Origin of the sequence: Halomarina oriensis (genome assembly GCF_009791395.1) — an archaeon.
Taxonomy (GTDB): domain Archaea; phylum Halobacteriota; class Halobacteria; order Halobacteriales; family Haloarculaceae; genus Halomarina; species Halomarina oriensis.
Genome location: NZ_WSZK01000014.1, coordinates 1 through 101877, shown reverse-complemented (window position 1 = coordinate 101877; position 101877 = coordinate 1). Strand labels below are relative to the sequence as shown.

Annotated in this window: 105 protein-coding genes, 1 tRNA gene and 1 pseudogene; 51 read left to right on the top strand and 56 right to left on the bottom strand. The window is 68.9% G+C overall.

The annotated features are described in order from the left end of the window. The coding region (locus GQS65_RS06520) for a cold-shock protein (RefSeq protein WP_158203858.1) at positions 1 to 91 on the bottom strand (91 nt) is incomplete at its 3' end. A gap of 98 nt (positions 92 to 189) precedes the next feature. Here GQS65_RS06520 and uppS point away from each other — a divergent pair. Then, complete coding sequence (gene uppS / locus GQS65_RS06515; protein WP_158203857.1) at positions 190 to 1107, top strand: polyprenyl diphosphate synthase; 918 nt, start codon at positions 190 to 192, stop codon at positions 1105 to 1107. Between the two features lie 57 nt (positions 1108 to 1164). Here the strand turns inward: uppS and GQS65_RS06510 are convergent, their stop codons facing one another. Beyond that, entirely contained in the window at positions 1165 to 1773 is a 609-nt protein-coding gene (locus tag GQS65_RS06510) for an undecaprenyl diphosphate synthase family protein (protein WP_368279900.1), read from the bottom strand. Between the two features lie 122 nt (positions 1774 to 1895). Between GQS65_RS06510 and GQS65_RS06505 the strand changes: the two genes are divergently transcribed. Then, a complete protein-coding gene (locus tag GQS65_RS06505) occupies positions 1896 to 3284 on the top strand; it encodes a DUF92 domain-containing protein (RefSeq protein ID WP_368279899.1) in 1389 nt (462 codons plus the stop codon). A 109-nt stretch (positions 3285 to 3393) separates the two neighbouring features. Then, a complete protein-coding gene (locus GQS65_RS06500) occupies positions 3394 to 4437 on the top strand; it encodes an FAD-binding oxidoreductase (RefSeq protein WP_199268411.1) in 1044 nt (347 codons plus the stop codon). Between the two features lie 30 nt (positions 4438 to 4467). Here the strand turns inward: GQS65_RS06500 and dnaG are convergent, their stop codons facing one another. After that, entirely contained in the window at positions 4468 to 5907 is a 1440-nt protein-coding gene (gene dnaG / locus GQS65_RS06495) for a DNA primase DnaG (RefSeq protein ID WP_158203856.1), read from the bottom strand. Between the two features lie 259 nt (positions 5908 to 6166). Here dnaG and GQS65_RS06490 point away from each other — a divergent pair, with 259 nt between their 5' ends. Both GQS65_RS06490 and GQS65_RS06485 read left to right on the top strand, forming a co-directional pair. Beyond that, positions 6167 to 6418 carry a DUF3311 domain-containing protein gene (locus GQS65_RS06490; protein ID WP_158203855.1) on the top strand — a complete coding sequence of 84 codons (252 nt, stop codon included), beginning with the start codon at positions 6167 to 6169 and terminating at the stop codon, positions 6416 to 6418. Continuing rightward, positions 6415 to 7986: a sodium:solute symporter family protein gene (locus GQS65_RS06485; protein ID WP_158203854.1), complete on the top strand. Its 1572-nt coding sequence runs from the start codon at positions 6415 to 6417 to the stop codon at positions 7984 to 7986. The genes GQS65_RS06490 and GQS65_RS06485 overlap by 4 nt, the downstream gene beginning before the upstream one ends. A gap of 193 nt (positions 7987 to 8179) precedes the next feature. Here the strand turns inward: GQS65_RS06485 and GQS65_RS06480 are convergent, their stop codons facing one another. Beyond that, positions 8180 to 8878, bottom strand: a complete 699-nt coding sequence (locus GQS65_RS06480; RefSeq protein ID WP_158203853.1) for an SDR family NAD(P)-dependent oxidoreductase — start codon at positions 8876 to 8878, stop codon at positions 8180 to 8182. 74 nt (positions 8879 to 8952) lie between these two features. Here GQS65_RS06480 and GQS65_RS06475 point away from each other — a divergent pair, with 74 nt between their 5' ends. From GQS65_RS06475 to GQS65_RS06460, 4 genes are all read left to right on the top strand, one after another. Further along, positions 8953 to 9228 (top strand): 4a-hydroxytetrahydrobiopterin dehydratase, encoded by a 276-nt coding sequence (locus GQS65_RS06475; protein ID WP_158203852.1) that lies wholly within the window; start codon positions 8953 to 8955, stop codon positions 9226 to 9228. Next, positions 9229 to 9621 (top strand): LWR-salt protein, encoded by a 393-nt coding sequence (lwrS, locus tag GQS65_RS06470; RefSeq protein ID WP_158203851.1) that lies wholly within the window; start codon positions 9229 to 9231, stop codon positions 9619 to 9621. 92 nt (positions 9622 to 9713) lie between these two features. Continuing rightward, a complete protein-coding gene (gene asnB, locus GQS65_RS06465; protein WP_158203850.1) occupies positions 9714 to 11564 on the top strand; it encodes an asparagine synthase (glutamine-hydrolyzing) in 1851 nt (616 codons plus the stop codon). 75 nt (positions 11565 to 11639) lie between these two features. Then, positions 11640 to 12326 carry an HAD family hydrolase gene (locus GQS65_RS06460; RefSeq protein ID WP_158203849.1) on the top strand — a complete coding sequence of 229 codons (687 nt, stop codon included), beginning with the start codon at positions 11640 to 11642 and terminating at the stop codon, positions 12324 to 12326. A 16-nt stretch (positions 12327 to 12342) separates the two neighbouring features. Here GQS65_RS06460 and GQS65_RS06455 read toward each other — a convergent pair whose 3' ends face one another. From GQS65_RS06455 to GQS65_RS06445, 3 genes are all read right to left on the bottom strand, one after another. Beyond that, complete coding sequence (locus tag GQS65_RS06455; RefSeq protein WP_368279897.1) at positions 12343 to 14283, bottom strand: molybdopterin biosynthesis protein; 1941 nt, start codon at positions 14281 to 14283, stop codon at positions 12343 to 12345. Between the two features lie 86 nt (positions 14284 to 14369). Further along, entirely contained in the window at positions 14370 to 17717 is a 3348-nt protein-coding gene (locus tag GQS65_RS06450; RefSeq protein ID WP_158203848.1) for a M14 family zinc carboxypeptidase, read from the bottom strand. 164 nt (positions 17718 to 17881) lie between these two features. Next, positions 17882 to 19126 (bottom strand): molybdopterin molybdotransferase MoeA, encoded by a 1245-nt coding sequence (locus GQS65_RS06445; protein WP_158203847.1) that lies wholly within the window; start codon positions 19124 to 19126, stop codon positions 17882 to 17884. Between the two features lie 122 nt (positions 19127 to 19248). Between GQS65_RS06445 and GQS65_RS06440 the strand changes: the two genes are divergently transcribed. The 14 genes from GQS65_RS06440 (at position 19249) to msrB (ending at position 33623) form a co-directional block, all read left to right on the top strand. Next, positions 19249 to 20448, top strand: coding sequence for a cytochrome P450 (locus GQS65_RS06440; RefSeq protein WP_158203846.1), 1200 nt, complete (start codon positions 19249 to 19251; stop codon positions 20446 to 20448). 189 nt (positions 20449 to 20637) lie between these two features. Beyond that, positions 20638 to 23235, top strand: coding sequence for a bifunctional metallophosphatase/5'-nucleotidase (locus GQS65_RS06435; protein ID WP_158203845.1), 2598 nt, complete (start codon positions 20638 to 20640; stop codon positions 23233 to 23235). A gap of 93 nt (positions 23236 to 23328) precedes the next feature. After that, complete coding sequence (locus GQS65_RS06430) at positions 23329 to 24114, top strand: GIDE domain-containing protein (protein ID WP_158203844.1); 786 nt, start codon at positions 23329 to 23331, stop codon at positions 24112 to 24114. 97 nt (positions 24115 to 24211) lie between these two features. Next, entirely contained in the window at positions 24212 to 24568 is a 357-nt protein-coding gene (locus tag GQS65_RS06425; RefSeq protein ID WP_158203843.1) for an Hsp20/alpha crystallin family protein, read from the top strand. A 92-nt stretch (positions 24569 to 24660) separates the two neighbouring features. Next, a complete protein-coding gene (locus tag GQS65_RS06420; protein ID WP_158203842.1) occupies positions 24661 to 26595 on the top strand; it encodes an ABC1 kinase family protein in 1935 nt (644 codons plus the stop codon). 75 nt (positions 26596 to 26670) lie between these two features. Continuing rightward, the gene (locus GQS65_RS06415; protein WP_158203841.1) at positions 26671 to 27738 is read left to right on the top strand and encodes an aminotransferase class I/II-fold pyridoxal phosphate-dependent enzyme; all 1068 of its coding nucleotides are present in this window, start codon (positions 26671 to 26673) and stop codon (positions 27736 to 27738) included. 182 nt (positions 27739 to 27920) lie between these two features. After that, complete coding sequence (locus tag GQS65_RS06410; protein WP_158203840.1) at positions 27921 to 28301, top strand: DUF7344 domain-containing protein; 381 nt, start codon at positions 27921 to 27923, stop codon at positions 28299 to 28301. Positions 28302 to 28385: 84 nt separating this feature from the next. Then, complete coding sequence (locus GQS65_RS06405; protein ID WP_158203839.1) at positions 28386 to 28760, top strand: translation initiation factor IF-5A; 375 nt, start codon at positions 28386 to 28388, stop codon at positions 28758 to 28760. A 4-nt stretch (positions 28761 to 28764) separates the two neighbouring features. After that, the gene (gene speB / locus GQS65_RS06400) at positions 28765 to 29595 is read left to right on the top strand and encodes an agmatinase (protein WP_158203838.1); all 831 of its coding nucleotides are present in this window, start codon (positions 28765 to 28767) and stop codon (positions 29593 to 29595) included. Between the two features lie 263 nt (positions 29596 to 29858). Then, on the top strand, positions 29859 to 30722 hold the full coding sequence (locus GQS65_RS06395; RefSeq protein ID WP_158203837.1) for a Nif3-like dinuclear metal center hexameric protein: 864 nt from the start codon (positions 29859 to 29861) through the stop codon (positions 30720 to 30722). 58 nt (positions 30723 to 30780) lie between these two features. Beyond that, on the top strand, positions 30781 to 31173 hold the full coding sequence (locus GQS65_RS06390) for a hypothetical protein (RefSeq protein WP_158203836.1): 393 nt from the start codon (positions 30781 to 30783) through the stop codon (positions 31171 to 31173). A 59-nt stretch (positions 31174 to 31232) separates the two neighbouring features. After that, complete coding sequence (locus tag GQS65_RS06385; RefSeq protein WP_158203835.1) at positions 31233 to 32300, top strand: deoxyhypusine synthase; 1068 nt, start codon at positions 31233 to 31235, stop codon at positions 32298 to 32300. A 316-nt stretch (positions 32301 to 32616) separates the two neighbouring features. Next, positions 32617 to 33180, top strand: coding sequence for a hypothetical protein (locus GQS65_RS06380; RefSeq protein WP_158203834.1), 564 nt, complete (start codon positions 32617 to 32619; stop codon positions 33178 to 33180). 26 nt (positions 33181 to 33206) lie between these two features. Further along, positions 33207 to 33623: a peptide-methionine (R)-S-oxide reductase MsrB gene (gene msrB / locus GQS65_RS06375; protein WP_158203833.1), complete on the top strand. Its 417-nt coding sequence runs from the start codon at positions 33207 to 33209 to the stop codon at positions 33621 to 33623. Positions 33624 to 33668: 45 nt separating this feature from the next. Here msrB and GQS65_RS06370 read toward each other — a convergent pair whose 3' ends face one another. Then, a complete protein-coding gene (locus tag GQS65_RS06370) occupies positions 33669 to 33821 on the bottom strand; it encodes a DUF7557 family protein (RefSeq protein WP_368279895.1) in 153 nt (50 codons plus the stop codon). Between the two features lie 292 nt (positions 33822 to 34113). Between GQS65_RS06370 and GQS65_RS06365 the strand changes: the two genes are divergently transcribed. The 5 genes from GQS65_RS06365 (at position 34114) to GQS65_RS06345 (ending at position 38097) form a co-directional block, all read left to right on the top strand. Beyond that, a complete protein-coding gene (locus GQS65_RS06365; protein WP_158203832.1) occupies positions 34114 to 34542 on the top strand; it encodes a GIY-YIG nuclease family protein in 429 nt (142 codons plus the stop codon). A 56-nt stretch (positions 34543 to 34598) separates the two neighbouring features. Then, positions 34599 to 36233 carry an FAD-binding oxidoreductase gene (locus GQS65_RS06360; protein ID WP_158203831.1) on the top strand — a complete coding sequence of 545 codons (1635 nt, stop codon included), beginning with the start codon at positions 34599 to 34601 and terminating at the stop codon, positions 36231 to 36233. Positions 36234 to 36322: 89 nt separating this feature from the next. Further along, a complete protein-coding gene (locus GQS65_RS06355; RefSeq protein ID WP_158203830.1) occupies positions 36323 to 37201 on the top strand; it encodes an alpha/beta hydrolase in 879 nt (292 codons plus the stop codon). 100 nt (positions 37202 to 37301) lie between these two features. Next, positions 37302 to 37862: a 5' nucleotidase, NT5C type gene (locus GQS65_RS06350; protein ID WP_158203829.1), complete on the top strand. Its 561-nt coding sequence runs from the start codon at positions 37302 to 37304 to the stop codon at positions 37860 to 37862. Between the two features lie 70 nt (positions 37863 to 37932). Beyond that, complete coding sequence (locus GQS65_RS06345) at positions 37933 to 38097, top strand: hypothetical protein (RefSeq protein ID WP_158203828.1); 165 nt, start codon at positions 37933 to 37935, stop codon at positions 38095 to 38097. Between the two features lie 4 nt (positions 38098 to 38101). On the opposite strand, the gene GQS65_RS06340 is transcribed toward GQS65_RS06345, so the two are convergent. Together GQS65_RS06340 and GQS65_RS06335 are read right to left on the bottom strand one after the other, a co-directional pair. After that, positions 38102 to 39697 (bottom strand): hypothetical protein, encoded by a 1596-nt coding sequence (locus GQS65_RS06340; RefSeq protein ID WP_158203827.1) that lies wholly within the window; start codon positions 39695 to 39697, stop codon positions 38102 to 38104. Continuing rightward, positions 39694 to 40470: an ATP-binding cassette domain-containing protein gene (locus GQS65_RS06335; protein ID WP_368279894.1), complete on the bottom strand. Its 777-nt coding sequence runs from the start codon at positions 40468 to 40470 to the stop codon at positions 39694 to 39696. Before GQS65_RS06335 ends, GQS65_RS06340 begins: the two co-directional genes overlap by 4 nt. A gap of 144 nt (positions 40471 to 40614) precedes the next feature. On the opposite strand from GQS65_RS06335, the gene GQS65_RS06330 reads away from it, so the two are divergent. Continuing rightward, on the top strand, positions 40615 to 41019 hold the full coding sequence (locus tag GQS65_RS06330) for an acyl-CoA thioesterase (RefSeq protein WP_158203826.1): 405 nt from the start codon (positions 40615 to 40617) through the stop codon (positions 41017 to 41019). A 21-nt stretch (positions 41020 to 41040) separates the two neighbouring features. Here GQS65_RS06330 and GQS65_RS06325 read toward each other — a convergent pair whose 3' ends face one another. Beyond that, positions 41041 to 43611, bottom strand: coding sequence for an ATP-dependent DNA helicase (locus tag GQS65_RS06325; RefSeq protein WP_158203825.1), 2571 nt, complete (start codon positions 43609 to 43611; stop codon positions 41041 to 41043). A gap of 122 nt (positions 43612 to 43733) precedes the next feature. On the opposite strand from GQS65_RS06325, the gene GQS65_RS06320 reads away from it, so the two are divergent. Then, positions 43734 to 44177: an ester cyclase gene (locus tag GQS65_RS06320; protein ID WP_158203824.1), complete on the top strand. Its 444-nt coding sequence runs from the start codon at positions 43734 to 43736 to the stop codon at positions 44175 to 44177. Between the two features lie 18 nt (positions 44178 to 44195). Here GQS65_RS06320 and GQS65_RS06315 read toward each other — a convergent pair whose 3' ends face one another. Then, the gene (locus GQS65_RS06315) at positions 44196 to 44810 is read right to left on the bottom strand and encodes a cyclase family protein (protein ID WP_158203823.1); all 615 of its coding nucleotides are present in this window, start codon (positions 44808 to 44810) and stop codon (positions 44196 to 44198) included. Between the two features lie 173 nt (positions 44811 to 44983). On the opposite strand from GQS65_RS06315, the gene GQS65_RS06310 reads away from it, so the two are divergent. From GQS65_RS06310 to GQS65_RS06285, 6 genes are all read left to right on the top strand, one after another. Continuing rightward, on the top strand, positions 44984 to 46582 hold the full coding sequence (locus GQS65_RS06310; protein ID WP_233265051.1) for a succinic semialdehyde dehydrogenase: 1599 nt from the start codon (positions 44984 to 44986) through the stop codon (positions 46580 to 46582). A 19-nt stretch (positions 46583 to 46601) separates the two neighbouring features. Further along, positions 46602 to 47399, top strand: a complete 798-nt coding sequence (locus GQS65_RS06305) for a DUF7537 family lipoprotein (protein WP_158203822.1) — start codon at positions 46602 to 46604, stop codon at positions 47397 to 47399. A gap of 53 nt (positions 47400 to 47452) precedes the next feature. Then, the gene (locus GQS65_RS06300; RefSeq protein WP_158203821.1) at positions 47453 to 48253 is read left to right on the top strand and encodes a DUF7537 family lipoprotein; all 801 of its coding nucleotides are present in this window, start codon (positions 47453 to 47455) and stop codon (positions 48251 to 48253) included. An 80-nt stretch (positions 48254 to 48333) separates the two neighbouring features. After that, complete coding sequence (locus GQS65_RS06295) at positions 48334 to 49683, top strand: ribonuclease H-like domain-containing protein (RefSeq protein WP_158203820.1); 1350 nt, start codon at positions 48334 to 48336, stop codon at positions 49681 to 49683. Between the two features lie 19 nt (positions 49684 to 49702). Continuing rightward, entirely contained in the window at positions 49703 to 52039 is a 2337-nt protein-coding gene (locus tag GQS65_RS06290) for a DEAD/DEAH box helicase (RefSeq protein WP_158203819.1), read from the top strand. Between the two features lie 66 nt (positions 52040 to 52105). After that, positions 52106 to 53197 carry a phosphotransferase family protein gene (locus GQS65_RS06285; RefSeq protein ID WP_158203818.1) on the top strand — a complete coding sequence of 364 codons (1092 nt, stop codon included), beginning with the start codon at positions 52106 to 52108 and terminating at the stop codon, positions 53195 to 53197. Between the two features lie 9 nt (positions 53198 to 53206). Here the strand turns inward: GQS65_RS06285 and GQS65_RS06280 are convergent, their stop codons facing one another. After that, positions 53207 to 54073 carry an EamA family transporter gene (locus tag GQS65_RS06280; RefSeq protein ID WP_158203817.1) on the bottom strand — a complete coding sequence of 289 codons (867 nt, stop codon included), beginning with the start codon at positions 54071 to 54073 and terminating at the stop codon, positions 53207 to 53209. 143 nt (positions 54074 to 54216) lie between these two features. Between GQS65_RS06280 and GQS65_RS06275 the strand changes: the two genes are divergently transcribed. Next, entirely contained in the window at positions 54217 to 54474 is a 258-nt protein-coding gene (locus tag GQS65_RS06275) for a hypothetical protein (protein WP_158203816.1), read from the top strand. A gap of 30 nt (positions 54475 to 54504) precedes the next feature. After that, the gene (locus tag GQS65_RS06270; RefSeq protein WP_158203815.1) at positions 54505 to 54765 is read left to right on the top strand and encodes a hypothetical protein; all 261 of its coding nucleotides are present in this window, start codon (positions 54505 to 54507) and stop codon (positions 54763 to 54765) included. Between the two features lie 213 nt (positions 54766 to 54978). Here the strand turns inward: GQS65_RS06270 and GQS65_RS06265 are convergent, their stop codons facing one another. The 6 genes from GQS65_RS06265 to GQS65_RS06240 all read right to left on the bottom strand — a co-directional run bounded on the left by GQS65_RS06265 (position 54979) and on the right by GQS65_RS06240 (position 61679). Further along, positions 54979 to 55407 carry a DUF7539 family protein gene (locus GQS65_RS06265; protein ID WP_158203814.1) on the bottom strand — a complete coding sequence of 143 codons (429 nt, stop codon included), beginning with the start codon at positions 55405 to 55407 and terminating at the stop codon, positions 54979 to 54981. A 533-nt stretch (positions 55408 to 55940) separates the two neighbouring features. Then, positions 55941 to 57749 carry an SLC13 family permease gene (locus GQS65_RS06260; RefSeq protein ID WP_158203862.1) on the bottom strand — a complete coding sequence of 603 codons (1809 nt, stop codon included), beginning with the start codon at positions 57747 to 57749 and terminating at the stop codon, positions 55941 to 55943. A 438-nt stretch (positions 57750 to 58187) separates the two neighbouring features. Next, positions 58188 to 58571: a DUF7344 domain-containing protein gene (locus GQS65_RS06255; RefSeq protein WP_158203813.1), complete on the bottom strand. Its 384-nt coding sequence runs from the start codon at positions 58569 to 58571 to the stop codon at positions 58188 to 58190. Positions 58572 to 59097: 526 nt separating this feature from the next. Continuing rightward, positions 59098 to 60174 (bottom strand): archaeosine biosynthesis radical SAM protein RaSEA, encoded by a 1077-nt coding sequence (locus GQS65_RS06250; protein ID WP_158203812.1) that lies wholly within the window; start codon positions 60172 to 60174, stop codon positions 59098 to 59100. 47 nt (positions 60175 to 60221) lie between these two features. After that, positions 60222 to 60662, bottom strand: a complete 441-nt coding sequence (locus GQS65_RS06245; RefSeq protein WP_158203811.1) for a VanZ family protein — start codon at positions 60660 to 60662, stop codon at positions 60222 to 60224. Between the two features lie 93 nt (positions 60663 to 60755). Next, the gene (locus GQS65_RS06240) at positions 60756 to 61679 is read right to left on the bottom strand and encodes a GIDE domain-containing protein (protein ID WP_158203810.1); all 924 of its coding nucleotides are present in this window, start codon (positions 61677 to 61679) and stop codon (positions 60756 to 60758) included. A 166-nt stretch (positions 61680 to 61845) separates the two neighbouring features. Here GQS65_RS06240 and GQS65_RS06235 point away from each other — a divergent pair, with 166 nt between their 5' ends. Beyond that, entirely contained in the window at positions 61846 to 63783 is a 1938-nt protein-coding gene (locus GQS65_RS06235) for an aldehyde ferredoxin oxidoreductase family protein (protein WP_158203809.1), read from the top strand. A gap of 300 nt (positions 63784 to 64083) precedes the next feature. Here GQS65_RS06235 and GQS65_RS06230 read toward each other — a convergent pair whose 3' ends face one another. From GQS65_RS06230 to GQS65_RS06220, 3 genes are all read right to left on the bottom strand, one after another. Next, the gene (locus tag GQS65_RS06230) at positions 64084 to 64284 is read right to left on the bottom strand and encodes a hypothetical protein (protein ID WP_158203808.1); all 201 of its coding nucleotides are present in this window, start codon (positions 64282 to 64284) and stop codon (positions 64084 to 64086) included. A 74-nt stretch (positions 64285 to 64358) separates the two neighbouring features. Next, on the bottom strand, positions 64359 to 65039 hold the full coding sequence (locus GQS65_RS06225; protein WP_368279890.1) for a DNA methyltransferase: 681 nt from the start codon (positions 65037 to 65039) through the stop codon (positions 64359 to 64361). A 41-nt stretch (positions 65040 to 65080) separates the two neighbouring features. After that, a complete protein-coding gene (locus tag GQS65_RS06220; protein ID WP_158203807.1) occupies positions 65081 to 65890 on the bottom strand; it encodes a crotonase/enoyl-CoA hydratase family protein in 810 nt (269 codons plus the stop codon). Between the two features lie 100 nt (positions 65891 to 65990). On the opposite strand from GQS65_RS06220, the gene GQS65_RS06215 reads away from it, so the two are divergent. Continuing rightward, entirely contained in the window at positions 65991 to 67259 is a 1269-nt protein-coding gene (locus GQS65_RS06215; RefSeq protein WP_158203806.1) for a cation:proton antiporter, read from the top strand. On the opposite strand, the gene purQ is transcribed toward GQS65_RS06215, so the two are convergent. Then, complete coding sequence (gene purQ / locus GQS65_RS06210) at positions 67249 to 67926, bottom strand: phosphoribosylformylglycinamidine synthase I (protein ID WP_158203805.1); 678 nt, start codon at positions 67924 to 67926, stop codon at positions 67249 to 67251. The two genes, GQS65_RS06215 and purQ, sit on opposite strands and share 11 nt — an antisense overlap. Continuing rightward, positions 67923 to 68174 (bottom strand): phosphoribosylformylglycinamidine synthase subunit PurS, encoded by a 252-nt coding sequence (purS, locus tag GQS65_RS06205; protein ID WP_158203804.1) that lies wholly within the window; start codon positions 68172 to 68174, stop codon positions 67923 to 67925. Before purS ends, purQ begins: the two co-directional genes overlap by 4 nt. A gap of 188 nt (positions 68175 to 68362) precedes the next feature. Between purS and GQS65_RS06200 the strand changes: the two genes are divergently transcribed. Further along, positions 68363 to 69322, top strand: coding sequence for a formyltetrahydrofolate deformylase (locus tag GQS65_RS06200; protein ID WP_158203803.1), 960 nt, complete (start codon positions 68363 to 68365; stop codon positions 69320 to 69322). Positions 69323 to 69346: 24 nt separating this feature from the next. On the opposite strand, the gene GQS65_RS06195 is transcribed toward GQS65_RS06200, so the two are convergent. Beyond that, complete coding sequence (locus tag GQS65_RS06195) at positions 69347 to 70372, bottom strand: phosphoribosylaminoimidazolesuccinocarboxamide synthase (RefSeq protein ID WP_158203802.1); 1026 nt, start codon at positions 70370 to 70372, stop codon at positions 69347 to 69349. 164 nt (positions 70373 to 70536) lie between these two features. Between GQS65_RS06195 and cofH the strand changes: the two genes are divergently transcribed. After that, complete coding sequence (gene cofH / locus GQS65_RS06190; protein ID WP_158203801.1) at positions 70537 to 71919, top strand: 7,8-didemethyl-8-hydroxy-5-deazariboflavin synthase subunit CofH; 1383 nt, start codon at positions 70537 to 70539, stop codon at positions 71917 to 71919. A 47-nt stretch (positions 71920 to 71966) separates the two neighbouring features. Here the strand turns inward: cofH and GQS65_RS06185 are convergent, their stop codons facing one another. From GQS65_RS06185 to GQS65_RS06145, 9 genes are all read right to left on the bottom strand, one after another. After that, entirely contained in the window at positions 71967 to 73031 is a 1065-nt protein-coding gene (locus tag GQS65_RS06185) for a hypothetical protein (RefSeq protein ID WP_158203800.1), read from the bottom strand. Positions 73032 to 73294: 263 nt separating this feature from the next. Next, positions 73295 to 74395: a CNNM domain-containing protein gene (locus GQS65_RS06180; protein WP_158203799.1), complete on the bottom strand. Its 1101-nt coding sequence runs from the start codon at positions 74393 to 74395 to the stop codon at positions 73295 to 73297. A 98-nt stretch (positions 74396 to 74493) separates the two neighbouring features. Next, positions 74494 to 75612 carry a 7,8-didemethyl-8-hydroxy-5-deazariboflavin synthase subunit CofG gene (gene cofG, locus GQS65_RS06175; RefSeq protein WP_368279888.1) on the bottom strand — a complete coding sequence of 373 codons (1119 nt, stop codon included), beginning with the start codon at positions 75610 to 75612 and terminating at the stop codon, positions 74494 to 74496. 66 nt (positions 75613 to 75678) lie between these two features. Beyond that, on the bottom strand, positions 75679 to 76317 hold the full coding sequence (gene cofC / locus GQS65_RS06170) for a 2-phospho-L-lactate guanylyltransferase (protein WP_158203797.1): 639 nt from the start codon (positions 76315 to 76317) through the stop codon (positions 75679 to 75681). Positions 76318 to 76386: 69 nt separating this feature from the next. Then, positions 76387 to 77556, bottom strand: a complete 1170-nt coding sequence (locus tag GQS65_RS06165; protein WP_158203860.1) for a tubulin/FtsZ family protein — start codon at positions 77554 to 77556, stop codon at positions 76387 to 76389. A 213-nt stretch (positions 77557 to 77769) separates the two neighbouring features. Continuing rightward, positions 77770 to 78705: a complex I NDUFA9 subunit family protein gene (locus GQS65_RS06160; RefSeq protein ID WP_158203796.1), complete on the bottom strand. Its 936-nt coding sequence runs from the start codon at positions 78703 to 78705 to the stop codon at positions 77770 to 77772. Positions 78706 to 78795: 90 nt separating this feature from the next. Further along, the gene (locus tag GQS65_RS06155; protein WP_158203795.1) at positions 78796 to 78999 is read right to left on the bottom strand and encodes a hypothetical protein; all 204 of its coding nucleotides are present in this window, start codon (positions 78997 to 78999) and stop codon (positions 78796 to 78798) included. A 71-nt stretch (positions 79000 to 79070) separates the two neighbouring features. After that, the gene (locus GQS65_RS06150; RefSeq protein WP_158203794.1) at positions 79071 to 79514 is read right to left on the bottom strand and encodes a hypothetical protein; all 444 of its coding nucleotides are present in this window, start codon (positions 79512 to 79514) and stop codon (positions 79071 to 79073) included. 54 nt (positions 79515 to 79568) lie between these two features. After that, the gene (locus tag GQS65_RS06145) at positions 79569 to 80027 is read right to left on the bottom strand and encodes a hypothetical protein (RefSeq protein ID WP_158203793.1); all 459 of its coding nucleotides are present in this window, start codon (positions 80025 to 80027) and stop codon (positions 79569 to 79571) included. A gap of 88 nt (positions 80028 to 80115) precedes the next feature. On the opposite strand from GQS65_RS06145, the gene tmk reads away from it, so the two are divergent. After that, positions 80116 to 80706, top strand: a complete 591-nt coding sequence (gene tmk / locus GQS65_RS06140) for a dTMP kinase (protein ID WP_158203792.1) — start codon at positions 80116 to 80118, stop codon at positions 80704 to 80706. A gap of 16 nt (positions 80707 to 80722) precedes the next feature. Here the strand turns inward: tmk and GQS65_RS06135 are convergent, their stop codons facing one another. Next, positions 80723 to 81058 (bottom strand): hypothetical protein, encoded by a 336-nt coding sequence (locus tag GQS65_RS06135; protein ID WP_158203791.1) that lies wholly within the window; start codon positions 81056 to 81058, stop codon positions 80723 to 80725. A 54-nt stretch (positions 81059 to 81112) separates the two neighbouring features. Further along, complete coding sequence (locus GQS65_RS06130) at positions 81113 to 81712, bottom strand: hypothetical protein (protein WP_158203790.1); 600 nt, start codon at positions 81710 to 81712, stop codon at positions 81113 to 81115. 83 nt (positions 81713 to 81795) lie between these two features. Between GQS65_RS06130 and GQS65_RS06125 the strand changes: the two genes are divergently transcribed. Continuing rightward, positions 81796 to 82815 (top strand): thiamine pyrophosphate-dependent dehydrogenase E1 component subunit alpha, encoded by a 1020-nt coding sequence (locus GQS65_RS06125; protein ID WP_158203789.1) that lies wholly within the window; start codon positions 81796 to 81798, stop codon positions 82813 to 82815. Between the two features lie 27 nt (positions 82816 to 82842). On the opposite strand, the gene GQS65_RS06120 is transcribed toward GQS65_RS06125, so the two are convergent. Next, complete coding sequence (locus GQS65_RS06120) at positions 82843 to 83148, bottom strand: hypothetical protein (RefSeq protein ID WP_158203788.1); 306 nt, start codon at positions 83146 to 83148, stop codon at positions 82843 to 82845. A gap of 77 nt (positions 83149 to 83225) precedes the next feature. Between GQS65_RS06120 and GQS65_RS06115 the strand changes: the two genes are divergently transcribed. After that, entirely contained in the window at positions 83226 to 83903 is a 678-nt protein-coding gene (locus GQS65_RS06115) for a potassium channel family protein (protein ID WP_158203787.1), read from the top strand. A gap of 33 nt (positions 83904 to 83936) precedes the next feature. Here the strand turns inward: GQS65_RS06115 and GQS65_RS06110 are convergent, their stop codons facing one another. The 6 genes from GQS65_RS06110 to GQS65_RS06085 all read right to left on the bottom strand — a co-directional run bounded on the left by GQS65_RS06110 (position 83937) and on the right by GQS65_RS06085 (position 86894). After that, a complete protein-coding gene (locus tag GQS65_RS06110) occupies positions 83937 to 84446 on the bottom strand; it encodes a DUF5813 family protein (protein WP_158203786.1) in 510 nt (169 codons plus the stop codon). A 462-nt stretch (positions 84447 to 84908) separates the two neighbouring features. Continuing rightward, positions 84909 to 84993: transfer RNA gene (locus GQS65_RS06105), tRNA-Leu, on the bottom strand. A gap of 40 nt (positions 84994 to 85033) precedes the next feature. Further along, on the bottom strand, positions 85034 to 85384 hold the full coding sequence (locus tag GQS65_RS06100) for a ferredoxin (RefSeq protein ID WP_158203785.1): 351 nt from the start codon (positions 85382 to 85384) through the stop codon (positions 85034 to 85036). A gap of 52 nt (positions 85385 to 85436) precedes the next feature. Beyond that, the gene (locus GQS65_RS06095; protein WP_158203784.1) at positions 85437 to 85823 is read right to left on the bottom strand and encodes a DUF2237 family protein; all 387 of its coding nucleotides are present in this window, start codon (positions 85821 to 85823) and stop codon (positions 85437 to 85439) included. Positions 85824 to 85933: 110 nt separating this feature from the next. Beyond that, positions 85934 to 86452, bottom strand: coding sequence for a peptidylprolyl isomerase (locus GQS65_RS06090; protein ID WP_158203783.1), 519 nt, complete (start codon positions 86450 to 86452; stop codon positions 85934 to 85936). A 70-nt stretch (positions 86453 to 86522) separates the two neighbouring features. Next, positions 86523 to 86894, bottom strand: a complete 372-nt coding sequence (locus tag GQS65_RS06085) for a hypothetical protein (protein WP_158203782.1) — start codon at positions 86892 to 86894, stop codon at positions 86523 to 86525. A 122-nt stretch (positions 86895 to 87016) separates the two neighbouring features. Between GQS65_RS06085 and GQS65_RS06080 the strand changes: the two genes are divergently transcribed. Continuing rightward, a complete protein-coding gene (locus tag GQS65_RS06080) occupies positions 87017 to 87994 on the top strand; it encodes a succinylglutamate desuccinylase/aspartoacylase family protein (protein WP_158203781.1) in 978 nt (325 codons plus the stop codon). Positions 87995 to 88053: 59 nt separating this feature from the next. Here GQS65_RS06080 and GQS65_RS06075 read toward each other — a convergent pair whose 3' ends face one another. Continuing rightward, entirely contained in the window at positions 88054 to 89118 is a 1065-nt protein-coding gene (locus GQS65_RS06075) for an anthranilate phosphoribosyltransferase (protein WP_158203780.1), read from the bottom strand. 299 nt (positions 89119 to 89417) lie between these two features. Here GQS65_RS06075 and GQS65_RS06070 point away from each other — a divergent pair, with 299 nt between their 5' ends. Further along, positions 89418 to 89834, top strand: coding sequence for a GNAT family N-acetyltransferase (locus GQS65_RS06070; protein WP_368279885.1), 417 nt, complete (start codon positions 89418 to 89420; stop codon positions 89832 to 89834). A gap of 19 nt (positions 89835 to 89853) precedes the next feature. On the opposite strand, the gene GQS65_RS06065 is transcribed toward GQS65_RS06070, so the two are convergent. Beyond that, the gene (locus GQS65_RS06065; RefSeq protein WP_158203778.1) at positions 89854 to 90342 is read right to left on the bottom strand and encodes a PH domain-containing protein; all 489 of its coding nucleotides are present in this window, start codon (positions 90340 to 90342) and stop codon (positions 89854 to 89856) included. A gap of 73 nt (positions 90343 to 90415) precedes the next feature. Further along, complete coding sequence (locus GQS65_RS06060) at positions 90416 to 91291, bottom strand: SDR family NAD(P)-dependent oxidoreductase (RefSeq protein WP_158203777.1); 876 nt, start codon at positions 91289 to 91291, stop codon at positions 90416 to 90418. 131 nt (positions 91292 to 91422) lie between these two features. Between GQS65_RS06060 and ahbB the strand changes: the two genes are divergently transcribed. From ahbB to GQS65_RS06045, 3 genes are all read left to right on the top strand, one after another. After that, positions 91423 to 92463 carry a siroheme decarboxylase subunit beta gene (gene ahbB / locus GQS65_RS06055; RefSeq protein WP_158203776.1) on the top strand — a complete coding sequence of 347 codons (1041 nt, stop codon included), beginning with the start codon at positions 91423 to 91425 and terminating at the stop codon, positions 92461 to 92463. A 315-nt stretch (positions 92464 to 92778) separates the two neighbouring features. Continuing rightward, the gene (locus GQS65_RS06050; protein ID WP_158203775.1) at positions 92779 to 93426 is read left to right on the top strand and encodes a class I SAM-dependent methyltransferase; all 648 of its coding nucleotides are present in this window, start codon (positions 92779 to 92781) and stop codon (positions 93424 to 93426) included. A gap of 57 nt (positions 93427 to 93483) precedes the next feature. Further along, positions 93484 to 93810 carry a hypothetical protein gene (locus GQS65_RS06045; RefSeq protein ID WP_158203774.1) on the top strand — a complete coding sequence of 109 codons (327 nt, stop codon included), beginning with the start codon at positions 93484 to 93486 and terminating at the stop codon, positions 93808 to 93810. Between the two features lie 6 nt (positions 93811 to 93816). On the opposite strand, the gene GQS65_RS06040 is transcribed toward GQS65_RS06045, so the two are convergent. The 10 genes from GQS65_RS06040 to arcS form a co-directional block, all read right to left on the bottom strand. After that, positions 93817 to 94458 (bottom strand): SIMPL domain-containing protein, encoded by a 642-nt coding sequence (locus GQS65_RS06040; RefSeq protein WP_158203773.1) that lies wholly within the window; start codon positions 94456 to 94458, stop codon positions 93817 to 93819. A gap of 42 nt (positions 94459 to 94500) precedes the next feature. Beyond that, positions 94501 to 94866 (bottom strand): hypothetical protein, encoded by a 366-nt coding sequence (locus GQS65_RS06035; protein ID WP_158203772.1) that lies wholly within the window; start codon positions 94864 to 94866, stop codon positions 94501 to 94503. After that, on the bottom strand, positions 94863 to 95138 hold the full coding sequence (locus GQS65_RS06030; RefSeq protein WP_158203771.1) for a hypothetical protein: 276 nt from the start codon (positions 95136 to 95138) through the stop codon (positions 94863 to 94865). Before GQS65_RS06030 ends, GQS65_RS06035 begins: the two co-directional genes overlap by 4 nt. After that, complete coding sequence (locus tag GQS65_RS06025; RefSeq protein WP_158203770.1) at positions 95139 to 95420, bottom strand: ubiquitin-like small modifier protein 1; 282 nt, start codon at positions 95418 to 95420, stop codon at positions 95139 to 95141. A 134-nt stretch (positions 95421 to 95554) separates the two neighbouring features. Then, positions 95555 to 97339 (bottom strand): aldehyde ferredoxin oxidoreductase family protein, encoded by a 1785-nt coding sequence (locus GQS65_RS06020; RefSeq protein ID WP_368279884.1) that lies wholly within the window; start codon positions 97337 to 97339, stop codon positions 95555 to 95557. 92 nt (positions 97340 to 97431) lie between these two features. Then, on the bottom strand, positions 97432 to 97824 hold the full coding sequence (locus tag GQS65_RS06015; RefSeq protein WP_158203769.1) for a hypothetical protein: 393 nt from the start codon (positions 97822 to 97824) through the stop codon (positions 97432 to 97434). Between the two features lie 59 nt (positions 97825 to 97883). Further along, entirely contained in the window at positions 97884 to 98216 is a 333-nt protein-coding gene (locus tag GQS65_RS06010; RefSeq protein ID WP_158203768.1) for a hypothetical protein, read from the bottom strand. Between the two features lie 27 nt (positions 98217 to 98243). After that, the gene (locus tag GQS65_RS21850) at positions 98244 to 98369 is read right to left on the bottom strand and encodes a hypothetical protein (protein WP_267902889.1); all 126 of its coding nucleotides are present in this window, start codon (positions 98367 to 98369) and stop codon (positions 98244 to 98246) included. A gap of 51 nt (positions 98370 to 98420) precedes the next feature. Then, positions 98421 to 99200 carry a TMEM165/GDT1 family protein gene (locus GQS65_RS06005; protein ID WP_368279883.1) on the bottom strand — a complete coding sequence of 260 codons (780 nt, stop codon included), beginning with the start codon at positions 99198 to 99200 and terminating at the stop codon, positions 98421 to 98423. A gap of 106 nt (positions 99201 to 99306) precedes the next feature. Further along, positions 99307 to 101094: an archaeosine synthase subunit alpha gene (arcS, locus tag GQS65_RS06000; RefSeq protein WP_158203767.1), complete on the bottom strand. Its 1788-nt coding sequence runs from the start codon at positions 101092 to 101094 to the stop codon at positions 99307 to 99309. A gap of 88 nt (positions 101095 to 101182) precedes the next feature. Between arcS and GQS65_RS05995 the strand changes: the two are divergent. Beyond that, a pseudogene (locus tag GQS65_RS05995) lies at positions 101183 to 101877 on the top strand (YIP1 family protein); the annotation flags it as partial.

Genomic DNA, 101877 nt, shown 5'->3' with positions numbered 1-101877 from the left:
TGTGGAAGAAGACGTCCTCGTCGGAGTCTTCCGTCTTGATAAAGCCGTATCCGCCCGTGTCGTTGAAGAAATCAACCGTACCGGTCGCCATTGCAACTGTCTCTTGTCGTCACCGTACAAAAACCCTCCGAGCCAGACCACGAGTCGCGGGTCACAAGACTCATACGTGGTCCACAATACCCTCCGCGCATGCTACGGCGGGTCCGTCGGGGTGTGCGTCGGCTCTACGAACGGGTGCTGGAACGGGAGGTCGACGGCGTTCCGACCCACATCGCGGTGATTCAAGACGGGAACCGCCGGTACGCGCGGGGGAAGGGGAAGGGCACCGCCGCCGGCCACCGCGCCGGCGCACGGACGACCGAGAACGTCCTCTCGTGGTGTTCCGACCTCGGCATCGACGAACTGACGCTGTACGCCTTCTCGACGGAGAACCTCGAACGGCCGCCCGAGGAGCGAGCCGAACTGTTCGACCTCATCGAGGAGAAACTCTACGAGTTCGCCGACGACGAGGAGATTCACGACCAGGAGGTCCGCATCCGGGCCATCGGGCAACTCGACCTGCTCCCCCAGCGGGTCATCGAGGCCGTCGACTACGCCGAGAAGCGGACGGCCGGCTACGAGGGCCAGTACCTCAACGTCGCGCTGGCGTACGGCGGCCGCGCCGAACTGCTCGACGCCGCCCGCGAGGTCTGTGCGGAGGTCGAAGCCGGCGAGCAGTCCCCCGACGACATCGACGTCGAGACCGTCGAGAACCGCGTGACCCAGCGGCCCGCCCGCGCAGTCGACCTCATCATCCGAACCGGCGGCGACGAACGCACCTCGAACTTCCTCCCGTGGCACGCCAACGGGAACGAGGCCGCCGTCTTCTTCTGTGCCCCCTACTGGCCGGAGTTCTCCCGTATCGACTTCCTGCGAGCCATCCGGACCTACCAGTCGCGCCAGCAGTCGTGGCGACGGACGCGCATCGACCGTTCGCTGGCGCTGTTGCAGGCGGTCGGTGCGGACCGCGCTGTCGTCTCGCGCCTGACCGAGAAGGTCGGCGAGATTCCACAGACGGCGCTCGACGACATCGAGGACGTCGAGGCCGAACCGTTCAGCGCGGACTGACGCTGCCTATCGGTCGAACGTACGTTGGGGAGCGAAGCGAGTCCGACGAGGTTCGGACTACCGCCCGAACCGCCGCTGCCGGTCCTGGTAGTCCCGTAACGCCCGGAGGTAGTCCCGGTCGCGGAAGTCCCGCCAGTTGACGTCCGTGAAGTAGAGTTCGGAGTAGACCGACTGCCAGATCATGAAATCCGAGAGCCGTTCGGCTCCGGTCTTGATGACGAGGTCCGGTGCGGTCGGGAAGACGAGTTCGTTCTCGATGGTCTCCTCGTCCACCTCGTCGCTGGTCACGTCGCCGCGTTCGACGGCGCGAGCGACGTTCCGGACGGCGTTGGCGAACTCCGCCCGTCCGCCGAGGCCGATAGAGACCTGGACGGGCGCGTCGGCGCGTTCGGCGTCGCCGGGGCCGCGGACCGCCAGTTCGCGTGGACTGTCGAGGTCCGCGAGCGTCCGGCGGAGCGTCGGGACCGCCGCCTCGTCGAGCACGCTGACGTAGACCATCACTCGGTCCGCCCCCATCTCGAACGCGAGGTCGAGAAACCGACGGAGCGTCTCGTAAGCGTCCTGTTCGAGCAGGTCACGCTCCGTGATGACCAGCGCGACGGTTTCGGGGAGCGGCGTCTCGTCGCGCCGAACCCGCGTGGCGAGATAGCGGTCGTACAGTCCCACGCTCGTCGCTCGGTACGGGCGAAGGTAAGACCTACGGGACCGACTCGACTCCGCGAGCCACGGGGCACCCTCGGGCGAGGCGTCCCGGACCTGTTAAGTGTTCATCCACGGAACCGTTCGACGTGTCACAGACGGTTCGACGGGCCGGCGCGTTCGCCCTCGTCTCACTCCTCGCGCTCGTCGCCCCCGTCTCGCCAGTGGTCGTCGACCGCCTCTCGCTGCCGACGACCGTCGGGGCCGCTGCCGGCGTCGGTAGCGTCCCGACCACCGCGGTCGTCACCGCCCTCCCGTTCGCGCTCGTCGCGCTGGCGGCGTTCGCCGTCCCCGAAGACAGCCCCGCGTTCGAGTGGCTCGCCCGCCCCGCCGACTTCGAGGAGGGGCGACTGTACGGCCTCGCGGGGTTCGCGCTCGCGGCGGCCGCGCTCGGACTGGTCGGGGCGAGTTTCGAGCTCCCGACGAGCGTCTACGTCGCCAGCGTCGTCCTCCTGGCGTTCGGGACGCTCGCCGAGAAGGGCGTCTTCGAGCTCTCTTCGGACCGCTTCGCGGCGATGACGGGGTTCGCGTTCGCCGCGTTCGGCGCGGCGACCCTCGCGCAACTGGTCGTCGCCGTGCTCTCACCGGTCGCGTTCGACCCGCCACAGGCCGTCTTCCTCGCCGCGACGGGCGGCATCCTCGGCGCGCTGCTCCGCTCGATGCTCTACGACCGCGACGACCCGCTCGTCGTGATAACGACGGCGCTCGTGCTGTGGCTGTTCGCCACGCTCACGCTCGAACTGACGGCCACACAGGTCGTTGTCGCCATCCTCATCTCGCTGGCGCTGGGCTACGTCTCCTACGCGCTGGAGACGGCCTCCATCACCGGCATGCTCACCGGGACGCTCCTCGTCTTCCTCTCGGTCGTCCTCGGGAGCTACGGCTGGTTCGCCGTCCTACTCTCCTTTTTCGCCATCGGGGGGCTCTCGACGAAGTTCCGTTACGACGAGAAACTCGACCGCGGCATCGCGGAGGAGAACGAGGGCGCACGCGGCAGCGGGAACGTCATCGCCAACTCCGCCGCGGCGCTCGTCGCCCTGCTCGGGTGGGCGGCCCACGGCCTCCTCGGCGTCCCACAGGGCGTGTTCCTGTTCGCGTTCGCCGGGTCGGTCGCGGCCGCGATGAGCGACACGCTCTCCTCCGAGATCGGTGGGCTCTACGACAACCCCCGGCTCATCACGACGTTCCGGACCGTCCCGCCGGGGACCGACGGCGGCGTGACGTGGCAGGGCGGCCTCGCCGGCCTCGCGGGGGCCGGCATCGTCGCCGCCGTCGCGTTCGTCGCGTTCGGACTGTCGTCGACGGGGACCGGACTGGTCGTCCTCGCTGGCGTCTGTGGGATGGTGGTCGACTCGCTGCTCGGCGCGACCGTCGAGGGGTCGCTGCTCGACAACAAGGGGGTCAACTTCGTGGCGACGACCGTCGCCGGCGTCGTCGGGGCCGGTCTCGCCTGGGCCCTCGCGCTCGTTCCACTGTAGAGCGCGGGAGAGCGTGGCGTCGTGACGCCGCCGACGGGACGGTCAGTGCGTCGGCCTGCGGATCCGTTGGCGGTGTAGGTTTATCCGACGAGCGAGCACAGACGACCCCATGGAGGTCAAACAGCACGACGCGCTGGAAGCGGCCGCCGAGCAGTTGCCGCTCGTCGCCGAGGACGCCGTCGTGACGAACGTGACCGAGATGGACCGCGAGCGCCACGAGGAGGTCGCAGACGCCGTCGAGACGCTCCTCGACGCCCACGACGAGGACGACCTGCTCGAATCGGGGCGGTGGGGCCCCGACCCCATCGACTGGCAACGGGTCCGTGACGCGCTGGCCCCCGACGAAGGGAGTCGGCTGGCGAAACGCCTCGACAGCCTCCAGGAACGCGACGAGCGACCGTATCCGATGCTGGTCGAGATTCGCTTCGACCTCGACGGACCGTTCGAGTTCGTCCCCGGTCAGTACCTGACACTGCGGTACGACGGCGTGGCACGTCCCTACTCCATCGCCAGCGCCCCCAGCGAGGAGGACGTAGCGCTGTGTGTCCGGCACGTGCCCGACGGCCACCTCACCCCGAAGCTGTGTGAGGCCCTCGACGAGGACGAGCGTGTGGAGGTACGCGGCCCGAACGGCGACTTCGTGCTCGACGACCCCTCGGGGCGGGATATGGTGTTTCTCGCGACGGGGACGGGCGCGGCCCCGTTCCACTCGATGATCCGTCACACGCTGGAGAGCGGCCACGACGTCGTCGGCGGGGAGAACAGGGACGTCTGGCTCTTCCTCGGGTCGTCCTGGAAGGACGACATCCCGTACTTCGACGCGTTCGGCGAACTCGACGACGAGTACGACAACTTCCACTTCGTCCCGACCTGCTCGCGCGAGACGTACCTCTCGGACTGGGACGGCGAGACGGCCTACGTCCAGCACACGCTGATGAAGTATCTCGAGGCGGGGGCGATTCCCGACGACCTGAACGAGTCGCTGGCGGCGTCGAGCGAGGAGGACCCGGCCTACGACGTCGACGCGCGTATCGACCCGTCGGACATCGAGGCGTACGCCTGCGGCGTGAGCGCGATGGCCTACGGCCTCGTCGACGTGGCCGAAGCCATCGGCGTGCCGGAACTGCACGTCCACGTCGAAGGGTTCGGATAGCCGGCGAGCACGGGGACGGTTCTCCGCTCTTCAGTACTCCCGAGCCAGCATCCGCTCGGCCGTTCGGACGCGGACGCTCGCGGGGCGCTTGACGAACTCGCCGAGACCGCGAGCGACGACGTTGTCCACACCCCGCTGTGCACAGACGTCGAGCACACGCTGTGGGAGGTCCGCGTCGAGGACGACGGCGAACGGAACGGTCTCGGTCTCGCGGACGGCGTCGAACGCCTCGGCCGCCGGACGCTCGTCGAGGACGCTCATCTCCTCGTCGAGGAGTCGAACCGAGTCGGTGTCCTCCGTGACGACGGCCTGCACGTGCCCCCGAAGCGTCTCGGGGCGTGCCGGCGCTTCGGGAGCGGCTTCGGCCGACTCCGTGTCGTCGTCCGCTTCGTCGTCGGCCTCCGTGGCCGGGTCGGTGGCTCCGTCGTCCAGCGTGTCGGCGTCCGTCTGGGCCGACGGGACGGAGTCGGCCGCCGCCCCCGACTCGGCGCGGGCGACGACCGCCGCGGTCGGTCCGTCGGCCGTGTCGTTCGTCTCGGCCGGGGCGACGGCCGTCGGGTCGTCGGCCGGGTCGGCCGTCGTGCTGCCGCCGTCGGAGACGCTCTGTGGCTCGGCCGTCGCCTCGCCCAACGTCGTCTCGCCGAACGCCTCGCGGACCGTGTCGGCCTCGGCGACCGACTCGTAGGAGACCTTCTTGCGGAGCGCGCGCATCACCTGCGCGCGGCCGAGATCCTCGACGCTCTTGCCCCCGGGGGCGAGCGCGACGTAGTCCACCTCGCCGACCTGTGCGAGCTCCTTCAGGATGAGGTCGCCGCCACGGTCCCCGTCGAGGAACGTCGTCGTGATGCGCTCGTGGGTGAGGTCGGCGACGGCGTCGGGGACGTTCGTCCCCTCGACGGCGATGGCGTTCTTGACGCCGTAGCGCAGGAGCGTGAGCACGTCCGCCCGACCCTCGACGACGATGATGGCGTCCGAGTCGAGCACCCGAGGACCGGCCGGGAGACCCTCGTAGGTCGTGATGTCCTCGACGCGGATGGCCCGACGGACCTCCTCGACGAGTTCCTCGCTGGTGAGCATCGACCCGTCGAACGACTCGGCGAGGAGGCTCTTCGCCCGGTCGACGACGGCCCGGCGCTTCGCGGCACGGACGTCCTCGATGCGGTCGATGGAGATGGTCGCGCGACACGGCCCGACGCGCTCGATGGTCTCCAGCGAGGCGGCGAGAATCGCGGTCTCGACCTGGTCGAGACCGCTGGCGATGGTGACGGTGCCGAACGACTGCCCGTTCTGGGAGTCGACGGAGACGTCGATACGCCCCACCTTCGAGGAGTCCTGGAGGTCCCGCAGGTCGAGTTCGTCGCCCAGTAGCCCCTCGGTCTGTCCGAAGATGGCCCCGACGACGTCCGACCGCTCGACCACCCCCTCGGCGGTGATGTCGGCGTGGATGAGGTATTTCGCGGTGTCTTGCATGATGTGGTGAGTGCCCGTGTGGGCTGGATGGTGACGACCACGCGTGAACGCGGTCCAGTATAAATAGGTGCTGGCCCTCGTATAAAGCCACGTTTTCGTCCAACGGGCGTGACACGGTGGCCCACCCGAACGACCGTCGCCTCCCGTGTCGGAACGGCGACTCTCGACCGGCGGAGTGTGAAGAACAATTCTCTTCAATACGTGGTATCGGTGGCTATTCGGCAACCTTTACGTTGCATCGTCCCATACAGCGTTCAACATGGTATCCCGGACCGAGCGGCTCCTGTGGGTGGTCGTCATGACGGTGCTGGTGGTCTTCGCCGTCCCCTGGTTCCTCTGGCGGGACGCGACGGTGGTCGCCGGACTCCCGGTGTGGCTCTGGTGGCACGTCGGCTGGATGGTGCTGGCGACGGGCGTGTTCGCGCTGTTCGCCCGGCGAGCGTGGGGAGTCGGCATCGAGTCACCGACGACGACGACGGGGACGGATTCCTCGGGCGGTGAGCGCGTATGATCCCCGCCGTACTCCCGCTCCAGTCGACGCTGTCGGTCCAACTGACCGTCATCGGTCTCTACTTGCTGGTCGCGCTCGGCGTCGGTCTGGTCGCCTACCGCCTCTCGGACGACACCGCCGAGGACTACTACCTCGCCTCGCGGACGCTCGGGACCGTCGTCCTCCTGTTCACGACGTTCGCCACGCTGCTGTCGGCGTTCACCTTCTTCGCCGGGCCGAACATCGCCTACTCGCTCGGCCCGGAGTGGATCCTCGTGATGGGGCTGATGGACGGCATCCTCTTCGCCCTGCTGTGGTACCTGCTGGGCTACAAGCAGTGGCTCGTCGGGAAGGCCCAGGGCTACGTCACGCTCGGCGAGATGCTCGGCGACCGCTTCGGTTCACGTGGCCTCCGCGTACTGGTGGCCGCCGTCGGCCTGTTCTGGCTGTTCCCCTACGTGATGCTCCAGCAACGCGGCGCGGGCATCGCGCTCGAATCGTTGACGAACGGCGCGATTCCCTACTGGGTCGGCGCGGGCGGCATCACGCTGTTCATGATCCTCTACGTCGGCCTGAGTGGGATGCGCGGCGTCGCGTGGACGGACACGATTCAGGGGGCGTTCATGCTCGTCGTGACGTGGGCCGCCGCGGTCTGGGTCCTGACGAGCGTCGGCGGCCTCTCGGCAGCGACCGACGCCCTCGCCGCGAACGAACCCGAGTTCCTCGCGCTCGGCGGCGGAGCGTACACCCCACAGTACGTCGTCTCCACGGCAGTGAGCATCGCGTTCGGCGTGGCGATGTTCCCCCAGATAAACCAGCGGTTCTTCGCCGCCTCCTCGAAGGACGTCCTCAAGCGGACGTTCACCCTCTGGCCGGTGCTGGTCCTCCTACTGTTCGTCCCGGCGTTCCTGCTGGGGTCGTGGGCCGCCGGCCTCGGTATCGAGGTCCCCGAGGGCGGCAACGTCGTCCCCGTCCTGCTCAACGAGTACACCCCGGTCTGGTTCGCGGCGCTCGTCATCGCCGGCGCTATCGCCGCGATGATGAGTTCCAGCGACTCGATGCTCCTCTCCGGCGCGTCGTACCTGACACGGGACGTCTACCGGCCCCTCTTCGGGCGGCCGGACCGCGAGGCGCTCCTCGCTCGCGGTGGCGTCGTCGTGTTCGCCACCGGGTCGTTCGTCGCCTCGCTGTTCACCAGCCAGACGCTGTTCGTCATCGGCGACACCGCGTTCGGCGGGTTCGCACAACTGACCCTGCCCGTACTGGTCGCGCTCTACTGGCGACGAACCACCCGGACCGGGATGCTCGTCGCACTCGTCGGCGCGCAGGCGTTCTACCTCGCCCACGTCGCAGTGACGATTCCACTCACGAACGGCCTCCTGCGGGCCGTCCCGGTGCTCGGGGGGGCCCTGCCGCTCGCCGCCGACACCACGCTCGCCTCGCTCGGCGCGACGTACTACCTCGGCTGGACCCCGCAGATCGTCGGGATGGCACTCTCGCTCGCCCTCGTCGTCGGCGTGAGCCTCCTGACCGCCCCCGCCGCGGACGAGGAACGAGCCGTCTACTTCGAGGGTCTGCGCGCGGACTGAGTTTCGGCCTCTCCGAACCTTCTTGAGGGAACACCGGGCCAGCGACGACGATGCATTGAACACCGCCGCGTGCGGTCCCACGGGGACACTCCCCACCCGCTCCGGGCAGGAGCGGCGTGCGACCCATCGCACGCGTGTCGTCGAGTCGCCTGCTCGCCCTACTGCCCCCGCCGTCGTGGCTCGGGACGACGCCCTACCAGTCGACCACCTCCTTGTCCCGCCAGAGCCGTCCGCTCGGGCTCCCCGGTTCGAACCGCGCCAGCCAGACGGTCTCGGCTCCGTCCTTCGCGCTCCGTGTCGCACCAGCGCCGCCCATGTCGGTTCGGACCCACCCCGGACAGACCGCGTTGGCGATGAGCGCCGGCCCGTACTCCGCGTCGAGGTACGCCGTCAGCGCGTTCAGGCCTGCCTTCGAGACGCTGTACGGCGGGTGAGACGTGCTCATCCCGCCGGCGAACTGGCCCGACCCCGAAGAGACGTCGACGACCCGCACTCCTCGCCGCTCGAGCAGGAGCGGCAGGGCGTGTTTCGTCACCAGCATCGGCCCGCGGAGGTTCGTGTCCAGCGTGCGGTCGATGTCGGCCGTCGAGAGAGTGTGGAGCGCCCCCGACGGACCGTAGACGGCGGCGTTGTTCACCAGTACGTCCAGTCGTCCCTCCTCGCTCTCGATGCGTTCGACGGCGTCCTCGATGGTCCGTTCGTTGGTGACGTCGAGTCGAACCGGCACGAGCGCGGCGTCCTCGACGTCGTCCGTGTCCCGTGCGCCGGCGTACACCGTCGCCCCCTGTTCTGCCAATTGGGTCGCGATTTCGGCACCGATGCCGCGCGTCGCCCCCGTCACCAGTGCGACCTGTCCACCGAGCGAGTCGTACAGATCGATGCCCTCGTCCATGCCGTAAGTTGGCACTCGACAGGCAAAACGCTCCCGCGCCCACATTTATCCGACCTCGGCGCGTCGGCCACCGCATGGCCGAGACACTGTCCGACGACGAGATCACGGAAGGACTGCCCGAGCACTGGGAGCGTGACGGCGACGAGATCGTCCGCACGTACGAGTTCGACTCGTACCTCGCCGGTGTCGGCTTCGCTGCGGGCGCGGGCGGGGTCGCACAGGACGCGTTTCACCATCCCGAACTCACCATCGGGTACGAGGAGGTCGAAGTCCGACTGACGAGCCACGAGGCGGGCGGTATCACCGAGCAGGACCTCGACCTCGCGGCGCGGTTCGACGACCTGCTGTAGATGGACGCCGCGTACGTCTTCGGAGTCCGGTTCCGACTCGTCCCGGAGGAAGGCGTTCGCGTCGCTCCCCGTAGCTTCGAGACGACGATGGAACGCCGGGCGGCCCCGCCCGGCGAGTCGGGGTGGCTGTTCTTCCGCGACGCGCTCTGGCGTGGCGAGGCCAACGACGACGCTCACCACCGCTCGCTCGCGGAGTCGGCACTCGGGGTGCCCGTCGAGTCCGTCGAGTTCCGGGAACTCCGAACCGACCGTGCGTACCTCGACGCGCTGGACGAGGCCATCGCCGCGGAACTCGACGCCGGGAACGGGACGTTCGGGAACGCCGAGAACGTCGAGCGCGTGAAGACGAACTACCTCGGCAGTTCCATCCACGTCCGCTCGTCCGAACCCTGAGTTCACACCGAGGGCCGAACGCGACAGCCCCGGACCGACGGAGCTGTTCTCTCGCCAACAGTTATCCCCCACCCCGTCGTGAGTCTCCGACGATGTGTGGAATCGGCGGGAAACTGTCGTTCGGTGCGCGGCCAGACGAGGCGCTCGCCGAGCGGATGAACGACTGCATGCGACACCGAGGCCCGGACGCGTCGGGCGTCTACGCGAACGGCCCGGTCGTCCTCGCACACCGGCGGCTCTCGATTCTCGACCTCTCGGCGGCCGGTCGCCAGCCGATGTCGAACCGCGACGGGACCGTCCACGTCGTCTTCAACGGCGAGATATACAACTACCGCGAACTACGCGAGCGGGTCGCCGACTACCCGTTCGACTCCGAGACGGACACCGAGGTCCTCCTCGCTCTCTACGAGCAGGAGGGCGTCGACTGTCTCCGGCGTCTCCGGGGGATGTTCGCGTTCGCCATCTGGGACGAGCGCGAGGAACGACTGTTCCTCGCCCGCGACCGACTGGGCCAGAAGCCGCTCTACTACCACCACGACGAGACGGGGTTCACATTCGGCTCGACGGTCGGGGCCGTGCTCGCCGACGGCCGCGTCACGCCGGACCCGGACCTGCCCGCGCTGCGTGAGTACCTCACCTATCAGTACGTCCCGCGCCCGCGAACCGGGTTCGTCGGTATCGAACAGGTGGGGCCGGCGGAGTACCTGCTCGTCGACGACGATGGCGTGCGCCGCGAGCGATACTGGCAGTTGTCGTTCGCCCAGCAGTCCGACGCGTCCGCACGGATGCTCGCAAACCGGCTTCGCCGGAGACTCAGGGAGGCCACCAGACTGCGCCTCCGGAGCGACGTCCCGGTCGGCGTGTTCCTCTCGGGCGGCCTCGACTCCTCGGTCGTCACCGCGTTAGTCGACGAGGTGAGCGAGGACCCGGTCGGGACCTACTCCGTCGGCTTCGAGGAGGCGGCGTACTCCGAGTTGGAGTACGCCCGGACGGTCGCCGACCGCTTCGACACCGACCACCACGAGTTCACCGTCACGCCGGACCTCGTCGACACGCTCCCGACGCTGGTCGGCCACTACGAGACCCCCTTCGGCGACCCCTCTGCACTGCCGACGTACTACGTCTCGCAGGTCGCCGCCGACCACGTGACGGTCGTCCTCACGGGCGACGCGGGCGACGAGACGTTCGCCGGCTACGACCGCTACACCCGCGACCGTGTCGTCGACGCGGCGGCCGCGACGCCCCGCTCGTTGCGCGACGTCGGCCGAACCGGTCTCGGTCGGGTCCCCGAGTCGCTTCGCGGACGGACGCTCCTCCGGCAGGCCGACCGGGCGCTCGACATCGCGGAGGGAGACCCGGTCGAACGCTACGCCGAACTGGTGTGTCGGACGCTCGGTGAGGACGCGCGGGCGGTCTGGAACGGCCCGGAGGCCGAGGACGAACTGGCGTGGCTCCGAGCGGCGTTCGGCGAGGCCGACGGCCCGACTCGGATAGACCGCGTCACCCACGTCGACCTCCGGACGTACCTCCCCGAAGCGTTGCTCGTCAAGGTCGATCGGGCGAGCATGGCCCACTCCCTGGAGGCACGCTCGCCGTTTCTCGACCACGACGTCGTGGAGTTCGCCGCGTCGGTGCCGGCGAAGTACAAGTGGCGACGCGGCGAGAAGAAGTGGCTCCTCAAGCGGGCGTTCGAGGACGTGCTGCCCCCCGACGTCGTCGACCGGCCGAAGCAGGGCTTCGGCGTCCCCGTCGACGAGTGGTTCCGTGGGGAGTTGCGTGAAGTCGCCCGCGAGCGCCTCGACCGCCTCGGCGCTCGTGACCCGTTCGACGCACGCGGCATCGACGCCGAGTTCGAGCGCCACGTCGCCGGCGAGGCGAACTACGGCCTCCGCATCTGGGACCTCGTCTGGCTCGAAGAGTGGTACGCGCAGTTCGTCGACTGAGCGGGCCGGCGTCGAGCCACCACCGTCCACCCCCGGAAGACACTTGCCACGCTGTGACGTACTTCTGGGTCCCGAATGGCCCCCTCCACTCGATACGACTTCTGGTTACTGGACCTCGATGGGACGCTCATCGACGTCCAGCCGAGCTACGTCTACCGCGTGATGGACGAGGTGGGCGACCGTCTCGGCGTGTCGTTCACCGAGCGCGAAGCCGAACTCGTCTGGCACGGACTCGGCGGGTCGCGCGACGAACTGCTCCGGCAGTGGGGCTACGACCCACGGAGGTTCTGGGCCGTGTTCCACGACGTCGAGGACCCCGTCGCTCGCGCGGAACACTCGTTCGTCTACGACGACGCCGCGGCGTTCGTCGCCGGCCTCGACACGCCCGTCGGCCTCGTCACCCACTCCCAGCAGTATCTCGCTGACGCGGCGCTCGACGTTCTTGACATCGCCGACTGGTTCGACACCGTCGTCTGCTGTGACGACGAACTGGGCTGGAAACCCGACCCCGCGCCGGTCCACCTCGCCATGTCGAACCTCGGCGTCGGCAGTGGCCTCACGAACGGTTCCGAGCGCGGCGTCCTCGTCGGCGACGGCCCACAGGACGTGGGCGCGGCGTGGAACGCCGGCCTCGACGGCATCCACGTCGAGCGTCACGGCCACGACCGGCGTGGCTCGTGTGTCCTCGGTGACCGACGCGTGACGCGGCTGACCGAGATTCCCGCCGTCGCGGCCGACGGCGGCGAACACGCCTCGGACTGAGCGCGACCGCCCGCCCTCAGTCCGGCCGCCCGTACCCCGGCAGTTCGTCGAGCAGGTCGTCCATCCCCGCGACCTGTGCCGAGAACGCCCCGACGCCCGACTTCTCGGTCCGGGCCGGGTTCCCGAGAACACGGACCGTCTCCTCGCCGACCGGGACGAAGCCGAGTCCGAGCGTCTCGGCGGTCACACGGAGTCCCAGCGCGACGTCGGCGTGCCCCGACAGTACCGCTCGCGGCGGACTCTCGTGGGCGCGGCGACCCGCCTCGAAGCCGTCGATGGCCGAGACGAGGTCGTGGCGTGTCACACCGCGTTCGTCCGCGAGTTCGGCGAGCACGTCGGCGAGGGACGTCCGGAGGCCCGACGCTCCGGTCCGGTTGACGAACCGGAGGTCGCGGTCCACGAGGGCCGCGAGTCCCGTCACGCCGTCGGGGTTCCCGGCCGGGACGACGAGTCCCCACTCGCGGGTCCACGCGCCGAGTTCGACCGTCGGGGACCCGGTGTCGCCGCCGCTGGTCGTCACCGCGAAGTCGGGGACGCCGTTCCGGAGTCGGCGCTGACCCTCCCTGCTCCCGAGGCCGAGATACCGCGGCGTGTCGAGACGGTCGAGCACTCGTGAGAGCGCCGGGTCGTCCTCGCCGACGCCCACGACGCTCGGGACCCGGACGTCCGGCGAGAACAGGCGGACCTCGACGGCTTCGCCGGCGTCGAGTCGCTCGGTGTCGGGGGGCATCTCCACCAGACCGTCGGCCTCGACGAGACTCGTCGTCGCCCCAGACCCCTTGTCGACGGGGTAGACCAGCGTCTCGCCGCCCACGTCCGTTCCGTCCAGCGACTCGTCCACACCCGCGTCGACCAGTCCGACCGGCATCAGTCGCAGACGACCCTCCGCGTAGCGCTCTTCGCCGGCCATCCGGCCCGCGACGGTCGCCGCGTCCGGTTCGGGGACCGCTGCTGCGCGGCGAATCGCGGGCGCGACGAACGTCCGGAAGATGGTGAGCGCACTCACCGGGTAGCCGGGGAGGCCGATGTAGGCACTCCCGTCGAGTCGGCCGACGAGCATCGGTTTGCCCGGCTTGACGGCGACGCCGTGCAGCAGCAGGTCGCCCTGTTCCTCGACGACACGGTAGATGACGTCGACCGCGCTGGCACTGGTCGACCCCGAGGAGAGCACCAGGTCACACTCCGCGGCGGCCTGCCGGAGCAGGTCCTCCATGGCGTCGTAGTCGTCCCCGGCGTGGGGGTAGAGGACCGCCTCGCCGCCGGCCTCTTCGACGCCCGCCGCGACGGTGTAGCTGTTGACGTCGTATATCTGCCCCGCGCCGGAGTCCAGCGGTTCGCCCGGCCGGACGAGTTCGTCGCCGGTCGAGACGATGCCGACGCGCGGCGCGGCGCGAACGGGTACCTCGTCGACGCCGAGCGCCGACAGTAGACCGATTTCGCGGGCGGTCAGCGTCGTCCCCGGACCGAGCGCACGTTCGCCGGCCGCCACGTCCGCCCCGGCGAACATGATGCGGTCGCCCGGCGCGACGCTCGTGCGGACCTCGATGCGGTCCGGCGCGTCCTCGGCGTCGTCCTCGCGGTCGGCCCGGTCCGTCCGCTCGACCATCACGACGGCGTTCGCGCCGTCGGGGACGACCGCTCCGGTCGATATCTCGACGCACTCGCCACCGCCGACGGTCACGTCGGGTCGTTCGCCGGCGTCGACGACGCCAGCGAGGGCCAGCACTGCGGGGTCGGCCTCGTCGGCCCCGAACGTGTCGTGGGCGCGGAGGGCGTAGCCGTCGACACTCGCGCGGTCGAATCCCGGCACGTCGAGGGCGGCGTCGATACGGTCGGCGAGGACGCGGCCACGCGCTTCACGGAGCGTGACCGTCTCCGTCCCACCGGCGAGACCGAGCGACGCGATGGCCTCGTGGGCCGCCTCGGGCGGCGCGAGGTCGCGGAACTCCTTACGCACGCTCCCTCCGGGTCCGCCGTCGAGCGTCGGCCGGGACCGTGTTGTGGCTGCTCATACGACGGGTCCGGACGGACGGTACTTCGGCTTTACGCGCTCTCGACCCAGTGACCGACGCCGTCGTCGGCGTCGTCGGCGTCGTCAGACTCGCCCTCGTCGGCCGCGGTCTCGCCGTCCCGGCCGAACGTGGCGACGACCTCGCCGTCGCGGAGGCGACGCTGGGTGTGGCCCAGTGCGTTCGCCAGGACGGTCAGCCCCAGGAACGAGACGGCGTAGTCGTGCAGGCCGAACGGGTGGAGCGCCTCCTGTGTGGCCGGCGGGAGCACCCCGCCGACCACCTGGACGCCGCCGTCGAGCGAGCCGAGCGCACCGAGCGAAACCAGTTCCTCGGTCGTCGCGGCCACCTCGCCGCCCGCGCTCTCGAACGTCGCGGTGTCGACGAGCGTCATCGGCGCGTCGTCGCCGATGGGGTAGCCGAGCGGCGCGACCTTGTACAGCTCGCGCTGGATGGAGCGCACGTCGCCGAGCAGCGGGTGGTCGCGCTTCCGCCCGAGGTTGGCGACGACGAACGTCTCGGGAGTCACCGCGTCGGCCGGAATCGCGTCGGCCCCGGCCGCAGAGAGGTTCGCCAGGTGGTTCACGCCCGTGTCGGTGAGGACGAGGTTCCCGCCCGCCTCGACGAACGCGTCGAGCGCCGAGACGTACGCTCCGTCCGTCGCGCCGTCGGCGTGGATGACGACGAGGTTGTCGTACGCGAGGGAGTCCCCGTCGAGCAGGTCGCCGTTCGCCACCTCCTCGATGCCGACGGCGTCGAGCGACCCGTCGGCGTACTCGGCGTACTGCTCGAAGAACTCGAACGGCGTCACCTCGTACTCGCGTTGCTGGTAGCCGAGAATCGCCTCGGGGTCCGGCGACGACGCCGACTGGAGCGTCGCCACCGAGACGCCGACGGACGCCCGGTCGGGGGTGGCGCTGTCGACGACGACGGTCCACTCGCCGGCCGTCGGGTCCGTGACCGTCCACACCGCCGGACGGTTCGTCCGGGAGGTCGCGGGGTCGTGACTGCGGACGACCGACCCGTCGGGACCCTGCAGCGTCGCCCCGTCGAACCGGCCCCGAGTGACGCCGTCGACGCCGACGTGGAGCGTGCTGCCGGCCTCGACGGTCGCGGTGAACTGCGAGCGACCCCCGCCCGGAACCGACAGCGTCGTCTCCTGGCGGGAGAGCGTCGACCGGTCGTCCCCGTCGTCGCCGAGGCCGTCCGCGAGGCTGACCGTGACCAGTTCGGAGTCACCGGCGTCGAGCGTCACCGTCCGGTAGTCGAGCAGTTCCTGGTCGGCGGCGTCGGCGCGGTCGAACGTGGTGTCACCGTCGGGCAGGTCGTAGCCCGCGAGGGTGAGCGTGACGCCCGCACAGTCGGCGTCCTCGGAGACGCTCACGTCGAGGGTCGCCTCGGCCGTCTCCGGGTCGTAGTCGACGGCGTCGTACGTGACCGCACACCCGCCGAGCGTCTTCGTCACCTCGCCGTCCGGGACGGTGACCTCGTTGGTCACGGTGCCGTCGGCGAGGACGGTCGTCGCCTGCAGGAGTCGGCCCTGGTCGCGATAGAACCCGTCCGCCTCGGCTCCGAGGTCCTCGATGACCTCGCCGACGGCGACGTCGATCTGGAACGCGACGGGGGCCGAGTCGTCGCCGCCGTCGCCGTCGTTCCCATTGCCTGTGCCGTTGCCGTTTCCACCGTTCCCGTTGCCGTTCTCCCCGTCGCCGTTCCCGTCGTCGGTGAACGGGAGGTCGCCCGACGAGCGAGTGAGCGCGTCGGTCGTCACGTAGGCCGTCGAGCGCCCCTCGGTGGCGATTTCGGTCTCGATGGTCGTGGTCGCCTGGTCCGCGAACGTCCGGATGAACGTGCGGTAGCCGGCGACCTGCGTCTCGACGTTGCCCGGGACGAACTGCATCTGGTCGCCGACGCGGTTGTCGAACGACATCTCCGGCGACATCGAGACGAGGTCGAGACCGCCCAGTTCCTCTGGCGTTGCGAACCAGCTTCCGAACGTCCCGGTCGTCGTGTAGCTGATGGTGTCGTAGATGGTCCCGTAGCTGAACGACGTGTCGGGGAACGTCGCGTCGTCGGTTCCGATGAACTCGCGGAAGGCGTCGCGGTTCTCCTCCAGCAGCGGGCCGACGCTCTCTTCGAGACGCGACCCGAGCACCTTGTTCAGTTCGTAGAGGTCGTGAAGCTCCCGAGCGTCGTACTCGGTGTTCATGATGAGTCCGAGGATGTACTGTTCGGAGTCGAACATCCCGTGGAGGTCCGTCCCGTAGTTGAGGTTCTCGTAGTCCCGCAGGAACTCGACGACCGAGAGCGCCCCGGGAACCAGGTCGGTGTATCGCTCGGGGACGTCGTCGTCGACGCCGGGCGTGTCGTCTTCGAGGTTGCTCCCGTCGGGTTCCGCCGGGTTGTGCGTCGGGTCGATGTAGCCGACCGTCGGCCACTGCCGGTTCATGTCGAGTTCCGTCCCGGTCTGCCGACGGAACGCGTCGACGCGGACCAGGTCGTCGTCCTCGACCTCGTCGCCGCTGAAGTACTCCGGCGAGGGGGCGACCCAGCCGTCGGGGTTCGGGAAGAGGAACACGAGCACCACCTCGTCGAGCATCCCCGCGAGGTCCTCGTCGTCACCGACGAGCACGTCCTCGATGGTGCGAGTCCCGGCTTCGACGCCCGAGCGCTCGTCGCCGTGGATGGACAGCGAGTAGAGTATCTTCTCCTTCTCGGTGAACGCCGCCTCGTCGCCGACGTCGTTGGTCACCTCCGCGACGTAGATGGTCTCGGGGTCGACTTCGAGGTCGTAGGTGTTGTACCAGCCGGGGCTCTCACCGAGGCCGGTGACGCGCAACCGGTCGGCGTGCCGTTCTCCGAGGTACTCCATCCCCGCGATGGCCTGCTCGTACCGGACGTAGTCGATGGACTCCTCGGGCGTGGGGAACACCCCCTGTGGGTAGTGGTCGAGTTTCCAGAACGGCGTCGACCCGGGGGCGTACTCCACCCCGGTGAGTCCCGGGACGCGTTCGGCGTCCTCCCCCAGGCCGAGGACCGACTCGACCTGCGAGGGCGTCAGGTCGGCGTGGGCCGCCGTCGTCGGGTCGGTCGTCGTCCGGACGGGGGCATCGAGTGCGCCCAGTCGCTCGAAGGCGGCGTCGTCGTCGAGGGAGAGTAGCGTCGGAATCGCCCGGTCGCTCGGCGTGTGCCGATAGACGTACACGAACAGGTCGGTGATGGTCGCCTGCTGTCGTCGTGGCGAGGCGAAGTCGCGGAACGCCTCGCCGGGGATGGCGAGACCACCGCCGAGGCCGGCGGAGGCTCGCAGGAAGTCGCGGCGGGTCGTGGTACTGTCGTCGAATGCTGTACTGATTCGGTCGAGTCTGTCGTTGTTGCTCATGGCTGTCGATAGTGGTCGTCGGAACGGTCGGTCGCCGTCCGGTGGTCAGCGAGGGCGAGCAGGGCGGGGCGTCGCGTGGCAGATGTTGCCAGCCACAGAAACTCGCACCCGGAACGTACAAAGAACCAATTGGGTATCGAGGATAGTTTCTCTCCGCCGTGTAGTTAGACGAACCGCTCCCAGTCCTCGACGGATACCGTCTCTCCCTCCGCGATACCCTCGCGGGACTCGGGGACGACGACCCAGCCGTCGGAGAGCGCCACCGACGAGAGGACCCCCGACCCGCTGGCTCGTGTCGGCGTGGCGAGGAGTCGGGGGGCGTCGTCCGCTCTCCCGTCTTCGCTCTCCGAGAGGCGTACCCGGACGTAGGTCCGTACGCCCGGTTCCGAGCGTATCTTGCGGTCGAGTCGCGCCTCGCGGGTGGGGTGGGGGGTGTCGGGGAGGTGGCCAGCACGCTTCGTCGCGGGCCGCAGGAACTGGACGGCGTTGATGATACACGCGACCGGGTAGCCCGGTAGCATCACGACGGGCGTCTCCTCGACGACGCCGAGCGCACACGGGTGGCCCGGCTTGAGCGCGACGCCGTGGACGAACGTCTCACCCAGGTCACCGACCACGTCGGGTATCAGGTCCCGGTCGCCGACCGACGACCCACCCGTGGTCACCACGACGTCGGCGTCGAGGTCACGCTCGATGGCGGCGGCGAGTGCGTCCTCGTCGTCGGTCACGACGTCGCGGTAGCGTGCCTCGCCGCCCCAGCGCTCGACCAACTGCGAGACGGTCAGTCCGTTGGTCTCGATGACCTCGCCCGGAGCGGGGTCGGCTTCGACCAGTTCCTCGCCGGTCGGAATCACGGCCACGTCGGGCCGGTCGAACACCTCGACCGTCTCGACGCCCGTTGAGCGGAGCAGACCGAGGTCCGAAGGTCGCAACTGGTGGCCGACGTCGTAGAGATGCTGGCCCTCGGTCACGTCCTCGCCGACGGGCGCGACGTTCTCGCCCTCCGCGACGGCGTCGAACACCTCCACGTCGTCGCCGAAGCGGTCGGTCTCCTCGACCATCACGACGGCGTCCGCACCGTCCGGCAGGGCGCTCCCGGTGTGGACCCGGACGGCGCTGCCGGGGACGGCGGTGTCGATGCCCGCCTCCTCCGCACGGAGGACGGCGGGCGAGCGCTCGCCCGCGCCGAACGTGTCGCTGGCGTGGACCGCCCATCCGTCCATCGCCGCGCGGCGGTAGTGGGGGACGTTCGTCGCGGCGGTCACGTCCGTCGCCAGCGCCCGGCCCGGCGCGTCGGCGATGGGCACCGACTCCGTCCGTGCGTGTGGGGTCGTCGCGTCGAGTAACCGGCGGCGGGCGTCGACGACCCGCGTGACGGATTTGAACCCGGCGTCGCTCACGTCGGTCATACCCACCCGTCCGACGGGGAGAGCAAAAACACCGGTGACCGGTCGCGGTGTCCCTCGGCCGTCGACAGTATCCGAAGCCGACTGGGGGTACGCTGAAGCACGCGGGCGGCCACCGTTCGGTTATGAGTTCCGCAGGCCCGCTGTTGACCTTCCCCGACGCCCTCGCCGCCCGTGAGCGCCGCCTCGACCCGTTCGACTGGTACGCCGACCGTCGTGGGGCGTCGCCGCTCCACTGGGACCCCGACCGGGGGTGTTGGGACGTCTTCTCCTACGACGAGGTCAAACGCATGCTCGGCGACGACGAGACGTTCTCCGTGGACCCGCGGAACGCGTCCGGGTTCCAACCGGCGGGCGACCAGGCGTTCCTGCTGGAGACGATGCTGTTCCAGGACCCGCCGAAACACGACCGCACCCGCGACGTGGTCGACGAGTTCTTCCGCCCGAGCGCGGTGAAGTCACTCGAACCGTTCATCGCCGAGGAGTCCCGGCGACTCGTCGAGGAGGCGCTGGCCGAGCGCGAGGACGACGTGATAGACGTCGTGGACGCCCTCGCCTACCCGCTCCCGGTCATCGTCATCGCCAAGCTGCTCGGCGTCCCCGCCGAGGACCGCGACCAGTTCAAGCAGTGGTCCGACACCATCGTGGAGGGGACCGCCGGCGAGGAGGAGGCCGACGCCGCCGACCTCCAGCAACGGCAGATGGAGGCGGGGATGGCGCTGGCGAACTACTTCCGCGAACTCGTCGCCGACCGCCAGGAGAACCCCGCCGAGGACCTGGTGACCCGCATCGTCCAGGCCGACGCCGACCTGAACGAGACGGAGATTCTCGGGTTCTGTATGCTGTTGCTCATCGCGGGCAACATCACGACGACGAACCTCCTCACGAACGCCGTCCGCATCTTCGGCGAGGAGGCGTACTGGCCCGCGGCCGGCCAGCGCGACACCGCCATCGAGGAGGTGCTCCGCTACCGCGCGCCCGTCCAGTCGATGACCCGCGTCGCCCGCGAGGACCTCACCATCGACGGCAAGCGGGTCGAGGCGGGCGACACGCTGGTCTGCTGGCTGGGCGCGGCCAACCGCGACCCCGCACAGTTCGCCGACCCGGACACGTTCGTCCCGGACCGTCGGCCCAACCAGCACCTCGGCTTTGGCTACGGCACCCACTACTGTCTCGGCGCACCGCTGGCCCGTCTGGAAGCGAGCGTCGCCCTCCGCGAACTCGGGGCGGAGTACGAGGTCACCCCCGCGTGGGGCGACGACCTCGACCCCATCGACAGTTCGTTCCTCCACGGCGTCCGGTCGCTCCCGGTCCGCCTCGACTGAGCGCGAACCGACCGGTCCGGTTTCTGATACGTCTCCCGCTCGTATCGCCCGTTCGACGTGAGCGACACGCGAGGTCGGGAGTCGGGACCGACAGTCACAGCACCCGACCAGTAGGAGTACGGAGGATTACGTTCGTCAGCAGTTCCGCTTTAGTTAATCATAAACCGTGGACACGTGAGAGCCTCACTGATGCGACAGGTATCTGCGTTCCTGATGGTGTGTTGTCTCGTCGTCGCCGGGGTCGCCCCGGCGGTCGGCGCGGCGGCAGTCGACACGACGGCCGACCCCGCGACCACCGTGAACGGTGGGGCGGGACTGGCCGGCCAGGAGACGGCGAACGACTCGACGAACGGTTCGGCGAACGACTCGTGCGCGCGCGACGGGACACGGACGGTGACGCTGCTGACGTACAACGACATCCAGACGGCGGCGGCGCGTGACGGGGACTTCCCGCGACTGGTCCAACTCGTCGGCGAACGCCGAGCGGCCCACGACAACCCCGTCGTGGTGGCCGGCGCGGGCGACCAGGTGGGACCCCACCCGCTGTCGCCGGTGAGTCAGTGGCGTGCTCCGACGGCCGTGTTGAACCTGCTGCAGCCCGACGCGGACGTCATCGGCAACCACGAGTTCGACTACGGCCTCGCGGAGGTGTCGAACTTCACCGCCGAGTCCGAGTTCCCGTGGCTGGCGACGAACCTCGTCAACTCCAGCACGGGCGAGTCGTTCGACGGCACCCAGGAGTACGAGATCGTCGAGCGTGACGGCGTGCGCATCGGCTTCATCGGTCTGGTCGACTACGGCGCGACCTACGGCAAGACGAACATCGACTTCGCCGCCGAAGGCATCACGCTCCAGAACTTCACCGAGGACGGCCCGGCCACCGCCGAGAGGCTGAAAGCGGAGGAGGACGTCGACGTGGTCGTCGCGCTGGCCCACACCGGCATCCCCGAGGCGGAGGAGCTAGCGAACGCCGACGACGGAGCCATCGACGTCATCGCGGTCGGTGACGACGAACTGTACTACCCGCCACAGGAGACCTCCGACACGGTCATCACCGAGGGCCTCGCCCGAGCGCAGTTCCTCGGCGAACTCAACCTCACGGTCGACACCGACGCGAACGACGTGACGTCGTGGGAGGGGCGGCTCATCCAGACGAACACCTCCGGTGTCGAGAAGAACGCGAGCGCCTCCGACATCATCAACGGCTATCGCGCGAACGCGAGTCTCGACACCAACGTCACGTACTCGACCGTGCCGCTGGACGCGACGTTCGCCACGAACTACCACGAGGAGTCGAACTACGGCAACCTCGTGACCGACGCGATGCGCGACGAGGCGAACGCGGACGTCGCCATCACGAACGCCGGCGGTATCCGCTCGGATGGCGTCTACGGCCCCGGCAACATCACGGGCGGCGATATCTTCAGCACGCTCCCGTTCGCCAACACGCTCGTCACGGTCGAACTGACGGGAGCGGAGTTGAAAGCGGCCCTCGCCAGTCAGGTCGTCACGCTGGAGAGCGAGACGGGCCAGAGCTTCGGCGAGGAGATCAGCCAGCAGAGCTCCGGCGTTCGCTTCGAGTGGGTCCCCCACGAGGACGCCGACCCGCAGATCCGTGACGTCTACGTGAACGCCAACGGTCCGGACGAACCGGCCGACTGGCAGGCACTCGACGAGGACGCGACGTACGCCGTCGCCGTCAACAGCTTCATGGCGAACGGCGGGAGCAGCTACCCGCTGGAGAACGCGACCCGCATCTCCGAGAGCGGCCAGTTGCTCGCCGAAGTGGTCATCGACTACCTCGAACCGCGAGAGACCGTCTCGCCGGAAGTCGAGGGCCGGATGCAGCGCGTCGACACCACGCTCGACGCCGCGACGGCCGAACTCGACGGGAACGGCAAGGTCGTCCTCCGGTTCGACGCACCGGGTGACCTGACCGACGTGAACGCGGGGACGTTCGTCCTCGCCACCCCGGACAACGAGACGGTCAGCGCCGAACAGGTCACCGCCAACGGCAACAGCCTCGTCGTGCGCTTCGACGACGCGGCCGTCAGCGACCTCGTCGACTCCGGCGAGTCGAAACTCGACCTCTACGGCGAGTACGACTCCAGCGAGTTCGAGTTCGTCTACTTCGACGCCGCACGCCTCAACGCCGACGTGACGGTCACTGATACGACCGACGACGCCGGGGAGGGTGACGACGGCGACGACGGCGACGACGGCGAGGAGAACGACGGGAGCGACGAGTCCGACGGCACCGAGGACGGAAACGACGCTGACGACTCCGACGACGCCGGAGACTCCGAGGACGCCGAGGATGGCTCGAACGACGCCGAGTCGTCGATGCCGGCCTACCAGATCGACGTCGCGGCCGGTGAGGTCATCGAGACGCTCGGCGACGACGAGGACGACTTCTACGGGGCGCAAGACCGACTGCTCCAGGCGACGACCGTCCTCGCGGACGGCACGGTCACTGGGAGCTACACGGTCCCCGACGGGACGGTCACCGAGAGCCTCGCGGGGTGTGAAGTCACGTACGACGCCGTCGGCTACGACGCCGACACCGGCGACGTCACCCTGACGGTCAGCGTCTCCGAGGACGCCGACTGTGCGGGCGTCACGCTCACCCTCGCGGGCTACGAACTGCCCGGCGACGACACGACGTTCGTCCGCGCCAACGCCGACGACCAGGAACTGCTCGACCACGAGACGGTGACGCTCGACGCCGGTGACTCCGAACTGGTCACCGTCGACCTCGACGGCGACGACGAGTCGAGCGACGACTGAACGGCGACACCGACCGGCCGACGACCCTTCTTTCCGCACTCGTGACCGTCACCGGACCGAAGCTTTAGGCGAGCGTCCGCCTACGATACCGCCATGTCCCTCCAGTCGCTCCCGTTCCCGCCGGTGTACCTCGTTCTCGGTCTGTTCGCGCTCGCCGGCCTCGCCGTCGTCGCCTACTCGGCCCGTGAGTTCTGGGTCGCGTGGCGACTCCACCGGACCGAGCCGACACCGGTCGCTGACGTCCCCAACCGGACGGGGACCGTCGAGGTAGAGGGCCGCGCCCGTATCGCCGAGGGAACGGTGACGACGCCGTTTACGGGGACCGAGTCGCTGGCCTGCGAGTGGCGCGTCGAGGAGGAGCGTCACGACGACGACGGGAGCGACTGGGTAGAGATAGCGTCGGGCGTCCAGAAGGTCCCGTTCCGCGTGGAAGACGAGACGGGGAGCGTCCTCGTCTACCCGGCCGGCGCGGACTTCCGTCTGTCACAGGACGCACGAATCGACGTCGACGGCGGCGAACGGCCACCCGACCCCATCCAGCGGTTCATCGACGCCGAGGACAGCGTCGACGACGAGAACACGGACGTCGAGTTCGCCGGGGTTCGACTCGTGACGGGCGACGACCGACGATACTTCGAGCGTCGTCTGGACCCCGACGAACAGGTGTACGTCTACGGGACGGTCCGGTACGACCCGAGCGTCTCCGAGCGAGCGGGCGAGGTCAACGCCGTACTCGAACCCGGCGGCCTGTTCGTCGTCGCGGACACCGACGGCCGCGGGGTGACGCGACGGGTCGTCAGGGACGCGCTCGTGCCGCTGTTCGTCGGCCTGTTCTTCGTCGCCGTCGCGGTGTTCTTCGGGGTCGTGGTGGTCCCGTGACCGACGAGTCGGTGCGCCGGGGGGCGAGGCCGGCGACCCCGGCGTGTGAACATCCCTCACCGGGGGCTTTTTCGCTCCGGCGGGAGTAGTTCGTGGCATGTCTGCCCTGCGTGACGCGTTGCGAGACCTCCCCGACGCGGTGTTCGCCGACATGCTGGAGTCGGACGACGCCTACCTCGTCGTCGTCGACCTGCCTGGGGCGAGCGCCGAGACGGTCGAGGCACGCGTCGACAACGGTCGTCTCCGTATCGAGGCACAACGCGAGAAGGACCTCCCACGGGAGTTCCAGTACGTCAGCGAGGAGCGCTCGCTGTTCCTCGACGCGACGCTCCTGTTGCCCCCCGACGCCACGGGGAGCGGTGCCGAGGGGTCGATGGACCGCGGCGTCCTCGAACTTCGCCTGCCGAAGCGTGAGACGAGCGTCGACGAGACCATCCCCATCGACGAGAAGTGACCGGTCTCCCTCCCGCCGACCGGGTCGCGAGCACCCGACGGTCCACCGCGAGACGGCCCGCCAGCGGCCGGGCCGACGACGGGAGGCCGTAGATGGCGACCTCCGCCTACCGACGGTTCTTCGTCGTCGCCTACCAGTTCCTCCCGCTGTTGCTCGCGTACGCCCGTGACCGCCGACGGTTCTTCGTCGTCGGCGGGTCACGACAGGTCTCCAGCCGGACCCGCCGCGAGCGGGCCCAGCGACTGCTCGACTCGATGCTCACCCTCGGCCCGACGTTCATCAAACTCGGGCAGCTGCTGTCGACCCGACCGGACGTCCTCCCACCGGAGTACATCCAGGAGTTCTCGAAACTCCAAGACGAGGTGCCCGCCGCGCCGTGGGAGGAAGCACGGGTCGTCGTCGAGGAGGAACTCGGGTCGATAGACGACGCGTTCGACGCGTTCGACCCGAAAGCCATCAGCGGCGCGAGTCTCGGACAGGTCTACCTCGCGGACTACGAGGGCCAGCGAGTCGCGGTGAAGGTCCGGCGGCCGGACATCGAGGACCTGGTGGAGGCCGACCTGCGGGTCATCAAGTTCTCGTTGCCCATCCTGATGCGCTTCGTCGACACCGCGCAGTCGTTCTCCCTGGAGACGCTGGCCGACGAGTTCGCCGTCGTCATCCGTCAGGAGATGAACTACACGCGGGAGGCGGCGATGCTGAAGGAGATAAAGTCGAACTTCGCGGGCAACGACGCGCTTCGTATCCCGGCGGTCGTCGACGAGCGCTCGACGGGCCGGGTCCTGACGATGGAGTACGTCCCCGGGGCGAAGATATCTGAAGTCGAGAACATCGACGAGTTGGGGGTCGACCGGACGCGACTGGCCGAGACGCTCCAGCGGGTCTACCTCCAGATGATAATCGACGACGGGGTGTTCCACGCCGACCCCCACCCCGGTAACCTCGCGGTGCAGGACGACGGGACGCTCGTCTTCTACGACTTCGGGATGAGCGGCCGGGTCGACCCGTTCATCCAGGAGAAGATCGTCGAGTTCTACGGGGCCATCGCCCAGCAGGACATCGACGCCATCCTCGATGCGCTCATCGAGATGGGGACGCTCTCTCCCGAAGCGGACCGCGAGACGATGGCGAACGTGATGGAACTCGCCATCGCCGACGCCAGCGGCGAGGACATCGAGCAGTACCGCGTCCAGCAGATCATCAACCAGGTCGAGGACACCATCTACGAGTTCCCGCTCAGACTGCCGCCGAACCTCGCACTCGTCCTCCGGGTGGCGACGGTGGTCGAGGGCGTCTGTGTCACGCTCGACCCGAACTTCGACTTCATCGACGTGGCGACCGACTACCTCCGGGAGGAGGGATACATCGAGGCCGGGGTCCAGCAGTTCGTCGAGGACCGCGTCGAGGAGGTGAACCAGGCGGTGCAGTCGAGCGTCCGTGTCCCACCGAAACTGGAGTCGACGCTCGACACCGTCAACCGGGACAGCCTCGCGGTCAAGACACGCCTCTCCGACGAGAACCGGGTGATGGAGGAGTTGGCGAAACGGCTCGTCGTCGGCCTGTTCCTCCTGGCGACGACGCTCTCGACGGCGTTGCTCTACGCGTTCTCGACGGTCCAGGCCGCCGCGGTGTCGGCGCTGTTCGCCCTGGGGACGCTCGTCGTCCTGTACCTCTCGTTCCGCGACGACCGGGGTATCCGGACGACGCCGCAGTTCACTCGCCAGAGCATGCGCGAACGCGAGGCGGACGGCAGTGGCGGTCTCGACGGCGCGGTGGGGACGTCGGGCGGCCAGTCGACGATGCCGACCGGTGGGCCCGGCGAGGCCGGCAGGGCCGGGACGGGCGGAACCGACGGGGCCACGTCCAGCGGACCGAGCGGCGACCGGACGCCGACCGACGGTCGGACGGCCGGCGAGCGCACGGGAACGGGGACGACAACCGAGGGTCGCACACGGACCGGCCGGGCCTCGACCCGCCCGGACGGGGAGTCGTCCGACCGACAGTCGGACCGACCCGAGCGGGAGTAGTCGCCGTCGCGGCGAGCGGGCGACGAGCGGCCACGAGCGGCTACCGTTATGTGACGGCCGCTCGCAGCCCTCTCCATGGACATCGAACCGTTCGCGCTGGAGCGGTGGTTCGCTCGCTACGAACACGACGCCGACATCATGCTCGCCGAGAGCGGCATCCGGAGTCTCGACGCCGACCGCTTCGACACCGACGTCGGCGAGTTGGGCTACGTCGTTCCGACGAACGGCGACCCCGAACTGCGAGCGACCATCGCCGAGCAGTACGACCGGGACGCCGCCGAGGTCTGCTGTACCTGTGGGGCACAGGAGGCGAACCTCCTCGTGTTCCTCACGCTCCTCGACGACGCCGACCACGCCGTCGTCGTCACCCCCACCTACCAGTCGCTCCGGTCGGTGCCCGAGTCGCTCGGAGAGGTGACGACGGTGGCCCTCGACCCACCGACGTGGGACCTCGACGTGGAGAGCGTCGCCGACGCCATCCGCCGGGAGACGTCGCTGGTCGTCCTGAACAACCCGAACAACCCGACGGGGCGCTACCTGAGCGAGGAGACGGTCCGGGCGGTGTACGACCTCGCGGCCGACGCCGACGCGTACCTGCTCTGTGACGAGGTGTACCGACTGCTCGCAGAGGACCCGCTCCCACCCGTGGCGAGTATGGGCGAGTACGGCATCTCAACGTCCAGCGTGACCAAGGCCTACGGGCTGGCCGGCCTGCGGTTCGGCTGGCTCGCCGGGCCCGCCGAGGTGGTCGACGCCGCCTGGGACTGGAAGGACTACACCACCATCTCGCCGGGGCAGTTCGGTCAGCACCTCGCCCGGCAGGCGCTCGACCAGCGCGAGGCGATTCTCGCGGAGAACCGCACCGTCGCCGCCGAGAACCGTTCCATCACCCGCGAATGGGTCGAGCGCCACGACCTGTCGTGGCACGACCCGGTCGGTGTCAACGGGTTCGTCACCGTGCCCGACGGGTTCGAATCCGGGGAGGCGTTCTGTCGACGAGTCGTCGAGGAGGAGGGGGTCGTCCTCGCGCCCGGCGAGACGTTCGGGCATCCCGACCGGTTCCGCATCGGCTTCGGTCTCCCGACGGAGACGCTTCGGGAGGGCATCCAGCGAGTCGACTCGGTCCTCCATGACGACCGGTAACGGTGAGCTTTACTGTCTCGTGGTGTGAGTGCCGGGGGCAGGGTTATCTGCATCGAGCGACACTGTACCAAACGTAACTAAGCCGGTTCGCCGTGTCGACTTCCTCACGGCACGCCGTCGTCCGTCTCCGAACGTACTGTCCCACAACGGCGCGAACCGTCGCCACTCCACCACGCACTCGCATGTCAGACTCCCCCCCAAGCGGCCCGGACGCCATGGGCACAGACGAGGTTCTCGCCACCAACAGCCGAGAGGCGACCATCGACGAGACGCTCCGAGTGCTGGCCGACCACGAGCGGCGGTACGTCTGCTACTACCTCCACCGCGAGGGGTCGATGGACGTCGACACACTCGCGCGGTGGGTCGCGGCCACCAAGGCCGGGAGCCACCCGTCGGCGGACGACCTGACGGCGACGGGCGTCGCGCTTCGACACGTCCACCTCCCGACGCTCGCCGACACGGGTATCGTCGAGTACGACCGCGAGGAGGGAGTCGCACGACTCGCGGAGGACGCTCCGTTCGTCCGCGAACTGCTCGCGGTGACGGGCGTCGAGTTGGAGTGAGCGACGACGGGCCGCTCGCCGACCCCGGAGGCACGGCCGAGGACGGTTCAAATTGTTTATCACGCCGGGGTTGATACGCCGGGTATGGCGAAACAGCAGAACGAGGTCCGCGACCTTCAGGAAGGCAGCTACGTCATGATCGAGGACACGCCGTGTGTCATCAACTCCTACAGCACCGCGAAACCGGGCAAGCACGGCAGCGCCAAGGCTCGCGTCGAGGGGAAGGGCGTCTTCGACTCGAAGAAACGCAACTTCACCCAGCCGGTCGACGCGAAGGTCTGGGTCCCCATCATCGACCGCAAGCAGGGCCAGGTCATCAGCGTCGACGGCAACGACATGCAGGTGATGGACCTCGAGACGTACGAGACCATCACGATGCGCATCCCCGACGACTTCGACCCCTCGTCGGACGACGAACTCGAGTACCTGCAGTACGAAGACCAGCGAAAGGTCGTCTGAGGCCATGTTCCCAGGGGCCACTGCCGACCGTACCGACGCCAGGTACGTCGTCGTCGGCGCGCCCCTCGACGTGTCGACGACGTTCCAACCCGGCACGCGGTTCGGTCCGGACCGCGTGCGGCGCTTCTCACGGACCTTCGACGACTACGACCACCACACGGGCAGTCGCTTCACCGACCTGTCGGTCCACGACGCCGGCGACGTCCACGCCTGGGACGACGCCGGCGACTACCTCGCCTTCCTCCGCGGGACGCTCGCGGACGTCCTCGACGACGGCGCGACGCCGCTCCTCGTCGGTGGCGAACACACCGTCACCCGTGCGGGCGTCGAGGCCGTCACGAACGGCGAACACGCCTCCGAGAACCTCACGTTCGTCTGTCTCGACGCCCACCTCGACCTCCGTGAAGCGTACGACGGCAACCCGTTGAGCCACGCGACGGTGACCAGACACGTCCTCGACCACGCCGACCGCGCCGTGATTCTCGGCGCACGCACCGGAAGCGAAGCCGAGTGGGACCGGGCGAGCGAGGCCGACGTCACCGTCGTTCCACCCGAGGCGGTGGCCGACTGGACGCCCGACTTCGACGGCCCGGCCTACCTGAGCGTCGACATCGACGGTGCGGACCCGGCGTTCGCCCCCGGTACGGGGACGATGGAGCCGTTCGGTCTGTCCTCCCGCGAGCTGCACCGCGTCGTCCGTGCGGTCGCACCACGTGCGGTCGGGTTCGACGTGGTGGAGGTCAACGACCGGGACGACGGGCAGGCCGCGACGCTCGCCGGGAAACTGCTCAGAGCGTTCGTCTTCGCTCACGCTGCCGGCACGAGCGACTCCTGACCCGGTCGGGGGGACGGTGCCGTCGCTGGTCGGTCGGTGTCGCGGAGAACGAGCGGATGGGCCTACCGACGGCCCCGGCCGAAGACTCTGCGTGCTTTCCGCTTGATGCGCCGTTTCGCACCGCGTGGGAGTCGTCGCCACACTCGGAACGCCTTACTGAACTTTCCCATAAGGTGTCACCTCGTGTTCGCTCGCACCTGCGAAGCAGGTACCGTCTCCGTACTCCGGGGACCTTCATAACCGTGTGGGCCGCAAGTGCCTGCATGGAACTCTCGGCGCTCTGTCGACGGCTCGACGAGGAACTGCGAACCGACGCGTTCGCCGACCTAGACGCCAGTCCGAACGGTCTGCAGGTGGGTCGCGTGAGCGAGCGACAGCGAACGAACGCGACGACGCCGGAGCGACGCTCCGGCGGTAGTCCCGACGAGCGAGGCGAGTCGGGAGCAGGGAGCGATAGCGACCGGAGGCCCGAGGCGGCCGACGTCGAGCGTATCGCCGTGGCCGTCGACGCCGCCGTGGCGACCATCGAGGAGGCGCTGGCGTGGGACGCCGACTGCCTGCTCGTCCACCACGGCCTCGTCTGGGGTGGCCTCGACCGCGTGACGGGCTTAGAGTACGACCGCATCGCCCCGCTGATTCGCGGTGACTGTGCGCTCTACGTCTCGCATCTCCCTCTCGACGCGCATCCCGAACTCGGAAACGCGGCGGGCCTCGCCGACCACCTCGACCTGAGCGACCGCCGACCGTTCGGCGAGTTGGGACCGGAGCACATCGGTGTTCGCGGGCGGCGGTCGCCGGTCGCTCCCGACGACCTCCGGGAGTCGCTCGCCGAACTCGACACCAACGGCGTCCAGCACCTGGCGTTCGGGCCGGACCGAATCGAGGACGTCGCCGTCGTCACCGGGAGCGGGTCGGACTGGCTCCGGGAGGCCGCCGAGGCGGGAGTCGACGCGCTGGTGACCGGCGAGGGGAAACAGCAGGTGTACCACGAGGCCCGGGAGGCGGGCGTCCACGTCTTCCTCGCGGGACACTACGCGACGGAGACGTTCGGGGTCCGGTCGCTGGCCGAGACGTGCGACTCCTGGGGGTTAACCACGTCCTGCATCGACCATCCCACTGGACTGTAGCCACCGTGCGGGTGTAACGGGTGCTTAGATATACGGGTCGCAGTGTTCAACCGGACGTATGTCGACTCGCAGGCAGTCACGACTCGCACTCGGTCTCGCGTTGGCGTGTCTCGTCGTCACGTCGGGCTGTATGGGACTGGGCGACCTGGGGAGCTCCATCAACTTCAACCGCGCCGAGAGCGTGAGCTACTCCGCCGAGGTAGTCAGTGAGGCCCCCGAGGAGGCGACCGTCATCTCCACGAACGACGACCTCGGGAACGCGAGCGCGCTGATGCCCCTGTTCTCGAAGGCCGTCGAGAGCGACGGCGGCTACGCGAAACTCGACCTCCGAGGGAGCGACGCCGAGAACGTCACCGGCGCGATGCAGGAGTTCCCGGTCTACAACGACGGTGGCCGCGTCTTCTACTTCGAACACGAGGGGGCCGTCCTCCGGGTCTCCCGACTGAGCTGAGCGCAGTCGACCCGACGGCGGTTCCCAGCGTTCAAGTCCTCCTCCCGCACACTCCTCGTATGAGCGACGGCCACGACGAGGACCACGCGACCGACGGGCCGGACGGCGGGGCCGGCCACCCGCACCACGAACCGCACCGCGAGGCGTTCGCCCACGACCCCATCGGGCACACGAGCGTCCACGCCGGGATGAGCGTCGGCGAGTTGGTCGAGCAGTACGGCCACGCCGGTATCGGGGCGGCGGCGGTCCACGACGCCGCGGACGTCTACACCGAGATGCTCGCGGACGAGGAGTGTACCGTCTTCCTCTCGCTGGCGGGAGCGATGGTTCCCACCGGGATGCGCCGAGTCGTCTCGGACCTGATTCGGGACGGCCACGTCGACGCGCTGGTGACGACGGGCGCGAACCTCACCCACGACGCCATCGAGGCCATCGGCGGGAAACACCACCACGGGAGCGACGGACAGGAGGGCAAGACCACCCGCGAACACGACGAGCAGTTGCGCGACGAGGAGGTCGACCGCATCTACAACGTCTACCTCCCACAGGAGCACTTCGCCGCGTTCGAGAGCCACCTCCGCGAGGAGGTGTTCCCCGTCCTCGACGAGGAGGGAACGGTCACTATCGAACGGCTCTGTGCGGAACTCGGCCGCGCCAACGGCGAGGTCAACGAACGCGAGGGTATCGATGAGGACGCGGGCGTCGCAGCGGCCGCCTACGAGTGTGACGTCCCCATCTACTGTCCGGCCGTGCAGGACTCCGTTCTCGGGTTGCAGGCCTGGATGTACTCTCAGACCGCCGCGTTCTCGCTGGACGCGCTGAAGGACATGACGCCGCTGACGGACCTCGCGTTCGACGCCGAGCGGGCCGGCTGTCTGCTCGTCGGTGGCGGTGTCCCGAAGAACTTCACGCTCCAGACGATGCTCGTCACGCCCGGTGCGTACGACTACGCCGTCCAAATCACGATGGACTCGCCGTCGACCGGCGGGCTCTCGGGGGCGACGCTCGACGAGGCACGCTCGTGGGGGAAGCTGAACGAAGACGCCCGGAACGTCACCGTCCAGGGCGACGCAACGGTGTTCCTCCCGTTGCTCGTCGCCGCGGCGTACGAACGACTCGACGAGTAGCGACTCGCGGACGACCGTCTCTCGGGGGGCGACGTGAAGAGACGGAGAGTGGCCACCGTGCATGGGAGTGTCGACCGTCGGTCGGACGCTTCGCGCCCGACCCGCTCGACGGCGTCGCCATCGACCGTCGACAGACCAGTGACCACCGTCCGCAGCTCGTACTGTTACGTGCTACCATATAACAATACTCATCGTTCCGTTCTGTCAGCGACAGTTTCGACGGGTGACGAGTGACGTCGTCCTCCTCCGTGACCGGTTCCGCCGGCGACGGCGAGCGGGGGCGGAAGATACTTGTCCGCCACCGAGAACGACGGGTATGCACCGCCGCCGGTTCCTCGTGGCCGCGGGGTCGGCCACCGTCCTCCCGTTCGCAGGCTGTGTCACCTCCGCAACGACCGAGTCGCTCGGTCCGCCCGACGAGACGACCAGCTACGAGTACAACCACTCGTATCGGTACCGCGTCGGAACGCCCGAGCGGGTCACGCTGGACGTGGAGTTCGGGCGGGAAGACGGTCTCCTGTCGCTCAAAACGGTGTTGACCGCCCACGACGTGCTTCGCCACGACGAGTACCGAATCGAGGTCGACACCGACCCGTCGACCCGGCCCGGAGGAGCGAGTGCCCAGGTGTGGACGACCGGCGCACTCGTCGGCGGGACGACCATCGAGCAGTCGTTCTTCAGTGGCGCGACGGTCACCGTCGACGGCTACGACGACCAGAGCGGTGGCATCGCGCTTCCGCTCCGCATCGACCGCGAGAACACGGGTGACGACGTTCGCCTCGACGTGTCGGCGACGTTCGGGACCGGCGACACGCTGGAGACGACGTACGAACTCACACACGAGGAGACGTACGCCGTGCCCACGCCCGCCACGGATTGATACGCCTCCGGTGCCTACCACTGCGCATGAGCGATTCCGACGCCGAGACCTACGACCTGCCCGAGACCGACGAGGAGTGGCGCGAGATACTCACCGACGAGGAGTACCGTGTCCTCCGGGAACAGGGGACGGAAGCGAAGTTCACGGGCGAGTTCATCGGGAAGGACGAGGAGGGCACCTACGTCTGTGCTGGCTGTGGCACCGAACTGTTCGACTCGGGGACGAAGTTCGACAGCGAGGGCTCGGGTTGGCCGAGTTTCTACGACGCCGCCGAGGGGAGCGTCGAACTGAAGCGAGACAGCTCCCACGGCATGGTCCGCACCGAGGTCGTCTGTGCGAACTGTGGCGGCCACCTCGGCCACGTCTTCGACGACGGACCGAACCCGACCGGGAAACGGTTCTGTATCAACTCCGTGGCGCTCGACTTCGAGGAGGAAGACTGAGCAGTTCGACCACGTCCTCGACGACGGCCTCCACCGTGAGAGTCCTCACCCCGACTCGTCGGGGCCGGTCGCCATCGACCGTTCCTCGGCCTCGTAGATACTGACGAGTTCCGAGACCACGTCGTCGTACGTCTCGCCGTCCGTTCGCAGGCCGTCGAGTCGTCGGACCGTCTCCTCGTGGAGTTCTATCTGTGGCACGTGCGACCGTAGTGCGTGAGAGTGGGTAAACGGCGGGCCTGCCGACAGGTCCTCGCCGTCCCCTCTCAGTGACCGGGACAGACCACGAACCCGCCCGGTGGACAGCGTAGCGGGAGTCTCGGCGGTTCGCCGTCCGGTGCCTCCTCGTCTTCCGGTTCGTCCGATGGGTAGACCGGTACTGGCATCACTCGCCACCTCACGCGTGCTAGCACGACACTCGGTGAAAACTGTTGTGCCCGTGTCTCGCCGAGGTCGTCGGGGAACTCTTGTGCCCGCCACACCGAGGCGCTGTATGGACGGCGGAGGGACGTACACGCTCCTCGTCACGCTCGACGAGGACGCTCGTATCGCGTTCGGCGCGGCCGGGGAGCGTGCTCTGCCAACGGGGACGTACGCCTACGTCGGGACGGCGCTCGGCCCCGGCGGGTTCTCACGGGTCGAGCGCCACCGCGAACTCGCACGCGGGGAGCGCGAGACGCGCCACTGGCACGTCGACTACCTGCTCGGTCACCCGTCCAGCGACGTGGCGTCGGCCGTCACGACGCCCGACGTGGACGCGGAGTGTCGAGTCGCCGGCGCACTCGGTGAGCGGGTCACACCCGTCACCGGCCTCGGCGCGTCGGACTGCACCTGTGAGACGCACCTGTTCGGCCCCGCGGAACCGGACGAACTCGGGGGCGCGGTTCGAGCGGCCCACGAGGCCGTCCGCGAGGACGGCTGACCCGGCGGGCCGCTCGGGGACCACAGTGTTTTGTCGGCGGCGACAGAGCATGAGCCATGTCATCAGACGCCGGCCTGAGTCGCTGGGGGTGGGGCCACGCCGACCGGGAACCGACCGAGTCGGAGCGTCTCGACCTGAAACGGCAGGTCGAGACCCGACTGGGCTTCCCGGAGCGCCCCCTCCTCTCGATGCCCGACGACGACCCGGAGGTTCCCGAGTCGCGTGTCGACCCGCCGTTTCACTTCTGTACGACCGACCCCGACGCTCGCGCCCGCCACACTTACGGGAAGGGGTACCCCGACCTCGTTCGGGGGTTCCACGGCGAGTACGGCCCCGCACCGGACGCCGTCGCCCGGCCGGAGGCCGCCTCGGAGATTCCCGACCTCCTGCTCTGGGCGAGCGAGGAGCAGGTCGCCGTCGTCCCGTTCGGCGGCGGGACGAGCGTCGTCGGCGGTGTCGAATGCACGGCACCGCGGTACGCCGGTGTGGTCTCGCTCGACACGCGCGAACTCGACGCGGTGCTCGAAATCGACCACACGTCGCGGGCGGCCCGCGTCCAGGCCGGCGCGACCGGTCCGGAACTGAACGCGCAACTCGCCGAGGAGGGACTGCAACTGCGTCACTACCCCCAGTCCTACGAGTTCTCGACGTTCGGCGGGTGGGTGGCGACCCGCGCGGGCGGACACTTCGCCACGCGCTACACCCACATCGACGACTTCGTCGAGTCGGTCCGGGCGGAGACCCCCGTCGGCCCCCTCGAAACGAGACGCCTGCCCGCCTCGGGTGCGGGACCGGACCCGAACCGGTTCCTGCTCGGCAGTGAGGGCGCGTTCGGCGTCATCACGGAGGGGTGGGTCCGTGTCCAGCCACGGCCACGCCACCGCTCGCGGGCCACCGTCCGGTTCGACGACTTCTGGGACGGCGTGGCCGCGACACGTGAGGTCGTACAGGCGCGACTCTCGCCGGCGAACTGCCGCCTGCTCGACCCCTCGGAGGCGATGCTCAACGAACTGGCCGACGACGGGTCCTCGCTGCTCCTGCTCGGCTTCGAGTCGCTCGACGGGCCGACCGCGGGAGATCTGGAGCGCGCGCTCGCCAGCTGTGCCGACCACGGTGGCGAGTGGGACGACCCCATCCACCGGGGACCCAGCCACGAGGGGGACGCCGGGGGGACGGGCGCGACCGCCGACGGCGACGGGGACGACGACGAGCGTTCGGGGACCGAAGGCGAGTGGCGTTCGTCGTTCGTCGAGGCTCCCTACCGGTTCAACACGCTGGTCAGCATCGGTGTCCTCGTCGACACCTTCGAGACGGCGGTGACGTGGGACCGCTTTCCCGACCTGCACGAGGCGGTCCGGGAGAACGTCGGCGCGGCGATGCGCGAGCAGTGTGGCGCTGGCTTCCTCTCCTGTCGGTTCACCCACGTCTACCCCGACGGCCCCGCGCCGTACTACACGCTGCTCGCGCCCGCGGAACCGGGGACCGAACTGGAGCAGTGGCGACCCATCAAACAGGCCGCATCGGACACGCTCGACGCCTTCGGCGCGACAAGCACCCACCACCACGCCGTCGGCCGGGTCCACCGCGACCACTACCACCGCGAGATTCCCGACTCGTACCTCGACGCCCTGCGCTCGATGAAGCGGACGCTCGACCCCGAAGGCATCATGAACCCCGGTGCGTTGCTCTGAGTGTCGACCTCCACAGCGACCGGTAACTACCGATGGCATTATCACGAACGTTGGAAACACTTATCCTCGGGACGGATGTTGGTGAGTCAATGTCCGACGACAGCTGGTCACGACGACGGTTCCTCACGACGACTGGTGCGGCGGGGCTCGGTCTCGCGGGCCTCAGCGGGACGGCGACGGCCGGCGGGAAGGGCGACGGTGGCAAGACCGCACCGAGTGACTTCCCGCGGGTGACGACCCGTGGCCACTTCGACATCACGTGGTACGGGTCGGTCGTCCTCGAAGACGGCTACTCGGCGACCGACTACGACACGGCAGGCGACTTCTCGGGCGTCTTCGGCCGGGACGAACTGCTCGTGTTCGCCCACGGCTGGCTCAACGACGACCAGGGTGGTCTCGACACCGCGTACACGGGCGTGACGAACCTCGGACTCGAAGGCTACGACTATCCGGGCATCGGTTTCAGCTACGACTCCGACACCTGGGTGACGAGCTGGTGGGCCGCGACCGAAATCGCCGAGCGCAACGGGCGGAAACTCGCCGCGTTCACCCGCGACGTTCGCCAGCAGTACCCGAACACGACGGTCCGGTACGTCGCTCACTCGCTGGGCGCGCGAGTGGTACTGGAGGCAGCCAAGACCCTCGACGCGTGGGGGATGCGTGACGCGCTCGGGTCGGTGAGCCTGCTCGGCGGCGCGGCGGACAACGACAGCGTGGCGACCGACGGCGAGTACGGCCCCGCCATCGAGCGGTCGGTCGGGTCGTTCTCGAACTTCTGGAAGTCCGACGACAGCGTCCTGAACGGTCTCTACTCGACGGCCGAGTTCGACTCCGCCGTCGGCGAGGAGGGCTGTGAGGGCACGCCGCCCGCGAACTACGAGGACGTCAACGTCGACTACGTCCCCGACCACTTCTCGTACTACTACGAGGAGGAGGGCTGTCTGGCCGACGTGGTTCCGCGACTCTGAACGTGCGGCCGCCGCGACGGGGCGCTGTGACACGACGGGCACCGTCCACGCCACGGACGGACACCGACGAGTACTTTTTCGCCACGGCCTGCCTTCGGGCATGAACCTCCCCGACGGAGCGCGTATCCTCGTCGACGTCGACGGGACGCTCTGTGACAACATGCCGCGACTCGTCGAGTACGTCGACGCCGAACACGGCGTGACGCTCGACCCCGCCGCCGTCGACGAGTGGCAGTACCACGTCCCGGCCGTCGACCAGCACGTCGGCGAACTCATCGACGCCGCGATGGCCGACCGGACCGAGTGGTTCCTGCTCGGGATGGACCCGCTCCCCGGCGCGGCCCGCGGGATGGAGCGCCTCCGTGACGCGGGCTACGAGGTCCACATCGCCACCCACCGCCCCGCCGACACCCACGACGTGACCCGCGAGTGGCTGGACGACCACGACATCCCCTACGACGGCTACGAACACGACGTCCCCCGCAACAAAGGCGACCTGGAGGGCCACGCACTCGTCGACGACTACCATCGCAACGTCGGGAACGCACTGGCGGCCGGGAAGGCGGGCGCGCTGTTCCGCCAACCGTACAGCGACCCGACGGCGTGTGAGGGTGCGCTCGTCGTGGACTCGTGGGACGGGTTCGTCGAGCGCGTCGTCTGAGAGCGAGTCGGACGTAGCCGCGGGCGAACCCGTCGAAACAGCTTTCTTTCCGGGCTCGGTTCGTCGTACGATGACCGTCGAGAGGGCCGCTGCGTACTGGATTCTCGGGTGGGGAGCGGTCGGGACGTTCCTGCTGGCGCTGGTCGCCTTCTTCAGCGCACCGACCGCCGGACTGTTCCTGTTCACCGGGCTGGTCGTCGTGGGCTTCGCGTACTACTACCGGAACTACTGGTGAGCCCTCACCCCAGGTAGTAGTCGTCGAACGACCGGACGGCGAAGACGTACCCCACGGTCGCCGCGAGACCGGCGAGCACTACCGTCGCCACCAGTCCGCCGGCGACGACCACACTCTCGCCGTAGTTCGTCGCGTCGACGACGATACCACGGGTCAACGGGGTGCTGACGAGTGAGACCGGGACGCCCGAGATGGAGAGGACGAGCGAGTAGAGCGCGAACGCGAAGAGACTCGGGGCCGTCGTCTCGACACCGCGGAACACCTCCACCGACTCCATACGCGGGAACAGGACGCCCGCGCCGACGGCGATGCCCGTCGCGGCGACGGGGAGGACGACGGCGGTCAACGCGACGCTCGCCAGCGCGAGCGTCCCGAGGCCGGAGAGCACCCCGGTGACGACGGCGAGGACGAGCGTGATGGGGACGCCGATGGCGACGCCGGCGAGACAGAGTCCGCCGACGAACGTCGACCCGGCGACGGGTGTCGTCAGGGTGACGGGCAACACCGGGCCCTCGTCGCCGATGGGGTTGAGCGAGAACGCCGCGCCCGCCGCCCAGGCACCGTAGAACGCCAGCAGCGGCGGGAGTGCGGTCGGAACCTCGCCCGAGACGACCGCCCCCTGGACGAACGGGAACAGGAGGAACAGCGGGTAGACGACGTAGACGAGTCGGATCGGACCGCGGCGGGCACGAATCCACGACTTGCGAGCGATACGCGCCATCGGTCGGGAGACCCCCGCGAGCGACCCCATCTGTGACGGTTCGCGCTCCTCCTCCTCGGGCTGGACGGGCGAGGTGTACCACAGCAACGCGGCCAGCCAACTCGCCAGCCAACCGAGGACGGGGAGTGCGACGACGCCCACGACGACCGCACCGAGCGCCGACAGCGGGTCGGCACCGACGCCCTGGCCGAACAGCGCGAGGTCGGCGAACCAGCCGAGCGGCGACGACCCGAGTGCGTCGACGACCGGGAAGATGGCCGACCCCGCCTGTTGGCTGCTGATGCCGACGAAGTAGAGCAAGAACAGCAGGATGCCGATGGCCGTCTTGTAGCGGGCGAGGAACTCCGACCGGGCGACGAGGTTCCGGAGACCGAGTCCGACGACGAACCCGAGCAGCGTGCCGAGCACCGAGAGGACGACGAGCGCCACGAACACCAGCGGGAACGCGGCAGGCTGGCCGGACCCGACGGCGAACGCGACGGGGACGCCCACCGACGGGACACCGACGAGGACGGCGACGATGGCCAGTTCCGAGAGGAGGATGCCACCGACGGCCTCACGGTGAGAGACGGTCGTGAGCAACCCGTCGGCGATGGTCAACGACCCCGACGTCTGGACGACGCGCAGGGTGACGACGAGCGTGACGAACAGCGGGACCACGGCGGCCGCGAGGCGGGCCGTCGAGATGGGGTCGGTGATGGTCCCGCTGGCGATGCCCTGACCGACGACGAACGCGACCGCGATGCTTCCGAGCAGTGGAATCGCGCCGAACAGGGCGGCGACGGCCAGCGCGACGATCTGGGTCGGCCGGTCGGTCGTCTTGCGGACCCGGTGGGTCAACTCCATCCGTGCGACGAGGACCGCGTGCCCGACGCTCATCGGGACTCGGTGTGTGCCGCCTGCTCCGGGAGGTCGGCCTCCTGTGTCACTTCGAGGAACACGTCCTCCAGCGACCGCTCGTCGCCCGTCTCCGCACGCTGTTTCAGCTTCTGTGGCGGTCCCTCCGCGACGAGGTCACCGTTGAACAGCACGCCGACGGTGTCGGCGAGTTCGTCGACGACCGGGAGGATGTGCGTCGAGAGGAAGACGGTCGTCTCCTCCGCGGCGAGGTCCGAGATGACCTCGCGGACGGTCCGGGCCGCCCGTGGGTCCAGCCCCGAGGTCGGTTCGTCGAGGAAGACCACGCGTGGCCGGTGGAGGATGGCCTGGATGATGCCCGCCTTCTGCTTCATGCCCTTCGAGTACGTCGAGACGCGCTTGTCGGCGTCCTCGTCGAGGTCGAACCGGGCGAGCAGGTCGTCGATGCGCCGGGTCGCCTCGTCGTCCGGGAGGTCACGCAGACCGGCGACGTACTGCAACTGCTCCCGCCCGGTGAGTTCGGGGTACAGCGGCGGCGTCTCGGGGAGGTAGCCGATGCGCTCGCGCACCGTGTCGCGGTCGGTGATGGGGACGCCGTCGATGGCCGCTTCGCCGCCGGAGGGTCGCAGGAGGGTCGCCAGCATTCGGATGGTCGTCGTCTTTCCGGCCCCGTTCGGCCCCAGAAAGCCGTAGACGGAGCCCTGACGGACCGCGAGGTCGAGACGCTCGACGGCCACCTCGCTGCCGTAGCGTTTCGAGAGATCGGTCGATTCGATAGCGAACGGGGATGACACGAGTGGAGTCTGCGTGTCCACGTATAAAATACTGCACGAGTGTTCTCTCGGTTCGAACACGCAGGACCGCCGACACGACGGTCAGACCCGTCGTCGACGGCAGACCACAACCGCCTTGCCCGTCGCCCGCACCACTCCGAGCGAATGGACGACTTCGCACACGAGACGGGCATCCAGGTCCGGTATCGTGACCTCGACACGCTCTCGCACGTCAACAACGCCGTCTACGCGTCGTACCTCGAACAGGCCCGCTCGGAGTACTTCGAGGCCGTCGCCGACCTGGACATCGGCGGTGGCGAGATGGTCATCGCTCGCCTCGAAATCGACTACCGTGCACCCGTCGAGATGGAGGACCGCGAGGTGAGCGTCGGGACGAGCATCGTCGAGTTGGGCGGGTCGAGTCTGACGATGGACCAGCGCATCGTGGCCGACGGCGCGGTGGCGGCGGAGGCGACCTGCGTCATCGTCGCCATCGGCGAGGACGGCGGCGCTCGGGCCCTCCCCGAGTCGTGGCGCGAGGCCATCGAGTCGTTCGAGGACGGGAACTGAGCGGTCTCGTCGCGCTCCTCGCTACCTGCTCGTCCAGAACTGTTCGAGCGCCAGGTCCAACATGTCGGGACTGACGGCGCTGAACTCCTCGCGTTCGGTCTCGCCGAGTACGTGGTGGACCGACCGCGGCGCGTCCCGGAGATACCGGCGGTCGAACAGGAGGCGGACCCCTACCTCGTCGGGGCCACGAATCACGCGCCCGAACGCCTGTCGGGACTTCCGGACGGCGGGCACCTGCACGGCGGTGTCGAAGCCGCTCCCCTGCTCGAACTCGCGGTCGTAGGCGTTCATCACCGCGCCCATCCTCGGCGTGGACGTGTTGGCGTAGGGGACGCCCACCACGACGACGCAGTGCAGGCGTTCGCCGTGGTAGTCGACGCCCTCGGTGACGGTCCCGCGAGCGCTCGTCACGAGCACCCGATGGCTGTCGTCGTCCTGGAAGAACCGGCCGAGCATCGCGTCGGTCTCCGAGGACTCCGTCGAGCGGTCCCTGAGGACCGGTTTCTCGATGCGCTCGCGGAGGTACTCGACCGCCCACTCCGCCTCGCGGTAGGAGGGCATGCAGACCAGCACGTTGCCGTGCGAGCGGGCGGCGGTGACGAGCGCACTGGCGTACCCCTGTCGCGTTCGGGTCATCTCCTCGTACTCCGTCACCGGCGGGCCGCGATTCCGGTAGGTGAACGCCGGGAGGTCGAGCACCCACGACGCGCGGTTCTCGGGCGGGAACCCGAGGCCGTAGGTGGCGTCCTCGACCCGTCGCGGCTGGCGCTCTTCGGCCTCGCTCCCCTCGCCGAGCAGTTCGAGGCCGCTGACCCGCTCGAAGACGTCGAACGGTTCGAGCGTCGCGCTCATCAGGACGCCCCCCGCCAGGTCGTCGAGGACGCGAGCGAGGGGGTCCCGCGGGATGCAGTTGAACAGCACGAGCGAGGCGTTGAACGCCCCCGCCCACTCCGGGAGGGTGGTGTCGGTGACGGCCTTCTCGGAGTACTCCAGTTCGAGTTCGCGGAAGTAGGTGCCGTGGTCGAGGATGCCCCACTGGTGGACGAACCGGCCGACGGTCGGGGCCGTCGGCGTCCGCTCGGTCTGCCCGTCGTTCTCGTGGACCTGTCCGGCGACGTAGCAGGCGTCGCGGACGCGGGTCCAGACGTCGTCGGGGAACTCCGAGAGCGCACGGTCGGTGAAGCGGTCGGTCTCGACCGACTCGGGGTCTCTGAGCGGTATCTCGTGGTCGGCCTCGGGGAGCGACCCTTCGGCGAACTGCCGGGACCAGTCGCCGAACTCCTCGTCGAGGAACGCGCTCACCTCGTCGTCGACGGTGGCGGCCGCCCACTCCAGCACCGACTGGGTGAACGCTAACTCGCGTTCGTCGACGCTGTCGAACTCCGCGAGCGTCTGGCGAGCGTGGCGCTGGTGGGCACCCGAGTCCGCCCCCGGTTCGCCACCGTTGCCCGAGAGGTACTCCCGAGCGAGCGCCAAATCGCGGTGGGCGGTCCGGAGCGCGTGGAGCGAACAGGTCTCGGAGAGCAGGTCACGGACGCGCTCTTCGAGCATGTGGGCCTCGTCGACGACGAGGAGGGTGTCGCCGTCGAGTACGCCGGCCTTCTCGGCGGTGAGTTGGCGCGTGATAGGGTCGAACGCGTGGTTGTAGTTGCCGACGAGCACGTCGGCTTCGGGCATCAACGCCGCGAGACACTCGTGGGGGCAGGTCCCGCGACGGACCGCGGCCGCCACGAGCGCCTCGGGGTCCAGCACGTTGTGCTCGCCGGCCGAGAAGTCGACGCCGGGCCAGCCCTCGTCGGCGAGGAACCGTGCGAAGAAGGGGTCGAAGTAGCCCGCCTCCCCCGCCGGCAGTTCCTCGGCCTCGTAGATGTCCAGCACGTCCCGCGAGTGGGGCGGTTCGGCGGGGTACGGCGCGGTCACACCGGCGGTCTCCAGCGGGTCGCCGCCCATCGACTCGACGAGCGAGCAGAGCGCCTCGGCGCGCACGGGGTCGTACCACGGGGCCTCTTCGTCGCGTTCCTCGCGGTGGTCGGGACAGCGCGTCTCGGCGTACGACAGCGTGTCGCAGTCGCTCGCGGCACAGACGTCGATGCGGCCGTCGAGCGCGCCGGGCGAGACGTCGAGCGCCTGCGTCGACTCGCGGTGGACGAGACTCACCGTCGTCTCTCTGAGGTCGCTCGCGGCGTCGTGGGTCCCCTGCTCGCCGGGCAGTGCGTCGGTCCGGGCGTAGGGGAGCAGGTCGCGTTTGCCGACGACGACGAGGCCGTCGACGGGGGCGGCGTCCTCGCCGGAGCGCCCGGCGTTGATGGCCCGGACCTCGGCGAGGAACTGCTTGAGTTGCTGTTTGACGGGCGTGACGGCGAACACCCGTTCGCCGACGTCCTCCTCGATAGCCTGGAGGCCCGCGGCCAGCGCGATGAGCGTCTTGCCGGTGCCACAGGCCCCTTCGAGTGCGAGAAAGCCCCCGTCGCGCATCGCGTCCAGCGCACGCTCGACACCGTCCGCTTGCTGAGGATACGGGTCGAACGGGAACCAGTCGGCCCACCTCGCGTCGAGCGAGTCACGGGCGACGGTTCGGGGGGAGTCGGTCACGTCGGGGAGTGGCCCCTCCTCGGTGATAAAGCGTCGGAACCGGGGCGGTGGCCGTCGCCCGCGACCGCCCGAGGAGCTATTTCGTCCCCGGCCCAAGGACAGGCTGTCGGGAGGACCTGCCAATGCCACAGATAGAGGATTTCACCGTCAAGGAGCTGGTTCGCTACGAGATTACCGAACTGTTCGAGCGTGGGAACGTCGACGTGGTCGACGAACTCTACGCCGACGGCGTCCGAGTCGGTATCCGCCGGACGGGGTCGGACGAACCGATCGCCAGTCGGCGGGACATCAGAGCGCTGTTCGGGGAGTGGCACGAGGCGTTCCCCGACCTCAACGTCGACATCAACAGCGAGGTGATAGAGGACGACACCGTCGTCGCCCACGTCACGCTGTACGGCACTCACGAGGGCGAGTTCCGGGGCATCGACCCGACCGGCAACCGCATCAGCGTCGACATGTTCCACCAGCGACGGGTGCGCGACGGGGAGATAGTGGAGGCGGTGTCGATGGTCGAGATGGGCGAACTGCTCCGACAGCTCGACGTCGAGTTGCCACTGCAGGTCTGAGCGCTGGCGACTGGCGACTCACTCGACTTCGGCGACGACGCGGGCGGGCGCACCGTCGGCGTCGCCGAGCGGGAGCGGGTAGGCGTGGACCGTGAACCGGTCGGGCAGTTCGGCGAGGCCACGGACGTTCTCGATGACGAGGCAGTCCTCGCGGAACAGTTCGTGGTGGGCCATCAGGTCGCCACCCACCGGGTCGACGCTGGGGCCGTCGACGGCGACGTCGACACCACGGTCGGCGCAGACGCTCGCACACTCCGGGGAGAGATACGGGTGTTCGAAGTAGGAGATGTCGCCCCAGTGTTGGCTCCACCCGGTGTCGAAGACGTAGAGTTCGGCGTCGTCTCGCGGCGGGAGCGCGTCGGGACCGATCGCCTCCTCGGACTCGACGTCACAGCGGACGAGTCGGGCGTCGTAGCGGAACCGTTCGACGGGGAACGCGTCGAGGGACTTCCCGTCCGGTTCGACGTGGACCGGGGCGTCGACGTGCGTCCCGGAGTGGGTGCTGAGGCCGAACGCGGTGAGGCTGAACCCCTCCTCTTCGTGGGTCGCGTTCGGATACGTCTCGACGACCGGGTCACCCGGATACGTCGGCATGCCCGGTTCGATGGGGTGTGAGAGGTCGTGAAGGGTCATGAGGGTGGAGGGGAGTCGACGGGGCGGTCGGCGAGAGCCCCACCGAGCGGGACGTCGTCACTGCCTCCCGACCGACGCGTCGTCGCTCGACACTGGTCTCCCAATGACTGTCCAGCGACAAATAAGCATCCCTCCGGCGGCAACGGTATGCGGGTCGCGGCCCCACTGTGTGCATGGCCGACCTCGACAGCACCCTTCGTGGTACGTCGACCGAACTCGACCGTCTCACGACGCTCGTCACCACCGACGACGGCGAGCGGGACAGCCTCGTCGTCGAAGCACCGTTCACCGCCGAACCGCTCGGGACCGTCCCGGCGTGTACCCCCGACGACGTGGACCTCGCCCTCCGTCGCGCACGGGTCGCACAGCGAGAGTGGAACGACCGGTCGTTCGAGGAACGGGCCGCCATCGTCGAACGGTTCGGCGGCCTCGTCTGGGACCACCGCGAGGAACTGCTCGACCTGCTCCAACTCGAAGGCGGAAAGGCCCGTCGTACCGGCGTCGAGGAACTGCTCGACGTCGTCTCCCACTGCGAGTACTACGGCGACGCCGAGTCGATGCTCGCCGCCGAGCGTCGGGAGGGGGCGCTCGGCCTGCTCTCGCCGACGCAGGTGAACTACCACCCGCGGGGCGTCGTCGGCATCGTCTCGCCGTGGAACTACCCGCTGACGCTCTCGGTGTCGGACGCCATCCCCGCGCTGCTGGCGGGCAACAGCGTCGTCCTGAAACCCGACGAGCACACGCCGTTCGTCGCGCTGCGGGTCGTCGAACTGCTCCACGAGGCGGGCCTCCCGGCCGACGTCTGCCAGGTCGTCACCGGCGAGGGGTCGACCGTCGGAGAACCGCTCGTCGCCGGCAGCGACTACGTGGGCTTCACCGGCGGCCACGAGACGGGGAGAGTCGTCGCCGAGCAGGCCGGTCGGAACCTCGTCCCGTGTTCGCTCGAACTCGGCGGGAAGAACCCGATGCTCGTCCTCGACGATGCCGACCTCGGCGTGGCGGTGACGGGAGCGCTCGCCGGCTGTTTCGCCAACGCCGGCCAGCTCTGTGTCGCCCCCGAGCGCATCTACGTTCACGACTCGCTGTACGACGAGTTCGTCGAGCGACTCGTCGTCGCCACCGAGGCGCTCGTGCTCGGCACCGACGCGGACCTCGATACGGACGTCGGGTCGCTCGCCTCGGCCGAACAGCTCGACCGTGTGCGGGCGCACGTCGAGGACGCTCGCGAGCAGGGCGCGACCGTCCAGACCGGCGGCGAGCACCGCCCCGACGTCGGCCCGTATGTGTTCGAGCCGACCGTCCTGACCGACGTGACCGACGGGATGGACTGCTTCCGCGAGGAGACGTTCGGGCCGGTCGTCGCCGTCTATCCCGTCGGCTCCGAGCGCGAAGCCATCGAGCGAGCCAACGATACGGAGTACGGCCTCAACGCCTGCGTCTTCACGCGGAACCACGAGCGCGGGCGGCGGGTGGCCGAGCAGATCGAGGCCGGCACGGTCAGCGTCAACGACCCGTACATCGCAACGCTCGGAGCGACCGATGCCCCGATGGGCGGGAGGAAGCAGTCCGGACTGGGCCGTCGTCACGGCCCCGAAGGTGTCCGGAAGTTCACCGACGCCCAGACCGTCGCCGTCTCGCGTCTCGGCCCCATCGCCCCCCCCGTCGTGGCTCCCCGGCGAGTGGTACACGACCGCACTCTCGGCCGTCGTGAAGCTCCGGCGACGGTTCTGAACCGCACGACCGGCCACGGACCGGAACCGTTTTCGACGTGAGCGGTCGACCGACGAGTAGATGAGAACGTCCTCCATCGGAGCGGTGCTGCTGTGTCTCGTCGTCCTCGCCGGCTGTTCGGCCGTCCCCGGCGTCGGCGGGGGAGAGCCGTACACCGCACCCGACGAACCGCTCAACACGACCCAACTGCAGGCAGACCACACCGCGAACGTCGAGGCTGCGGACTCGCTGACCTACGCGCTGAACGCGACGACCACCGTCAGTGCCGACGGAAACGAGAGTTTCCGGAGTGCGACCGTACTCGACGCTCGTGTCGACGTCGCCGAGGACGTCGCACGGTACGACGTCCGGACCGACGGGTCGTTCCTCGGCACGGCGCAGACGACGAACGCTTCGGTCTACGTCGTCGACGGGACGGCGTACCTCCGGCAGTCGGCGGGCGACGAGACCCGCTACCGGACGGCCGAGGCCAACGACACGACCAGCGTCGTCCGGACGGCGACGCTCGACGACCAGTGGACGTTCCTCTCGGGCGTGAACTGGACGCAGAACGGCACCGTGGACGGAGACGGCGAGACGCTGACGCGCTACACCGCCAACGGTAGCGAGCGTCTCGACCGCTCGGCGTTCGGCGGACAGCAGGGTGGGGCCGCCGCCGACGCCGTGACGTCGTTCGAGGCGACGATGCTCGTCACGAGCGGCGGGACGGTCCGGTCGGTGACCTACCGCTACACCATCGACCTCGACGGGCGAACGCAGACCGCACGGGTGACGGCGGACGTCTCCGACCTGAACGGGACGAGCGTCGAGGAGCCGTCGTGGCTCGACGCCGCACGGAACGGGTCGACGACCGACTGAACCGGCCGCACCTCGAAACCGTTTTACAGGACGCTTCTAACACGTAGCTCGGAATGTCACGGATAACGATGCTCGTCTGTGGGCTCCTCGTCGTCCTCGCGGGGTGCGCTGCCCTGCCCGACGACGCGCCGGCCGCCGACCCGTACACCGGGCCGAACGAGTCGCTCGACACGGTGGCGCTGCTGACCGACCACACCGAACGCGTCGAGGCGGCCGACTCGTCGACGTTCGCCGCGACCCACGAGTACACCGTCGTCGTCGGTCCGGTCGACCGCACGCGAACGACGACGGTCCGGTTCGAGCGCGACGACCGGACCGACGAGTCGTGGTTCGAGGCGCGATACACCGACTCCGGCCGGGACGCCGCGACGACACAGCAGGCGTACCGCACCGCCGACCGGACCGTGGGTCGCTACGACACCTCCCGCGAGACGGTGTACGTCGGTGGGGTCGAGGCCGAACGGTATCTCCCGGCGCGGTTCGAGACGGTCCACGCGGTGTCCGAGCAACCCGAGTTCTCGCCGGTGGCGGCGACCGACTGGACGTTCGACGGCGTCGTGACGCGGGACGGCGAGTCGCTCACCCGCTACACCGCCAGCGGGACCGACCGTCTCGACCGCTCGACGGCCAACGTCACCGACGGCCGCGACCACCTCCACGCCTACGAGGCGACGCTGCTGGTGACCGGCGAGGGCGTCATCCGCGAACTGCTCTACACCTACCGCTACACGCCCTGGGACGCCACCGACGCGACGATGACGGAGACGGTTCGGCTCCGCACCACGGGGCTGAACGGGACGAGCGTCGACGAGCCGTCGTGGCTCGGCGAGGCGAACGAGCGGGCGACGGCCTGAGACGAGTCACGGAAGAACCACGACCCGGAGACTCCCACCGGTCGCGCGTTTCTTGTGCGTTCGACGCCTCGACACGGTAGATGCCTCGCTCGGCGACCGTGCTGGTGTTGCCCTCGGGACTCGCGGGTCGACTCGCACCCCCCGAACTCGCGGACCTCCACGCGCACGCCGCCCCCGACGCGGTACTCGTCCCACAGCAGGTGTACGCGCCGGGCCGGTTCCGACCGCCCGAGAGCGACGTGCCGATTCTCACGCCGGAGGGCGACGTGACCGACCTCGGCGGCATCGGTCTCGCCGTCTGTGACTCGCTGGAGCACGTCCACACACTCGACCGGGACGACGCGACGTATCTGGCGTCGAACCTGCTGACCGTCGAGACGGACCCGATGGCACTCGATACGCGACTCGCGGGGGCGGCGGCGTACCGCGAAGCGCTGGGCGAGCGGGAGGGCCTCGTCCACCTCGCAACGGGCGTCCCCGCCGACTACCGACGAGCGTGGAGCGGCCTCGACGTGCAGGGCGTCGCGCCCGTCGAGACGCAGGGCGCGCCGGCCGTGCCCGTCCTCTCGCTCCACGACGACGGCACCGTCGCCGTCGAGGCAGTCAGGACCGACAGGCTGGGCCTGCGTGCGCTCTCGGGCGTCGGTGAGCGCCGCGCGACGACGCTGGCCCGCGCGGGCTACGACCGGGCGACACTCGCCGAGACGCCGGCTCACGAACTCGCCACGCTGGAGGGGTTCGGCCGGTCGAGCGCACGGACGGCCGTTCGGTCCGCCAGAGCGCTCGAAGCCGGTACGGTGTTGCGGACCGGCGACGCACCGCTCCCGGCCGACCCCGTCTTCCTCGACATCGAGACCGACGGCCTGCGACCGAGCGTCGTCTGGCAGGTCGGCGTCCTCCATCGAGGGGAGTACCGGTCGTTTCTCGCCCGTAATCCCGACGACGCCCCCGCGATGCTCGGTGCGTTCCTCGATTGGCTCTCGGGTAGCGAGGGGACGCTCGTCGCGTGGAACGGGTGGGGGTTCGACTTCCCCGTGCTCGACGAGCACGTGAGCCAGCACCGGTCGGCCCGCGGTGACGTCTGGCGACGCCAGTCGAAGTGTGACCTGCTCCAGTGGGCACGCGACGAGGGCAACGCCGTGTTACCGGGTCGGACCAACGAACTCGAAGCGGTCGCGGGGGCGCTGGGTTACGAGGGCCACGACACCGGTCTCACCGGCGCGGAGACGGCCCGCCGGTACCGCGCGTGGATGGACGGCGGTCCCGAACCGGACTGGGAGCGTCACCGCGCGTACTGCGAGGACGACGTGCGGATGCTCGCAGACGTCTTCGAGGCCGTCGCCGCCACCGACCGCGTGGAGACGAGCATCGCCGAACGAACGAGCGACGACTCGGGCGACACCCGCCAGGGGTCGCTCTCGGAGTTCTGAGACCCATGCAGGAACCACGATGAACGCCGACCGACTGCGTGCCACGTTCCCCGACTACGCCGGCCAACTGCACGACGTGTTCGTCGAGGCGGCCCGCGAGGCGGTGACCGTCCCCGCGGGCGACGTCCTCCCGCCGGGACTCGCCGAACACCTCCCACACGACCTCTACAGCCATCAGGCGACGGCGCTTGACGCGCTCGCTCGCGGCGAGGACGTCTGCGTGACGACGAGCACCGCCAGCGGGAAGACGCTCGTCTACGCGCTCGAAGTCGCGCGCCAGCACCTCCGGAACCCCGAGTCGACCGCACTCCTGTTGTGCCCGACGAAGGCGCTCTCCCGCGACCAGCAGCGTGCGCTGACGGAGCTCTACGACACGCTGGGACTGGACCTCTCGGTACGGGTCTACGACGGCGACACCACGAGCGAGGCGAAACGCGACATCCGCCGGACGGCGGACGTGGTCGTCACGAACTTCTCGGGGGGCAACGCCTACCTGCCCCAGCACAGCCAGTGGGCACGCCTGTTCGGGAACTGTGCGACGCTCGCCGTCGACGAGGCCCACGCCTACTCCGGCGTCCACGGCATGCACGTCGCGTGGGTCCTGCGCCGTCTGCGACGGGTGCTCGCCCACTACGACGCCGACCCGCGTCTCGTGCTCACCTCGGCGACCATCGGCAACCCCGCCGAACACGCGCGGAACCTCGTCGACACCGACGTGACCGTCGTGGACGACGACGGCGCTCCTCGGGGGAGACGCGAAATCGCGTTCTGGCGGCCCCCGGGCGAGGGCGAGGCCCGCCGGTCGGCGAGCGCGGAGGCCGCCGACCTGCTGGCACACCTCGGCACCGGTGGGGCGCAGACGCTCGCGTTCGTCGGGTCCCGCCGGATGACGGAGTTGAACCGCGAGCGAGCGAAGGAGGCCGCGACACGACACAACATGGGCCGGCTACGCGTCGAGTCGTACAACGCTGGCCACACGAAACGCGACCGCAGAGCGACCGAGCAGGGCCTCGAAGACGGGTCGCTCGACGCGGTGGTCAGCACGTCGGCGCTCGAACTCGGCATCGACGTGGGTGGCATCGAGGCGACGCTGTTGACGGGCTATCCGGGGAGCAGGCAGTCGTTCTGGCAACAGCTCGGCCGGTCGGGACGCGGCACGGGCGACGCCCTCTCGGTGCTCGTCGGGCGGCGTGACGCCATCGACAGCTACGTCTTCGCCAATCCGGGCTACGTGCTGGGTGACGAGGTCATCGAGGACGCCGTCGTTGACCGCTCGAACAACGCCGTCTTCGCGCGTCACCTGCTCTGTGCGGCCCACGAGCTACCTCTGACCCACGACGACGAGCGCTGGTTCGGCGAGCGTCTGGCTCCCGCGGTGGAGATGTGGCGGAAGGCTGGCTACCTGACGGGAACCCTCGACGCCGGCGTCGTCTACGACCGCAGAGACCGGCCACAGAGCCAGGTGTCGATGTACGCCAGCGGCGGCGACGAGTTCGTGATTCGGACGCCCGACGACGTCGAGGCGGAACTCGAACCCGTCGGCAGGGCGCGCGCGTACCGCGAGTTCCACCCCGGTGCGGTGACGCTGCATCGCGGCCAGCAGTTCGAGGTGGTCGGCTTCGAGGAGGAGGACCATCAGCCCAGAATCGACCTCGAACCGGTCGACGTGGACTACTACACCCAGACGAACCACGCGACGCGCATCGGGACCCTCGACAGCGAACGCTCCCGCGCGTTCGGCGACTACACGCTCCACTGGGGGACGGCGGACGTGACGGTCCACTACGACACCTACACACGCAAGTCCGTCTCGACGGGCGAGAGTCTCGGCGCACCGCAGCCGACGGGGCTCTCGCCGCTGTCGATGCGGACCCAGGCGCTCTGGCTGGCCGTCCCCGAGTCCGAACGCGCCCGCCTCGGCCAGCGTCACGGCGTCGACTCTCCCGACGTCGCGTTTCAGGGTGCCCAGCACGCCGCCGAACACGGGATGATAACGCTCGCCCCCCTCGAATGTACGCTCGACAAGTCGAACCTCGGAGGGCTCTCCGCGCTCTCCCACCCCGAACTCGACTCGCCGGGAATCTTCGTCTACGACGGCGTCGAGGGCGGACTGGGCTTCTCGCGGAAGCTCTACGACTGCTTCGAGCGCGTGGCGGCGAACACGCGAACCGTCGTCGACGCGTGTGGCTGTGACGGCACCGAGGGCTGTCCGGGCTGTGTGATGGACTCGCAGTGTGGGTCGGGCAACAGCCCGCTCCACACCGACGGCGCGGTCGACCTGCTCGGGACGGTGCTGGGCGGGGTCGAAGACGACGGCGCGGTGACCGGGGACGTCACCGACGCCGCCGACGGCTGACTCGGTGTGTGTCGCCCTCACGGTCCACCACGGGCACTTTTCAGGGCGCGCTCGCTCTGCGGAGCTATGACCTGGTCCAGTCCCTCCGTCGACGCCGACGCCCTCCGTACCACTCTCTCCGACGCGCTCGGCGAACCGGTCACCGACACGGCGATCCTCGGCGACGGCCTCAACCTCGTCGTCGCGGTCACGACCGTCGGTGAGCGCCCACGGTACGTCCTCAGACGACCGAACAAGCTGCGCCACACCGCGCTGTTCACCGACCTTCGGACGGAGTACGCGGTCCTCGACCGACTCGAACCGACCGCGATACCCGCCCCGGAACCGGTCCTGTTCCGTGACGACGAGTCGATGCTCGGCGACGCGTTCGTCGTGACGACGTACCTCGACGGCGAGACGGTCCAGCGAGGCGACCCCCTCCCCGAGCGGTTCCGGACCGCGGCAGGCCGCGAGGCGCTCGCCGACGGACTCGTGGAGACGCTCGCGGCGATTCACGCGGTCGACACCGGCCCGTTCGAGTCGGTCTGTGACCGTCAGTCCGCGTCGCGTCAGGTCGCACACGCCGTCGACCGCCTCGACGCGGTGCGCGACGTGACCGACCGCGAGTTCCCGACGCTCCGCGAGGTGGCCGGATGGCTCGACGAACACGCGCCCGCCCACTCGGAGACGACGCTCGTCCACGGCGACTTCCGGCCGGGCAACGTCCTGTTCTCGGGGGACGACCGCCCGACCGTGACGGGCGTCGTCGACTGGGAGACGGCGATGCTCGGCGACCCGCTGACAGAACTGGGCTACCTGCTGCTCGACTGGCGGGACGGCGAGGACCCACGACTCCCGCTCGGGGACCTAGAAGCGCGCTATCCCGACGCGGACCTGACGGTCGTCCACGAGATGAACGACCACGGGTTGAGTCCCTTCACCACCGACCCCGGCAGTCCGACCCGGCGAGAAGTGGTCGCTCACTACGAGTCACTGACGGGGCGAACGTTCGACCACGAACGGTTCTACCGGGCACTCGCCGCGTTCGTGATGGGCGTCGTGTGGGCCGACCTGCACCGGTTCCGTGTCGAGACAGGGGCGGCGTCGGACTTCGAGCCGATGGTCGAGTACGTGGGCCTGCTGGCGAGCGCCATCGCCGACGGCGACGTGCCGCTCTGAGTCAGCCGCCTACCCCAGTGCGACGAACGCCACGCCGACGACGGTGAGCACGCCCGCGCCGAGGCGCTGGGCGAACGACCCCTCGTTCAGGACGAGACCACCGAGCAGGACGGCGACGACGGCCTGCGCGTTGACGATGGAGGAGGCGACGCTCGCGGGCAGTTCTGCGAACCCGAGTGCCATCAGGTGGTCGCCGAGCGCGACGACCGCACCGACGAGGAACAACACCGGTCGCGTGCGGCGTGGCAGTTGGCCGTACTGGCGAACACCGAGCGGGGCAGCGACGAGTGCGACACCGACGAGCGACACCCAGACGACGAGTTCGGGAGCCAGCGAGAGTTCCTGGAGGAGCAGACGCTTGCCGGCGTCGACGAGCGCGAAGGCGGCCGCGCTCGCCAGCGCCAACTGTGCGGGCCGGTACGAGAGCGCCCGGCGGAACGGGTCGATGAGGCTCCCGGACTCGTAGTTCGCGGCGTAGACGCCCACCGTCGCCAGCACGACGCCACCGGCCTGGAGCGCCGACACGCCGGCCGCCTCGAAGTAGAGCAGTTCCAGCGGAAGGACGAACAGCGGGACGAGTTTCCCGAGGGGCGTCACGTACGAGACGTCGCCACGGCGCAACGCTTCGAGGATGGCCGCGACGGCCAGCCCCGTGAGCGCGGCGACGGCCAGCAGCGCCGCGAGCGAGGTGACCGGTACCGTCCTCAGGTCCTGCAGGTGGGGGGCGGCCACCGGGAAGTACCAGACGACGGCTCCCACCTCGACGACCAGCAGGTACGCCATCGCCGGGTAGTCGCCGAAGAAGTGCTTGTAGCCGGCGAGATAGCAGCCGTAGAGAAGCGCGGCGGCGAGCGCCGCGAGCAGTCCGACGTTCACGGTCGAACCCGGCGGCGCGTGCGGATAGGTGGGTCGGTTCGCCCGCCGACCGGCAGTCGGTGTCGCCGCGCGAGCGACGACGGGTGACCGACCGGTCGCGCCCGAACCGTGGGGTTCAGGACGGTCCGTTCCGTACACCGACCATGACCGAACGGCACGGCGCACACGACGCCACGGACGGCGACGCGGAGTCGAGTGGGCTCTCCGAGCGGGCGAAGGTGGGCCTCGCACTCGCCGCGTTCGGCGTCGTCGTCCCCGGCGTGCTGGATTTCTTCCTCACTCGTGCGGGTGCACCGGGGCTCGGCGTCATCGTCTGGACCGTCGGTTTCGGGTCGGCCGTCGTCGCACTGTGGTACGTGGTACTCCGACCGCTCGACATCGGAGCAGAGACGGAAGGTTGAAAGTCAGAGTCGTCCGATGAAGGAGTAACGATGTTCGCGCTCCCGCTCCAGGTCATCGACTCATTCCTGCAGCAGTACCACATGGGGCAGGTCTTCCTCGCACTGTTCGTCGTGGGACTCCTCGGGACGCTGCCGCTGAAGAGCAAACTCGTCACCGGACTCCACATCATCACGTTCGGCCTGCTGTTCGTCCTGACACCGCTCTCGCTGATGGCCAGCGAGTTCATCTGGCGGTTCCTCGGCATCGCGCTCATCTTCGTCGGCCCGATGCTCATCGTCGTCGGTGAGTAGGGGCTACGACCGTTCGACCTTTTACGCACGCGCCGGGGTCGCTGCGCGCGTCGGCGGAGCCGTTCTGGTTACCTCACGGGATGCGCCGTGTTTCGTGAACACCCCGCTCACTCGCTACGCTCGTTCGCGGTGCAGCCGACGAGCGAACCGGTGAACTGTCACCGTCCCGATGGTCGTCCAGCGCGGCCCGAGCACGATCGACGAGCGAGTCGGTTAGCGACGTGCTTGGCGGACGAACTCGTCGAGGTCCGCTTCGACGAGTGTCGCAACCCGTTCGCTGTATCGCCAGAGCGCTTCGTTGAGTCGCTCTTCGGTCTCGTCGTCGAGTCCCTCCCGTCCGCGGAGGACAGAGTCTTCGGTGATCTGTGGGTGGTAGACACAGACCACCCCGAGAGCGGTATCCGAACTCGAGGTACCAGCCGTGTGGATTCCGTACTGATCAGTCCCCCAGACACCATCACCGCCGTTACGCTCCAGTTCGGAGTCGACCGCGTCGAGTAGTCGGCGTTCCCCATCGGTGAGAATCGGGTGGTCACCTTCGAACAGTTCTGTGTATGCCTCGCTCCGAGCGTTTCTCGTCCACTGGGCCAACTGGGACCGCGCACGGAGGACGAGTTGGCGCTCGTCTGGAAACTCTGCCATAGTGCCAGAACGCTGCGTAGGTCAATCAACGTTCGTACGGTAATCGGGACGAGGACTGCAACGACGGCAGTTCCATCACTCCTCCCGACTGTTCGGCCCCAGTCGACAGAACGAGCGATTGCACAGGACACCGAGAGTGCCAAGAGACCTCGTTCGGCGTGTAGAACGCCCCCGTTCACTAACGCTCCAACGTCGACCTCTCGATCATACACGTCGGGCACCCACCGCTCAGTATGGCAACAATCGTCTACTAGGACGTGGACGGCACGGTCTCCGAGGAGGTCGACGACCAACTGGACTATCGAGAAAGCCACTGGCAGGGTCCACACGGCGGCGACGAGTACACGTACGTCCCGAGAGAGCGAGTGCATCTGGTGACGATGGAACGACCCGCAGTTCGTACTGGAGCGATGAAACGGACGACGAGAACACAGTGCGTTCATACTCGAGACGACTTCGGACGTGTCAGACGGAACCGCCCTGACGCAGCGTTGTCTCTGGGCTGTCACGGTGACCGAGCTCTGACTCCTGCCTCACGCGCCGAGACCCCAGAAGAACGCGATGCCGAGGACCGTGACGATCGACAGCAGGAACTGTAAGGGGGCACCGACACGGAGGAAATCCGAGAACCGATAGCCACCAGGGCCGTAGACGAACAGGTTCGTCTGATAGCCGACGGGCGTCATGAACGCCGTTGAGGCGGCGAACGTCACGGCGAGGACGAACGCGAACGCGCTCGCATCGATGGACTGGGCGGCACTCGCCGCGACGGGAATCATCAACACGACGCTCGCGTTGTTACTGATGACGCTCGTCAACAGCCCTGTCGCGAGATAGAACACCCAGAGGACGCCGATCACTGGTAAGAACGCCGCTGTCGAGGCGACGGCATCCCCGAGCAGTGCCGCAGCGCCCGTCTGCTGGAGCGCGATTCCGAGCGGGATGACGCCAGCGAGGAGGAAGATGACGTTCCACTCGACCGACGAGTAGAGTTCGGTCGGTTTCAGGACACCGGTGAAGACCATCGCAACGACCCCTGCCAGTGCGGAGACGACGATCGGCAGGATGTTCAGCGCCGGGAGTGCGACGACGCCGACGATGATCGCCACTGCGAACGGGATCTTCTCGTCCCGGTATGTCACCTCGTCGAACTCGTGAGCGACGATGAAGTCCTCGTTCTCGACGAGTCGGGTGAGACTGTCGGGTGGGGCCTGCACCAGGAGTGTGTCACCGACCCGGATACGGATGTCCTCGAATCGGTCCCGGACGACGTCCCCGCGGGTCCGGAAGGCGAGAACGTTCGCGTCGTAGCGCTGCCGGAACGTCGAGCTCGTGAGGGTCTCGCCGACCAGGAACGACCCCGAGGGGATGACGACCTCGACGAGGACCGGCTCCTCTTCGCCCGGATGGAGGTCGTCTTCGGACCGGGGGCTGCCCGACAGGCTGAGCCCCTCGGCGTCGATGATTCGCTCGAGTGTCTCCCGGTTCGTCCTGAGTCGGAGCGTGTCGCTCTCGCGGATCTCCTTGCGTGCGAGTGGGTCCGAGAAGCGCTCACCGTAGCGAATCAGCTGTAACACGTCGATGTCGAGGTCGTCGTCGCCGAGTGCCTCTCCGACGGTCTGTCCGATGAGCGACGAGTTCGCGGGGACGCTGACGTCAGCGAGGTACTCTTGAAGCGCGTACTCCTCGACGAGGTCCTCGTCGGCGGCGATCCGTCTGGGGAGGAGTCGAACGCCGATCGTCATCAGATAGAGGCTCCCCACCGCGAAGACGACGACACCGAGTTGGGTGAACTCGAACATGCCGAACGCCTGGAGGTCGAGATCCGGTGACTCCGCTCCGAGCTGGGCTGCGATATCGCTCGCGAGGATGTTCGTCGAGGTGCCGATGAGCGTCAGCGTCCCGCCGAGCATCGAGGCGAACGAGAGCGGCATGAGCAGCTTCGACGGTGAGGTCTTCCCGTTGTGTGCCAGGTCGTTGATGACCGGGACGAGAATCGCGACGACCGGCGTGTTGTTGATGAGTCCCGAGACGGGGCCGGTGATACCGATGGTCGCTGCGAGTTGCTTGTGCCGATTGCTGCCGGCGAACGCGGCCATCTTCCTGCCGAGTCGTTGGACGATGCCGGTCCGGTTGATGCCCGTACTCAGAATGAGCATCGCTAGCACGGTGATGGTCGCTGGGCTCGCGAACCCCGAGATACCCTCCTGGGCGGAGATCTGCGTCCACGGTTCGAGCAGCATCAACAGCACCATCACGAGGATGGCGGTGACGTCGATAGGGAACCACTCGGTCGCGAACAACACGAGTGCGACGAGAACGAGGACGAAGACGACGAGCATGTCGACCGTCACCGCCGAGGCCAGATCCTGGACTGCCAACGGAGCAAGAAAAGAGGACATAGTGTACGAAGACGCTTACAGGGCAAAAGGACTGGTACCGGCTGCCGGCGTCGGAGTCCGTCGTCGAAAAGCAGAAACCACAACTATGGCTCGTGATCCGTTGCCCACGAGGACAAAATCGCGATTACGGTCGTGGTTCTCGGCATTACAGCGTGGTACACAACGACAGAGTACGCTAATAGCGGGACGTTGGAACTCGTGGCGCTGTTTGGTGTCGGCATCGTTTCTAACGCTGCCCTATCGGGTCCGGCGTTACTCGCGAGGGGGAGTGATGGACTCACGCTCTCTGCCCGACGAGACCGGCAAACGCTGCGAAGCCGGTTTCGAGTCGGTAGGGTGACCCGTCTGTCGGCGTCGTCCCGCGAGTCTACCTCGTAGTCAGCTCGGACTGGTCGACGCGGCGGACCCGTCGAGTGGGCTCTGTAGGCCTAGCATCGAATCGAGGTGCGAGCCGAGCGTAGAGAGCTGAGGCCCCGGTGTGACCGTCCGTTCGTCGGCGTCGAACACGACGACGTCGGCGGCGGCGAGCCGCGGAATCGCGCTGTGGTACAGTCTCGTCGCAACCCGTTCGGTGTGTCTCTTCTCGTCGGTGTGTTCGGGAGGCGCGGCGGTGTCGAGTCGAACGAGGTGCCCCGCGAGTTCGTCGAGGCTGTACGTCGCTTCGGTCTCCAGCAGGAACGTGACGACCTGTCGACGAAGTTCCGTTCGGAGCAGGTCGGTCGTTTTGGCATCGGAGACGTTCAGCGGTCTGTGTCTCATCATCTGTACGAGAGGATGTGTTCGGGCATATCGAGTCTACCAAACCAGTTAGGTGAACGGCTCGGTACCGAGAGTGTCGGCCACGGAGGCTGCGTAGACGCTCGGACAACTGGCCGGACGAGTGCGTCGAAATCAGGCCACTCACGGGGCGTGACCCCGGTTCACGACGGGAAAGGTTATCTTCGAGACGGACCTACCTGCCGTGACTCGTCCACTCGCGTTGCATCGATTCGACGTGACGGGTTCGGCCGGGGCCTCCATGCAGAACCGACTCATCATCAGCTGTACTCACTGTGGGACCGTCTACGCCGGCCGAGTCCGGACGAATGGAACGATATACCCTCCGACGGCGTCGAAGGGGTGTCGATGTGGCAACGAGTCGTTCGTGGCCGTCGACCCGGACTCGGTGGGGAGTTGAGACGCCACTCGTCGTCTCGTAGCCACCGGTCGACCCGCGTTCCCCGTTTCGGGCCGAATCGGCTACCGCTCCCGTGAGAGGACCGAACCGAGACCACCGGCGGGCGGAGATTTAGCGCGTCAGTGGCATCCCGAAGCTCTTCTCTCGCTCGACGACCGCTTCCCACGTCGTCTCACAGTCACAGGACACCTGCCCGAAGACGCTCGGGTCCTGCCGCAGGTCGAAGTCCTTGATGGCGCGCTGGACCCGGTCGTCGCAGTCGCCGCAGTTGTGCGGGCCGCGGTCGGAGCCGTGGCCGACGGGGTCGGAGACGACGAGAGCGTCGACGTCGGCGGTGTCTTCGAGGACCGCACGGACCGACCAGAGCCACGGCGGGCGGTAGCCCCCGGCGCGGTGGAGTTCCTCGACCATCGTGTACGACTGGACGTTGGTCGGGTTCATCGAGACGGTGTGACAGCCGTCGACCGCCGCACAGCGTCGCACCGAGCGCTTCATGTCCTCGACGGCCTCGGCCTCGGTGAGGAACGGCGGCTTCAACAGCAGGTACGCCTTGACGCCCGCGTCTGCGGCTTCTGCTTCGGCACAGGCGTCTTCGAAGTCCGCGAAGTCGAAGTACTTGTTCACGCAGTCGTGGCGCACGCGGTCGGTGGCCGTCTCCAGACCGATGGCGACGTCCGTCTCGATACCGCGGTCGGTGAAGTCCGCGAGGCGCTCGCGTTCGACGAAGTCGGGGAGCGATTCGAGCACCATCCGCTCGCGGTCGGCGAACGTCTCGGCGACGGCGTCGCGCGTCTCGGCGGGCACTTCGCGCTCGTCGAGGAAACTGCCGGAGGTGTATATCTTCACGAGGTCGGCCGGTTCGTCCGCGCGGTCCGCTTCGTGGTCCAGACAGTACTGGACCTGTGCCATCAGGTCCTCGTGGGCGACGGTGCCGCCGTCGACGCTCTCGGCGACGTAGCCACACATCGTACAGCCACCGGCACGCGCCCAGCGACAGCCACCGGTGTTGAGGATGATGGTCAGCGAGGTGCGCACTCCACCGGGGGTGTTGTCCTCGTCCAGCCAGACGCGGGTGGGTTCGCGGGGGTCGTAGCTGCGGTCGTTGCGCGAGCGGACCTCGCGCATCACGGCGTTGTGGGCGTCCATCCCGCGGCCCTCCTCGTAGACCTCGGGGTCGGGCGTACTCATTGGGCGGGCGTAGCCGACGGGCGGGTAAAGCGCCTTCGTCTCGGGGGTCAGTCGTCGGTGGCGGGCCGTAGCGGGACGACCGAGACACGGCGACCGACCAGTACCCACGCGACGACGGCGACGAGCGCACCGGTCCCGTTGGCGGCCATGTCGGTGACGTCGAACGAGCGGGCGGGCACCGCCGACTGGACCAGTTCGATACCGACGCCGTAGGCGACGACGACGGCGACGACGGCGAGGAGCGTCGACGGTCGTCTCACGTCGGTCCTCGCGGCCAGCGCGTAGGTCGTGACGGCCGCGAGCGTACCGTAGGCCGCGGCGTGAACCCACTTGTCGAGGCCGAACACGCCGAGCGGACCGAGCGCACGGGTTACCTCGCCCGCACTGCCGGGGTCGACCACCGACGCGAGGAGGATACCGGCCGCGACGACGGCGACGCCGACGGCGCGGGTCCGCGGGTCCGACAGGAGCGACCGAATGGAGGTCATACGCTCGCCAGCGCTCGGACCGGCGTAAGCCGTCCGGTCGACGGTCGGTGGTCACCGCCACGTCACGACCCCTCGTCGAACGACGCGACCCGCTCACAGCGGGACGGCGAACGTCTCGACGAGCAGCCACGTCCCGCCGACGAGTCCGCCGACGGCGACGAGCGCACCGGCCTGGAGTCGGGTCCGACAGCGACGCCGGTAGCGCTCCAGTCCGCCGGTCGTGACGACGAACGGGTCGCCACCGGCGACGGTCGGCCCGTCGGGCGTCTCCTCGACCGTCCCGAGCACGGAGACGGTCGCGTCCGGGTCGAGGACACGCTCGCGGTGTCGCCAGCGGTCCCCCGGGAGCGACCAGTCGTGGTCGACGGCGCTCGGGTCGGCCCCCGCCGGGAACGTCTCGGCGGGCGTCTCCTCGACGCGTTCGCCCGAGCGTTCGAGCGTGGCGTCGGACGGGTCGATTCGGAGTCGCCCCGCCTCGGTGTCGAGGACGAACGGGACGGAGCCGTGTCCGGAACGGACGGTGTGGTACTGTCCGTCCGTGCTCCCGCCCCAGTTCCGCGCGTCGAGCCGCCACGTCCAGCAGACCGCCGGTCGGCCGAACAGCGGCGTGGTGCCGGCGGCCACCTGTGGGGTCACGACGCCCGTGACCGCGACCCGGTCGCCGTCGGTCGGGGTCGTGGTTGGACCCGACTCGTCCAGTCGGCGGAGCGTCTGGCCGTTGCCGTAGGTGACGGCCGCCCCGACGAAGCCGACGACGAGCGGGACGGCGAGGAGCGCGAGGGTGAACGCGGCGCTCCGTGACCCGACGTCGAGCCAGGGTGGGAGGCGGCCGGCGACGGCGAGGCCGATAGCGGCCGCCGACCCGACGCTCCCGGCGGCGACCACCGCTCCCGGCGTCGTTCCGAACCGACGGTGGAAGACGGCGCTGGCGACGGCGTCGTAGTAGACGACCGCACCCAGCAGGAGGACGTGCAACAGCACCACCCCACCGACGACCAGTTCGAATCCCAGTGCCATCGTGAGAGCTGTTCGCCCCTTCACACAAGAACCTGTACACTCGTGTGGTACCAGCCGGAGAATTCGAGTGCCGGTAGGTGATTTCGGCGAAGAAACCGAATCCGGTTTCGCTCACGTGTCAAGGTTGAACAGCGTCGGGAGCCAACAGTAACTGTCAACAATTGCCATGACTGAACTAGGCGGATTTCAGGACAACGTCGCCCGTGTCGACCTCGGTTCGGGGGACGTCAACTACGAGAGCATCGACGACGAGGACGCGAAGAAGTACATCGGGGCGCGTGGCCTCGGCGTGAAGTACGTCTTCGACCAGGGACCCGACGTGGACCCGGAGAGTCCCGAGAACCTGCTGACGTTCATGAACGGGCCGCTCACGGGGACCCAGACGGTGATGAGCGGTCGCATCGCGGTCTGTACGAAGTCCCCGCTCACCGGCACGGTCACCGACTCCCACCACGGCGGCTGGTCCGGTGCGCGCCTCAAGTGGGCCGGCTTCGACGGTCTGCTGTTCGACGGGAAGAGCGAGGACCCCGTCTACGCCGTCGTGGAGGACGGGAACCTCGAACTGCACGACGCCTCGGACCTCTGGGGGAAGACCGTCCACGAGGTTCGTGACGAACTCGAAGAGCGCCACGAGGGGTCGTACGGCAAGAACCTCTCGCTGATGGCTATCGGCCCCGGCGGCGAGAACGGCGTGAAGTACGCCTGCATCGTCAACGAGGACGACCGGGCGTCCGGCCGCGGAGGAACCGGCTGTGTGATGGGCCAGAAGAACCTGAAGGCCATCCTCATCAAGTCGACGACGAAGATGCCCAAGCCGAAGAACCCGGACACGTTCAAGGAGGGCCACCAGCAGGCGATGCAGGTCATCCGCGAGTCCGATGTCACCGCGCCCAACGAGGGCGGCCTCTCGCTCTACGGGACGAACGTCCTCATGAACCCGACCAACGAGATGGACGGGCTTCCCACGAAGAACGGGAAGTACACCTCGACCACGGCGTACTCGGAGTCCGAGGGCGTCGACATCGACGCCGAACGCGTCTCGGGGGAGAACGTCCGCGAGAACATCCTCGTCGACGAACCGACCTGTCACTCCTGTCCGGTCGCCTGCAAGAAGGAGGTCGAGGTCACCCACTCGCACAAGGGCGAGGACATGAACGTCCGGATGGAGTCCTACGAGTACGAGTCGGCGTACGCGCTCGGCCCGAACTCGGGGCACGACGACCGGGACGCCATCGCCGTGATGATCGACCAGTGTAACAACTACGGCATGGACACCATCGAGACGGGCAACATGATCGCCATGGCGATGGAGATGTCCGAGGAGGGCAAACTCGACGACCTCGACGACCAGATCGACTGGGGCGACGTCGAGCACATGATCGACCTCGTCGAGGGGATCGCCCACGCGGACGGCGAACTGGCGACCCACCTCGGCGGTGGCTCCAACCACCTCGTCGAGGAGTTCGACGCACAGTCGAACTCGCTGGCCGTCAAGGGCCAGACCATCGCGGCGTACGACCCGCGTTGTATGAAGGGCATGGCCATCGCCTACGCCACCTCGAACCGTGGGGCGTGTCACCTGCGTGCCTACACGCCGGCCGCCGAGATCCTCGGTATCCCCGAGAAGTCCGACCCCTACGAGTGGGAGGGCAAGGGCGCACTCGCCGCCGCGTTCCAGGACCTCCACGCCATCTCGGACTCGTTCGACATCTGCAAGTTCAACGCGTTCGCGGAGGGCATCGAGGAGTACGTCATGCAGTACAACGGCATGACCGGCCTCGACGTGACCGAGGACGAACTGATGCAGGCCGGCGAGCGCGTCTGGACGCTCGAACGCTACTACAACAACCTCGCGGGCTTCGACGGCAGCGACGACTCGCTCCCGAACCGCTTCGTGAAGGGCCACGAGGAGGCCGTTCCGGGGCAGGGCGCGAGTGAAGGGCAGCTCGCCGAACTCGACGAGATGAAAGCCGAGTACTACGAGCACCGTGGCTGGGTCGACGGCGTCGTCCCGGACGAGAAACTCGACGAACTCGGTATCGACGTCGGTCCCGGCACCGGCGTCTCCTCGGGCGACTCGACGGCCGCTCCGAGCGACGACTAGCGACCGTTTTCGGCGTCGGGTCGCGCTCTGCGCGACCACTCCTCGAAAAACGTCCCCAGAACGCGAAGCGTTCTGGTGTGCGGACGAGACGCGACGCTCTGACGAACGTCGACGAAAGAGGCCGGGCGTGACCGCAGGGAACGCCCGGTGAACCGCGCTCGCTTCGTCACCGGTGGCGTCGCCGCCGGTTTCCACCGGGACCTTCGGTCCCGCACGGCTCGCGCGGACGCTATCTTACTGCTCTTTCCGACTCGCCATCCATCGTTGGAACAGTTAGGCGGAGAGCGTGGGGTCTCTCGGTCAGTCTCTCGCCGTCTCTCTTGCTGATTCCCCCACCATCGCTATCGTCCCTCCGATGATGTAGAGTGGAAGCAGGTAGAGGAGTGCGAGTCCGACGAGTCCGACAGCGCCCATGACACCTCCCGACAGTTCTACCGTATCCAAGGCGATGATTACGACGAACCAGAGTGTGAGGGCCTGGAGTAGCTCTGTCAGTTCCATGGAGACGAACGTTCAATCCAGAACAGGTTAGAAATTTGTTCTGGTAGACACACGGCACACGTCTCCCGGATTACTCACCCCTCCTGTGCGAACACCAGACAGTAGCTGTGGTCGTAGCCGTAGCCGTACGCGCCCTCACCACGCTCGGCCGACGAATCGCCGGCCTCCCACGTCACGACGACTTCGCCCTCGAACCAGAACCGCTCGCCGACGACGCGCGCAACGTCCCACGCGAGCGTCGTCACCGCCCCTTCGAACTGCAGGTTCGCCACGTCGACGAGGAGGTGCCCGTCCGCTCGAAGCACGCTCTCGACGTGCTCGAACACGTCCCCGAGGTCCGCGAGGTACGCCTCGTAGTCCTCGCCCGGTTCCGTGTAGTTCGTCAGCGGGTCGCGTTCGACCACCTCCAGCGTGTAGGGTGGGGAGGTGAGACAGCAGTCGGTTGGCGGTAGGTCGACGTAGCTGTCGGCGTCGAGCGCGTCGCCGTGGACGATTCGTTCGGGATGCTCGACCTGCTCACGGGCGAACGCGAGGTGGTCGGCGTCGTACTCGATACCGTACGCCTCGCGGCCCATCCGTTCGGCGACCCGGAGCGTCGTCCCGAACCCGGCGAACGGGTCGAGGACGGTGTCGCCGGGGGCGGTGAACTCCGAGAGGAAGTGTTCGACGTACGACTCGGGGGTCCGCGGGTCGGCGTCGAACCGCTCGGGGAGGGAGAACTCGAACTCGTGGGTGAGGTGGAGGTGGCTCTGCACGTCGTGAGCGACGCGGAGCAGTCAGTAAACTCCCGCGCCCGTCACTCGACGCCCTCGCCACCGCGGCCCTCACCGTCGGCGAATCGCGCTGCACCCTCTGCCGCGGTCCCGAGTGCTTTCGTGCCGTGCCACGCCTCGATCTGCAGGCCGGTCTCCAGGGACTCGCCGAGGCCGTCGTACAGCGCCGCGCGGTCGGTTCTGACGGTCGTCTGTGGGTGTTCGGCGATACCCGCCGCGAGTTCGCGGGCGGCCGCCAGCGTCTCGCCCGGTTCGACCACCCGGTCGGCGAGGCCCCAGTCGTGGGCTTCGGCGGCCTCGACCGCCCGCCCGGTCAGAATCATGTCCAGCGCACGGCCACGGCCGACGAGTCGCGGGAGGCGCTGGGTGCCGCCGTCGACGAGCGGGACGCCGAACCGCCGTTCGAAACAGCCGAACGTGGCGTCTTCGGCAGCGACCCGGAGGTCACACCAGAGTGCGAGTTCGAGGCCGCCGGCGACGGCGTGGCCCTCGACGGCCGCTATCGTGGGTTTCTCGACGCGCATCCTCGAACAGCCGAGCCACCCCTCCTCGCGGTCCTCGAGGTCCATCCGCTTCAGGTCCGCACCCGCACAGAAGTGCTCGCCAGCGCCCGTGAAGACACCGACGAGCGCCTCCTCGTCCGTGTCGAAGCGTTTCCACGCGTCGCGGAGGCCGAGCGCCGTGCGACTGTCGACAGCGTTGCGTGCGTTCGGTCGGTCGATAGTGACGACGGCCACGCCGTCCTCGCGGTCGTAGCGGACCGTCTCGTGGTCGAACGGGACCGTCGGGTCGGCGAGGTCCGGCCCGTCGGCGTCGACCTCTCGGTCGGTCATGGGCCAAGCGCGAGCGCCGGCGACAAGAAGACTTGCCTGCCCCAGACGGCCCCTCGCGTCGGGGTGCGGACTTTTGTCCTCCGCTCGCGTCGCTCGGGCCATGACGGTCCCCGACCCGGCGGCGAGCGACGCGCTGGTCGTGCTGTTCGCGCAACTCGCCGTCGTCCTCCTGCTGGCGACGGGCCTCGGGGCGCTCGCTCGCCGCGGTGGCGCACCGCCGGTCGTCGGCGAGTTGCTGACCGGTGTCGTCCTCGGTCCCTCCGTCCTCGGCCTGCTCGCGCCGGGCGTCTACGCGCAGTTGTTCCCGGACGACGCGACGACGCTCCTGCTCGGCGTCTCGTCGGTCTGTCTCGTCGTGTTGATGACCGTCGTCGGCTTCGAGACGGACCTCTCGGTGGCTCGCGCCAACCCCGGACGGACACTGCTCGTCGCGGCCGGAAGCGTCGCGGTCCCGTTCGCTCTGGGTGGCACGCTCGCGTTCGTCGCGCCCGACGCCGTGGTGGCGAACCCGGACGCGCGCCTCCCGTTCGTCCTGTTCGTCGCTACGGCGATGAGCATCTCCGCGATTCCGGTCGTCGCCCGCATCCTGCTCGACATGGGCCTGCTCGACGCCCCATTCGGCCAGTTGGCGGTCGCTATCGCGCTGGTCAACGACACCCTCGGCTGGCTGCTGCTCGCCGTCGTCGCCGGCATCGCCACCGGCGAGGGCGACGCGCTGGCGTCGCTCCCCGGCACGTTCCTCGCGCTCGGTGCGGTGCTCGTCGTGGCGCTCACGGCGGGCCGGTGGCTCGCCGACCGACTCGCCGACGTCTCGGGGAGCGTCGCGCTCCCGATGGTCGTCGCGCTGGCGCTCGGGGCCGGTGCGGTGACGCAGGCGCTCGGCGTCGAGGCGGTGCTGGGCGCGTTCCTCGTCGGTGCGGTCGCCCGCGAGCGGGGGACGCTCGACGCTCGGACCCGCGACGCCCTCGAATCGGTGACACTGGCGATGCTCGCCCCCGTCTTCTTCGCCGTCGCCGGCCTCCGGGTCCAGCTCGGGGCGCTGCTCGACCCGACCGTCGCCGCGGTCGGTCTCGTCGCGTTCGGCGTCGCCGTCGTCGGGAAGGTCGTCGGAACGACCGGGGCGGCACTGCTGGCGGGCATCGAGCGTCGGGAGTCGTTCGCGCTGGGGGCGGCGCTCAACGCTCGGGGGGCGATGGAGATCGTCGTCGCCACCGTCGGCCTGCGTCTGGGCGTGCTCAACGAGGCCGCCTACGCCATCGTCGTCTGCATCGCCATCGGGACGTCGGTGATGACGCCGGCACTGGTCAGGTACGCCTACGGCGACAGGGCAGCGAGAACGAGGTCGGCGAGTCGCGTGCTCAGGCGCTGAACCCGCGCAGGACACCCTGCCCGTCCGTGCCGACGTGGAGGTCAGGGAGCGTGGCACGCTCGGGGTGGGGCAGCAGCACGGCGACGGTGTCACGCTCGCCGAGGACGCCGGCGACGTTCCCCTTCGACCCGTTGGGGTTCGCGGCGTCCGTGACGTTGCCTGCCGAATCGCAGTAGCGAAACAGCACACGGTCTTCCTCGTCGAGACGGGCCAGTTCCTCGTCGGTCGCCTCGAAGCGGCCCTCGCCGTGGGCGATGGGGAACATCACGACGTCGCCCTCGTCGTAGGCGGCGGTCCACGGCGTGTCGGCGTTCTCGACGCGGAGGTGGACGTGCTCGCACTGGAACCGGGCGCTCGCGTTCGTCGTGAACGCGCCGGGGGTCAGCCCCGCCTCACAGCCGATCTGTGCGCCGTTACAGATGCCGAGAACGGGCGTGCCGTTCGCCGCTCGTTCGCGGACCTCCCGCATCACGGGGGCGCGGGCGGCCATCGCGCCGGCCCGGAGGTAGTCGCCGTAGGAGAACCCGCCGGGCAGGACGATGCCGTCGGTCTCCTCGGGGAGGCCGTCCTCGAACCAGACACGTTCGGCGTCGACGCCGAGGTGCGCGAGCGCACGGACGGCGTCGCGGTCGCAGTTCGACCCGCCGAACTGGAGGACCGAGATCATCGTTCGACGACGTCGACGTCGTAGTCGTGGATGGTCGGGTTGGCGAGCAGGCGCTCGGCCATCTCGTCGGCGCGGGCCGCGGCCGCCTCGCTGGAGTCGGCGTCGACGTCGACCTCGAACCGGTCGGCCGAGCGCAGGCCGTCGAGTTCGAACCCGAGGCGTTCGAGCGCGCGCTTCGTGGTCTCGGCCTCCGGGTCGAGGACACCCTCTTTGAGTCGAACCGTCACCGTCGCCGTGTACGCGGTCATCGGTCGTGTAGGCGTGGTCGTGTACGAAAACGCTTGTGGGTTCTATCGGGTATGCACGTTCGTGGACCTACGGTCGTGTCTCGGGGGGTTCGACACGGACGAGTGTCACGATGTCGTTGCGTCGAACGTCGCCCTTTTACTCGCCGATTGCGACTGGGGGGCATGAACCGCCGCGACAGGAGGCGACGATGACCCGCCAGCTCGCGCAGGTCACCGTCGTCGGCGACGACAAGAAGGGCATCATCGCCCGCGTGACGACGCTGCTGTTCGAGCGCGGGGTCAACGTCGAGGACCTCGACCAGGCCGTCCAGGACGGCGTCTTCCGGATGACGCTCCACGTCGACACGACCGACATGGTCGTCAAGGAGGAGACGCTCCGGGAGGCGCTCTCGGAGTTGGGCGACGAACTCGGGCAGGACATCTCGGTCCGGTTCCCCGGCGACCGGGACACCGACCGTATCGCCGTCCTCGTCACGAAGGAGAGCCACTGTCTGGAGGCGCTCGTCGAGGCCCGAGAGGCCGGGACGCTCGACGCCGAACTCTCGGTCGTCGTCGGGAACCACGACCACCTCGCGCCCGTCGCGGAGGACGCGGGTATCCCGTTCTACGACATCGGCGACGGCTCCGGAAGCCCGGACGAGGCGTGGCTGCTCGACATCCTCGACGAACACGACGTGGACCTCGTGGTGCTGGCTCGCTACATGCGCATCCTCAGCCCGAACGTCGTCTTCCGCTACGAGGACCGTATCATCAACGTCCACCCGTCGCTGCTGCCGGCGTTCCCCGGCGCGGAGGCGTACCGGCAGGCCCGCGAGGACGGCGTCCGCATCGCGGGCGTGACGGCCCACTACGTGACGACCGACCTCGACCAGGGACCGGTCATCGCCCAGCGTGCGTTCGACGTGCCCGACGGTGCGAGCGTCGCGGACCTCGAAGCACGCGGCCAACCGCTCGAAGCCGAGGCGCTCGTCGAGGCCGTCCGCCTCCACCTCGACGACGCGCTGACGGTCTACCACGGCCGGACCCACCTCCGCGAGGAGAGCGACGACGAGGCGTACCAGTTGGGACTGTCGGACGAGGCGCAGTCGGCGAACCCGACCGAACCGGTCGACGAGGGCGTTCCGGACGCGTCGGAAGCCGACGACTGAGACCGGGTCGACGGACGCCGCCGACTACAGTTCGCGGACCGCCTTCACCGCATCGTCCATCTCGGGGGCGTCGAACAGGTCACGGTCGAGATACCGGTTCGCGCCGGCTCGATACAGGTCGCTGGCGACCCCTACGACGCTCGAATCGAGCGGTTCGGGGTCGCGCTCACACAGGTCGCGCCAGTCGGCGACCCCCCGTTCCTTGGCGTCGCGTTTCGCCGTCCGGACGGCGGTGACCCACGCCGACTGCGTGCGCTTGTGGTACTGCCGGACGACCTCCTTCGACACCGCCTGCCCGTCGAAGGCGAAGCGGTTCTCGTCGAACGTCCCGACCACGTCGGCGACACGGACCTCCCCATCGAAGAACAGACACTCTATCTTCCCGTCCTCGTGGGCGAATCCCTGCTCCTCGGCACGCTCGGTGACGACGTCGTTCACCCTCCGGGCGACCGTTTCGAGGTCCGCGACGCTCGCGTGTCCGGCGATGGCGTCGGCCTCCTCGCGGGAGAGGTAGCGGTCGGACTCCTCGTACTTCGTCGAGAACTCGACGAGCGGTTCGGGGAGCGAGACGGCCTCGTCGGGCCACTCCCGTCCCTCCAGACCGACCTGTTCTGGCGTGTAGCGCGTGCGGAGGCTGGAGCCTTCGGGCACGCTGTTGCGGAAGACGATTTCGAGCGGGACGAGGTAGTTCTCGCCCGCGGCCTCGTGATACGTCTCGTAGTCGTAGTCGCGGCCCTCGTGGGGCAGGTCAGGAACCCGCGTCAGGTCGATGGCCATCTCCGTGGGCGGGTCGGTCACCCCGTCGAGGTCGACCGGGTCGTCGGCCCCCTCGGCGACGACGCCACGGTAGTGGGTCGGGACGCCGGCGGCGTCGAGCAACTCGAAGTTCCTCGCCCCCATCGCACAGAGCGCCGCGCCCTTCCCCGGAATCGCGTCGGGCATCCGTCCCCAGTCGAAGACCGAGTACGCGTCGGTGAACACGAACGAGCCACGGCCGAGGGCGTCGCCGGTCGCCGCCTCCTCGACCCGGAACTCCTTGACACTCGTCATGGTCGTGCGTGGACCAGCCCGAACCAAAGGGGTTGCTATGCAGGGTCGTGTACGAACGGGCGTCGGGAGAGCGACCACGCCGCCGACTCCGACCGGTAGGTCGACACCGGCGAGGACGACCGGTAGCCGGTGGGGTTTTACCCGTCGCCGGACCAGTGAGACCGATGGAACGGTTGCCGACGAACGTCCCTCGTGGCCGCTTCGAGTTCGCCCACCGCCCGGAGACCGATCAGTCGTTCGAGAACGCGCTGGCGAAAGCACGGGCGGGCGACCGCCTCACCGTCGACGACGGTATCGAGCTACTGACGACGGGGACGGCGTTCGACGGCATCGACCCGCGACGCAAGGAGCAGGTCCTCGAAGCCGCCGACCAGCGCCGCGCCGAGGTAGTCGGCGAGGCGGTGACCTTCGTCGCCAACCTCAACAACAACGTCACGACGGCCTGCAACACCGGCTGTCTGTTCTGCAACTTCAAGGACCCCGCCGGAGGGTTCGAGAGCGACCAGGTGCCCGACGGTGGGGTCGCCCACACCGACCGTGGGTTCACCAAGACACCCGCCGACTCCCGGCGTATCGTCCGCGACGCCGTTCGCAGGGGTATCTACGAGGTCACGTCGGTGTCGGGCCTGCATCCCGCGCTGGCGCTCGACGCGGACCACCGCGAAGCGCTCGCCGCGCAGGGCGGGCCGAACTACAAGCCCGCCTCGATGTACGCCACCGACCCCGGAACGTACGTCGAGCAACTGGCGGCGATGGCCGTCGACGGCGTCCACCTCCACTCGATGACGCCCGAGGAGGCCGCCCACGCCCGCCGCGGGACCGAGAAGTCCTACGAACAGGTGTACCGTCGCCTGAAGCGTGCGGGACTGGACTCGGTCCCCGGCACGGCCGCCGAGATACTCGTCGACGAGGTGCGGGACGTCATCTGCCCACAGAAGATAGACACCGGCGAGTGGGTCGCGGCGATGGAGGCCGCCGCCTCGGTGGGACTGGACATGACGGCGACCATCATGTACGGTCACGTCGAGAACGAGGCCCACCGAGTCCAGCATCTCGACGTCGTTCGTGACCTGCAGGACCGGACCGGCGCGATAACGGAGTTCGTCCCGCTGTCGTTCGTCCACCACGACACGCCGCTCGTCGAGAAGGGGATGGTGTCGACGGGCGCGACGCAGGCCGAGGACGAACTGCTGATGGCCGTCTCCCGCCTGTATCTGGACAACGTCGAGAACCTCCAGTCGTCGTGGGTGAAGTTCGGCGACGAACTCGGCCTCAAGCTACTCTCGTGTGGCGCGAACGACTTCATGGGGACCATCCTCTCCGAGGAGATTACCAAACGCGCTGGCGGCGAGTTCGGCGAGTTCCGCTCGGTCGCCGAGTACGTCGAGATGATAACCGCCGTCGGGCGTGTGCCCGCGGAACGCTCGACGGACTACCGCCAGCGACGGGTCGTCGACCCGGACGAGGGACCGTTCGGGCCGACGCTCGGCCCGTTCGCCGACGGGACGCCACTCGTCGACCGGTCGGCGGCGCTGGCCGACGACTGACGAAACGGAGTCGTGGCGAGGGGAATCACGGTGGTCGGTCGTCGCGTTCAGGCGAACTCGACGACGCCCTCGGCGAACTCCTCGACACCGAGACTCGCGTCCGAGAGCGACGAGGTGGTGTCCGTCGAGGACTCGCGTTCGACGATGGTGCCGTTCGCACCGACGGCCACGTCGTAGCTGTCGCCGCGTGCGGTACCGAGCAGGTTGGCTTCGACGGGCGCCTGGGTCGTCTCCCACTGACCGGCCGAGACCCTGTCGTACATCTTCCCGCCGTTACCCGCCGCGAGACCGTACTCCGGGCCACGGTCGAGCGCCCGGACGGCCTGTCGGGCGTCGTCGACGACGTGGGGCGTCCAGCGAAAGCCGTCGTAGCGGTAGACGATACCGTTACCGCCGGCGACGGTGACGTCCTTCGGGCCGACGCTGGCGACGTCGTAGAACGCGGTGCCCGCGAAGTCGATGCCGACGCGGTTCCACGTCGACCCGCCGTCGGTCGTCTCGGAGACGAGTTGACTCGTCGAGGCGACGTGACCCTTCTGTCGGGCGTGGAAGTCGATACCCGGAATCGTCGACCCGCCGCCGGGTTTGACGACGTCCTCGTACTTCACCGCGCCGCTGGACTGGCGGACGCCCACGAGCAACTCACCGGACCCGTTGACGAAGTAGAGGCGTTCGTCCTCGCCGGCGGTGCCGACGACGGCGCAGTCCTCCCACGTCGACGTCTTGCCCTTCGGCGCGGAGTAGTTCGTCAGCGTCTCGGTGTCGACGCGGTACTCGCCGATGACGCCGGACCCGCCGACGAACCAGACCGCCTTCCCGTCGTCGGTGGCGTCGACGCCCGTCAGCGGCCGGCTGCGTGCCTGTGGTCCGTACTCGACGATCTTCTCCCACCCGCCAGCCCGGCGGACGAGGACGTCGCCACCGCCGCCGACGGCGACCGGTCCCTCGACCGTATCGACCGCGTCGTTGAGCACCTTCGTCGTCGGACTCCGGGCTTCGACCCAGTCACCCGTGCTGTCCCGTGCGGCGATACTCGGTAGTCCGACGACCCCCGCGGCCGTCGCGCCGGTCAGTTCGAGGAACCCCCGTCGGCCGGTGTTCGCTCCAGTCATACTGTGTCACTCGACCCTTCGCGCTCCGGCTATTGGTAAGTTACAGATTCTATCGGTAGAAAAATTATACCCCTGACCTGTCCGGGCGTTCGGCGACGGACGACGAGGACCACGACGACCCGTTCGGTGACGAACGTTCGTGTCGACAGCGACTCGGGAACCGGACCCAAGCGGTCGCTACGTGTCGGTTCGGTCTCTCGCCACGGCGACGGCGGGACGACGAGTGACGAGTAGGTCGGAGCGGGTCGCGGGAGGCCGCCGACTCAGGAGGGCGTCTGTCGCTCCTCGACGGGGTCCGTCGGGTCGGCCAGTTCGCCGGTGACCGCCTCCATCGCGTCCGTCGCGGTCAGCAGGCCGACCACCTCGTCGTTCTCGACGACGAGCGCGAGTTCCTGGTTCTCGTCCTGGAAGACGTCGAGCGCCTCGCTGATGGTGGTGTCGGGGTCGAACGTCAGCGGCGGGGCCGCGAGGTCGGCGAACGTCCGCTCGCCGTCGCGGAGTTCGTCGAAGTGGCGGGTCACCACCGGGATGTAGACGATACCCTCGAACTCCTCCAGAGAGTCCCCGACGAGCGGGAACCGCGTGTGGGGGTTGTCCTCGAGGATGTCGAGGTTCGTCTCGACGTCCTTCGTCGTCGAGAGCGCCGCGATGGCGTCGCGCGGGACCATCTCGGTGCGGACCGTGAGACGGTCGATGTCGAGGGCGGCCTGAATCTCCTCCTGGCGCTCCTCGGGCATGTCGACGTCGTCGAGCATGTCGTCGAGGTTCTGCCGGAGTTCCGCCCGCGACTCGATGACGTCCGTCTCGGCTTCGAGCCACGCACCGGTCATCTCGACGCCCATCAGTTTGAGCGTCCCCTTTGCGACGTAGTCACCGAGCGTGATGAGCGGCGAGATGATGTAGTGGAACCAGTACAGCGGCGTCGCACCGTAGCGACAGACCTGCCGCGAGCGCTCGACGCCGAGGTACGTCGGCGTCTGCTCGCCGTGGGTGAGGTGGAGCAGGTTGATGATACCGAACGCGATGAGCGACCCCGCCCCGATGGAGGCGAGCGCGCTCCCCTCGAACAGCGGTTCGAAGAGCGCGGCGAGGGCGGGTTCGGCGACGATACCGACCGCGATGCTCGACGCGGTGATGCCGACCTGACACGTCGTCAGGTAGATTTCGAGTTCGTTGGTCATCTCCCAGGCGCGTTCGAGTTTGGGGTTCCCACCGATGAACTCCTCTTCGGTGAACTGACGGGCACGGGTCAGTGCGAACTCGATGGCGACGAAGAAGCCGTTGGCGAGGATGAGAAGGAGCCCCGCTATCAGGCGGAGGGTGACTTCGGCCCCGGAGGCTTGTAGAGCTTGGACGGCAGTCATCCCGCAGCGCTACTCGTACTGACCGCAAAAAACTGGTGCCTCCGGTACGCTCTCCACAGTTCTCGTCGGCCGAACGACACGCAGCCTGCCGGAGAGCGTCACTGTCGGGGGGGCAGGTCGGCCAGCACGGCACGGTAGCGCTCGCCGGCGTCCGACGCCGTGTCGAGTTCCGCCCGGATACGCGCCGAGAGCCACGGTCGGCCGTCCCCGTCCGCCCCGTCCAGAAAGCGCTCGTGGACCGGCAGTCGCTCGTGGAGCGGAACGCCAGCCGCCTCGGCGATGCGCTCCAGTTCACGCAACGCGGGCCACGCGTAGTCGGGGTTGATGTGGTCGTCGGTGACCGGCGAGACACCCCCCAGGTCGTCGACACCGCAGTCGAGCACCCCCCGAACGGGCGCGAGGTTCGGCGGCACCTGCACGCTCACGGCCTCGGGCAGGGCGACGCGAGCCATCGCCACTGCTCGGCGGAGCGTCTCCACGCCCGGTGTCTCGCCGCGCCAGCGTTCGTTACTGGCGACCGGTTGGACGATGACCTCCTGGACGTGGTCGTAACGTTCGTGCAGTTCGCGGACGGCGAGCAGCGACTCCGCCCGGTCACGCCACGTCTCGCCGATGCCGAGGAGGATGCCGGTGGTGAACGGGACGCCGAGTTCGCCCGCCGTTCGGATGGTGGCGAGACGCTGGCCCGGTGACTTCGCTCGCGGCCCGCCGTGGGCCTGCACGTCCGCCGTCGTCTCCAGCATGACGCCCATCGAGGCGTTCAGGTCCGCGACGTGGGCCATCTGCTCGCGGGTCTGGTCGCCGGGGTTCGAGTGCGGGAGGAGGCCCTCGTCCAGCGCAATCTCACACGCCTCCCGGAGGTACTCGTGGATGGAGTCGTGGCCCCACTCGGCCAACTGCTCGTGGACGGCCGTGTAGCGCTCGTCGGGGTCGTCACCGAACGTGAACAGCGCCTCGGTACACCCGGCGTCGGCACCGCGTCGGCAGATGTCCCGGACCTCCTCGGGCGTCAGGAGCGACGCCTGCCCCGGCACGTCGTAGTACGTACAGTACGTGCAGGTGTAGCGACACGCCGTCGTCAGCGGGACGAAGACGTTCCGGGCGAACGTCAACGGGGGGGCCGGCCCCACGTCGTCGGGTGTCACGTCCAGCAGGCGCTCCACGTCCTCGTCGGCGATAGCGAGGTCCACGTCGTACTCGTCCGCGCCGGGAATCACTGTCCGTGCTCGTCTCGCGGCGAGCAAAAAGCTGTCTGCTGTCCGCCGTCGTCTCCGGCCCGTGACTCACTCGCGGCGGTCGACGCTCACCCGTCCCTCGCCGGTCGCCAGCGTGAACCGCTCGGCGAGGAACTGTCGGGTTCGACCGTCGGTCGGGGCGTGCAACAGCACCTCGACGAGGTCCGCCGGGTCGTCGACGTCCGTGCCGAGGCGGTAGGAGTCGACGGTCGTCGGGGAGACGCCGAGTCGCTCACAGCCCCGGCGGTGGTCCCGGTAGGACGCGCCGTGGTAGTCCGTCCGGAAGTCGGGGCGACGGGAGACGAGCGCGTTCGTCCCACCGCCGCGACCGGGCGCGAACACCACCTCCCCGTCGGCCGCGAACAGTCCGGAGAGCGCGTCCGGCGTCGCCAGCGCGAGGTCGGCCATCACCACGGCGACGGGCGAGTCGGGACCGGCGTGCTCGGCGAGGACGGCGTCGACTGCCGGCGTGAGCGGCCGGTCGTCGACGCGCACCGTGTGGGTGGTGTCCCCCGGTACGGCCAGCGGTTCGGTGGCGAGCACCGTCGTCTCGTGACCCGTCGCGGCGACGGCGTCCAGCACGTCCGCGAGCATCGCCCGCGAGAGCGTCCCGCGCTCCGCTGGAGAGAGGACGGGCGCGAGTCGCGTCTTCGGGTCGGCGACGCGATACGGGACGACGGCGTGCATCTACTCGGACTGTGACGTCGAACGAAATGAGAACAGCGGTTTTCGAGCGGGGGTCGGCCCCCGTGACACTCAGAACAGTGGTTCGAGTTCGTCCTGACCGTCGTTGACGAGGCTGTCGAGGTTCCGCTCGCTCTCGTCGCGGATGTCGTCGATGTTGTCCTGTGCCTCGATGGCGACCTGCTGGAGTTCTTTGATGCGCGGGACGTTCGTCACGCCCGACAGCAGGACGACGCTGGCGACGAAGTCGCCGCCACGAAGCGGGTAGTCCCCGCCACGGACCTCCATGCTCCCGGTCTGCTCCTCGAGCCACTTCCGCCCGCGCTCTATGCCCTTGCGGTTGAGGTACTTCGAGGGGCCGGCCATGACGAGCAGCGCCCGTTCGACACCGTCGACCTCACAGGGCAGGGTCAGACGGCCGAGCGCGGCTTTGCGGACGAGCGAGGTGATGCGGTTGGTCGTCTGGGCGGCGTCGAGGCTGTCGTCGCCACCGCTGCCGTTGCCCCGGAACCGCGAGAGCAGTCCGGTGTCCTCGCGTTCGATGGTCTCGCTCGCGTAGCCGACCGTAGAGACACCGCCGCCGGCGAGCGTGTTGATGATCTCCGAGGAGTCGACGACGCTCTCGGCGACTTCGCCGCCGTGTTCGACCTCGCCGGCACCGAACAGCAGGCCGAACCGCTCGACGATCTCGCGGTTGATGGCGTCGTAGCCGCTCTGCATCGACTCGCCGGCGTTACGCCAGTTGTCGTTGTCGAAGACGAGCAGGTTGTCCGTCTCGCGGACGAACGTCTGGAACGAACGCGCGGCGTTGAGCGTGTAGATGCCACCCTCGTCGCTGCTGGGCAGGACGCCCAGCGCGTAGACGGGTTCGGTGTAGATGCGCTTGAGGTGACGGGCGACGACCGGCCCACCGCCGGACCCGGAGCCACCGCCCATCCCGGCGATGATGAGGAACGCGTCGACCTCGTGGGCCGGAATCTGGTCCATCGCACTCATGACCTCGTCGATGTCCTCCTCGGCGACCTCCGCGCCGAGTTCGTTGTCCGCGCCGACGCCGTGACCTTTCACCCGCGACTGTCCGACGAGGACGCGCCGGTCCTCGGGGACGTGTTCGAGGCCCATCAGGTCGGCCTTCGCGGTGTTGACCGCCAGTGCCGCCCGCACGATGTTCGAGCCGGTTCGCTGGTCGTACTCGAGGAACTCGTCGAGTATCTTCCCACCAGCTTGCCCGTACCCTATCATTGCCAGCTTCATCCTTGCTCCACGGTTTGGGCAACGTGGGTTAACTCTTGTTACTAGAATAGTAGCGTGAGCAAACCTGTCAGCGACCTGGTTTCGTCGCTGGCCGGTCCTCCCACCGACACACGAGGGGACCGTAGCCGCCGCAGGGCGGCCGACAGGCGGGGCTCACGTCGAGACGACGCGGGTCGGCGCGGGTCGGCGCGGGTCGGCGCTTCAGGACAGGCCGAGGTACTCCCCGAGCGTCTTGAGGTCGGCCTCGTCGTAGCCGAACGCCGTGACGTCGTTGTCCGCGACGGTGTTGTCCATGCGCAGCGAACGCGCCTGGTCTCGACCCATCGGCCCGCCGACGGCCCCGAGCACCCCGAGACCAATGTCGGCGAGTGCCATCGGGAGCGGTAGCGGCGTGAAGGAGTTGCCGTCGGCGCGGTGGGCCATCTTCGCCACGTCCGCGAGCGTGAGCACCTCGGGGCCGCCGACGTCGTACTCGTGGCCGACGTGTTCGTCGTCCTCGACGCAGTCACCGGACCTCCCCGAGTTCCGGTTGCCCGTTGAAGTTCCTTCAACGCAGTCGGCGAGCATCGGCGTGAAGTCGCCGAGCCAGATGGGTTGGAAGCGCGTGTCGCCACCGCCCGGCAGCGGCGCTGCCGGCCGAACGGCGAGTTTCTTCGTGAACGAGACGAACTCGCCACCCTCGCCGAAGATGACCGACGGCCGCATGACGACGGTGGCCAGGTCCGAGTCGCGGACCACCTGTTCGGCCTGACCCTTCGAGGCGATGTAGGCGGTGTCGCCGTCGGGGTCCGCACCGAGCGCGCTCTGCTGGACGAGTTTCGGGACGCCGTGTTCCTCGGCGGCCGCCACGACGTTCTCGGTGCCACCGAGGTGGACCTCGAAGTGCTTGTCGTAGCCGCCGTCGGGCCGGAACAGCGGCGAGAGTGCGACGAGGTTCACCACGACGTCCTGGCCCTCGAACGCCCCCTCGATGGAGTCGTAGGCGGTGACGTCGCCCATCACCGTCTCGACCTCCGTCGGGAGGTCGTCGTCGTCCGGTGACCGCGACAGCGCCGTGACGGTGTGGCCACGGTCGTTCAACTCTCGACAGAGTGCCGTTCCGACGAAGCCCGTCCCGCCGACTACGAGAACTCGCATACCGTCACTATCGCTCGCCGGCACTGTAAACCTAGCTCGGGCGGCAGGATAGACGACGACCGGCGACCGACCGGCCGTCGCCGGTCGTCGTCACGCGCCGGGACCGTCCGGTCCCTCGAACCGCGGCCAGAGGACGCCGGCGACCAGCAACGAGAGACCGACGAACGCGACGAAGACGCCCGCGAGCATGGCGACGACGTCCACGCTGGCGGTGAACCCGTAGATGGTCACGACGACACCGGCAACGAGGCCGACACCGCCCACCGTGCGAAACAGTCGTTCGAGCGAGGGCATACGTCCACAGGGTGAGACGCGAGTAAATCGCTTCCGGCCACCCGACTCTCACGCGACACGAACGGGCCGACTCAGCCGCCGTACCGACCCGCGACGTAGCTCACGACGAACGTCACGACGCCGACGAGCGACCCGACCCCACCGACGACCAGCCCGAACACGCCGGAGGTGCCACACTGCTCGACGGACTCCGTCACCGCGTAGCGCGTCCCCTCGTGGACGACGACACCCGCCATCGACGCGACGTCGTAGGACCCGCTCGTCGCGGTGGCGGCCTCGCCAGCGTCGAGCCGTCGGTGCGCGTCGTCGAAGGCGTGCTGCTGGGCCACGCTCAATCCGTCGTACTGCCGCGTCGGGCCGTCGACGGTCACGTTCGAGTCGAACGGCTGAATCGTGACGCGCAGCATGGTGTCACAGTCGTTCGAGTGGGCGGCGTAGCCGGTTCCGGCGACGACGACACCGCAGAGGAGGACGACCAGACCGACGAGGAGGCCGACGCGAGCGAGGAGACCCATGGACGAACCGTCGTCTCGATTGAGAAGTAGGTTCTGGAGGGCGTCGAACGACAGTCACCGACGGTCCCACCGGTTCCACAGCAGGCTCACCGCGAGGACGAGGAGACCGAGGACGGAGCCGACCGCACCGCCGAGCATCGGGAGGACACCGACGTCCGGGCAGTCACCAGCGACCCGAACGACCTCGTACCGAACTCCCTCGTGAACGACGGTGCCACCGAGGTCCCCGGTGTAGACGTCCGCTCCGTAGATCGAACCGGAGCCGTCACCGCTGGCACGCAGGTCGGCGAGTGCCTCGTCGAACGTCCGTCGCTCCCGCTCGCTCAACTCGTCGTACTGGTGCATTTCGGTCGTTCGACCGTCCTCGTCGGGACCCAGCCGAACGACGTCGACCCCCGACAGTGGTTCGCAGTCGTCCGTCTCGGCGAGGACGACACCGCCGGCGGCGCTGAGGAGTCCACAGACGAGTATCGCGCTCCCGAGGAGTCGGAGGAACCGAGCGGTGGTGGACATAGCCGAACTGGTCGACCGCTCGATAAGTCCTTTCTGGAGAGCGGGGACCAATCACCGTGTTTACGTCGGCCGCCGGGGAACGCCACCTATGCTCATCACGCTGGAGGGCATCGACGGCTCCGGCAAGACCACCGCGTGGGAGGCGCTCCACGACGTCTACCCCGACGCGGTGTTCACCCACGAACCGACCGACTCCTGGTACGGGGAGGCCGTCCGGCGGTCGCTCGACACGGACGACGCCGACCCCATTGCCGAACTGTTCCTCTACACCGCCGACCACGCCGACCACCTCTCGCGGGTCGTCGAACCCGCGCTCGACGACGACGAACTCGTCATTTCGGACCGCTACTCCGACTCGCGGTACGCCTACCAGGGCGCGAGCCTCGCGGGCGAACTCAAGCGCCCGATGGAGTACGTCCGTGGGATTCACCAGCCGTTCACCCGACCGCCGGACGCGACGGTGTACTTCGACGTCGACCCGCAGGTGGGCGCGGAGCGTGCGGGCGCGACGGACAAGTTCGAGACGGCGGGCTACCTCGGGGCCGTCCAGAGCAACTACGAGACGCTCATCGACTACCAGCCCGAACGGTTCGTCCGGGTCGACGCCGAGCAGTCGCCCGAAGCGGTCGTAGCGGACGTCGAAGAGGCGTTCGAGCGGATTCTGGACGGCGTGCGGTAGCGACCGCGAACGGACGTCAGCGCCGCGGCGAGTTCTCCTGGCGGTAGTCGGTCGGCAGGTCCACCTCGTCGGGACTGGGCATCCAGAGGTAGTCGAACGCGACGCCCATCGTCAGTGGGAGGAGGAGCGCGATAGCGATGAGTGCCGCCGGACTCTCGAAGACGGGCGGGACCACCGACCCGAGCAGGAGCGTCGGGGCGATGAGGACGACGGGGGTGATGAACAGCGTGAACACCACCGGCCCCCAGCGGGTGTCGAGACGGACCCGGAAGAACCGTGTCAGCAAGGCGGCGATGGCGGTGTTGAGACCGACGAGGACCAGCGTTCCGACGACGCCGGCGAGCGAGACCATATCCGAACTACGAGCGGCGGACACTTCGGGGTATCGACTCTCGCCGTCGCACGGTCACTCGACGGGCCTCACGGTGAGCACCCAGAGTCGACGGTCGGCGACGGTCACGGACAGCGTGTACGTCTCACTCTCGTAGACCACGAGGTCACTCGATACGTTCGGCATCGTCTCCGTGACGTACTCGTCGTCGATGGCCGCCTCGACGGCCGTCCGTGCCTCCGCCGAGAGGTCCTCGAACGGCACCGGTTCGTCGTCGGGCGTCGACGACGACGGAGCGGCCGTGAGTCGATACTCCGCCTCGTTTCGGCCACTGTCCCTCGACACGGCAACGGAGACGGTGCCCTCGTGGCGAACCAGCGTTCGCTCGTCGAACCGACCGACCGGGTGGTACGATTCGACGCGACCACCGGCGGCGAGCGCCCGGTCGAACGTCGACCGTTCACTGGCCGTGAGGTCGTCGTACGCGACGACGGGTGTCTCGGTCAGCACCGTCGTCGGTGGCCGTGTCGTCTCGGTGTCGGTCGGTACTGCGCTCGTCGGGGGGCCACTCGACGACCGGGTGGCGGGCGTGTCGTCGTTCGTACACCCGGCGAGCGTGGCGAGCGAGAGGACGCCGACAGCGTGCCGAACGACGGCGCGACGGGAGGGCGACATACCCCTACGTTCAACTCGGCTGATAAGTGTCTTCGGGGAGTCACACCGCAACCACTTTCGTCTCCTCCCGTCACCGTCGGCGTATGCATCAGGTCATCGCAGAGCGTCCGTTCTCCGAGACGGGGTTCGAGGAGGCGGCGGCGCTCGACCTGCTCCGCGACGTGGTCCGTGCCCGACGGTTCGACGAACGAGCGCTCGCCCTCCAGCGGCGTGGCTGGATGTCCGGCTACCCACCGTTCCAGGGCCAGGAGGCCTCGCAGGTCGGGGCCGCCCACGCCATGCGCGAGGGCGACTGGCTGGTGCCGACGTACCGCTCGAACGCGATGCAACTGGCCCGTGGCGTGCCGATGAGCGATATCCTCGCCTTCCGCCGTGGCCACGCCGAGTACGCTTCGGACCACGACCTGAACGTCCTCCCGCAGGCCGTCCCTATCGCCTCCCAGATTCCCCACGCCGCCGGTATCGGGATGGCACAGAACTACCGCGAGGACGACGAGAGCGCCACGCTCTGTTACTTCGGCGACGGCGCGACCAGCGAGGGCGACTTCCACGAGGGCGTCAACTTCGCGGGCGTCTTCGACGCGCCGGTCGTCTTCTTCTGTGAGAACAACCACTGGGCCATCTCCACCCCGCAGAACAGACAGACCGCCAGCGACTCCATCGCGGTGAAAGCCGACGCCTACGGCATCGAGGGCGTGCAGGTCGACGGGATGGACCCGCTCGCGGTCCGCAAGGTCGTCTCGGCGGCGATGGACGTCGCCCGCGACGGGACGCCCGTCCTCGTCGAGAGCCTCACCTACCGGCAGGGCCCACACACGACGAGCGACGACCCCTCGAAGTACCGCGACGACGACCCCGACCTCCCCGAGTGGCGGACCCGCGACCCCGTCGAACGCTACGTCGAGTACCTCACCGAGTCGGGCGTCGTCGACGAAGACACCGTCGAGGAGTTGCGCGAGGCGGCGACCGAAGAGGTCGCCGACGCCGTCGACCACGTCGAGGAGACCGAGACCGCCGACCCCGACGACGTGTTCGACCACCTCTACGAGGACCTCCCGCCACGTGTCCGCGAACAGCGCGAGTTCGTCCGCTCGCGGCACTGACCGCGCGCACTCGCCGCCCACCGTCGCTCAGATGGCGTCGTCCGGGCCGTACTGCTCGCGGAGACGCTCGATTTCCGCGGCGTACTGCTCTCGCGTCTCCTCGTCCGAGACGGTCCCGAGGTCGGTCGGCGACACGTCGAGGGCGGCCGTCGTCGGCCGGTCGTCGCTGAAACTCGTCAGGGCACGCTCCTTGCGGAAGTCGCGCCGTCCGTCCGGCGTCGCGTAGGTGAGGACGATGAGGTTCTGTTCGTCGTCGGAGTACGTTCGCTCGACCAGCCACACTCGAACCGTCTCCTCGGTCGTACCGTCGTGGGTTTCACTCGACTCGTCCATACCCCGCCGTAGTGCGACGGAGGGTAAAATTTCGCCGCCGGGGATACAGTTATACGGGATGGCCCGGATGAACAATCATGCGATTTGTTATCGTGGGTGCTGGGCGTGTCGGCCGTCGGACGGCGCGCGTGTTGACGCAGGAGGGCCACGACGTCACCGTCGTCGAGTACGACAGCGGCCGTGCCGAGCGGTCGCCCGACGAGGAGTTCGAGATCGTCGAGGGTGACGGGTCGAGCGAGAGCGACCTCGTCGCGGTCGGTATCGAGGAAGCCGACGGCCTCGCGGCACTCTCCGGTGACGTGACGGTCAACCTCGTCGCGTGCATGGTCGGGAAGGCCTACGGCTGTCGCACGGTCCTCCGGGTGGACAACGACTACCGCGAGTACATCCTCAGCAAGTACGCCAGCGACGTCGACGAGGTCATCTACCCCGAACGACTCGGCGCGATAGCGGCGAAGAACGCGCTGATGGGCGGGACGGTCCGTGCCATCGCCGACGTCGCTCAGAACATCCAACTCGTCGAACTCACGGTCACCGAGGAGTCCCCGATGCGTGGCTACACGCTCTCGGAACTCGAACTGCCGGCGGACTCGAAACTGCTCGGCTTCGGCAAGCGGGGCCAGTCGGTCGGACTCCCCGACTCCGACGCCTCCCTCGAACTGGGCGACCGAGTCGTCGTCATCGCCGACTTCGAGGCGCTCTCGGACGTCCGTCAGATTATCGTCGGGCAGAGCGCGACCGCCGCGACGGCCTGACCGACCGTCGCCCTCCTCGCCGAACAGACGCCCTCAGAGCGGCATCGGTCCGCTCCCGCCGTCCTCGCCCTGCCGGGCCTTCGAGAGCAGCCCCGCGACGGGCGGCCGGTAAGTGAACCCCGGCACGATGCCCTCCATGTACGTCCCTTCGACGTACTCCGCGATGGCCTTGGCCACGTCCGGCGCTCGGTCGGCGTTCCCGAACGTGAAGGTGAACGTGGCGACGGCGTCCCCGTCCTCGGTCCGGACGTCGATTCCCTCCAGGTCCACCGAGTCCCGGACCGCTCCCGGCGCGTCTTCGAGTCTGAGTTCGTACGTCTCGAACCAGCCCTCCTCCAGATGCTCGCCGACGTCCTCCTCGACGGCCGCGTCGAGTGTCGGGACGCCGACGGTGAGCGCGTACCGGAGCGCCCACCCCTCCGTCTCCTCGGCGGTGACGCGTCCCCCGAACGCCGTCGTCTGTAGTTCGTACCCCTCGTCGGCCTCGCTGAACGCGTCGTGGCCGTCGAACGCCCGCCGCGCCTGCTCCGGGAGGTCACTCATCACCACCGGGTAGGCCGCTGTGACGGAAAAGGTCAGCGCGACCGGTCGCTCACCACGAAAGCCACAGACTGTTGCCGGCGGCCACACAACGAGGAGCCATGGCGTCACGAATCGGCAAACTGTTCAGACTCGCGTACTACGCGTCGAGCATCCTCACCGTCCTCAGACTGCTCCGAAAGGGAGTCCGACGACTCCGACGGTCGTCGTAGTCACGACCGACCCCGCGGCGGCCTCGTGACCGTCGGGGGGCCGAGACCACCTTTTCCGACGCCGCGTTCGTCGAACACCGACTACGTCGGCGGTCGGTGACACCGGTCCCCTCGCCGTCCGTGCCGTCCCCGAGTCGGTGGTGGACGGTGGCGTGGCAAGAGCTCGTGTCGCGGCCGGAGCGATGGCTCGAACCCCCTACTTCGGATCCTACGCTCCCGATTGCCCGCACTCACGGCCGTTCGTGCGGAAGAATGCGGGAGGTAGGATTCGAACCCACGAACTCCTGAGAGAGCGGATCTTAAGTCCGCCGCCTTTGGCCAGACTCGGCCACTCCCGCGTACCCCGACCTGTGGGAGCGAGCGAAAAGGCCGTTGCGATTACCAGTCGACGCTGAGCGTCCCGTCACCGTGTGGGTCGGGGGCGACCTCCTCGTTCGTCCGTCGGTCGACGACGTGGATGACGCCACGGTCCTTCTTCGCTGGGCAGACCTCGGCGGCGCGGACGTTGTGTTCCAGTTCCGATTCGTCGAAGAAGTACGTCGCCGGCCGCGCGATGCCCGTCGAGAGGTCCATCTCCCAGTTCGCCGAGACTTCGGCGCACTTCCCGGCGGCGATGCACTTGTTGGCCTCGAAGATGATCTTGTAGGGCTTCTCCTCGACGGGGGGAGCGTCACGCTCGCCGATGGTACTCGGGTCGATAGGGGCGTCGGCGTCCTCCTCGGCGCTCATGCCCGTTCGTTCGCCACAACCCGGTTAGTCGCTGTCGGTTGTCGGTGGACGCTCACTCGTCGTCGACCGCGTTCGCGCACAGCGTCTCGGTGTCGAGTTCCTCCAGCACCGCCTCGTTGGTCGCCGCCAGCACGACCGGCGGTGCGCGGCCGGCCTCGTACGCCTCGACCCACCGCGGCAGACAGAGACACCAGCGGTCGCCCGGTTCCAGCCCCGGAAACCCGTACTCCGGACGGGGCGTCGTGAGGTCGTTACCCCGTGTGGCGGTGAACGTCAGGAACGCCTCGGTGAGTTCGGCACACACCTCGTGGCGACCCGGGTCGCGGCGAAGCGCCCGACAGTGCCCGTCGCGGAGGTAGCCCGTCTCGGGGGCCCCGCTGCAGGGTTCGAGCGGTTCGCCCAGCACGTTCCGGTCGTCGGCGTCCGACTCGGTACTCATGGCCGACCGTTCGCCCGGGGGCGGGTTGGGACTGTCGGTGAGGGGGGCCGGTCGGCGACCGGACGCTGCACTCGTGGGACCGGGAGAACGCGAGGATAGACCGGGAGGACTTACCGGCGAATCTGGACGGACTCGACGACGACGTCCTCGGCGGGCTTGTCGTTGGCGTCGGTGTCCATCGAGCCGATCTCGTTGACGACCTCCATCCCGTCGACGACCTCGCCGAACACGGAGTGTCGGCCGTCGAGGTGGGGCGTCGCGTCGAGCGTGATGAAGAACTGCGACCCGTTGGTGTTCGGGCCGGCGTTGGCCATCGACAGGGTGCCCTCGCTGTCGTGGGTCAGGTCGTCGTGGAACTCGTCGTCGAACTGGTAGCCGGGGCCGCCGCGACCGGTGCCCGTCGGGTCGCCGCCCTGGATCATGAACCCCTCGATGACGCGGTGGAAGACGGTCCCCTCGTACAGCGAGTCGTTGCGTGTCTCGCCGCTCTGTGGGTCCTCCCACTCCTGTGCGCCGGTCGCCAGTCCGACGAAGTTCTCGACGGTTCGGGGCGCACGCTCCTCGTAGAGTTCGAGTTCGATGTCGCCCTTGTTGGTCTTCAGGATAGCGTGGGGGTTGTCGTCAGCCATGGCCGACGCGACGGAGGGGGCGCGGAAAAGCGTGCCGGTGCTTCCGACGGAACGCCGGGTCCGTGGCGGCTCAGACGCCGGGAACGCCGAGCGCCTCGAACGCCACGACGTTCAGCAGGGCGAGGACGAACAGGACGAGGAGCGAGGCCAGCCAGGCGACGAACGAGATACCCGCCGCTCGCAGCCAACCTCCCGGATACTGCCAGTTGACGACGGCGAGGTAGGCGACCAGCGCCACGAGGAAGCCGACGAGCGGAATCAGCGACCCGACCGCCCAGGCGATGGCCCCGATGAGCGCCGTGATGACCGCCTTCGAGTAGTCGTCGACGCCCGCGATGACCCGCGCACCGACGTAGATGCCCAGGCCACCGATGAGGAGGCTGACGACGAACCCGATAATCGACCCGACGGCACCTTCTGCTTGGAGTAGTGTGAGCTCCATGGACGTGACGACACGCCAGCGGGACATTAGTACTCGCCGCTTGCAGCCTCGCACGTTTCGGTCCGGTTTCGCGGGCGGTCGCCGCCCGCAGGTACAAGCACGGCGCGGCCGACCCTCCGACCATGCACGAGAGCGAGCGCGTCACGCTGGCGCGTCTCCCCTCCGGCGTCCGCATCGAGACGACCGTCCACAGCTACGGCACCGACGACGGCCCGACGCTGTACGTACAGGCCGCCCAGCACGGCCGCGAGGTGAACGGAGCGGAGGTGCTCAGACGGTTCCACGAACGGGTCGACACCGGGGCACTCCGGGGGCGAGTGGTCGCCGTTCCCGTCGCCAACCCGCTGACGTTCGACCGGGTGTCGTACACGACGCCCGAGCGCCTCGACTCGGTCAACGCGAACATGAACCGCGTCTGGCCGGGCGACGAGTCGGGGACGCTCCACGAACGGATGGCCGCCACGCTCTGGGCGTACGCGAGCGAGGCCGACGCCATCGTGGACCTCCACACCGGCGGCCCGGACATGCTCACTCACGTCGTCTTCAAGGAGGGCGACGCGGGTGCGCGTGCCCTCGCCGAGGCGTTCGGGACCGGCCTCCTGCTGGGCGAACCGGCCGACGACGACGAGCGAACCGAGTGGAGCGAGCGTGACTTCGACGGGAAGTTCCGCGTCGCCGCGAGCGAGGCCGGCATCCCCGCCATCACCCCGGAACTGGCGCACAACAAACAGCTGGTCGAACCCGCCATCGAGACGGGGGTCGAGGGCCTGTTCGACGTCTGTCGCTCGCTGGGGATGCTCGACGGCCGGCCGACGGCGACGGACCAGACGCTCGCACGCAACCACCTCGGGAGCGTCGAGGCGGCCGACTCGGGGCTGTTCCGCCCGCACCCGAACCGGGCGGTGGGACAGACCGTCGAGGCGGGCGACCCGCTCGGCACGCTCTACGACCCCGCGAACTACGCGGTGTTGCAGGAGGCGACGGTCGGTGACGACGGCGTCCTCTACGCGCTGACCCGCGAGGCGACGGTGACGGCAGGGCAGTCCCTCGGCAACGTCGCGCTGGTCAGAGAGGAGGGAGGTTCGGAACGGACCAACTGAGCGAGCACCCCAGCGGAACGGACGGCGACCGGTCGACTCCCCGAGTCACGACGACCGACTCAGAACCCGCGGAGCGCGTCGAGCGTCTCGGCGGCCGCGCCGGAGTCGATGACCTCGCGGGCCGTCGCCAACCCCTCGTCGAGGGCCTCGCAGTCGCCGCGGGCGTAGATACGGAACGCGCCGTTGAGCGCGATGGCGTCGGCGAACTGGTCGTCACGCTCGCCGGCCAGGACGGCCTCGGTGACGGTCGCCGAATCGCGGGCGACGTCCTCGACGGCGAGGTCCTCGCTCTCGAAGTCCATCCCGTAGTCGGGCGTCTCGATGGTGAAGTCGTCCATCTCGCCGTCTTCGCCGACCGCGACGGTCGTCGACCCGGGGCGGATGTCGTCGTACCCCTCCATCCCCTGGAACATGACGACACGGCCGACGTCGTAGCGCTCGCTCGCCTCGAACGTGTCGATGATGCGCTTGGCGTAGGGGAGGTGGTAGAAACTGCCGAGGTGGACGTCCGCCTCGGCGGGGTTCGCCAGCGTCTCGATGGTGTTGACGAACGTGCGGACGCCCATCTGGTCGCGGCGGTCGGCGAGGGTCGCGACGGCCGCGTTGCAGTTCGGCTGGTAGTAGAAGCCAAAGCCCACCTCGTCGGTCATGTCGGCGGACTGCCGTGGGGAGAGGTCGGTCCGGACGCCCAGTTCGTCCAGCACGTGCTTGTACGCGTCTTGCTTCTGCGTCGGGACGCGGTCCCCCGAGTGGGCGACGACGGGCGTGCCCGCGGCGGCGGCGACGAGACCCGCGCCGACGCCCAGAATCGCGGTCCGGCCCTTCCCGTCGTAGTTCGCGCCGCAGTCGACCGGGTCACAGTCGGGGGCGGCGAACGAGACGGACTCCTCGGCCATCACGTCGACGTACGCCGCGAGTTCCGCGGGCGTGTTGCGCTTCCAGCGATTGGCCAGCCAGAACGCGCCGAGCGTGGTGGGGTCGGGTTCGCCGGCGAGGATGCGCGAGAACGCCTCGCGGGCCTGCTCGCGGGTCATGTCGTCGGCGGACTTGTGTCCGGTCCCGACGACCTCGGTCATCAGCCGTTTCAGCGGCCACTCGCCGAACTCGGATGTCGCTGTCGCCATGGTCGCGTCTCGGGTCGCTGGCGTCGAAAGCGTTACCGTTCGCGTGGCCGCCCGGCGAGCGGGGGGTCGCCGTGACGCTCGCCGGGGGCACACGACCGGTCGTCGGGGACAGAGGTAACCCGCCGCCCTGCATCACCGCAGTATGGACCTCGTGACTCTGGCTCCCGACACCCCGGCGTTCGACGGTGCCGTCGAGTGCTACCGTCGCATCTGGGGGCGCGAGGGACGCGTCGCGTTCCGCAAGCACGCCGAGTTCCCGGGCTACCGTGGCGTGGCCGCCGTCGAGGACGGGGGGGGTCGTGGGCTACGCGTACGGCTACACGAGCAGTCCGGGCCAGTACTACCACGAAGCACTTCGGAGCGTGGTCCCGCCGGCCGTCTACGCTCGCTGGTTCGACGACTGTTTCGAGTTCGTCGAGTTGGGCGTCGTCGAGCGAGCGCGTGGCCGGGGCGTCGGTGGGCGACTCCACGACGCCCTCCTCGCGGGCCGTACGCACGCGACGAGCGTGCTCACGACCGGCGTCGACAACGCCACCGCCAGAGCGTTCTACGAGGACCGCGGGTGGGAGGCACTCTACCAACCGTTCGACCCCGAGGGCGGCGAACCGATGGTGGTCTACGGCCGCGGACTGGGTGCCGAACACGGCGGCGACGGTGGTGCGGCGGGGACGCTCGGCGGGCGCGACGACCGCTCGCCGAGACACGAGACCGACTGAGCGAGCGCGAACGGCCGTCTCACCGTGGGGGCCGGTCCAACTGCTCGGTGAGCAGGCCGCTGACCTCCTGTGGGTCCGACACCGCCTCGAACGTGATTTCGGTGCCGCCAGTGCCGGCGGTGTCGACGCGCACGTCGCCGAACGACAGGAGTCGTTCCAGCAGCGACTGCTCGAAGGAGGTGTTCTGGATGCGGTCGAGTCGGAGGCTCGTCACCTGCCGGGAGAGCAGGCCCTCCTTGCGGTACACCTCGTTGGTCGTGATGACGTAGCGTGTCGACCGATGGTGGACGTACGCGACGGCCACGACGAGCATCCCGAGCGGTATCAGCAGCCACGCGACCCAGCGGAACTCGAACTCCGGCGTGAGCAGGAAGCCGTAGACGACGATGCCGGCGACGACGAGGAGGGCCCCGACGAGCAGCGACCGGACCGCGACGAGGAGACTGGGCGTCCCCGACCAGACGACCTCCTCTCCCTCGCCGAGCGTGACCCACTCTGGAACGGACATACGGCGTGGTAAGTCGGCCCACGGTAAGGGTCTTTCCAGGCGACGGGAGCGTGACACGCGCCGTCGAGTGGGCTCAGAGCCAGTCGGGGTCGAGGTCGAGCAGGCGCGCGCTCTCGTCCCACAGTCGCTCCCGGAGCGTGTCGTTACCGACCCGCGAGTCGGGCGCTTCGAGGTCCCGCCCCACGAGATAGCCGCCCGACGCGTCCGCCAACTCGGGAGCACCGGCGGCGTAGACGAGGTCCAGTCCCGCCTGCTCGACCGAGCGACCGACACCGAGCAGTGAGGCGACTCGGACGGCGAGACCGAACGCGCCGCCGGTCTCGCGGTAGAGGCTCGTTCCCGGCACGAACCCCGGGTGGTAGGCCAGCGCGTCCACTCCCGCGGGGAGACGCTCGGCGAGTTCCGTGCTGAACAGCACGTTGGCGAGTTTCGAGCGGGCGTAGGCCCCGAGCGCGTCGTACTCTTCGGTGTACGTGGGGTCGTCCAGTCGTAACTCGCCACGGGTGTGGACACCCGAGGCGGTCACGACGACCCGCGACGGCGGTGTCGACTCCAGGTGACCGACCAGTTCGTGGGTCAGCAGGTACGGCGCGAGGTGGTTGACGAGCAACACGCGTTCGACCCGGCCACCGGGGACCTCGGTCACCTCCCGTTCGGGCAGTGACAGCGCGGCGTTGAGCGCCAGCACGTCCACCCCGTCGTAGCGCTCCTCGACCGCCTCGGCGACGCCGCGCACGGCGTCGAGACGACCGAGGTCCGCCCGGACGAAGAGACCGTCACCGCCCTTCTCGCGGACCGCTTCGAGCGTCGCTACACCACGGTTCCGGTCACGACCGACCAGCACCACCTCCGCGCCCAACTCGCCGAACCGCTCGGCGGCGACGCGACCGATGCCACTGGTGCCACCCGTCAACACGACGACGGCACCGTCCAGCGTCTTCCACTCCATACCCACTCCACGCGACCGGTCGGGAAAGAGCTAGCTCGTGACAGCACAGGTCCGACCGTCGGGGAGCGACCACGCGACGACCACCGTCTCGGACCGAAACCCCCACTTTCCCCAGACGCGTAGCGACGACGATGAAGGCTCCCCGTGGTGACTGGCGTGCTGCCCTCGACGAGGTCGACGCCACGCTCGTCGACGGCTACCAGAGCGGGTTCCCGGTCGAACCGCACCCGTTCCGGGCGGTCGGTGCGGACCTCGGTGTCACCGAGGAAGCGGCGCTCGAACGGGTCCAGCGACTCCGGGAGGCGGGAGTGTTCCGGCGGTTCGGCGCGGTGCTCAACCCGCCCGTCATCGGCAGTTCGACGCTCGCGGCCGTCAGCGCCCCCGACGACCGCTTCGAGGCGGTCGCCGAGGTCATCAACGGCTACCGGCAGGTGAACCACAACTACCGGCGCGACCACGAGTGGAACATGTGGTTCGTCGTCACCGCCGCCGCCCGCGAGACCCGCGACGCCATCCTCGCGGACATCGAGGAACGGACCGGTCTCGACGTGTTGAACCTCCCGATGCTCACCGACTACTACATCGACCTGGAGTTCCCGGTGGTCAACGCCGACCGGTTCGCACGGGAGTCCCTCACCGAGACCGAGGTGACGGCGACCCGTATCTCCGAGTCCGCGACGGCGGACCTGACCGACCTCGACCGACGCCTCCTGCTGGAGGTGCAGGACGGCCTCCCGCTCACCCTCACGCCCTACGCCGACGTCGCCGCGGCCGTCGACGCCACCACCGACGAGGTGGTCGACGCCATCGAGCGACTCCGCGAGAACGGCTGTATCAAACGCATCGGCTGTGTCGTCAACCACGTCGTCACCGGCTTCGACGCCAACTGCATGGTCGTCTGGAACGTCCCCGACGACGAACTCGACGCCCGCGGCGAACGGGTCGGCAGTCTCCCGTACGTCACGCTCTGCTATCACCGCCCGCGCCGCCCCGACCAGGACTGGGAGTACAACCTGTTCACCATGATTCACGGCCGCGAACAGGGGGCCGTCGACGAGAAGATAGACGAACTGGCGGCCGAGTACCTGCCGTTCGAGCACGAACGTCTCTACTCGACGGCGACGCTGAAACAGACCGGCGCACAGTACGAGGAACTGGTCGCCGGTGAGTGAACGAGAGATATCGTCGTCCCGGTTTGGTCAGCAACAACTGTTGGGCAGAGAGCGTGGGGCTATCACAGTACGACTGTTTATTGCGAGTAGCTGATAACGGACCGTTTATGAGCGTGATTGTCAGCAGGGAGGTTCTCGTCTACGTCGCGTGGACTGTCGCACTGATTCTCGGCGTGATCTTTGTCATGAACGTTCTACTCCTGTTGTTCTTCGGCCTGTGATACACTCGCGGCACACGTCTGACAGTACCGGCGAGATACGTCCCCACGCCACGTCCGAGCCAACCGCTTTCTCCCTCCACACTAACCCACACTCATGAGCCACCAGACCGACCGCCCGGCGAAGTCGCCGGACGAACTCCAGTTCATCTACGCTGACGCCGCCGAGACGTTCGAGCGGTTCGCCGCGCTCAACGAGCGACTGCTCGGGCGCTACCGCGAGCGCCTGTTCGCCCGCGCGCAGGGCCACGTGCTCGACGTGGCCTGTGGGACGGGGTCGAACCTCCAGCACCTCCCCGAGGGCTGTTCGGTCGTCGGGGTGGACCTCTCGACGCCGATGCTGGAGGGGGCGCGCCGCGAGGCCGCCTCGCTCGGCCGGGAGGTGACGCTCGCCCACGCCGACGCCCAGCGCCTCCCCTTCGCCGACGACGCGTTCGACACCGTCGTCTCCGCGCTCTCGACGTGTACGTTCCCCGACCCCGTCGCCGCGCTCCGGGAGATGGCTCGTGTCTGTGCGCCCGCCGGTCGCATCCTCCTGTTCGAGCACGGACGGTCCAGTCTCGGCCCGGTCGCGTGGGGACAGGACCGTCTCGCGCCGTGGCACTTCGAGGACATGGGCTGTCGGTGGAACCAGGACCCGGAGGGCGTCGTCCGCGAGGCGGGTCTGGAGATTCGCCGAGCGGAGTGCCACGTCGCGGGAGTGTTCACGAGTCTCGTCGCCGGGCCGACCGTCGTGGGCGAGTGAGCGCCGGCCTGCCCCTGCCACGTCAACTGCTACCACCCCCGCGCGAGTGGTCGGGCTATGCTGGTCTACTTGCATCAGTACCGGGAGGCCGACGCCGAAGAGGCGGCCGGGGACCACAGCGTCGACGACCCCCCACAGGACTCGGAGAGCTACTTCGACGTCGACGACCTGGAGACCGACTCCTGGGAGCGCGTCGACTACGACGGCCGGTCGGTCCTCCGGAAGGTCGTAAGCTACGACGACGTGGTGGCGATTTCGGTCCCACAGGACTACACCGAGTCGGGCGACCTGCCCGGCGCGACCGTCCAACTCCGAACCGAGGGCGACGAGGAGTACGTCGAACAGGCCGTCGTCTTCGAGGTTCAGGACGCCTCGCCGGAGTGAGCGGGGTCACTCCAGCGCGTAGGTGACCGTCACCTGAGCGTTCGTCTCGACCGGTCCGGGGCGAGGGTCGGCCGCCGGCCGACTCCCCGACCCACCGCCGGTGTCGAACGACGCGCCGAGCGCTTCACCGCGGGGGCTGGGTCCCGACTGCGTCGTCATCGACTCGACCGCGCCGAGCGACCGGTCCGTCGCGGCGGCGAGCGTCTCGGCCTGTCGTTCCGCGTCGGCGGCCGCCCGCGTCAGCGCGTCGTCACGGGCGTCGTCCCTGGTAGCGTCGTCGAGCGTGTGTCGGACCGAGGAGACACCGGCGTCGGCCCGGTCGACGGCCGCCGTCAACAGGTCGCCGAGGCCGTCGAGGTCGCTCGTCTCGACGCGAACGACGTGGGTGACGGTGAACCGCTCGTCGTGCGTGTCGTTCGGGCCAGGACGCTGTCGATTGACGGTGTAGGCCGCCGAGTGGAACGCCTCCTCGGCGACGCCGTGGTCCGCGAACGTCTCGAACAGCGCCGCCGACCGACGGTCGGTCGCCGCCCGTGCGGTCGCTCGGTCGGCGGCGTGCTCGTTCACCTGGAACTCGACCTGTGCCCGGTCGGGCTTCCGCCGGTCGGTGCCGCTGCCGGTGACGCTGATGGTGTCCGTCTCGCGCATACCCACGGTTCGCCAGGCAGGGACACAAGTGTTCGCTCGCCGTCACTCGACGTTCTTCCCGACGACGACGCAGGTCCGAATCTCCAGGGCGGTCTCGAACTCCTCGCTCCGGCCGAGACTGTCCCCCAGTCGACGGAGGTGTTCCTCGTGGGCCCGTTCGACCGCGTCACGCTCGCGGCGTTCGAGTTCGACGTGCTCGTCGATGGTCTCCCAATGGTCGGCCTCGACGAGGAAGAGACAGGCGTCGTCGCTCTCGTGGACCAGTTCGTAGCGCCGACGGTACTCGTCGAGTCGCGGCCCGAGGTGGGCCTGCACGTGGTCGACCAGGTCCGGGAGGAGCTGTGGCCCGACGCTCGCCTTCGCGGCCGCGAGCAACAGGGCGGGGCCGTCGATGGGGTCGCCGTTCATCCCCCCGCGCGCATCGCCTTCTGCGAGAAGTCGTCGACCAGTTCCGGCAGCGTCTCCTCCTCGCCCTCGAAGACGACGGTGACCTCCGTCAGCCGAATCGAGGCGGCGACGTCCACCTTCTCGGCGGTGAGCGTCGCCGTCCAGTCGCTCCCCTCGACGGTGACCGGCCCCTCGCCTTCGGGGTCACCCTCGATACGCTCGCCGCCGAGGTTCCCGAGGTAGTGTGTGGCGAGTCGTTTCGAGATACCGCGGAAGGACTTCTCGACGCGCATCTATCCACCCGCCACCGGCGGGAAGACGGAGACGGTGTCGCCCTCGTCGAGGTCCGTCGCGGTGCCGTCGATGTGGAGCACTTCGCGGCCGTTCTTCAGCACGCTCAGTTGCGGGCGGATGTCGCCCGCGTCGTCCAGCAACTCCCCTTCGAGGCCGTCGAACTCGGCTTCGAGGGCGGCCAGCACCTCTCCGACGGTCGTCCCCTGGTCGTACTGCCGGGCGACGGTCTTCTGCCCGACGGCCTCACGAAAGTTCGCAAAGAACCGCAACTGGAGTTCCATACCTGTCGCAGGACGCCGAAACGCATAAATCCCGTTCGCCGGCGCGTCGGAGCACGCACCTCCGACCTCGACACGCTCCGTGCACCGACGGCGGTGTCGCTCGCCGTCGAGCGTGTGGAGGCGAACACGGCCCGTCAGTCGTCGGCCGGTCGCTCCAGCGTGACGGCGTGGTCGTCGAGCGGCGTCGAGGCGTCCGCGACTCCCGTGAGGTCGAGCCGCTCCAGCGTCGCCGCGGTCGGCCGCCCCTCCGGCCCCCAGCCACGGACGGCGTAGTACGTCGACAGCAGGCGCTCGAAGTCCGTACCGGAGAGCGCCCGGTCGCCGTCCGCGGGCGTTCGGGTGAGCGCACCGGGGAGCGCGTCGTCTCGGCGGTCGAACCCCTCGCGGACGTTGAACAGACGGGTGAGCGTCCAGACGCGTTCGCCGAGCGTCGTCAGCGTCCGGGCGTCGTGGTCGCCCCCGAGCGCCCGGAGCCACGGTGCGCCGAGGTCCTCGAGCGTCGCGCCGACGAAGTCGTCCGCGACGAGACTCCACAGGGCCGACCGCGCGGTCTGGGCACCGACGACTCGCTCGACGCGCTCGCGGTCGGTCCAGCGCTCGCCGTCGAACGCCTCGGTCTCGATGGGGCGGGCACGTCGGTGACACGCCCCCCGGTCGCTCGTCGCGTACGCCAGCGCCATCGCGGGCGCGGAGCGCGGGTCGTACGCGGGCAGCGCCATCGACTTGACCGAGGGGACGAGGGCCGCGCCGCCGTAACGGGCGGCCGCCGCGTCGAGGCCGTCGGCCAGCGTGTCCGCCAGCGTCCCCTCGCGGTGGGCGATGGCCACGACCAGTTCGCGGGCCGCCGCCGGGTCGCCGAAGGAGAGCGAGCGGTCGAGCAGTCCCGACTCCCCGGCGCGGACGGCCCACGCGACGGCGCTTCCGGCGTCGATGACGTCGATACCGAGTCGGTCGCAGGTCGCGCCGAGCGTGGCGACGGCGTCGAAGTCGTCGATGCCGAGGCCGGCACCGAGACTCATCGAGGCGGCCCCGCGCGGAACGGCGTCGCCGTCGCTCGTCTCGACACGGAACCCGCCCGTCTCGTCGCCCTCACGCTCGGTCGCCGCGTCGCGGGCCGCCGCGACGCCGATACCCTCGCTCCCCTCGAAGCGCGACTCCCGCCAGCCACGGGTGGCGAGGACGCCCGCCGCGTCGGCGAAGTCGACGCTCTCGAGCGTCCCGCTGACGGCCTGCCACCGGCCGACGTCGCTCTCGTCGTACCGTCGCTCGGCCGTCTTCTGGAGGTCGACGAGCGGGTCGGGGAGCGTCGGCGGGTCGCCACGCGCGACGACGGCCTTCAGCCGTTTCGCGCCGAAGACGGCCCCGACACCGCCCCGGCCCGCGTGGTGGTCGCCGCCGTCGGTCGCCACCGTCGCGTAGCGAACCCGGTGCTCGCCGGCAGGGCCGATACACGCTACCGCGCCGTCGTAGGCGGCGTCGGTCTCGTCGGTCGTCGCCCCCCAGCAGTCGGCCCGGTCGAGGTGGGCGCTCCCGTCGGCCTCGACGACGAGCGTCGTCGGGTCGCTCGCCCGGCCGGTGACGAACACGCCCAGACAGTCCGGGAGGGCACCGGCGAGCGCGTCCGGAACCGCCCCGCCGACGTACGAGTCGAGGAACCCGCCGGTCAGCGGCGACTTCGTGACGACGGCGAGACGGGACTCGCCGGGCAGGTAGCCCGACAGCGGCCCCCAGACCAGTCCGAGGAGGTTGTCGGGGCCGAGCGGGTCCGTGCCGGCGTCGAGTTCGTCGTAGAGGTAGCGTGCCCCGAGACCCTTCCCCCCGAGGTAGCGCCGTCGCCACCGCTCGGGGACCGGGGTGCGCTCGACCGTCCCCGCGGTGAGGTCGACCCGGAGGACGGCGTCGCGCTGTCGTCCAGTCACTGGGGGACACTACGCACGTCGGGCGGTTAAGCGTAGGGCCGGCGGGTCGACTCGTGCCTTCGGCCCGTCCGACAGCGGGTCGCCGCCCGCGTTCAGTCCTTGAACATGTCGCTCAGTCTGATGCCGTCCTCGGCGATGCGGTAGTTGCGCTCGCGGTCGATGCGCTGGCTCAACTCCTCGTGGGAGAACAGTTGGCCGATGAGGTCCGCCTGGAGGTTCCGCCACGCGATGGCGTAGATGGGCGATTGGCCCCACGCCCGCAGTTCGGGGACGAACTCGTCGTAGCGCTCCGCGCGGGATTCGAGGTGCTCAACGACGTCCGTGACGAACGCCACCACCTCGGCGTCCTCGGACTCCTCGATTTCGCGGTTGATGCGGGCTTCGAGGCCCTGCACCGCCCGTTGCATGTCCTGAGCGGTGCCCTGTCCGTCCTCGGGGAGCGAGTCGACGATTGGCTGGGGAACACCCAGCGAGACCGGTTCCATGGTGACGACTGACGCGCCATCGGGTGAAAAGGTTGGCTTCGGGCGAGCGTCGGCCGTTCTCAGAGGTACTCGCTCAGCGGCGTCGCTCCCGGTGACTCGTCGTGGGCGATGGCGGCCCCCGCGACGACGGTCCCACGCGTGAGGGCGGTGGTGAGGGCCGCCACGAGGACTCCGAGAAACGGGACGCCACCGGAGGGCCCGCCGACCGGTCCGACCGGCGTCCCGACGAACGCGCCGAACTGCGGAACCAGGACCTGGTACGAGAGGAGACCGAGGACCGACCCGAGCGCCGCACCCGCCCCGCCGGCGACGAACGCGGGCACCACGAACGACAGGTAGGGGTCGGACGCGTCACTCGTCCGGTAGCCGACGAGGCAGCCACCGAGGAGCACGCCGAGGAACACGCCGACGCTGGTGACCTATGAGAGAGCGGTCGAGAGGAGGCCGGGGCCGAGCACCAACGGGAGCGCTCCACTGGCGGTACCGACCGTCGAGGTGACGACGGTGAGGAGGAACGTCGCCGCGAGGAGCAGGGACCGGTCCATGCGCGTTCGTTCGCGTCACGAACCAAGAACGTTCGGTGTGTCGACTCCTGCTCACGCTCGCCGCGAGCGGAGGCCCCACGCGACGACGCCGACGACGACGGCCACGAGGACGGCGAACAGGCCGCTCTCGGGGAGGAAGCCGAGGGCGAACAGGCCGAACGCGACGAAGACGGCGGCCGCGCCCGCCTCGATGGCCGCCGTCGGGAGGTACGCCTCGACGCGCTCGCCGACGACGGCGTCGACGCCCGTTCTGAGGCCGAGTGCGGCGACGACGCCGACGAACACCGACAGGGGTGCGTCGGGGAAGACGACGGCGAGGTTCACCGTCAACAGTTGGGTCTTGTCGCCGAACTCCGCGACGCCGACGAGGACGAAACTCGCCAACACGCCGCCGTACGCACCGACCCGAGCGAGCACCGGGTCGGGGAGCAGTCGGCCCGAGAGACCGCTCTCGACGCCGCCGTCGGTCCGCGAGGGCTTCGTGCGCCGGTCGACCCGAACGCGGTCTGCCGCGCTCTTGGCGGTCCAGACACCGAAGACGACGAACAGCAGGCCGGTGAGCGGCCCCATCACGCCGGGGGGAACCGCGCTCAAGAGCGCCTGTCCGAAGACGACTTCGAGCGCGCTCCACGCACAGAACGCCCCCATCGCGCCGAGGAACACCCGCTTGGCGTCGTACCGCGAGGCGAGCGTGACGACGACCAGTTGGCCCTTGTCGCCGAACGTCCCGAGCATGTTGACGAGGAAGGAGGCGAGGAGCGGGCCGTAGTCGGCGTACTCGCGGATGAACGACTGGAGCTCCGACGACTGGAGCAGGAGACCGACGGTCACCGCGTCTCACCCGAGGCGGTCGCTCGACACATCCGTCCCGTCGTACGATTAGCCGCCACTAAAGACTGACTTTGGCGGCACCCGAGAACGGGTCCCGTGCGGCCGACTACCGTTCCTCGACGTGGCGCACGTCGACGCCGATGCCGCGCGTCGAGCGCACCATCTCGTCGCCGGACATCGACGCCTTGCCGACGGCGAACGCGCGTGGCCCCTCGACGACCACCTCGTCGCCGACCCGAATGTCGCCGTCCGCGTCGAGGATGCCCGGCGCGAGGACACTGCCCTGCGGGACGAACCCGTCGATTTCGACCGTCTTCGTCGGTACGTCGCTCTCGACCCAGCGTCTCGCCCCCGCCATCGTGAGCGAGAGCGTCCCGTACTGCGGGACGAGCGTCGCCCACTGTTCACCCTCGCTCGTGACGCGCAGGGAGGGGTAGCGCCCGCCCGTCGAGATGTGGTCGAACAGTTCGTCGCCGGCGTTCTCGACCGACCCGGTCGAGACGTCACTCGACCCACCGCCGAACTGGTAGTCCGCGATGGCCCGGACGGTGTTGTGCTCGCGTTCGCGCTTCAGGTAGCGCGCTTCGCCCTCCAGTGTCTCTCCGAGCGCCGCGAGCGACTCGTCGGTCGTCGGGTGGTCGGCGACGGTGAACTCGAAGGTCACGTCCGCGTCGGCCTTCTCGGTCGCTCGCTCCACGATGTCGGTGTAGCCACCGGGCGGGACGTGCGCGACGTGGCGCGGGTAGTCGGTCGAATCGAGGTAGCGTGCGAGCACCTCGGCGACGAACTCGATTTCGGACTCGCTCCACTCGCCCGTGACAACGGAGTCGTAGTGCTGGGCGGGGTAGGTGAGTTCCAACTCCTGGGGAACAACGCCGATGGGCGAGGTCATCGACACCTTGTGCGCGCGGTAGTCGATGGTCTTGTGGAACTGCGCGTGGCTCTGGGAGTCGCCGTAGGGCTTGCGCGCCGAACACGGCACGAGCACGAGCGGTCCGTCGAACCGGTTGTGGTAGCGACTCGTCACCCGGTCGGCGAAGCGCTGAATCTCGACGCGCTTGAGCGAGTCGTCGCTCGCGGCGAGCAGTTCGTCGCGCCGGGAGATGGGCGTGCGTTCCTCGACGTAGCCGTACTGCTGGTCGAGTCGCCGGAACAGCGCGGTCAGCCACGCCTCGTGGCGGGCCTGCCCCTCGACGTAGTCTCGGAGTCGACCCGACCGGATGCGCTGGCGGACGCGGGCGAGTTCGGCCCGGAGGGCGTTCACGTTGTGCTCGGCACAGTCCTCGTGGTCGAACGCCTCGCGCGGCGTTCGACACGCCTCACAGGCACACGGCAGTTCGTCGAGGTCTTCGAGGAACGCCTCGCCGTCCGTCGAGCAGTAGAACCCCTCCAGTCCGCGGACGTACGCCTTGTCGGTGTCGAACAGGTCGACACCGGCGTACGCGAGCGTGGCGACGTTGGCTGGCGTGGCGAGGCCCGAACAGTAGAGGGCGGTGTCCGGTGGAATCTCCTCGCGCACGTCGAGGACCGTCTCGACGAAGGCCGCGGCGTGGCCCGCGATGCCCGCCGCCTCCGAGAGCGCGTAGGCGTCCGCGCCGTAGTCGGCGGCGGTGTCGCCCGAGACGACGGCGACGCTCGGGAAGTCGACGTCGGGGTAGTCGGTGGCGAAGGCGTCGGCGACACGCTCGTCGGTGCCCGCCGGGAACGCGCGGTGGGGGAGGACGGTGAGTCGGTCGTCACTGCCCGCCAACTGCTCGCGTTCCTCGGGCCACACGCTCCCGGAGTCGTCGAGCACCTCGTCGACCAGTCCCGGCGTCCGCAGTGGGTCCGAGAGGCGGACCTCGCCCAGTCGGGCGGGGCCGTCGCGCTCGTGGACCTCGAAGTAGTCGGTCATTGCCGACGGTCGGTGGTCGGGGGTACAGGGCCTTTCGATGTAGCGGCGCGACCACGAGATATTTACTCCACTGTCCGTCACGAACGCTATGGCCCTCCCCACACCGCTCGAACGACTGCTCAGACCGACCCGTGTGTTCGAGGAGGCGACGTCGCCCCGCGTGGCCGCCGCCGTCGTCCTCGCCGTCGCCCTCCTGCACGCCGCCAGCGTCGTCGTCGCCGCGGACGCGTTCCTCGACGTCCCCGGGACGGTCAGCGTCGACAACCCGAACCGGCCGGCCGACTGGGTGTGCGACGACACGACCGGCGTGTTCGACGACACCGTCGGCCGGGGCTGTTCGGAGCCGGAACGGGTCGAACGTGACCTCGGCGAACACGCCGCGTCGACCGTGAGCGGCTACTGGCCGACGGCACTGCTGGGTGTCCTCTGTGGGTGGCCGATGCTGGCGTGGCTCGTCCACCTCGTCGTCGCGCCGGGCCGAGACGGCTACGTCGAGACGCTCCTCGACACCGCGTGGGCGGTCGTTCCGCTCTCGCTGGTGGCGGCCGCTCGCCTGGTCGTCGTTCCGGCACGCGTCGACGGACTCGGCCGGCCGTCCAGCCTCGACGGGGCGGCGAGCGAGGCCCTACGACTGACGTTCGGCACCGAGTCGACGCTGCTCCTCGTCGCCAGCGTCGTCGCCGCCGCGTGGTCGGGGTACGTCGCCGTCGGCGTCGCAACGCGCCACGACGACTCGGAACGGGAGTACGACACGACGCGCGAGCGAGTCCTGACCACGGGGGG

What these genes read in the sequence shown, in the direction of transcription:
- uppS (WP_158203857.1), top strand. Translation starts at nt 190, where the DNA reads ATGCTACGGCGGGTCCGTCGGGGTGTGCGTCGGCTCTACGAACGGGTG.
- GQS65_RS06500 (WP_199268411.1), top strand. Translation starts at nt 3,394, where the DNA reads ATGGAGGTCAAACAGCACGACGCGCTGGAAGCGGCCGCCGAGCAGTTG.
- dnaG (WP_158203856.1), bottom strand. Translation starts at nt 5,907, where the DNA reads ATGCAAGACACCGCGAAATACCTCATCCACGCCGACATCACCGCCGAG.
- GQS65_RS06490 (WP_158203855.1), top strand. Translation starts at nt 6,167, where the DNA reads ATGGTATCCCGGACCGAGCGGCTCCTGTGGGTGGTCGTCATGACGGTG.
- GQS65_RS06485 (WP_158203854.1), top strand. Translation starts at nt 6,415, where the DNA reads ATGATCCCCGCCGTACTCCCGCTCCAGTCGACGCTGTCGGTCCAACTG.
- GQS65_RS06480 (WP_158203853.1), bottom strand. Translation starts at nt 8,878, where the DNA reads ATGGACGAGGGCATCGATCTGTACGACTCGCTCGGTGGACAGGTCGCA.
- GQS65_RS06475 (WP_158203852.1), top strand. Translation starts at nt 8,953, where the DNA reads ATGGCCGAGACACTGTCCGACGACGAGATCACGGAAGGACTGCCCGAG.
- lwrS (WP_158203851.1), top strand. Translation starts at nt 9,229, where the DNA reads ATGGACGCCGCGTACGTCTTCGGAGTCCGGTTCCGACTCGTCCCGGAG.
- asnB (WP_158203850.1), top strand. Translation starts at nt 9,714, where the DNA reads ATGTGTGGAATCGGCGGGAAACTGTCGTTCGGTGCGCGGCCAGACGAG.
- GQS65_RS06460 (WP_158203849.1), top strand. Translation starts at nt 11,640, where the DNA reads ATGGCCCCCTCCACTCGATACGACTTCTGGTTACTGGACCTCGATGGG.
- GQS65_RS06450 (WP_158203848.1), bottom strand. Translation starts at nt 17,717, where the DNA reads ATGAGCAACAACGACAGACTCGACCGAATCAGTACAGCATTCGACGAC.
- GQS65_RS06445 (WP_158203847.1), bottom strand. Translation starts at nt 19,126, where the DNA reads ATGACCGACGTGAGCGACGCCGGGTTCAAATCCGTCACGCGGGTCGTC.
- GQS65_RS06440 (WP_158203846.1), top strand. Translation starts at nt 19,249, where the DNA reads ATGAGTTCCGCAGGCCCGCTGTTGACCTTCCCCGACGCCCTCGCCGCC.
- GQS65_RS06435 (WP_158203845.1), top strand. Translation starts at nt 20,638, where the DNA reads ATGCGACAGGTATCTGCGTTCCTGATGGTGTGTTGTCTCGTCGTCGCC.
- GQS65_RS06430 (WP_158203844.1), top strand. Translation starts at nt 23,329, where the DNA reads ATGTCCCTCCAGTCGCTCCCGTTCCCGCCGGTGTACCTCGTTCTCGGT.
- GQS65_RS06425 (WP_158203843.1), top strand. Translation starts at nt 24,212, where the DNA reads ATGTCTGCCCTGCGTGACGCGTTGCGAGACCTCCCCGACGCGGTGTTC.
- GQS65_RS06420 (WP_158203842.1), top strand. Translation starts at nt 24,661, where the DNA reads ATGGCGACCTCCGCCTACCGACGGTTCTTCGTCGTCGCCTACCAGTTC.
- GQS65_RS06415 (WP_158203841.1), top strand. Translation starts at nt 26,671, where the DNA reads ATGGACATCGAACCGTTCGCGCTGGAGCGGTGGTTCGCTCGCTACGAA.
- GQS65_RS06410 (WP_158203840.1), top strand. Translation starts at nt 27,921, where the DNA reads ATGTCAGACTCCCCCCCAAGCGGCCCGGACGCCATGGGCACAGACGAG.
- GQS65_RS06405 (WP_158203839.1), top strand. Translation starts at nt 28,386, where the DNA reads ATGGCGAAACAGCAGAACGAGGTCCGCGACCTTCAGGAAGGCAGCTAC.
- speB (WP_158203838.1), top strand. Translation starts at nt 28,765, where the DNA reads ATGTTCCCAGGGGCCACTGCCGACCGTACCGACGCCAGGTACGTCGTC.
- GQS65_RS06395 (WP_158203837.1), top strand. Translation starts at nt 29,859, where the DNA reads ATGGAACTCTCGGCGCTCTGTCGACGGCTCGACGAGGAACTGCGAACC.
- GQS65_RS06390 (WP_158203836.1), top strand. Translation starts at nt 30,781, where the DNA reads ATGTCGACTCGCAGGCAGTCACGACTCGCACTCGGTCTCGCGTTGGCG.
- GQS65_RS06385 (WP_158203835.1), top strand. Translation starts at nt 31,233, where the DNA reads ATGAGCGACGGCCACGACGAGGACCACGCGACCGACGGGCCGGACGGC.
- GQS65_RS06380 (WP_158203834.1), top strand. Translation starts at nt 32,617, where the DNA reads ATGCACCGCCGCCGGTTCCTCGTGGCCGCGGGGTCGGCCACCGTCCTC.
- msrB (WP_158203833.1), top strand. Translation starts at nt 33,207, where the DNA reads ATGAGCGATTCCGACGCCGAGACCTACGACCTGCCCGAGACCGACGAG.
- GQS65_RS06365 (WP_158203832.1), top strand. Translation starts at nt 34,114, where the DNA reads ATGGACGGCGGAGGGACGTACACGCTCCTCGTCACGCTCGACGAGGAC.
- GQS65_RS06360 (WP_158203831.1), top strand. Translation starts at nt 34,599, where the DNA reads ATGTCATCAGACGCCGGCCTGAGTCGCTGGGGGTGGGGCCACGCCGAC.
- GQS65_RS06355 (WP_158203830.1), top strand. Translation starts at nt 36,323, where the DNA reads ATGTCCGACGACAGCTGGTCACGACGACGGTTCCTCACGACGACTGGT.
- GQS65_RS06350 (WP_158203829.1), top strand. Translation starts at nt 37,302, where the DNA reads ATGAACCTCCCCGACGGAGCGCGTATCCTCGTCGACGTCGACGGGACG.
- GQS65_RS06345 (WP_158203828.1), top strand. Translation starts at nt 37,933, where the DNA reads ATGACCGTCGAGAGGGCCGCTGCGTACTGGATTCTCGGGTGGGGAGCG.
- GQS65_RS06340 (WP_158203827.1), bottom strand. Translation starts at nt 39,697, where the DNA reads ATGAGCGTCGGGCACGCGGTCCTCGTCGCACGGATGGAGTTGACCCAC.
- GQS65_RS06330 (WP_158203826.1), top strand. Translation starts at nt 40,615, where the DNA reads ATGGACGACTTCGCACACGAGACGGGCATCCAGGTCCGGTATCGTGAC.
- GQS65_RS06320 (WP_158203824.1), top strand. Translation starts at nt 43,734, where the DNA reads ATGCCACAGATAGAGGATTTCACCGTCAAGGAGCTGGTTCGCTACGAG.
- GQS65_RS06315 (WP_158203823.1), bottom strand. Translation starts at nt 44,810, where the DNA reads ATGACCCTTCACGACCTCTCACACCCCATCGAACCGGGCATGCCGACG.
- GQS65_RS06310 (WP_233265051.1), top strand. Translation starts at nt 44,984, where the DNA reads ATGGCCGACCTCGACAGCACCCTTCGTGGTACGTCGACCGAACTCGAC.
- GQS65_RS06305 (WP_158203822.1), top strand. Translation starts at nt 46,602, where the DNA reads ATGAGAACGTCCTCCATCGGAGCGGTGCTGCTGTGTCTCGTCGTCCTC.
- GQS65_RS06300 (WP_158203821.1), top strand. Translation starts at nt 47,453, where the DNA reads ATGTCACGGATAACGATGCTCGTCTGTGGGCTCCTCGTCGTCCTCGCG.
- GQS65_RS06295 (WP_158203820.1), top strand. Translation starts at nt 48,334, where the DNA reads ATGCCTCGCTCGGCGACCGTGCTGGTGTTGCCCTCGGGACTCGCGGGT.
- GQS65_RS06290 (WP_158203819.1), top strand. Translation starts at nt 49,703, where the DNA reads ATGAACGCCGACCGACTGCGTGCCACGTTCCCCGACTACGCCGGCCAA.
- GQS65_RS06285 (WP_158203818.1), top strand. Translation starts at nt 52,106, where the DNA reads ATGACCTGGTCCAGTCCCTCCGTCGACGCCGACGCCCTCCGTACCACT.
- GQS65_RS06275 (WP_158203816.1), top strand. Translation starts at nt 54,217, where the DNA reads ATGACCGAACGGCACGGCGCACACGACGCCACGGACGGCGACGCGGAG.
- GQS65_RS06270 (WP_158203815.1), top strand. Translation starts at nt 54,505, where the DNA reads ATGTTCGCGCTCCCGCTCCAGGTCATCGACTCATTCCTGCAGCAGTAC.
- GQS65_RS06265 (WP_158203814.1), bottom strand. Translation starts at nt 55,407, where the DNA reads ATGGCAGAGTTTCCAGACGAGCGCCAACTCGTCCTCCGTGCGCGGTCC.
- GQS65_RS06260 (WP_158203862.1), bottom strand. Translation starts at nt 57,749, where the DNA reads ATGCTCGTCGTCTTCGTCCTCGTTCTCGTCGCACTCGTGTTGTTCGCG.
- GQS65_RS06255 (WP_158203813.1), bottom strand. Translation starts at nt 58,571, where the DNA reads ATGATGAGACACAGACCGCTGAACGTCTCCGATGCCAAAACGACCGAC.
- GQS65_RS06250 (WP_158203812.1), bottom strand. Translation starts at nt 60,174, where the DNA reads ATGAGTACGCCCGACCCCGAGGTCTACGAGGAGGGCCGCGGGATGGAC.
- GQS65_RS06245 (WP_158203811.1), bottom strand. Translation starts at nt 60,662, where the DNA reads ATGACCTCCATTCGGTCGCTCCTGTCGGACCCGCGGACCCGCGCCGTC.
- GQS65_RS06240 (WP_158203810.1), bottom strand. Translation starts at nt 61,679, where the DNA reads ATGGCACTGGGATTCGAACTGGTCGTCGGTGGGGTGGTGCTGTTGCAC.
- GQS65_RS06235 (WP_158203809.1), top strand. Translation starts at nt 61,846, where the DNA reads ATGACTGAACTAGGCGGATTTCAGGACAACGTCGCCCGTGTCGACCTC.
- GQS65_RS06230 (WP_158203808.1), bottom strand. Translation starts at nt 64,284, where the DNA reads ATGGAACTGACAGAGCTACTCCAGGCCCTCACACTCTGGTTCGTCGTA.
- GQS65_RS06220 (WP_158203807.1), bottom strand. Translation starts at nt 65,890, where the DNA reads ATGACCGACCGAGAGGTCGACGCCGACGGGCCGGACCTCGCCGACCCG.
- GQS65_RS06215 (WP_158203806.1), top strand. Translation starts at nt 65,991, where the DNA reads ATGACGGTCCCCGACCCGGCGGCGAGCGACGCGCTGGTCGTGCTGTTC.
- purQ (WP_158203805.1), bottom strand. Translation starts at nt 67,926, where the DNA reads ATGATCTCGGTCCTCCAGTTCGGCGGGTCGAACTGCGACCGCGACGCC.
- purS (WP_158203804.1), bottom strand. Translation starts at nt 68,174, where the DNA reads ATGACCGCGTACACGGCGACGGTGACGGTTCGACTCAAAGAGGGTGTC.
- GQS65_RS06200 (WP_158203803.1), top strand. Translation starts at nt 68,363, where the DNA reads ATGACCCGCCAGCTCGCGCAGGTCACCGTCGTCGGCGACGACAAGAAG.
- GQS65_RS06195 (WP_158203802.1), bottom strand. Translation starts at nt 70,372, where the DNA reads ATGACGAGTGTCAAGGAGTTCCGGGTCGAGGAGGCGGCGACCGGCGAC.
- cofH (WP_158203801.1), top strand. Translation starts at nt 70,537, where the DNA reads ATGGAACGGTTGCCGACGAACGTCCCTCGTGGCCGCTTCGAGTTCGCC.
- GQS65_RS06185 (WP_158203800.1), bottom strand. Translation starts at nt 73,031, where the DNA reads ATGACTGGAGCGAACACCGGCCGACGGGGGTTCCTCGAACTGACCGGC.
- GQS65_RS06180 (WP_158203799.1), bottom strand. Translation starts at nt 74,395, where the DNA reads ATGACTGCCGTCCAAGCTCTACAAGCCTCCGGGGCCGAAGTCACCCTC.
- cofC (WP_158203797.1), bottom strand. Translation starts at nt 76,317, where the DNA reads ATGCACGCCGTCGTCCCGTATCGCGTCGCCGACCCGAAGACGCGACTC.
- GQS65_RS06165 (WP_158203860.1), bottom strand. Translation starts at nt 77,556, where the DNA reads ATGATAGGGTACGGGCAAGCTGGTGGGAAGATACTCGACGAGTTCCTC.
- GQS65_RS06160 (WP_158203796.1), bottom strand. Translation starts at nt 78,705, where the DNA reads ATGCGAGTTCTCGTAGTCGGCGGGACGGGCTTCGTCGGAACGGCACTC.
- GQS65_RS06155 (WP_158203795.1), bottom strand. Translation starts at nt 78,999, where the DNA reads ATGCCCTCGCTCGAACGACTGTTTCGCACGGTGGGCGGTGTCGGCCTC.
- GQS65_RS06150 (WP_158203794.1), bottom strand. Translation starts at nt 79,514, where the DNA reads ATGGGTCTCCTCGCTCGCGTCGGCCTCCTCGTCGGTCTGGTCGTCCTC.
- GQS65_RS06145 (WP_158203793.1), bottom strand. Translation starts at nt 80,027, where the DNA reads ATGTCCACCACCGCTCGGTTCCTCCGACTCCTCGGGAGCGCGATACTC.
- tmk (WP_158203792.1), top strand. Translation starts at nt 80,116, where the DNA reads ATGCTCATCACGCTGGAGGGCATCGACGGCTCCGGCAAGACCACCGCG.
- GQS65_RS06135 (WP_158203791.1), bottom strand. Translation starts at nt 81,058, where the DNA reads ATGGTCTCGCTCGCCGGCGTCGTCGGAACGCTGGTCCTCGTCGGTCTC.
- GQS65_RS06130 (WP_158203790.1), bottom strand. Translation starts at nt 81,712, where the DNA reads ATGTCGCCCTCCCGTCGCGCCGTCGTTCGGCACGCTGTCGGCGTCCTC.
- GQS65_RS06125 (WP_158203789.1), top strand. Translation starts at nt 81,796, where the DNA reads ATGCATCAGGTCATCGCAGAGCGTCCGTTCTCCGAGACGGGGTTCGAG.
- GQS65_RS06120 (WP_158203788.1), bottom strand. Translation starts at nt 83,148, where the DNA reads ATGGACGAGTCGAGTGAAACCCACGACGGTACGACCGAGGAGACGGTT.
- GQS65_RS06115 (WP_158203787.1), top strand. Translation starts at nt 83,226, where the DNA reads ATGCGATTTGTTATCGTGGGTGCTGGGCGTGTCGGCCGTCGGACGGCG.
- GQS65_RS06110 (WP_158203786.1), bottom strand. Translation starts at nt 84,446, where the DNA reads ATGAGTGACCTCCCGGAGCAGGCGCGGCGGGCGTTCGACGGCCACGAC.
- GQS65_RS06100 (WP_158203785.1), bottom strand. Translation starts at nt 85,384, where the DNA reads ATGAGCGCCGAGGAGGACGCCGACGCCCCTATCGACCCGAGTACCATC.
- GQS65_RS06095 (WP_158203784.1), bottom strand. Translation starts at nt 85,823, where the DNA reads ATGAGTACCGAGTCGGACGCCGACGACCGGAACGTGCTGGGCGAACCG.
- GQS65_RS06090 (WP_158203783.1), bottom strand. Translation starts at nt 86,452, where the DNA reads ATGGCTGACGACAACCCCCACGCTATCCTGAAGACCAACAAGGGCGAC.
- GQS65_RS06085 (WP_158203782.1), bottom strand. Translation starts at nt 86,894, where the DNA reads ATGGAGCTCACACTACTCCAAGCAGAAGGTGCCGTCGGGTCGATTATC.
- GQS65_RS06080 (WP_158203781.1), top strand. Translation starts at nt 87,017, where the DNA reads ATGCACGAGAGCGAGCGCGTCACGCTGGCGCGTCTCCCCTCCGGCGTC.
- GQS65_RS06075 (WP_158203780.1), bottom strand. Translation starts at nt 89,118, where the DNA reads ATGGCGACAGCGACATCCGAGTTCGGCGAGTGGCCGCTGAAACGGCTG.
- GQS65_RS06065 (WP_158203778.1), bottom strand. Translation starts at nt 90,342, where the DNA reads ATGTCCGTTCCAGAGTGGGTCACGCTCGGCGAGGGAGAGGAGGTCGTC.
- GQS65_RS06060 (WP_158203777.1), bottom strand. Translation starts at nt 91,291, where the DNA reads ATGGAGTGGAAGACGCTGGACGGTGCCGTCGTCGTGTTGACGGGTGGC.
- ahbB (WP_158203776.1), top strand. Translation starts at nt 91,423, where the DNA reads ATGAAGGCTCCCCGTGGTGACTGGCGTGCTGCCCTCGACGAGGTCGAC.
- GQS65_RS06050 (WP_158203775.1), top strand. Translation starts at nt 92,779, where the DNA reads ATGAGCCACCAGACCGACCGCCCGGCGAAGTCGCCGGACGAACTCCAG.
- GQS65_RS06045 (WP_158203774.1), top strand. Translation starts at nt 93,484, where the DNA reads ATGCTGGTCTACTTGCATCAGTACCGGGAGGCCGACGCCGAAGAGGCG.
- GQS65_RS06040 (WP_158203773.1), bottom strand. Translation starts at nt 94,458, where the DNA reads ATGCGCGAGACGGACACCATCAGCGTCACCGGCAGCGGCACCGACCGG.
- GQS65_RS06035 (WP_158203772.1), bottom strand. Translation starts at nt 94,866, where the DNA reads ATGAACGGCGACCCCATCGACGGCCCCGCCCTGTTGCTCGCGGCCGCG.
- GQS65_RS06030 (WP_158203771.1), bottom strand. Translation starts at nt 95,138, where the DNA reads ATGCGCGTCGAGAAGTCCTTCCGCGGTATCTCGAAACGACTCGCCACA.
- GQS65_RS06025 (WP_158203770.1), bottom strand. Translation starts at nt 95,420, where the DNA reads ATGGAACTCCAGTTGCGGTTCTTTGCGAACTTTCGTGAGGCCGTCGGG.
- GQS65_RS06015 (WP_158203769.1), bottom strand. Translation starts at nt 97,824, where the DNA reads ATGGAACCGGTCTCGCTGGGTGTTCCCCAGCCAATCGTCGACTCGCTC.
- GQS65_RS21850 (WP_267902889.1), bottom strand. Translation starts at nt 98,369, where the DNA reads ATGGACCGGTCCCTGCTCCTCGCGGCGACGTTCCTCCTCACCGTCGTC.
- arcS (WP_158203767.1), bottom strand. Translation starts at nt 101,094, where the DNA reads ATGACCGACTACTTCGAGGTCCACGAGCGCGACGGCCCCGCCCGACTG.